We start from the raw sequence: 115,343 nt of genomic DNA on the forward strand, positions 1-115,343 counted from the left end.
ACAATCCTTCGGACATTGGATCCCAAACACAAAAGACGCTTTCACCTGAAAAATATCATTTCCGTCTGCCTTGGTATGCTTCTGTCACGGGTACGAATCAAGCTTATATTCCCCAGTATACGCAGGAAATTATGGATCAGGAGATCCAGTATGCCAAAAAAGCAGGTATTGACTACTGGGCATTCGTCATGTACGAATCTCCAACGGCAAGGGATCTATACTTATCCAGTGCCTATAAGAATGATGTAAAATGGACGGCTATTCTCGGAGCGTCCGGCTACGCATTTGAAAATTACCCGTGGCTTGTGTCTCAGTTTAAGACGTCCAATTACCAGAAAGTTCTGAACGATAGGCCTCTCGTGTATGTTTGGAATACTAACAAACGATATGTTGATGAGTTGCGGTCGGAGGCTCGTAAACAAGGCACTGCAGAGCCCTATATTGTGATTATGGGGACCAATGCCAAAATTATGCGTCAGATGCAAGGCGATGCGCTAAGCCAGTATACAAATTTTGGAGCCAATGGTTCACCATATTCAACTCTTATCCAAAATGACCAAACGAACTGGAATTTGCTTGCGGATTATGGAGCGCAGGTGATCCCGACGGTAACTACCGGCTGGGATCCTAGGCCGCGTATCGATACGCCGGTATGGACCTCATATGGGGAAAATCAATGGGCTCAAACCGCAACCCCACAAGAAATCGCGGAAAATCTTAAAAACGCATTGGACTGGAATGACAGCCATCGTTTGTCAAGCTTTCCGAATGCGGTTCTAATGTATGCCTGGAATGAGAATGATGAAGGGGGATGGATCATACCCACTCTTGGAGCTGACGGTAAGCCGGATACAAGCAGGCTCGATGCCATTCAGTCGGTTTTGCGTCCCGATCTGACTCCGCCAACAACGGCGGCCGCTTTGACCCCGAAGCAACCGGACGGCTCGAACGGCTGGTACGTCCATCCCGTTACGGTCTCGCTCACGGCAACCGACGATTCGTCCGGGGGGGCGAAAACGGAGTACAGTTTGGATGGCGGTACGACGTGGCAACCATATACGAACCCTGTCAAGTTTAATCAAGACGGTAAGTTTATAGTGAGCTATCGCTCAACGGACAAGGCTGGGAACGTGGAGATAGCAAAAACGGTTAGCTTCAATCTGGATGCGATAGCGCCGTCCATTGCCGTGAGCGGATTGGCGGATAACAGCTCGCTAAGCAACGCCGGAGATATCGCGCCTTTCTTCAGTCTCGGCGATAACCTATCCGGTATCGTCAGCAGCAAGACAACCGTCACACTGGATACGTACGAGTTCCAAGCCGGCACGACGATCCCGCTCTATACGCTGTCGCTCGGCAGGCATACGTTTACGGTAACTGCAGTTGATGTGGCAGGCAACGCAAGCGTCAAGACGGTTTCATTCAAAACCTTCACAAGTATCGACGCCTTGAAGGAACTGGTCGCGCGATTTGAAGGCAGCGTCCTGATCGATAACGGCGGCATAGCAGACAGCTTGAAAATGAAGCTGGATCAAGGGAGCCTCATAGCATTCAAGAACGAAGTAGAAGCGCAGAGCGGTAAGCACATTAAGGCGGAAGCGGCGAACTACTTGCTCAGAGATGCTAATGCCCTAATTGGAAATTAGACAAGTAACCAGTAAGGAAGCATATGACCCGTTCTTCTCTCTCAAATAAACCGGGTATTGGTAAAATCGGTTGGAGGTAATACGCACGGATCATACAACAACGAATCGAGAGTAATGGCTGGAGTGGATGCTGCGGATTGGCAAGCCGGTGCTGGAGACGTTAGCCGAATGCAAGTTGAAGGAGAGGATGCCCGTTCAAAGCAAAACGGACGATCGAGGCGAGTACACACACCTGGAGGCGCTCGGACGGTTGCTGGCTGGAATGGCGGCCTTGACTGGAGCTGACAAGATTATCTGGTGATGAAGAGGAATGCCACAGCGAGTTGGCGCGTTTGTCGAGAGAAGCTATTGATGCCACTACTGATCAATCGTCGCCGGACTTTATGAATTTTACGCAAGGTTATCAGCCTGTTGTCGACACTGCGTTCCTGTCTCACGCCATGATCCGGGCGCCGAAGGAGCTGCTTGGCAAACTTGATGAACGCTGCTTGAAGGCTACCAGGTCGAGAACGGGCTATGACAATCTTCATTACTTCAGCCGGTTGTTTCGCTAACGATAAGAGCTGCCGTAAGCGGGGCGAGTAGTCGCAATCCCCCTGGTTTTCCACAGCAGATGTTTGGCGCACTGAATCCGCAGTTGCTGGATAAATTCCGGATGGTTGAGCCGGCGTATTTGCTGAAAACTTGGCATAAATATTCATATTTGCGTTCAAGCTGCTGTTCAATGAAGCCTGTGGTACACTCCGTCGGATAGATTTCGTGCAGTAAAGTCAGCAGCTTACGGTAGGTGATAAAGGATGACGGGAAAACCGATTTCGGATTGAGTTGATCCAAGGCGTTCTCCGCGATTCTTAGCATAAGCTGCGAGAACAGGATCGACAAATGAAATGAAAAATACCCTTTTGGTTCTCGTGTACCCGTATCAACTGTTCGAAAGTTTGAAGTATATTAAAACGACTGACAGGCGCAAAACGTCGCGGAACGATTAAACTCTCTCCGTCGCTATCGCTTGAGGTTCGCATTGCTCGGGCTAATCATGGAGTATTTTAAGCTCGGAGACCAACTCGTTCCATGAAGAATAATATCGTAATGACGGCTCAACATGGAATTGTACCCAAAAAAGAGTCCTACGGCAGACGATTTTTGCCAACCGAAATTTTCCTCCCACGGCTTGAGCAGCAGACATTCCCCGGCGTTTAAGACTAGCCGTTCCCCGCCAATTTCCATATAAATCGGGCAGTCAGACACCATGATGAGTTCAAAGTAAGGATTGGAATGCACGCGATAATAGTCCTGTACTACTGACGCCTGCCCATTTGACATCGAAGCGCGATCGAAAAGGTAAAATAGGACATGCAGAAGATCACCTCCGCATCCTATTGTACTTCATTATTAAGTTTTTTATGAGAGCTTATCTTAAACGGTGCAATGGATACACGAGGATAAAGTTGATAAACTATTCGTAGCATTACAATAGGATGTAGAGAGGGCGAAACATTGCATATGAAACGACCGGATTATGGGTTATCTGTATATTATTCGCGAATTATCATGTAGACAAGTGAAATGAAGTCTGGTACGGCAAAGGCTATCTTCGCTGTTCGGGATGAATATCCACCCAGTCGTGATTAGCCCACATGAGGTCATTGTTAGGGGCGCCAAGAAATCCTTACTCTAATGCACGCTCACTTCTTATTCGGAGTACCGCGACGCCAATGTGCCGGATTACGTGACATTTGCTGAACAATACGATCTCCCCTATTTCCCCAATGTAACAATGGGATGGGATCCAAGTCCGCGGAAGGTCCAGTCCAACTCATATGATCTGCTTGGGTAACCGTACACTCCAATACTGGAAGGAAATAGGCCAGAAGAGCTCGAGATATCGCTGCGCGCCGTCAAACAGTTTTTGGATGAAGGACGGACGAAGCAGAAGTCTTTTCTATAACGCATGGAATGAATGGACCGAAGGAAGCTATTTGGAGCCTGATGTCAAAAACGACATGGGATATTTGAATGCGATCCCGCAAGCCAAGCTGAAATGAAGCAACAGAGGAACGTTTGAAATACGAGAATGAAAAAGAAAAAATCTGGAAAGCACTGTTAGACATAACACCAGCAGGCATACTCCAATCACCATAATCGAGGATAAGAAGACTAATAATGTGCAAGTGGAAACTCAATCTGGCATAATGAAGAAGGCTACCAAAATGCTGCCAAGAAAGGAAGTTTATCCCTACTTCTTAATAGCGGATTTGATCAGGCTGTAAATCAATTAACTTTATACCGCAGTGAAAAAAGTAATGCTACTGCCTGCATGGCATGGGGAATGACCTGTTATTATCAACGAAATGAATACACTTTGGGCAAATCCAACACAAAGCTTGCTTCCGTTAAGGCGCGGGGTTATTTTTACCATCAATATGTTTAAGTCTACAATTCGGAAACGTTTTTACGTTTAGTCCAAAAATAATACATAAATTATACCATTGGGGATGAAACATAATATGAATGAAATTTGGCAGGCTAGCTGGATATGGGTCGATTTACCAGATAAGACGCCTAATGTATTTGCTGAAGCTCGTAGCCTATTTTCTCTCGACCAAAGGTTTCAATCGGCAACACTAAAGATTTCCGCTAACCAAGAATATCAGGTCTTCATTAACGGTAACTTGATCGGATCAGGACCTTCCCCATCAGATAACGCTTGGAAGTATTTTGATACTTATGATGTTTCAGGAGTTTTACAACAAGGGGATAATAGCATAGCTATTCTGGCTTACAATTTTGGAGACAGCCAGATCGTCACCCAACAACGGCAAGGGCCGGGCGGGCTGATCGCCCAATTGGACATTTTGACTAAAGAGGGACAGATAAGTGTATTCACCGATGATAGTTGGAAATGCCGACGTTCCCCCAGGTGGGTGCAGAATGTCTCTAGAATGCACTCTTGGGGTGGGTATAAGGAGATCTACTTGGTAGATAAAGAAGACGGTTGGGAAAAAACAGACTTTGATGACACCTCGTGGACAAAAGCGAAAGTGGTTGCGGTCGCAAATGACCCCAACTCTACCTGGCCTAGATTAATTCCACGTGAAATTCCTTTTCTCTCCCGGGAATTGATCAAGCCAAGATCCGTTCTTAGAACCGATCATAATTATGGTATTGTGAATGGGGCAGAGGAACTTGTGGAGGGTATGAACGGCTTCATGAATGTGGATGCATCTGCACCCGGATCATTACCCGGAGTAGTATTTGATTTTGGTGAGGTAAAGGTTGGCTACCCGATAATTGATGTAATTGCGCCGGAGGGAGGCGTGCTGCAATTATATTATGGCGAGTCTTTGGAGATGGTACTGCTCGATACCTTTAGATTGAAGAAAGGGTCTAATCGTGTATCCCCATTCGGAAGGAGAGCATTTCGTTATTTGCAAATCTCAGTCCAAGCAACTCCTGTTCCACTTCAAGTTGAGGATTTCCAAGTTATATCTGTTCGCTATCCTTTTAATCAAGAGGGCATTTTTAAGTGCAGCGATTCCTTATTGACACGAATATGGGATATCGGACGCTACACTACACGTGTCAACAGTCAAGATCACTTAGAGGACTGTCCTTACCGGGAGCAAGCACTCTGGGTTGTTGACGCCGTGGTCATGGCTAAAGTCATATTTCAGACCTTTGGCGATAAAGCACTTGTCCGGAAATGCTTGCTCCAAGGGGCCAGAATTCAAAACGACGATGGCTCGATCCCGGCAACCGGACCGGAAAGAAACAGCATTTTGCTTCCTGATTTTAACGCATATTGGCTGCTGGGTCTATATGATTATTGGCGGTACTCTGGTGATGATGCGCTCGTTTTAGAACTTGAGTCTTCGGTACGTAGGCTGATCGGGTGGTTTAGTGACCAACAGGACGAAAACGGTTTGTTTTCTAGAGCAAATAGAGCAGGATGGTGGTGCTTTGTCGATTGGGCGGATTATATTGATAAGCGGGATCGGGTTACTGCTGTCTCATGCCTGCATCATAAGGTGCTATTGAGCGCTGCAGACATGGCGAGTGTATATTCTGACTACGCATTTGCGGAAGAATGCAAAGAGCGTGCAGACCGTCTGCGAGCATCAATTCGCAAACTTCTTTGGGATTCAGAGAAGAGACTATTCGCAGACTGCTTAACGGAGGATGGCCTGTCGGACAGTTTCACATTCCAAACCAATTTCATAGCTATATGGTCCGGGATCATGACGGACGAAGAGGCAGAATATTTCATTAACGATGTGTTCGCCAAAGGGTTATGTCCCGAACTGAAGGGCGCCTTCTTCTATCATATTGTTCTTGAGGTGCTATTCGGCCGTGGTTACGTGAATATGGCTCTAGACATTCTCCGATCGTTCTGGGGGAAGATGGTGGCGAGGGGAGCGACAACATGGTGGGAAACTTTCGATCCGTCTTCACCCCATTGCAGCATTCCAAGTCCTTATCAGGGGAATACGCCGACGTATCTGTCCGATTCTATTCCGGTCAGTCACTGTCACGGATGGGCAGCGTCCCCGACATATCTTCTAACTGAGCGAATACTGGGAATAGACGTAAGCAATATCTCGTCAAGAGAGTTTGTCTTTAAACCTGCCTTGGGCACTGTGGCTTGGGCCCAAGGCACGGTGCCGACCATATATGGATCCATTTATGCTAAGTGCGTTCAGGCTGGCGATGGCACCGTTGCTGTAGTATTAGAGTACCCGGCTTCATTAACTGTTATTTCTGCGACAAGCATAGAACAGGTCGTTGTAAAACGTTCAGGTGATGTAATTACCGTGCGGGGTAAAATGCGTACAAAATCTAAGGTTTAATTTAATCCTTGATTATAAAGGGAACGTTTATTCTAATGAAGAACAACTGGGAAACAGAATAATAGAACTGTAGCCTTGGAACGGATTTTTCTATCACTACCTCAATATCATTCCGGTATACAAGAGGTTTGTGCGGAACAGAATAAAAAGATTCACTTACATGTTTCCAATATATGGGATATTCGGTCGTCTCATGATCAGAATAATATGATCTGGGATGCAGCGGTCGATCGTCAGGAGTTTGAAAAAATCGCTAATCGCTTGATCGCGAAGTATTTCAAGCATCTCTCCTACTGTACGATCGAGGGAAAACCGGTCTTTATGATTTATGATCTGGCGAATTTACTTTGGGGCTTAGGTGGAGTTGAAGAGACAAAAGACGCGCTTGAATGGTTTAGGAAAAAGGCCGTTCAAGCAGGGTTGCCCGGACTGCACGTCCAGTTGATATTGGGAAAAGTAAGATTATTCAATTTGAGCGGGGTCGATGATAACAGGACCGCTACGACGAATGAGATCGTAAGCTTGCTGGGATTTGACAGCCTGTCGCACTATCAATATATCCATTTTGTGGATATTGATAGAGAATGGGAGCGTATTGATCAAACTTACAACATCCCTTATTAAGATTGAAGCCTTGGTGCGCGAGCAGATTGATCCGCTTTTGTCATGAAGCTGCCAAGCGATCCGACTGGAGTATACACGATATCGAAGCCATCGAGTTCAAAAATCACCGGCATGAATAGTTAGGCTGCCTTTAGCGCATGAGTTCGGTACTGTACCGGGCTCATGCCTTTTGATTGGCAGGCTGGGTGCGATGGTCATCAATATGACCTCTATGTGCGAGCCGAATCCGAGGTCGAGTGAAATTTTACAGGGAGGCAATATATCGAGTCATGATGCAATTCTGGAATGAAGTAGTTTTCCCGTAATAGGAGAAGACCGTCTAGTCGGTTAAGGACCATAAAAAATATTTGGAGTAATCTTGTTCATAATCCGGAGATGTTGTTGGTCCACTCACCAAGGGTCACTATACGATTATAGTCAAATCGATGCAAGTGCTCGAGGAAGCTTTGTCTAGAATTTTAATTGAAGGTGAGATACCGCAATTAAGTGAAGCGGATAAAATGGGCGTACAAATGTTGACAATGTTGAGACGAAGAGCAACTAATTGTTCTTGTCTGCTGAAACCGGATTGTATAAAAGCCCAGGGGAATCGCGAAGTCAAATTCAGTATGAACTATTGGCGATTAAACAATCAGGCACATGAAAAGCTCCGCAGCGTAGAAGCTACGCACTAGCAGTCAGATGAGGTGGCTTTCGCTTGCCCAAAACCTGCTGAAGAAAGCAGCAATAGACGAGTTAAGCACAGACACTTAACTCCTTTGCTCATTCAAACATTCATTTTTACCGAAGATCTGTCGCATTATCAGTACGTTCACTTTACAGATATCGACAAAGAGACTACGAGGAAAATTATGACTGGCGTGATAAAAGAATGGGCTCGAATTGAAAGGACTTATTCTATCCTGTACTATCCCCATGTGTTGTCGATAGGCTGGGACGCCTGAGAAAGTGCAAGCAGCTTTTGAAAAAGCCAAGGAATATCTGGACGCTCACCCGGCTCTAAACAGCTGGAACGATTGGACGGAAACAAGTTATCTGCAGCAGGATGACCTGTACGGTTATGGCTATCTGGAAGCTTTGAAAAAGGTATTTAACCGCTGATTCAAAGACCTTGGGTCAAACGGCCATAATAGCCGTGTCGCCCGAGGCCTTTGTCCTTCATTACCATCCGTTCCTAAAGCTGGCTCCGATATTGGAAATCATGGATGCGATGACCTACAAAGGGCATGTTTACGGGCTGCCGAGGCTTCGTTCGCTTGCGTTCCATACGTTGACCATCCGCAAGGACTGGCTTGACAAGCTCCGGCTGAAAATGCCCACGACTTACGACGAGCTGTATGACGTATCGATGGGAACGGCAAAAAAGACACCTATGGTCTTGCGTTATATGCCGGCGGCGGCGGACTCGGGGCCGTGTCCCTGCTAGGTTCGTTCCATACACCGACAAATAATAATTGGAGTGAGTCTACCGACGGCACAATTTATCCGATTTACGCGCATCCGAACTTCCGTAAGTCGCTCGAGTACCTGAGCAAGCTCTATAAGGACGGCATTTTGTCGAAAGACTTCGTCATCATGAAGGCCAGCCAGGCGGAAGATGACTTCCTCAGCGGAAAGGCAGGCGTGACTGGCGATTTCGCCTGGAATGCTTACACTAAGGAAAGGCTCGACAAAGCGAGAGCCATCAATCCGAAATTTCAATGGGCGCCGGTGCCGGCGCTGAAAGGAACGGACGGCTTCCAGGGATACTCGAAGGGATCCGGCTTCAACGGTTTCATAGCAATTCCGGCAACGCTGTCGAAAGACACTTCTGGATATGCCTAATAGGCTGCAGAGCTCCGTCACTAGATACTCCTCTGCCGCTTATTGAATAATGCGATGCTTGCCTTGAGCACCTCATGTTTCCAGATTTTCAAACACTTTTTTAAGGCTTCATTCTCCCGCTTGAGCTGCTTCACATGCCGGTCCTCATCCAAGTACCGACACCCTTGTTGGTCCAAGAGTCTGAACTCACAAAGCTCCCTATATTTACGCATCCACTTCTTGACCCTATCTTTATCATGAATCCCCAAATGCTCGGTTATCTGCCTGTACGTCTACTTTTCCTCAATACGTAGGCGGATCGCCTCTTTCTTATTATCGTCAGTATAAGCTTTAAACCGCTGTCCTTTGATCGCTATAAAAAATGCACCCCTTATAATTCATCGGATTACCCAAGAGGTTTTTCCAATGTCTATTATAGGGGGGCACATCAGCATCTCATCGGGGGTTTTTGCTTGTAAATCTAATCGGGAAGTTGTCTGGAGATTGGAGATGAAGCGTCGATTTTGCCGTTCTTCTGCAGTTCCAAAGAAAGTTTGTTCGTCTTCCGATATTCTGTCGGTGATACACCATACATCGATCTAAAGCACTTATTGAAAAAGCTGACATCCTCGTACCCGACAGCCGATGATATATCGGTTACGCGAAGGTTCGACTGCACAAGCAAATCTTTGGCCACCCGTAGCCGGATGTCGTTGCGGTATTCCAGAAACGTTTTGCCTGTAAATTGTTTGAACTTGGTCTTGAAGGAGGACACGCTCATGCAGCACGATTTGCTGATTTGCTGCAGCGATAGCGGCTCGGCATAATGGATCTCGATCATGCGGCATACGTTGCTGATGACCTGTTCGCCCGACAATAGCGAGAGCGGCTTGTTTCGGGATTGATAACATCGGCTTAAGAAGACAAACAGCTCGATCAGGAAAGTTTTGACCAAAACGCGGTAACCCGGCCGTTTTTCCGTATACTCTTTCATTAACCTGTCCAGAATCAACTTCATGTCCAACGTTTCGTAAACATTCAACCGGAGTTGGGCGGAAAAGTCGTAAGACTGCCGCAAAAAAGGTTCGACATAATAAAAATCGATGAACGACGATACCCCGGAAAGCAATTCGATTTCTTTCCTCAGCAATTCCGGTTGGAACAGGATGTTATATCCGGACAAAATGTCGTCCTCATGAACGATGTAAGCATGCTGAATATAGGGTTGAATCAAAAATACGTCTCCACCGCCGATCCGATGACTTCTCCCGATATACTGGTGTTCGCCTGCACCTTGTTCGATATAAACGAGCTCCACAAACTGATGTTCGTGATAAGGATAACGTTCTCCACCGTTCAAATGAAACGAAACTGCGTGAAAGAGAAAATCCGGACTCTCCAATAGTTCATTATTCCATCTGGTCATACAATCACCTGTCCTGTGCCTGGTTTTTTAATCTTTGTCTTTTTGACCCGATCATTTGGCTGAATGCTCAAGAATGCCTCACCAATCATCTGCTATATTGAAGTTGAAGCAAAACATTTGGATCATGGAGGAGACAAAAATGAGCGTAAATTTTGAAATCGAACGTTTTGAATCGGAAACGATGGAGCACCTGCTGGGTGATTACTGGATCAGGGTTTCTGACCAGATTCAGCTGTTGAACCGCTTGATCTTCTTCGAATGGGCTTCTGCCCGGGTGATCGCCGGATGGGTTCCCGCAGCTTCCGAATTTGACTGGAAATGCGTGATGTCGAAGATGATCTGGGAAAACATGACGATCGCGGACCGGCTGCGGATGCGCAAAGAAGAGCTGTCGGGCAAGTCGAAAATTACGATCCCTTCGAAACGGTTCCATGAGTTTTTGCAGGATGCATCCGCCGCAGAAGGGTTTGTGCCGTTCGTGTCTGGGTGGTTCATGGAAGTTACGAAAGCCGTCATCGAAACGTATGAAGCATTGCAGTCCAGGCTCGATCCGATTTTCGATGCGCCCACGTTGGATATCCTTAATGAAATCATAACAAAAAAACGCAATCATTTGAATTGGGCGAATGGACTTGTCCGGGATGCCGTGCATCGGAAAGAGGTATTGTCTTCAGTCGGAGCCTGGAGAAAGTTTATTCAGCACTATTTGCAGCAAATCGGGGGGATTGAGGAACAAAACCCCGCGAACGGTGCGTCAAAACCGCACTCGCCCGTCTCGACGCCTCATGGTCCGGCGCCTAAGAAAAGATCGTGTCCTCAATGGTTGAAAGTGGGAAGCTACGACGTCGTGCCCGACCAGTTCAAGGATAGTCTTAAAATATTTATGTGGCATTATGCGACGGAAATTCAGGTGTTGGATCCCATGTGCTACGTATTCTATGGTGTGGATGATATGCCATTTGAATTTTATGTCGATTTCAGTCGCCACATTTGGGACGAGAGCCGCCACCATCTAATGGGCATGCGCAGATTGCGCCAGCTGGGGTATGATGCCAAAGACATTCCTGTGCCGTATTCCGAGGATGCGCTGCAAGAGCTGGAATATTTTTATGCGATGCTCACCATGGTGGGCGAATCGTGCTCGTTTACACGTAAGAAGAAATCAATGGATGCCTATTACCGCAAAGGGGACATTATCTCCGGGATGACGGCGGAAATCGACATTGTCGATGAACGAAGCCATGTCCAGTTCGGGAAAAAGTGGGCGACCGCCATCTACAAGCAGCGGTTTGACCGGGATGTCTCGCTCGATGACGTCGTCAAAGAAGTGATGGATCGTTCGATGAAAGAACGCGCCGCAGATTTTGAAAATATGGGCGAAGCGGAGAAACAATCGATCAGCCAGCTCGCTTTTTGCGGGAAAATCGAATTCAAATATTTGAACTACGAAAACTTGTAATTGGAGTGCTGACAATGAAGTATCGAAAATTCGGAAAGACAGACTGGAGTGTGTCAGAAATCGGATTCGGCTCAATGATGCTCAGGACGAATACGGTGGAAGAGCGACGCGAATCGGTGAATACGTTGCTAGCGGCGTTCGAGTCGGGCATTAATTTTGTAGATACGGCGTCAGTTTATGCCTCAGGCAGGAGCGAAGAGACGGTCGGGGCTGCGCTGAAACAGTGGCGGGGGGAGCCGGTTTACGTTGCAACCAAAGTCGCGCCCAAGGAATGGCCGCATCCAGGAGAAGACGATCCCGACTTTAAAGGAAGGTACGCAGCCTCTTACATTCGTGAACAATGCGAGTCCAGCCTCCGCCGGTTGAGGATCCCATGCATCGATTTGTATCAGCTTCACGGTTGGTTTCCGAGCGGGTTGAAGGAGGAGGAGTGGTTCGAAACGTTAACAGATTTACAGCGGGAAGGGAAAATTCGCGAATTTGGCGTCTCGCTGCGCGATTACAGGCCGGATGACGGGATAGCGTTGGTTCGATCGGGCAGGACAGCGTCTGTACAGGTCGTCTACAACTTGTTCGAGCAGCGTCCTGCGGAAAGGTTGTTTCCCGCATGCGCCGAAAGCGATACGGGCATACTTTCCAGGGTTCCTTTCGATGAAGGCGCCTTGACGGGCACATGGACGCAAGAAACGTACGAGCAGTTTCCCGCCGATGATTTTCGCCGACATTATTTCAAAGGCAACCGATTCGCTGCAACCTTGAAGCGGGTGGAGGATATTCGAAGCATCGTTCGCGAAGTTACCGGCGAAGAACATCTGAATGTAGCGGAAACCGCTCTTCGGTTCTGCCTTTCCGATCCTCATGTCGCCAGCGTTCTGGTAGGAATGGACCGGGAGGAGCACGTCAAGGCGAATGTGGAATCGGTAAATCTCGGTAAACTGGATGCGGAGCTGTTGGCCAGACTTCAGGCGGTTAACTGGCCGCGGAACTATTTCAACCCGGATTTGGAGGTTGATCCGACGTGAGAGGGAAGAAATCGTTTGGCCGGCTGCACCACCGTCTGAAACAAAAGGCGCAAGATCCATATGCTCGTCCCGTCATCTATGTCGCGTTCGGCGACAGCGTAACGCAAGGCTGTATGGAGTATGGGGTGATCGATCATGACGCCGTCTACCACCAAGATTTAAAGCGCCGAATCGAGCGCAGATATCCCGGAACGACCTTAAGCGTCATCAACTCCGGGGCGTCCGGCGATAACGCCCATCGTTCCCGAGAGCGGTGGCAACGGGATTTGATCTCGTTTCAGCCCGACCTGGTCACCGTCGCGTTCGGCATTAACGATTGCCATCAGGGGAATGCCGGGTTGAAGGCTTATTTGCAGGCGATGGAAGATTTGACCGGGCTCATTCGCCGCGAAACCGAAGCGGACTTGCTTGTCATGACACCGACCAACATGTTGATGCTGCATCCGAACCCTAATATCGATCCTCGGGACGAAGCATACATCTCCGGATTCCAAAACACGGCGAACCAGCGTTATTTGCACATCTACGCGGAGGCGCTTCGCATGTGGATCAGAGAGAACCGGCTTCCACATGCGGACATATTCGCATTATGGGAGCAAATGGAGACGCAAGGAATCGACATTCATTTCCGTCTTTCCAACGGCTTGAATCATCCGGATCGGGTGTTTCATCAACAGCTGGCTGAGGAGCTCGAAAACGTGATTTTTGATTCAATAGATCTCACTTAACCGAAATGGAAGCGCAGATTGTCAAGCACATTAAGGTGGAAGCGGCGAAATATTTGCTCAGAGATGCAGATGCCCTGATTGGAAACTAGTCGAGTAACAATCCTGATTTTATGATCTTGAAGGGAGCCTCCATCTATGGGGGGCTCCCATTCTAGATTTTAATTTTTTTCAACCTGCTGAAAGACATGGAGGAGCCGATTTGACGGAAGAAGATGTCCTGAATCACTGTGACTACATCATCGTGCTATCGCTGAGCATTGGAGTTTGAGCGGGGAGGGATACAGTAGTGTCAAGTTGGAACTAGATGAGAGCCAGCAGCAAACGAATGTCCCTTATTCGCGCTCTATTGGGCGAAATTTAATTTAATATGGCCCAACCCTAATGTTTCTAAGAATGGGGTATCCCCCTTTCCGTGATCAGGATAATTTTGGATGCGGCGGTGGATCGACAGGATTTTGAAAAAGTGCAACCAATTTGATCAAAAAATATTTCATGCATCTCTCCTTCTATACCATTCTGGGAAACCGCTATGTATGATTTATGTATTTGGTGAATTTACTGATTGGTTTAGGCGGAATTGAAGAGACGAAAGACGCGATAATTGGTTTAGAGAAAAAGCCGTTCAAGCAGGGTTGCCCGGACTGCATTTGCAGCTGACAATGTGAGAGTAAGATTATTCAGAGCGGAGTAAGATGCTGGGATTTGATAGCATGTCACACTACTCAATATGTTCGTTTTGTCCAGTAACTTTGATTAAATCTTGCGCGTTAGGACTCTGCGGGAAACAAAAAAAGACCTCGGGTCAGACTGAAGTGCACCCCTTAGAATAGACATTGGAAAAACCCCCTGGGTATTCCGATGAATTCTAAGGGGTGCATTTTTATGGCGATCAAAGGACAAAAGTTCAAAACCTACTCAGAAGAGTTGAAAGCTGAAGCCATTCGTCTGCATGTAGAGGAGAAGTGGACGTACCGGCAGATCAACGAACATTTGGAAATCCATGATTCACAAAGGATGAAGAAATGGATGAGGAAGTACCGGGAGAAAGGAGGGTTCGGATTACTGGACCAAAGGGGGAGACGGCAGGAATACACTGATCAAAATCGATACGTTGAACAGTTGAAACGGGAGAATCGAATGCTAAAAAAGTGTTTGGAAATCTGGATGCAGGAGGGAAAGCTCAGATATACAAAACCATAAAGGAGGCAGCCAACGAATTCAACGTTACTGAGCTCTGTAGCGTGCTGGGTGTCTCAAGAAGCGGATATTATGCCTATTTAAAGAGAGCAACCGTGGATAAAGACGTTGCGCTGAAATCCTTAATTCAATCGATATACCAAAAATACGATGGTACGTATGGTTACCGTCAAATCCAACTCTTCCTGCTTCAGGATCATGGTGTGCGGGTCAATCATAAGAAGGTGCTGCGTCTCATGCAGGCCATGAACATACGCTCTCGCATCCGCCGCAAGCATCGTTGTAACTATGCTTCCTCTGCAGGAGAGCGAGTAGCGGAGAATCTATTAAAGCGCCAGTTTAAAGCGGAAGCACCCAACCAAAAATGGGTCACAGATGTCACCCAGTACCGTGTATCGGACACCTGGTTATACCTTTCAGCGGTGAAGGATTTGTTTAATAACGAGATCGTAGCGCCGGTAGCCTACCGACGCCAGCCTTGCAGCCTAGGGTCTTTATTTCAATGTCTACAAAATGGGGTCTTGACCAGTCTTGACCAACTTGCCTGGGGTCTTTTTTGTCCTTCTTCACCATCTGCACTTAAGCTGGTTGTGAAACGGGTGGTATGCCAGTCGATTTGAACGCCTGCATAATGCCCTGAAGCGACACATACCGCCATTTATCAGCTATATCCTGCAGCTAGAGCTGGGGGGAATCAGCATCTCCTTCGCTTTCTCCAACCGTAGCACAGTTAATCTTTTCTCGATAATCCTTCACCAATCGATTCCTTGGACTTCACACAAAAACGCTAGATGGTTTTATTTTTTGACGATATTGATGCATATCGCAATCGATAATCGGTCGGAGGTATTCCTTCGAGCTTTTTGAAAATTTTGCTGAAATAGAGAGGATCCGCGTACCCAACCTGTTCGGCTATATGCCGGACGTCCGCCTGATTTTCCAGAAGCAGATGTTTGGCGTGCTGAACTCGCAGCTGCTGGATATAATTCCGCATGGTTAAGCCGGAGTACTTGCTGAATATTTGGCATAAATATTCATATCTGCGTTGAAGCTGCAGTTCAATGAAGCCTGCGGTACAATCTGACGTATAGTTTTCATGTAGTAAGGACAGCAGCTTGCGATAGGTGATAAATGATGACGGGAAAACGGATTCCGGATTAAGTTGATCCAGAGCGTCCTCCGCGATTTTAAGCATAAGCTGCGAGAACAGGATCGACAGATGAAATGAAAAATAACCCTTCGGCTGCTCGTGTACCCGTATTAGCTGTTCGAAGGTTTGAAGTAAATCGAAACGACGGACAGGTGCAAAACGTTGCGGAACGATCAAGCTCTCTCCATCGCTTCCGCTAGAGGTTCGCAATTGTTCGGGATACGCATGGAGTATTTTAAGCTCGGAGACCAACAAGTTCCATGAAGAATAATACCGTAAAGAGGGCTCTGCATGAAATTGGACCCAAAAAAAACGTCCCCCCGAAGACGATTTATGCCATCCGGAATGTTCCTCCCACGGCTTGAGCAGCAAACATTCCCCGGCATTTAAAACTAGACGTTGTCCACCAGTTTCCATATGAACCGGGCCATCAGACACCATGATAAGTTCAAAGTAAGGATTAGAATGCGCGCGATAAAAATCGGGTCCTGTATCACTGACGCCTGACCATTTGACATCGAAACGTGAAGTGCCTGAAAAGGTAAAATAAGACATGCCACTGATCACCTCCGCATCCTATTGTACTTCATTATTAAGTTTTTTAGGAGAGCTGATCTTAGACGGTGCAATGTAAACGCTAAGATAAGGTTGATATACTTTCCATAGCATTACAAAATGATGCCGAGAGGGAGAAACATTGCATATGAGACGACCTGATTGTGAAGTGGCTGTATATTATTTTCCGAATTATCATGTGGACAAGCGAAATGAAGCCTGGCACGGTAAGGGCTGGTCGGAATGGGAGCTGGTAAAACGGGCAGAACCGCGTTTTCATGGGCACGATCAACCGAAGGAACCGTTGTGGGGCTATGAAGACGAAGCGGATCCGCAAGTGATGGCCCGAAAGATCAACGCAGCTGCCGATCACGGAATCGACTCGTTTATTTTCGATTGGTACTGGTATGAAGACGGACCTTACTTGGAACGTGCTTTGGAGGAAGGCTTTCTCGGCGCTGCTAACAACGACCGGTTGAAGTTTGCGCTCATGTGGGCCAATCACGATTGGGTGGATATTCATCCTGCGACACGAAATCAGCCTTACAACACGCTGGCTAATGGCCTTGTGTCGCCTGAAGCGTTCCGTGCAGCGACTGACCATATGATTCAAAAGTATTTTGTTCATCCGTCCTATTGGCGAGTGAATGGAGGATTGTACGTATCCTTCTATCAGTTGGCGCTGCTGGTGAAAAATTTCGGGAGCGTAGAAGCAACCCGTGCAGGTCTTGACGATTTCCGCGACCGCGTTCGCTCAGCTGGTTTAGGAGAGCTGCATCTGAACGCCGTCGTATGGGGACAGCAAATTTTGCCCGGAGAGGAAAAAATGACAAACGTCAACGAACTGCTGCATCAACTCGGATTTGACAGCATCACTTCCTATGTATGGGTTCATCATCAGAAAATGCCGAGCTTTCCGTTCACATCTTATCCGGAATACCGTGAGGCCAATGTGCCGGATTTCGCGAAGTTTACCGAGCAATATGAGCTCCCTTATTTCCCCAATGTGACGATGGGATGGGATCCGAGCCCGCGGACAGTTCAGTCCAGCGCATATGATCTGCTCGGGTATCCTTTTACGCCGATCCTGGAAGGAAATTCGCCGGAGGAGTTCGAGAAGTCGCTGCGTTCCATCAAGCAGTTTTTGGATGAAGGACGGACTGAACCGAAAATCTTTACCATTAACGCATGGAACGAGTGGACCGAAGGAAGCTACTTGGAACCTGATGCCAAAAACGGCATGGGATATTTGGAGGCGATCAGAAATGTGTTCGGCGAGTCGAAATGAATCAGTAAATGAACCTTAATAATGCCCCGTGGTAGCCATCTTACTACTTCGGCTGCATCGAGCTCGATGGACACGCAAAGGCGAAATCGTATTCGTAGAAGAAATAACTTTTGCTCGATCTTTCCGTTAACGTCGTGAACGAAGAGTGGCATATCTTTCAAAGAGGTATCAAAATGAAACTAACATTAAAGAAATTGGACGATGACCTCTTAATCTTTTCGTATAAGATTGCAATAAAGGAAAGTGATTTTGAACCTGAATTTATCAATAGCTTATACGATGAAATCTTAATGAGAGGATTAACTGAACTTCTTGAAACTTACCCCACCCCTCAAATATAAAGAACTAAGGTTCTGCTACGGGAGAACTATTGTTCGAACATTCATGACACGATGGCAGGCATGACTGAACTGCACCCCATTTGTTAGACACGACTAACAATGGAGGTGCAGTTTTTTGCCTAAAATCAGTTTGAGAAATTGAAGGCCATTTACAGGTATCAGAATGGTACTGAAGGAGTTAAAAGCATTGCAAAAGCATTAGGGATAAATCATGAAGTTTTAAGTATGTGGATTAGGAAATTCGAATATCAGGGGGTAAAAGCTTTTGAAAAGAGCTAAAGGGCAGGATAGCGAAGTGACTACGCAGAATTAATTATTCATCATTTAGAGGATGGGTGACCGTAATGAAGGCGCTAAGTAAAGAGGAATTGATCGAGTTGGTAAGAGAAATTATGAACGTTGAAGGTAGTGAAGAAGAAATCAATAATATGATTGATCTCTCAATTATAGTGTCCCACATCCTGAAGTTAGTGATTTAATTTACTGGAATGAAAATGAACTTACAGCAGAGCAAGTCGTTGAACAAGCACTAAGTTATAAGCCCATTCAGCTATAAACTTTGAGCATAGCTTTGAACTACCCTGAAAATAACAGATAACATAGGGGTAAAAAAGGCAGCACGAAACTAGGCGCAGCTTAAATGAATTTTAAAAAGCTGCGTTACCTCGTCCCAGATGACTCAAAACGGAACAAGTACAACCCTAGTAAAGAAACGACTCAAAGCTGTTACTACCGGATTAGCCACGTTAGAAAACGTTTGGATTCAAGAACCCCATAATTACAGTCAGGAAGATCTAGCAGAAGCTCGCAATGTTATTACCGGTTTATTTCCATCGATTGAAAACAGTTATGTAAGTCAAAGGATGGTAGTCCGCAAAGAACGCTTTTAGAAAGAAGAATTAAAGCGTTGGAACTAGCTATTCAAGCGATTGATGGACATTCCGATAAATAACTCATAATGAAAACGAGGCGTTAGGAGCAACCTTAGTTGACCCTACTGAACTAAAGCTAACCTCAGTCCATTTTATAAAATATAATTACGGGTGCCTTAGATCAATTCCATCCAGGAGCAATTAGCCGCTGCGGCAGCTGCTCTTTCTACTTATAGGGGGTGACGTGTTAATCAAAGCATGTATTGACAAGCTTTACACGAAGGCACACGAGCAACTACTCCAATTGAGTGTAAGAGAGGGGATAATAAGATGACAGTACCAGGTTTCAGGAAAACGAAATTATTGGTAAGTATTGCTCTTGTTACCATTCTGATGAGTAGCATTTCATTCGGGGTTGTTACGAAGCCTGCCTATCGGCTACTATGACCATCGATAGTTTAGACGGTAATGTAACGCAGAACGAAATCAATTCCTTCAAAACTTATATCCAATCTATCGACCCTGCTGTTTGGGCAAATTCCACCAACCTACAGAAAGATTCTGCACAGGGAAAAAGCGGTGAAGCCATAAAGGCCATGGGCTGATGTACGAAATGACAGGGGATACGGCCATCCTTGATCGGATGATCTATTTCTGCGATGTACTGTTGACACAACGCAACGATATTCTCGCTGCACCTTACGGTCAACGCACGGTCTCGTGGACCAATACGGTTGCCCCCGTGTGGACGGCAGATACAAGTCGGGCAAACACATCCTTTTTAGTTCGAACAGCGTCACCCAATCGTCCCAAACGATCGGGACGAAAGAAGGACGTGCAGACCTCGTTTTACTCCGGTCACTGCTGAAACGAATAACGTTGTCCCCGACAAGTGGTCATGCTCCATTTGGATCAGCTTGTTTATGAAATGCGTAAAAAAAGCCCGACTATCAAACCGGATAGTACAGGCATCAATATTTTATATTAATGAATGCTCTTACTCAATGTGCGTGGTCGATCGGAAACGGTTGGCCCGACCAAGCTTTCTTTGAGGTCCAGTCCTTCTCTTCCCCGCACCAGAACGAATCTTCCGGCGGTATCCCCAGCGCCAGAAAGACCGTGGAGCACAAATACAGGCTCCCTGTCGAGATATAATTTTCGCCAACGCCTGGCTGATGGCCGCAGAACCCGATCGTCAGCCAGCCTTCACTATCGAACGTTCCGGGCATCTCGATCGTTCTGCGGATGACCGAAGTGAGCGCGCAGCGAACTTGAGCCGGGTCGAGATGCTCTTCCAGCTCGCCTCGCAGCGCGATTTGGGACAGAAGCTGGAATGCGCCGAAACGATAGGCTAAGGAACGCCCTATAACTGGAAATGCGCCCTCGGGAGAAATTACCCTTTCCAACACAGAGGCATGACGGCGAGCCCGGGACGCAATCTTGTCTCGCAAAGGCGCCAAGTCCGGCAGCGCTTCATGGATGTTGTCGATAATATCCAGCAGCATCGGATGGATAACAAAGCTGTTATAATAATCGGCATGAAAGTCGGGACCGTCGCCATATATCCCGTCTCCCAAAAACCACTGCTCGTGTTGCCGCAGCGCATAATCGATCCGCATCGGGTCCCAATCGGCGCCTACGCGGTAAAAAAACGTTTCAATCATGGCCGAGAATAGAAGCCAGTTCGAAAAATACGGCTTATGGGAACGCGTTTGCACGAAAGCCTGAATGACATTTTCCTTCACGCGATCTTCAAGCAATCCCCATAACTGCTTCGGAGCGCGAAGAATGGCATGGGCCAAAAAGGCGGAATCGACAATGGTTTGGTTCCCCTCCGAAAAATTCATAAAGTCGGGTGAAACCGGGTTCGTCGCGTGATCGATCGCCTTGCGTGCCAAACCTGCAAACCGTTCTCTCGATATGCTTTCCTCATCATTTTCTGATGAGGATTCCAACCATGGAGCCATCCCGGCAAGCAATCGGGCCACTGCTTCCAGGTGAGTATACAAGGGTCGGTCGTCCGTTTTGCCTTCAACAGGCATCATTATTTTCAGTTGTTCGGCAGATGTGTACTGAAGAACAGGTGCGGCAATTTGATTCAATTTGCTTAACCAGTACGTTCTGTCTCTGTATCCTGCATCCATATTATGCCTCATCTCCATCATTTTCATATAATTTCATTAAAGGCCATTTCAGACTATAAGGAGGCGTATTGATTTTAACTTATTTGTGCATTATTTTTACTTTAATCCTCTAAGCTAACGCGACTTACTATCTAAAATTTTCTATTTTCGGACCAGCTTCGTTATGCGGCCGTATTGCGTCCACTCGGCCACGTATACGTTATGCTGCGAATCGACGCATACGCCATGAGGCGAGCTGAATTTGTTCGGACGGAAGTAATCGAGCGGCAGATTGGGCCAGCCTTGCTGCTTGTAAGCTTGCTGGTCCTCGCCGAGATGGGTAATGAGCCTATCGTTTTTGTCGAAAATCGTGATCCGGCTATGAAGGTCAGGAAACAACAATTCATCGCCGTCGAAGTAAAAGCTGCATGGCATATCCATATCATTCTGAATGAACCGCTTGTGCCGGCCATCCAGCGTGAACACCTGGATGCGGAAATTGCCGCGGTCGGCGACATACACTTCCGGCTCGGATCCACGCAAATCGATGGAAATGCCATGCGGACATTTCATTTTGCCCGGTTCGGAGCCCGTGCCACCCCATGAGCGAATATACGAACCTTTGTCGTCGTATTGATGAATCCAATGCTGGCCATAGCCATCCGTTACGTAGATGTCCCCGTTCGGCGCTACACAAACATCAGTCGGGATATATTTACGGTCGGCATCGTACACTCCCGGCAAGTCCGGAGCACCGAGCGTAAGCACCGGACGACCGTCGGTCGTCAGCTTTATCATCAGGCCGTGCTTCGTATCCGTGACGTATAAGAACTCTTCGCCGCCTTCCTTGTGCAAATAAAAGCCGTGGGCCCCTTCTTCAAACTGTTCTCCCCAAGAACTCAAATAATTGCCATTTTTGTCAAACTTGATCACGGACGACTTGCCCGTATGAAACACGAATACGTTGTCCTGCGAATCGACGACTATGCCGTGCGTATAACCAAGCACGACATAGGAGGGCAATTTCGCCCATCCTTCGGCGACTTCATAAACGTGAGTTCCGCTTCCGACAAACATTTGGATCCCTCCACATTTCATTATTCGTCTTCAATATATTAGATAAATTATCAATAGGTTGAATATTCAAGCTCGATCGTCGACAAGCCGCAGAAGCCAGGGAAATTTTTAATAATCTGTTTGATCTGCTCCGGTGTAGTTGCCGCTCCCAGCTGTTCCAGTCTGCGCGCTCTGGTTCGCTCTGACATTTCCTGCGCTGTTATAGGATCGTTGATCTGTTTGTACAACTCCGGACCCCATTTTTTCCCGAAATCGACATGCATCCGTTCATCGACCATATCGAATTCGCAATGAATCGCGGACAGCGCGTCGCCGAATTTCCAAAACATTTCGGCGCTTTTACGTTTTTTAATAAAGGAGCACGGTTCGGCTACCATCGTCAAACTCGAATACATGTCCGGAAAATACTCCGCTTTCAGGTCGTCGATCGCCGAATCGATCGATACTTGGAAAAATTTGAACTGCTCTGTGGAGTAGCCCATCTGCTCCAATCTTCTGACGCCCATTTGGCTGTGCCGCACCTCATCCCACAAATGCCGGGCCGCATCAAAATAAAACTGGAGCGGCATATGCTGCACGCCATAATAAAAGTAGCATAACTGCTCGGCTGCCCCGATCTCCGTCGCGTTGATGTAGTGCATTTGTTTGATGCTGTTACGAAGAGGCGACAAATCCGGATCTTCGTAGGCTTTCTTATAGTTCGCATTCGATTGGTACACCGGAAATTTGGGATCGAGTGACGCGCGAGTAGGCACAGGCCCAGCCGGTTGATCTGTCGGATGCACGGGCCAGCGGATATCCGAAACATCGGTACCCTGCTCAAGCGCTTGCCGGAACAACAGCCATACGACCGTTACGTATTCGTTCCACTGGGCAGCATGCTCCCGGGAGACATTGTCTTCCGTGTCCGCAAACAAGGACTGTCCGCTTGCCCATTCGATCATGCCGTTTCGCTCGATGTCGATGATCTTCAGCTTGTCTGCCGTTGGAGCGTCCAAAATCGAATCGAGCCTCAGCCGCAGCGATTCGTATTCTGCGAACAGTTGCCGAAGCACAAATGCATACCCTGTGAAAAAGGCGGCTGCGTTAGAAGCCATCGACATCCGTTCGAACGCCTCGCGGATCAAAGGCGGCGTACCGTTCTTTTCATTCAATGTTCCCGGAAGTTCATTCAGCCTGTCATACAAATGCTTCATATTCTGGTTGTGAACGTACCCATAGCGGGCCAGCCTCGTTTTCGCTTCATAGTCAGGAACTGCCGGCAGCCAGCCGAACGCAGCCCGGGATAGCTCGAATTCGCACCACATCAACTGCTTCAGGCGCTTCGCCGTATCGATAGGGCGCAAATAGCGGTCCAGATTGCGACCCTTGGCTCCGGCAATCGTTTCCTGATCCAGTACATTGGTTTCTTTGTGTTCGTTCATGTAATTCCCTCCGTCATGTATTTGTTCTTTTCCTATCTCATAACCATCATACCGATTCGGGAAGGAACAAAATCGCTTTCACTTGTGTTAAAATGTAGTTGAATTGCGATTATCCTGGAGGTATGCACCGTTGAAAACGATTGAATACATGAATCTGCTGCACCAACCATTCAGATATAATTATCGAATTTCTACATGCGGCGAAGAATGGGAGAAGTTTCACGCGCATCAAGGAATTGAACTGCTCTATGTGCATGAAGGATGCGGACGGGTTGTCATCGAACATAACCTATATGCCGTCGCTTCAGGAACCCTTATTTGCTTCCAGCCGTACCAACTCCATCGGATTCAAATGGATGCGCAACAATCCGCATACGTCCGGTCGATCTTCGTGTTTGACCCGGTCTTCCTGGAGCCTATTTTGAAACCGTTCCCCGAACTATGGGGTTTCTTTCGGCGCTTGTGGACGGAACAGCTTGCTGCGCCCGTCCTGACGATTGCCGATGGCGTCTCCGGACTTGAGCGGCTGCTGCACTCGTTTCATGACCGGCTCTCCAATACTCCTGCCAAAATGCATATCGAGGAGTTTCTTCTATTCACCTTATCCTACTTGCAATTCATACGAGCCCAATGGGAAGCCGCCTCTCCCGTGCAGCAACGCGCCGACCTTCGAACTACGCAGCATACAGAGAAAATCATGGAATGGGTAGAGCAGCATTTTCGCGAGGAGCTATCGCTGGAACAACTCGCCTCCGAGCTTCATTTGTCCTCGTACCACATCTCACATTTGTTCCAGGATCACACCGGTTTCACCATTACTGACTATATGATAGCACGAAGGCTGAAGGAAGCTTGTTTATTGTTGTCCACCACTTCGTATTCTATCAGGGACATCTGCCAGAATATCGGTCTGAACAGCGACTCGTATTTCATCCAATTGTTCAAAAAACATATCGGCGTCACGCCGAAACAATACAGAAATGCTGCAAGAAACGTAAAATCGGCGCATTGAGGCGCCGATTTTCTGTGCGCCTCGCAGTCGCACAATCTAGGTGGTTCAAATCCACCCGGAAACTTTACTTCTTTAAAGTGCTATAGCCGAAGGTTGGGTGACCCGCCAGTAAAACAGGGAAACCTTTGCGATTAGCAAATCTTGAAGGAAAGCACGGAAGGGATATGACCTGCAAGACTCATCGACCTGATTAGGGTCACGATGGATGGAAGAGAATGTGCAGATGACCGAGGGAAGTCTCGTAGCCTTCCTTGGTGCAAACGTGACAAGGTAGAAGAGGTATAACCCCAACGGGAAAGCCGAACCGATGGGCTGCGAGATGGCGGATCGTTCCGTAGTAGCGAGTAAGTCCTAGCCGATGAAAGCTGCTAACAGTCTGGAGGGTAAAACTTGGATGAGTGTGCGCGAGAGAAAAAACTCAGCCGCATAAAAGATAGAGGCAAAGGTAAACGTGCTTCGTCAATGACTGTGAGTTGGAGTGAGTGGAGAACGGATTTAAATTTGTATCGCATCAGCCAAGCGAAAAAATTGCTGCTGGGTGAATCACTTTCCATTGCAGATATTACTTTAAAGGTGGGTTATACCGAGTTCGCTACATTTAACCGGATATTGGTTGCCCCACTAGATTATGATTTGTTTCCTGACTTAGGTGATAGCTATAATTCAAATTCATTTGTTGCTGGCATATTAAAAGCCGCAAAATACGAAGATCAAGACATCCCTGTACCAAGTAAAAGCACTCCCGGATATGATATACCAGTTCCGTTTTATCATTTTAATGACCCTGTTTACCTAGACTCAATTCCAGATAATAAAAAGCCATCTACTGTGACAGATTCTGTTTTTAAATAGGATTCACAAACTAGAGGTGCTTTCGTTTAAGAGAAGACAGATTTGAGTAGATGGAGGAAAGTCTTATGAATATTGGTTATAAAGTTACTCCTGATAATCATTATATTTTTTTTATTTGAAGGAGTCAGAATGGTAACCAATCCCATAGCTCAATCAGAAATCAAAATAAGAGATAAAGTGTTGCAAGAAATACCATTAGGAACCCAGATGGAGAGTGTTATTCAACTAATAAAAAACAAAAACGATTGGGTTCTTAGTGGTATTTATCCTAATCATGGTTTTACTCATAAAGGAACACTTGATAGAGAAGAAATCGGTGTAAAATCAGTGGAGGTTTATTTAGGTGACTATCGTTTTTTTACTAACCTGTATCTTGCAACAGATGTAACGGTATTCTTTGGGTTTAATGAGAAATCAGAGTTAATTGATATATTTGTATGGAAAGTTATCGATGGACTTTGATAGATACTTTTTTTCATTAACCACAATTCGCGGGTTATACATAGTGAATTCTTCCAATCGTGAAATGGGCGATCATTAGCAAATTGAGATTTAGGATTCACTGAAATAAGATTGCCTGTATAAGCCTAATACTGCCACAATGCGACTAACCCCGTGTTGTGGCTCTTCTACTTTTAGATATCCGCGGCGGTTATTGAAGATAGGCTAAGTGTCGAATGAACTACTATTAGACTGAACTACTGGAGTACACTTACAGAGTCGAGAAACAGCGAAGTATTCTCGAGAAGATGTCGCCACGTTAAGTTTCAGCATAATCAATTAAACGCGCGTTACGCGGCACTATATCAAAAATACTGCAGGACAACCCAAAAACCCGTTCTGGCACGCGATTTTCACTAATATAAACGTGATATCAATATACGTGTTTACACGCAAGCTTCAGCCGCACTAGCAAACCTCAGGTTCACTTCTGTGCTTCCTGCCACGATCCACGGTCTCCGCGGGTTTCTTTCCGATAGATTGCCTGACACACCCCAGAATCGTATCATTCTATTCTTCAACCTTTCGTTCCCTTACTTCTGGTTGTGGTCCCGCTTCCCCGAATCTACTTACTTCGCCGCCGCGCCTTCTACACCGGCCGAACTTTGTCATCGAGTGCAAACCCCCACAGCCTGCCAGGATCAAACACTTTAAGTTACATCCGAGGATTGACATGACGTGGCGGATATGTTTTTCACCTTTAACAACCCGGTTTTCGCGCGCAGCGCCCGACCGCCCCCCCTCTCGATCGGGAACTGCAACTTGATACGTATTAAGGAGCAGATTTATTGTCTGCTACTTGGTACATGAAAAAGCAAAAGAATAAACACGGGTATAGTAGAAGAAGTTGAGATCTGCAGCTAAGTGCTTATCTAGATACAGAGAGTAGAGGGATAAGGTAGGAAGGGGATAGATAAAAGAAAAAGGAGGGAATGATGCATGATAGTTGAGGCAAGCGTGTTAGCACGTATATTGTATTCACGTTTAATTATGGTATAATTAGGATATTCCGGTAAAAATAATAGAGACGCAGTAGTAAGGAAGCATGGGAATTAGACTAGAAGATAAGTGGAATTAAAAAGAAAATCCGATGGTTGACCCATTTCTGATTTCACACATGGGAGGGTTTTGTATGAAATTCAACCTCAAGAAGCCTTGCAGAGACTGTCCTTTTCTTCATGGCAGCTCAACCAATGTCACATTAGCAGAAGGTCGGCTTGAGGGAATCGCCCGGGACTTAATGAGCGGGTTGTCATTCCCTTGTCATAAGACCCTTGATCTAAAAAGCACCAATCGAGAACATTGTGCCGGAGCTTTGCTGTACTTGGAGCGGGAAGAAAGACCAAATCAGATCATGCGGATTGCTGAGCGCTTAGGGTTGTATGATCACACAAAATTAGAGCAATGCTCCAGCCTAATCGAGCCGATACACTAACGTACAGCTTTTGAATTGAAGGACAGGAGGAGGGAAATACCCCATGAATATTATGGTCGAACAATTGCAATGAATGCCTGTAGGTAGTGCGCCTGCCGGAAGTGTGAAGGTCACGAGGAGCATACAAAAAGAGCAGACGGAACATGGAGATGCAAGAACTGCGGTGACATTAAAGCCATGAACACCGACTGAATATGGAGGAACATAGGGAATGTGGTATACAGTGGAGCATTTCAAAAATCAACTGCAAAGTGAAACTGTTGGCGGGATTTTGTCTATCGAAGAGTTTATTGTTCTCCAGACAAAATACATTGTTGGAAATGGTGGGTCAAAGTTGTCTGCTGATGAAAAGGTTGCTGCTATTCGAAATGTTATTATAGCGGCTGAAGAGTTTGATGATGAAAGACGACGGACAGTTTGAATATGGAAGGAAATGAGAAGGCAAGGAAATATGCCAAATGCACATCCTTGATTAGCAGAGGCCGTAAAGAAGGCTTGCGGTGGTTCGAATCGGAACAAAGCCTTGGGCTCATTTTCATGGTCCTGAAATTGTGGAGAAAGCCAAGGCGGTCGAATCTGTTGGACTGCGGCTAAAAGATGGGACGAAGGTATCTACATGAATCTATATGTAAACTGAACAGTGATGGACTGTTCAGCGAATAAGGTGTTACCTTCCTGTTACAGTGGAGTAAAAATACATTCCTCTCTTTCAGGAGTTGTGATACTTAAAGCCCAACCAAAAAGTAATCCCGTATCAGCAGGAGCATCATCATTTATGAATAGACTCCATGTTCCGTTAGGGGGCAACCCATTAAAATTACTAAGCGCTACAGATGCAGAAGATGGGGGCGCAGGTAAGGGAAGATTTTCAGGAGGGGTACCATAATTGGTCGGCTTGAACGTTCCATTAACAAGCGGATTACCAAACAGAATGAAACCTGCCGCTTGATCGTCAAATGTCAAAAATGACAAGTTAATATCATCATCATTTCCAGAATCTGATATGAGTATGGTATTGGTAAGTCCGTCGGGACCAACGAGTAATACATCAAGGTCGGTCGGTGAAGTATGGATTAGGCCGAATAATGTCACCGTAACCTTTGTAATGTCACCTGTCAAGCCTGATACCGTAATTGTCGACGGATAAGGGACTGCTGAAGCATTGTCGGGAAAATTGATACCTGCATTGTTAAAAAACGTATATGTGCTCTCAGGAAATCGATTGCAGACACTTTGGAAAGGAATAGACGACCCTGACGGCCCTGGTGGTCCAGTTAAACCTGTCGGGCCTGTTGCACCAGTCAATCCTGTAGCACCAGTCAGTCCAGTAGCGCCAGTCAGTCCAGTAGCGCCAGTCAGTCCAGTAGCACCAGTCAGTCCAGTAGCACCAGTCAGTCCAGTAGCACCAGTAGCACCAGGAGGCCCAGGAGGTCCCGGTGGCCCGGGTGGCCCTATTATATCTGCCATATAAATCACTCCTCATCATAACTAGATAGTATAAAGTATGTCCAAGAATTCTAATAGACACGGTACTTGTCTTAGTAATAGCACATTGTTTGAATATTGTGATACTTCATCAGTAGCAGGTAGAAATAACAAAAGTCCCCCTACAGGGCAGTAGGGGGAAGCAAATTCTATATGGCTTTAATAGCATATGCATAGATTTATTCTTTGTTCTTGGCAGAAGAGCAATTGGAACGCTATGAATACGGAAATACAAGGGGGTGGATATAACGCATGAAGGTGGATGAAATACAACTCAAGAAAACTTACCACAACGGCAAAGAAGGCGACGGCCGCCGGTCACGCTATACAATCAATTGGGACAATGCCAACGGTATTACCTATTGTGAAACTCATACTGGAAGGATCGGAAACTGTTCAATTGGAAATTTTCCAAAGTGGGCCAAAGGTGAAGTGAAAGGTTGAATATTGAAGTACTTGTGAGAGGAATTGAATCCAATGAGAAAACGAAGTTTTTTGCTTAGTACGGTGCTCTTGTCCAGTCTTTTGAGCCCTTTTGATACAATGGCTGCCGCTAACTTGTATTTACCTGAGGAAGAGGGCTTCGAAGTAGACTGGACGTTTACAGAGACTCCGCCAAAGCGTCCTCAACCAAAAATTCTTAACCCTGCTCATTATGAATCGAAATGGAAGATTGATGATATTCATAATTCAGTACTGCTCCAAGATCGTCAAGGGGTTCTGTATACCACCGGCATGAGAGGTATAGTTCAAGCACTATATCCTAACGGACAAGAAAAATGGAGTATTCCATTGGATACGGCCATCGAGCTACCTGTCACAACTCCGGTTTTAGGGCAAGATGGCACGCTATATGTAAACTGTACTGATATCATTTCTGAAGATGGCCGTGCGACGATTTTTGCGCTGACTCCTGAAGGAAAAATAAAATGGAAACTCGACTCAACTGATACCTATAGTAGATTTGATACCCAGTTTGCCGGCGATGAACAAGGGAATTATATTTACTTTACCAAAGATGGATTAACTTCGCGCAATGCAAAAGGGGAATTGAATTGGATTAATAAAACCATCACTTCTTCTCAAAGCGTTCTTGCAAAGAACTCTCATATGGTCAGTGTCTCTGTAGATTCGACTGGAAATATATATGTAGATTCCGCACGTGGAGAAGTGATTTCAATCGACTCTACGGGTGTTGAGCGGTGGCGAACCAAATCATTACCTTATGTCAACAAATACACGGGCTTCCATCCTTATTTATCAGAAAAAGGGTTCCTTTATGTGTTAACAGAACATGGGCTGAATGCATTAGATACTCGTAATGGGAGCACATTGGACTCGAATTCCTTGGATTTGAAAGATATTCAATCTGCAGGTGTGCCAACGGATGGCCATGGAGGATATTACATCAACATACGAGGAAAGTTTTTTAAAATAGATCGCACCGGAGAGACGATTTGGGAGTATAAGCTGCGTGATACCGCGAAGGAAGGAATTTATTTACGAGATATCTTAACAGATAAAGAAGGTAATGCATACTTTTCAACGGGCGTCGGTAATATTATCGCTCTCAACAGCGATGGACAAGAAATTTTTGTATTTCTACGAAATGCATTTTGGACAAAATTTGTGAATCTCACTTTAGGGAAGAATGGCAATATTTATTCGATCAACAACGATATCGGCGTTGTGGCTTTTGGAAAGAAACAGATTCAAGTTTATGTCGATAACCTAAGTTTGCCATTAGCTGTGGATCCTATCAATCATGAAGGTACCGTTTTAGTTCCATTCAGATCCTTGTTCGAAAAGTTTGGTCTTAAAGTCGAGTGGGACCCGACCACACAAACCATCACTGGGTCAAAAGATGATTTGTTGATCAAGTTAACGATTGGAGAAACAACAGCCTTCGTTAATGGACAGGCGCAGCAGCTGGCCGAAGCTCCAATGATTCAAGAGAGTACAACCTTCGTACCGCTTCGTTTTGTCGGTGAGACACTAGGTAAGAAAGTTACGTGGGATGGCGATACGTCGACGATCAACATTGACCAGTGATAATAAGGAATACTCTTCCATTCCCAGAGCCTAGCCTTGTGACTATTCGTTACACTGAAAAAAAATTAAGCAACGCGGGGTAAATGAAATGATCTTCGAAACAATTTCTAAATATCATCATGGTTCAGCTTCGGATAAACACCATCGATATTTATCGTGGGCACATTGTTACGGTTTCTTTAGACAAAATAAAGATCAATTAACGGATGTACATGTTTTTGACCATGCATGTCTACATTTGGCTTTTTATTTGGCCAGCTGGGGGATGCTCAGAGGAAGTTCATTTCTCCTCCAGAAGGATTATAAAGTACATGAATATGTATTACGAGAGCTTTATTTAAACACGGATACTTACCAAACATATTACGAGCCCAAATTTAGTCACTCCGTTCATAATGGCTATTTCGATGGTATTGATCAGATGATTGAAACCGTACGACGAGCTTATTCAGATAATATTTTCTCTACAACTGGGGAAGACGTATCCGTAACGGATACGCTTGTGTCGAAAATTTTATTGGGCTTATTCGGTAACATGCCTGCCTATGATCGATACTTTCTTCAAGGTTTAAAAGTGCATGGATTAAAAAATACGATTCTTCAGGAAAAGTCACTGAATACATTAATCGAATTCTACAAGAACCATGAGGAAGAATTTATAAAGTGTCAGAAATTACTTGAAAGCCATCATACGCAATATACCCCTATGAAGCTAGTAGATATGTATTTCTGGCAAGTTGGATACATGATGAGTGAACCATCAAAGTTTTCAGAGAGGGAGCTTGATACGATCTCTTCATTTGCCGATAGTTGCGTTTTGCGAATAAATAACACAGCTCCGATTCATACTTCTCGGGTTGCTGCTGTTCGTGGACTTACAGAGGAGATACGTAAGTATATCTTAGATATTTTGATGGCATCGAGGGATAAAGAAAAACCGTTTGTGGACCTGGTGTCTGGGGAAATACACAAGAGTTTGAATCTAAAGGATAGAATGCCTTCCGTATGCTCAGCGATGTTGAGTGTTCATGGTAACATCGAAGTACTATATGATACACCAAGTGGAATGAGCTCAACAAAAAAGGTCCGATATTGGCTAAACTCTTAAAAGTAAATAGAATTGCTAGCCCGCGGCAAGCTTAGAGTCTAACTTTTATGATGAGCTTATCGGGTGATTCCCTTCAAATGCCCAACATTAAAAGGAGCTTACTATACTTAGAGAGGAGTAACCCAGAATTATGAGAAATCAGGAACCCATCGAGAAAGAATCCAGTCTAGGTCACGTAGTCAAGGTGCAACAGGTTATCGATTTCATCGTACTTGCAGAGCTCCAGAAGGGTCGGAGGTATGGAAAGCAAATCGATCAGGTCATTATTCAATCATTGGATGGAGTAGGGGTAAATGATTCGTATCTTGCGCAGCGACTGAAAGTCCTTGCAGAGAAAGGTCACGCAACCAGCAGGTGGGAGGATGATAACCGGTACAATCGATATTATGAAATTACGGACCTAGGAATGGAATACTTTCAACAGCTTGCGAAAGAGCTTCCGGAGCGGGTGGATCTAGCACTCAAGGTTTATAAATTGTTCGGATCGATGTTAAAAAAATATGATAAATAGTTGTCGGCGGATATTACTCTTAGGTAATCGAGGTGATCGTTAATGAGTACGAATGGAAAGTGGAGTTTTCCTCAAGAAGTAACGGATGTAGATATTGCCTTTGGAGGACGTACCCACGAGTTGCTTCCAGATCCAGAGGAGATTCCCGAGGAATTTTGGAATGAGGATACAAAGTGGCATAAGCTTGCATCTGATATTTTCTTTGGCCGCGAGCTTTCGGGGGATATTCACGAACGTGAAGGGATTGACGTTCACTTCGCTGCGCGACATATCAAGGCAGTTCTTGCAAGCTATCAGCCAAAACATCAACATAAAATCGCGGGTTGTGCGTTTCTAATGAGCCAATTTTATCGCGACGTGACGTATTAAATCAGTATCAGTACGCATTGTTTGTAAAAGGAGTGGCTGTACATGGAACGTAATTATCAGGAAGTTGTAATGGAGCTAAAACAAAGATTTCCTGAAGGGACCGTCAAGTTCCGTGAGGATACTGGCAGACCGTATATTCCGAATCAAGTCTATACGGATCGGATTGAGCAGGCGACTGGGAGCCAGTGGGATAGGGAAATTAAAGACATAGAGATTAATGTTCAGAATCGGTACGTAAAGGCGATTGTACGCATCCATATCCAGCCACATTATCGGGATGGCTATGGCTTCTCCATAATAAAAGGCGACCCGACTAAGGATCCCCATCACATTTCGAATGCCGTTGACCAGGCTGTTAATGATGCTATGCGTGAAGCATTGGATAGCTATGAAATGGGGTGGAAGGACCTCGCGCCATATAAGCAAGATCAAAAAGATTGGGCTTCTAACCCGGCGCTCAAACATTTGTTGGTCTCCGAACCGCCACATGAAGCGGGAGCCGGCAACACGATGGTTCAACCGTTTAGCAAAATTCATCATAAGTGTATTTTTGGCAATTGTGGTGAACAGCTTACTCAGGCTGAGTGGGATTTACTTGGTAAGGTTCCAAACCTTAATCGGGACAAAATGATCTATTGTTTTAATCATCTTCCATCCCATATGAAGCGTAGACTTCCAGAGAATATATTGAGATCGTTTGAAGCTACATGGGATAAGCACTCCTCAACTTAATTAACTATTTAGATTTGAATAAGACTCTAAATAGGTTATTAGGATAACTAAAGCTCTTTTGGATTTCTGTATTCTCGTTAATTTCATTTACATTGTTTATCAGAGTAATAGTCAAGCTGTGATCCTTAGTTTATCAGTTTATCAACCCATCAAGGTAGCAAGTTTGAAAGTCTTTTAGAGACTGTATAAAAAGCAGCTAGGCTAGTTTTATCATTAGCAGAGCAGGGAGGAATTTAATTGAGAAACTTACTCAACTTGCTAGTCACACTTCTTGTTTTTTGGATAGGAAATCAATACTTTAATCAGTATATATCGATATCCGATACAAAAACATTAATACTTGCGACAGTCCTTATGTTTGTAATCAGTTTAATCTATGGTCTTTTATTAACAATCTCATTTGTTTCAATTGTGGTTGGTATCGGTTGTTTAACAACACCATTGTTAATTGCAGCATCACTTGTATTAACTCCAATTAAGTTATTGCTTCTTGACAAGTACTTATCAGGATTTGATATTCATGGATTTTGGACATATGTGATTCTTACAATAGTATTGAGCATTTTTACTGTTAAAGTTAAAAGCAAATCGGAATGAAAGGTTAATTATATTGGGAAGTTCTGTTGCAAATATCAAGAGGAGAGAAATTCTATTATGACATGGAAATTTGATAATGTGGTTGAACTTCATAAAGAATCACCATACACTTTTTATCTTCCAAGTGAACACGTTATAGAACAACTTAAAGTAGGGGATTTGGTTAAGTTAATTTTTCTGTCTGATGTGACCTTAGAAAACGGATATGAAGGAGAAAGGATGTGGGTAGAAATTATCGAACGAACTGAGTTAGACTTCCGCGGCAAGTTAGCAAATCAGCCTTTTTATCTTAAGTCTTTACAATATGGAGACATTGTAAATTTTAAGTCCATACATATTTGCAACACCCAATTAGATGATCCACATTCAAAAGAGATGGACTATTACTTTGATAATAAGGTAACGGTGAGTAATGACGTATTATTAAAAAATGAGTTCAACTTCATGTTGAGATTTGAACCAGATAATGAGAGTGATTTAGGATGGGTCTTCTTCAGTGGGTATGAACAAGATGATTTTAATTCTGATCCTAATAATTTTCAAATCATTTCAGTGGGAAAGATGTTAAACATAGATGATTCGATACTAGAGTTTCTTAATGACAACATACGTTGTGCCTACGAAAGAGATACAGATTCGAAAAAGTTACTCAAAATTGAAGATTATGATTTTAGTATTCATGATTAAGAATTTATTTTTAATTGCATAAAAAGATAATTTCATAGGAGTTAATAAATGGGCATTATAAGTGATCTATCCATTATGTTCCCTAAAAAAAATGATCCATCAAGACACCAGAAATTGTTTTCAGATTTCAAGAATCTACTAATAAAATTGAACATGAGAAATAATATTGGGTTGAAAGTGTATAAAGATCCACTTTACAACGGGATTGCAGGGAATGAGAAATATATTCTGATTTCAGACTCACTAGTACGATTATATGATCAAAACCCTGCTGCAGTAAGATGTATGATGGCACATGAGTTAACTCATGTGAAGTACAGAGATTTTGGCCTTTATAAAGCAATGATTGGCTTTGGAGTTGCTTTTGGTGTTAACTATTGTAGAGCAATAAATTTATTGATGGAAATTAGAGCAGAAGTAGAAGCTTACCGAATTAACCAATTTACAAGTGAAGAATTCAAAGTTATTCATAATACCTTTAAACAACACAACACCAATAGTAAAAAAATCAAATCCTATGAAGTTGGTTATCCAGATCGAGATAGTACTGTTGAACTTTGTATAAAACACAAGAAATTTTCTAGTGCTCTAATAGATGAATTACTAATGGATTTTTGTATGAATATGAACGTTGAAAACTCCGAAAAGCTAATTAAAAATGTTAAGAAGAAGTTCATTATTGCAAGTTAATGAAACAACAATTTCATCTGGAAGTGAAGAATCTTGGGTGTATACTGGACATTACAAAATGAAGAAGCATGGGAAGTCTTTAAAGGGCAAGGTTATCTTGAAGGAAACCCTGAATATGCAGGATATCTAATAAAAGAGTATCAGTGGATGATTAGTCAAATGAAGAAGAGACTTCCTAACTATCATGGGGAATTTCCCATATGGTTATGGCCCAAGAAGCCAGATATGCGTTCGACTGGACATTTTGATAGTCAAACAAGATGTGTTCGAATAACTATAGAACTCGATGATGAAGATGTATTGATCTCGGATTTTATGGAGTGGCATATTGTATTAAGTGATGGATTCAACGCTAACAATGAACAAGAATATGATGATTATTATGCAGGTAAATTAAGCATCACAAAGGAAGAAAGTTGGGAAAGAATTTTCGACTTACATATACCTCAAAATCCTGAATGGTCAGGTACTCGTGACTGGTTACAAGGTGTTACTGGTAGAATCTATCTTTCAAACATAAAGAAGGTTGAACATTTTATTAGCCGCAAGCAAGGAAAATATTAATAATATGGTAAGAATCAATACGTTCAGTTGGATGTGATTTTGTGCGAGTCAAAACCAATTTAACAGAACTTATGTGCATGTCATGTGAAGGCAAGTTTCCTATTGCAAGAAAATCTCATCATTAATACCCGAGCTGCCGTCTGAACATTCGCGAGATCAATATAGAAATTCTCTGTATATTTTGCCGAGGTTTCAGTCATGCAGCTTTTCTAAAGGGCGTGTTAATCTGCGCCACTTGTTTTATCAGAGATAAACAAGTATTATTGACGAAAATTGTTGAATATGGTACATATATGGTATTACGATTTTTACAAAATTTACTTTGTCGTTGATGAATCGATGAAGTAGGGGAATGCCGATACGGCTGTTAAAAATATTGGGGCTTAATTTTGCCATGGAGTAATAAGACACCTTATTTTGGTGTCTTTTTGTGCTTCATGGCTTTTTTATGCCCATTGAGGAGGTGGAGCTCGTGCTGCGAATGCCGGCTACTATTAATGAAAGTTCAGCGATCCGATCTGCATAACGTTATGTCCTGCCGCAACTCCCGCTCGAAATGTATCCACTTCATGAATATGATGAAGTACACATCAATGTATCTGGTGGTGCTGATAGTGTGGCTACTGCCTTGGTAGCCCTTCACGGGTATAAAATACCAAAAGAAAAGATCAAGTTAGTACATATGCGCGTAGACGGCGATCCGAATGATCCAACCAAACGGCAACTGTTCGACTGGCCGCAAACGGATGCGTATCTTCAGTATTTAAGCAATGCCCTTGATCTCGAATTATTCGTTATCTGGGGAGATATGAGCCTGGAAGAGCGGATAAGAGAACGTGGTATGTTTCCGAGTTCGAATTGCCGTTTCTGCACTTCTTATACAAAGCGGGATGTCTATACGAAATGGGTGCGCCAGTTCGATAACTGTAAGATCCTACTGTTAACCGGAGAGCGGTCAGAGGAATCAACAGCACGTGCAGAAAAGCCCGAATTCATGTATCACCCGGCTCAAGCAACAGGTAAGAAGAACCGCGTCGTTCACTGGCTTAAACCGATCAAATCGATGCTTAAATTTCAGGTCCGGCAGCTTGCAGCCGATTTCGGTGTCGCTTTGCATCCGTGTTATGAGTGGGTATCCCGGTGCTCGTGTAAATTTTGTATTTTCAATACAGCTACAGAAATGCAAAAGACATCTGCTCTCTTTCCAGAGGATTGGGAGTACTTAAAACAGATGGAGTGGGATCTTGACCATACCATGAAGAGAAAAAAGGACATGCCTTTATTAAAGAAGATCAAGTTCCGCTGTTTCTATAAATATGAAAAACGAAAGCGAGGATTAAAATATGGCCACCACGAGTGTTTTTAAAGAAACCGTTGAGAGAACGATTGATCCAGCGAATGGAAGCTATCGTGAATCGTATTGTAGTGAACACCAATTTCGTTCAGACTTTTATATTAATGATATGAAGGCTATGGAAACCTGCAGTACATTCGCATTCATTTACGAATGCGGTAATCATTTTATCCCGCTTCATGATATAGAAGAGGTGCGTACTTGCGTCCAATACTATGCGGCTCTATGTATGTGATATTCATTCTGCGACTTGAAGCGGGTATACGGCTTTAAAGAAGGTAATCTAATTGATCACATGAAAGCGGTCGTTTGACCCAGCCCCCTAGCCAGACAAAATTGGACACCTTGAGAGGAATAGATGCTTGGTTTACACTCTATTCTTCAATAAGGCTGCCCAAAAATGTAGCCATACTGTTTCTGCTTTTTAGTTAAATACAAAATAATAGGAGGATTTTTTTATGAACAACGAATTCGAAATTCAAGTATTGCTTGAAGAGGATAAAGCAGAAGGTAACGTCACAGCCTACATCCCTGCCCTACGACTTGGGGTACGAGGTGACACACACGAAGAAGCTCGTGAGAATGCCAGAGATCTTATTGCCATGGAGCTCGAACAAGGTCGGTCAATCCCTCGTGACACGGCGATTGTAGAAACGTTAAAAATCACTGTACCTAAAAAATTATAAATCGCCCCCACAAATTTAACAAAGTACAAAAACATATAGATTATTACTATACTTTAGGAAAAGGGAAATTGTCCGGCTTACAATAAATTGTAAATCAAATGAGATATTAGTCTTACGGATGCAATAAAACAGTCTTGGAATATAGTTGAGATAGTCACTAGGACTATCTCTATTTGTTGTAATTTGCTGTAAAAAGGCTGTCAAGTTTCGACGAAACATGGTAACATTTAACTAATGAGATTGGTTTGTGTAGGTTTAAAGGATTATTCACAACATCGTAGTTCAATGAGCCGAAAGGTGAGAACGTTTATGGAAATAGATTTTGCGAAGTATCTTCCTATAGTAGCTGCTGTTCTATCAGCTACTTTTGGCTATATTTTTGGTATTAGAACTAAGCAGAACGATAGATTGATTCAGTATACTCAAGAAAATCTTAAAGAAATCTACAGTCCCATGTATCATGAAATGAAGAAGATAATTTCGGATTTAATAAACCCTAAAGATAGGGAATTGATGCTGGATACTTTCTTTGAGAGATATATTGATACTAATAGTTCTATCTACAAATTGGGGAATTTAGAGTTATTGGACATTTTTTATGAGTTGAGTGATAGGTATGCACAATTCAAATTAACACGTGATGAATGTCAATGGAAAGAGATTTGGTGGGAGTTTGAAAATAATCTCTATTATAGAGTGGAAGAAGGCTATAGAAACTCAACCAATTTATTATATCGTGATTTCAAATGGCAGCAATATATTCAAACAAAACCATACTGGATGAAGGCTTATTTCGAATCAATGAAATTTTTGTTTGAAACTGCCAAAGGATTAAGTGTAATCTCTGCCTTATTGGTTTATTTCTCTGGTTGCTTTAAGTTAATTGGACTTAGTCTATTTCCAAAAGATTTTTGGTTATTCAGTATCATGATATTTGGATTCAGTGTATTGGCTACAGTTTTATTGATGTTACTAAACATACAGTATATTACATTATCATCTAATTCAAAGAATAGTTTTATTCGACAAGTTGCGAAAAAGCTATTTCCTAAGATGCTAGTCAAATGGAATCGGCTTTTCATTAAAAAGGACTATAATAAAGTACCGAAGATGCATGAGAAAGGTTTTCTTGAAGGGTAGGGAGGCATTCGTAAAAGCTCAAACGGCTACTTTATGATCGGAAATTTTCAAGATGGTGAGTAATTAAAAGAGAGGGTAGGGCGATTGGAAACAAAATTAAATCAAAAGGAATGGCTGGATTTCATCAACAGGTTACAGGAAAGAGAAAGGCAGAAAATATCTTCAAGTGGTTTAAGTAACTGGACTCTTTTTGCGGCTTTAGCAGGATTGGGGTACTGGATTCTTCCAGAAATCCCTTCAATACAAAAGAATATAACAATTACAATACTTGGCTATGTTTTCTTTCATAATCTAACAATATCACTCTTTGATATTTTTAATAATCTTTATAGAAATAAGAAAATACTGAGATATAGATTTCCTAAAACTGAGCTGGACAAAAAAGGGAACCTTCCATTAGTTTTGCACGAAATAGGTATGCTTTCTATAGCAACCTTGGTAAATGCTTATTTTATTTACTTTTTTCTCATGAAAGGAATGTATATATACATAATTTATTTTGGATTGTACTTATTTCGATACAGTTATAACCTATTTTGGGCAATAATTGCCTTAGCATATAATTATATTAAAAATAACATTGATCTCAGTGATATACAGGATAAAGCTGAAACTACTAGTAATAAAAAGAAGAGCAAATTCATTGCAAATTTACTAAGAATTGTACTTAGTACAAGGATTAAGCTTATCGTTACATTTTTTGCTTTGTTTTATATATGGAACCATTATACGATTGAAAAGGAAACCTTAAAACTTGCCCTCGATGGACTTGCTCTATCCTTAATAACAATTCTTATCCAGTTCTTGCTTATGATTTTTATTAAACGATTGAAAATAGCATGGCTTGAAAATTTGGAAAAAGAGGTGATCTTAAATAATTTAACTCCAGCACAAATTATTCAAAAACTTAGGCTAGGATATTTTAATACAAGTAACATAGATATAGATAATTACTTTTAATTACCAAACGAGCATGGGAATAAATATTCAATAGACAAAATTAGTTTCTTTTTTGTATAACCAAAGTGTTATGGTCGTCACGCAGTATGGGATAAGATCGGTTAATTTATATTTTTGTCCTACCTTCTGGTGTAACAATGCAAGCAGTAATACTCTTCTTATTGACATCCAAACGCGGGCACGTTCAAGTCAAATACGCCCCACCATGCGCCGGTGGGGCGTTTTCATGTAGTTTATGGGCATAATGGGGCAATATTTGTGTCGTCCGATAACAACAAACAAGTGTCGTACGACACAACATTGTCCTTTTCATGGTCATATATAACGAAGCACAGTACGAGTCGACAATCTGAAAGCCAATTTTAAGGAAAAGCCTTAAAAAAGCAAAAGATTATCAGGAATTAATGAATATGTCGCCAGAAAAGATACGAGACCAACTAACTTCTGAATACAGCGAAAAATTTACAAAAAGAAGAAGCCAATTATGCGATTAAGAATTTGGATAAATAAACCGCAAAACGCCCTTTACCAAATGATTGATGGCGTCTAATTAGATTAAGAGGGAATGCTTGAAGTATGTGGAAGACTCTCATGGCCCTCCATAGCGATAAAAACCGATCACATTCCATCTCTGTGCTCTTGTTAATTCTATTCCATTATAAAACGCTCTTTTATTTTAATAAGAAAATATAATTGCTGTAATTTAATTCCCATGGTAATATCTACCAGGTATTTTGAATCATACTAGGAGGTCGTACCATGATTCTCAAAAAGACAATTCTTTCTCTTGCACTATTTAGTCTATCTTTTGCATCAATTTCAAGTGCCCATCCAGGAAGGACTGATTCAAAGGTGGTCATACTTGCCGGACAAATTGTGCAAAATGGGGTTTAAAGGATGGTGAGTATCACTATCATAAAGGTGGGGGCTATTTCATAGGTGCAGATATCCCAACGAATGAACCTGCAGACTCCGCATCTGATGTTGAAGAAAATATTCCTGATGGAGATGTTAAGGTTACTCTTCCGACATTTAAGGTTTATATTAACTATAAAACAGGAGCTTCGGACGCTCAAAACTCTACTTTAGAATATTGGCGAGAACTTCGAAAAGAAGGGAAGCCTGCAAGTTTACAAATCAGCAATTGGACTGTCACGGAAAAATTTGAAGCATTGATACTTGGAGATTCGGATACTCTTGATCTCGCCACAATACTCATTCCCCCCAATATTCAGGAGGAACTTCGGCAAAATGGAAAACAGTTCTTTCGTTACCACCGCACACGGAACGCCACGGAGGGCGACTGGGTATTTGCTTTAGGCTGGCCAGGCGTCCTGCGGGAAGACGAATATAATAAACGTAGAGTTAACACGTATTTGGTCGCCATCCAGGGTATAGTGATGGATGCGACCGACCGAAAATTGATTGTAGGTCTTTCGCGAGAGGATTGGGAAAAGCGCATGGGCTTACGGGAAATGAAAGAGTTAACAGCGTTCGGCGGTATGAGCGGAGGGCCGATCTTCATGTTTAATGATGGAGTAATCCATTTAGTCGGAGTTATTTTTAGAGACTTAGGTATGGGTTTAATGGGAGAGGGACTTCAGTGTGTGCATGCCCTGTTCATCCAAGCAGATGGGTCAATTGAGCAGGTATGAGATTGTTAAGCTGACATTCCGGAATTCGGGCAATAGAAAAAAACGCTATCATCTGGTATTAACCCCTTTTGATAGACAAGAGAAAAAGGACATCTAATTACTACTTCCGCTGAAACTGTAAGATTAAACAACTATTTAGTGATATGAAAAAAGTCTATATCGGTTAAGGCGATTACGTGCGATAAGCAGCGGCACCGATGTTCTCGTTAGCAAGTTAATATGTTTAGAAAGACCATCAAAATTTGAATAATTTACCTCATAACGGGAATAGTAAACTAATGTGGCCGAAATAAAAATTAGAGTCTGTATTTCAGGATAAAAATCGCTGATGAATCCATTATGGAATTGAATAAATGAGTATCACTCGCAATATGGTCTAATTCTGATTTGAAACATTTTGGACACCAAAAGGGAAGACGCGGTATGAAATACCACGTCTTCCCTTTTTTACTATGATCAACTTTCAACAAAACACCTGTCGGATGACAAGAACTTGATTACATTACAAGCCGCTTAAAACGCGGCTTATAAAAAGGAATTCGAGGAGGATTCTTCGAGAATTAGCAGGTTGCGTCTTATATCCTATCAATTCAGAATTCCAGGTTACGAATAATCCATTGTGATCTTGGAATGTATTTTTAGTATCAATTAAGTTCGATAAATAAATGTTGCCTATAAGACAAAAAGGGGTTAATATAGTAAAAATTACCACGAGATAAATTCAGTGCATTAAATTAAAGGATATAGCTAACTAACGAAAGGATTATATAAAATGAGAAGAACTTTAGTAATAAGTGATATTCATGGTTGCTACGAAGAGTTTAACGCCTTATTAGAATTAGTTCATTTTAATAAGAATGAGGATTTACTGTTGCTCCTTGGTGATTATGTAGACAGGGGAATACAAAGTAAAGAAGTTGTTGAGAGGGTATTGCAACTTGTACAAGGAGGAAATGTCGTTGCACTTCGGGGAAACCATGACCAAAGATTCCTTGACCTTATGACAAGCGAAGATGAAGTAGTAAAAATGAAATTTATTCAACATGGTGGGCTTCAAACATTGGAAAGCTATTGTGGCGGTACTATATTAGAGAGCATGTCAGTAGAAGAAAGATTACAATATGCTGAAGAGTATATAAACAAAAGGTATAAACATCACATTTCTTTTTTGAATAGCCTTCCTTTTTACTACGAAGATAGAGACCATATTTATGTCCATGCAGGTTTGAATCCGTCCTATGAAAATTGGAAGCAACAATCAGAATATGACTTTATGTATATTAAAGAACCGTTCTTCAAAAACCCCACAGTGGTGGATAAGATTGTGGTGTTTGGACATAGCAAAGTAATAGATATACATGAAAAGGCTGACGTATGGTTCGGTGAAGACAAAATTGGTGTTGATGGTGGATGTGCATATGGTTTTCAGTTGAATTGCTTGGAAATAAATGATGGGAATTACAAGACTTACTTCACTTTAGCGAATTATCCTAAGTGATAGGACATTATCTCTACAGAAACCACTAAAGGATCTGATTGCAGCGAGGACGCTGCAGGACGAATCCGCCAGCTTCACGAGACATGTGCATTGAGAGAAGTGCTCCCGGGGCTCCTCGCCAAAGGTTCAGGAGCCTTTTTCTTCAATCAAGGTTATGTTACATCCGACTACGGACTGCCGAAGCGATTTTGATCAAGATTCCTATGGTCTGTCTGACTGTGACTCAGCCTATCGGTTGCTACAACGAAATTTGTGAGGCGTTAAGCCAATGTTTTTGGAAAATTGCTGAATGAATAGAGAAACATTGTTATATCCAAGTGTGAGTGCTATGTCTGTAACGCTCATGTCGCTTTGTAATAGCATGGCAGAGAAGAACGGACACAGCGGGAAATTGCGAAGGAGCTCGGCATCAGCCGCTCGTACGTGTCGCGGATTGAGAAGCGGGCGCTGATGAAGCTGTACCATGAGTTTTATAAGGCGAAAAAGTAAACATAGGTGCCAAGAGGCGTGCCATTATGGCAGGCCTCTTTTACATTAGAGGGCAAGGAATAAATTGGATAAACTTCTCTCGACTATCCATTTACAATTTAATTATGATGGATCTTTCTGAATTGGTTGGGACTTATTTGTTCAAGCTTCTTGAATACGGAGCAGAAATAGTTCGCGTCTTCAAACCCGGCCAAGAGGGCTATTTCCTTAATCTGAATGTAGGGATATTGCAATAGGAGTTCCTTGCTCTTTTTAATTCGGGTATTCGGATTTGATGGTGGAGAAGGGCTTAAAGCTGGCCCTTCTCCAATTTCTCGATCAAGGTGGAAAAATCGATTCCCAGCAAGATTATTTCTTCTGGCTCACGAACAACTCCAATAGGTGGCATATTAAACATCGGGAAGGCTGTTAAGAGACTCCGTATAAGCGTTTGTAATGCGATGGTCGAAGTAGGCGAATATTTCCTCTTCCCAGTTCTTCATAGCCTTTGTAAGTGGTTCAAAAGCGGATTGCAGTTCAGTTGGTATTTTAGCTTTCCATTCGTTGTATTTAAGGAATGCCGTCTGTCTGCTATCACATTCCCAAATATCGAAATATGATTCCTTTAAGTCATAAGCAGTGCCGAGAGAAGGGTGATTCTTTGTCCAAAGGTCAAGCGTAATTTTATCCATCTCTGTAAGTGCTATATGGCGTTTTAGGAGGATAAAACGGTCGCGCATCAGCCCGCGGCGTTCTTTTGGCGATAATCCTTCTCGGAGCTGCTTACGAATGGTTTCTAACGCTTGGTTTGCCATACAGACAACGTGAAACTTATCGACGATGATAAGAGCTTTTGGCAATATAGCCCTCACGGCGTCCAGATCAACTAACTTCTAAATACGGTGAAAAAAATTTACAAAAGAAGAAGCCGATTATGCTATTAAGAATTTGGATAAATAAAACGCAAAACGCCCATAACCAAAGAATTGGTTGATGGCGTTTTATTTTCTTTTAGATTTTTAGTTGTTAAATTGCATTACTGATTTTTCCATTTTAAAATGTTTACGAAGATAGCTTTTCATCGGTCGTGTAACACAGTAGAGTTGGGGGAGTATAATGAAAGAGTTGTTTAAGAACATCAAAGTTACGATGGACAAACCAAACGGGCACGCTCAAGGATTTTGCTGAAAACCGATTCTCTCCATGGGTTCTTGTATGCTATAATGATCGCATCCTTAGCTCGAGGAGGTCATCCGTATGCAATGGGTTTACGGGTCCGGTTCGCCGAAGCGGTTGTTGTCCAAGCCGATTATCAGAATCGCTATGGTACTTTGTATCGGACTGCTTTTCCCTCTCGTGACCCTGTACTTGCTCGGCGAGATGAATAAGGAGGATCATCTTCGCAAAGAGTTGGATGCGCTTTCATTCAGAAGTATCACTCCATACAAGGAGACGCTCGAGGAATTGTTCCGCAATATCGACCAGAATACACTGGCATTCACAAATACCAAGGCGGTGCAGCGCATTGCGCAGGACTCCGGTAACTTGGAGGTTGAGCAGGGGATCAAAGAAGCGCACCGCGAGATGGCCGAATTAGCCACTGCGAACTGCTGCGACAGCTCTATCGAAATTTACTATCATCAAGCCGGTCTTTCGACATCACTGCATAACGGTCAGCAGACAGCGGTTCGTATGGAGGCGGCCGCATGGGAATCGTACAAATCCATGATGGCGGACAAGGTACATTGGTTTGTGGATGAAGCTATGACCGCCGACGCCGGATACCCGGTCATTTCATTCGTCAGGCCCATCCCATCCGTAGGCAACCAGCCGCAAGGCTTGATCAAAATCAACTTCAATCCGTCCTTATTCCAATTCGGCTTCCGGTTGCCCGAGGGACAATCCATCTGGGCCGTGACCCCCGACGGAAAGAGGATGTTCGATCTCATCACCGGGAAAGCCGTGACAGATACCCGGATCGTCGATGCATTGAAACGACAATCCCCGTCCTCGGCTATCGTTAAAGAGAATGGACAGCTGTACGGATACAGGCTGTTTTCGTCTCCTGCGACGGGCTGGAGCTTCATGCTTCGATTACCTCCAACCGCTTTTACTCCCGCGAACTCCGGCAAGTGGCTGGTGTACGCCGCCTCGCTGCTTCTAACGTTGGCCGCCAGCCTGTACGTGCTGCTTAATTTCTCACAGATTGCCCGCCGGGTGGATGCGCTTATCCACAAGGAGGTGGAATACGGCTCGAAGATGAAGGAGCTTCTGCCGACGGTGCGTCAGCATGGTTTGCAGAAGCTGCTGTTCTCGGGCCTTTTGTCCGAGGAGGATGGTAGGCACACATTGAGAGAACTTGACGTTCCTCTTGCTCCTCATGGTTATCTGGTGGCCATCATTCGCATCGAAGAATATGAGCGGTTTCTACAGTATTCCTATCGGGATCAGAGCTTGTTCCGTTTCTTCCTTACCAAAGCTTCCGAGGAAATCGCCGAACGTGAAGGCCAGGTTCTTTATGTGTATGATACTGGACAGCGCGATGTGGCGTTGTTATTTATATTTGAGGATCGAGGTACGCTCCCGATATCCGAAAAGGCAAGGTCGCTTGCAGATCATCTAGACAGTACATTAAGACAGTATGTTCCATTCCGAATTTCCGCAGCTATCGGCAGTCCCTGCGAAGCCGCCAACCGAATCCATGTTTCTTGCCAGCATGCGCTGCAAACCCTGGATGTCCAGCTATTCAAAGGCAACACGGGAGTCTTTGCTTATGAAGAGCAGGCAGAAGACCCCATATACAGCTCAGAGCTGTATCGGTTGCGCAAGGAGACCGAGCAACATCTCGGAAAGGCGATTCTCTCCCGTAACCGGGAGCTTCTTGGAAAAGCGCTCGAGCAGCTGCAGATGGGACTCGAAAAGCTGCCGTGGCTGTCACTGCCACTGGTGCAGCATACCTTCTGGGAACTGACGATGTTCATTTATCTGAAAGTGCAGGAGGCGGACCACAAGCCGATAAATCCGCTTCTTCTCCCGAAGCTACATGCCGAGAGGGAGAGACATAAGTCCCTATCCACTATAGTGAAGTGGTGCCACAAGCTTGCGGATTCTATGCTGGAAGAGCTTCAGGCCCCTTCCGAATCAGGCAAGGTTAACGTCATATCTAAAATCATCGACTATGTACATACCAACTTCGATAAGGAAATATCGCTGGGCGGCATTGCCCAGCAGCTGGGACTGGACATGGCTTATGTCAGCCGCTGCTTCAAGCAGGAGGTCGGCATGACGTTTATGGACTATTTGCTGATGCTTCGCTTGAAGCACGCGAAGTATTTGCTGGCCAACCCTGACCTTACCGTCGGGGAAATCGGGGAGGCGGTGGGCTATGTTAATGTAAACAGCTTTATCCGCATTTTCAAGAAGCATGAAGGAGTCACACCAGGGCAATACCGGGAACAGAACTTCCCCCGGGAGCTGGATTCGAACCAAATATATTAAGCGTTTGCGGCGGCTGTAGATGATGTCAAAAAAGGGATACCGCCGCTGAAATCATCCTTTTTAACACGTAGGAAAAGGAAGCCTACGATGTCAATAATGGGTGATTTTTTTTCTTTCTCCGGCAGGATACCATAAGACACAGGCCGAGGCGAACGCCGGCAGCTTGGCCATGAATTCATCGTTAGGGGGAGGAAATGGATGAAACACGGAAAATCTGTATGGATCGGCTTCATGGTCATCATGATGCTATTTTTTAGCGCTTGCGGCGGGAACACTTCGAATGGGGATTCCGGGGAGAGCGGCGGAGACAAGCTGGTCACACTGAAGCTGTGGTTTCCGGGACATGAAGATCATATCGTTCAATCCGTTCGTACATTGATCCAGGATTTTGAAGCGAAGAACCCGGACATTAAGGTAGAACTGACTTCCATTCCTTGGAAGGACTATTTCCAAAAGCTGTCGGTTGCTTATAATGCGGGCTCCGCTCCGGACGTTCATGGTCTGGGCTTCGGCCAATTGATCTCTACGGTCGATCAGGACAAATATCTCGATCTGAACCCGCTTATCGCCAAGGACAATTGGGATGGCGCCAAGGACTTTTACCCGGACGTTCTTAAATCGGGCCAATGGAAAGGCGGTCAGTATGGCCTTCTGATGCCGGATACCCGGGGCTTCATGTGGAGGAAAGATCTATTTAAGAAGGCGGGGCTCGATCCGGAGAAGCCTCCGGCTACGATCCATGAAGTATTTGAGTACGCCGAGAAGTTGAAGGTCGTCAAGGACGGGCAGACCGTACAGGCGGGCCTGGATATGCCAACCGGCAACGGGGAGCAAATCTATCTCTCCATGCTGCTGCCGCAGGGACAGAACTTTTACGATGCAAATAACAATCCGTCGTTCGATTCCTCCTTGTCCATAGGGCTTCTGACCAAAATGGTCGGTCTGGTCAAAAGTGGCGCCGTCGCGCCTCAGGACAGCCAACAGCTGGAGGGGGGCACGTTTAAAAACGGTGTAGCCGCCATGGCATTCGGCTCTCCCAAGAGCTTCCAATCGCTTATCGATAAAGTCGGAATGGACAATATCGGATTTACCATTCCGCCCAAAGGAGACTCCGGCAAGCATACCGCGCTGATGCTGGGAACGTTTATGACCATAGCCAAAAATACGAAGCACCCGGACGCAGCGTGGAAGTTCCTGAAATTTATGTTTGAGAAAGAAAATCATTTGAAATTCGTCAGCACGGCCCAATTCATCCCATCGCTACAATCGGTTTCCGAGCAATATGCGAAGAACAGTCATGAAAATAAAGTGACGATGGACATTCTCAAGGATGCGCAGGGGTATTTGCCGTCCGCCGATTGGGGGACGCATGTCAAATTTTTACGGCTTGCTTTGGAGGAAGCTTATTTCGGCAAAAAGACGCCGGAGGAAGCGGTCCGTTCAAACATCCAGCTGTTGAAGGATGAAATGAAGAAGAAGTAAGACGGATAGCCTTCGTAAGACGCGCGGGAGCTTTACTTATAAGACGTCCTGCCGGAAGACCGGCAGGACAGGGCGGGAGGTCTGTCAAATCTGGCAAAAAAGAAGGGATCCTATGGCGATTAGACGAAATAACCTACTTCCTTATGTGATGATCTTTCCGAATGTGGCGATTTATTTCGTTTTTATCTTTATTCCAGTAGTGTGGGCGATATATTTGAGCTTCACCAACTATACGATTCTGAATCCGGGCAAATGGGTGGGATTGTCCAATTATGCGGCTCTGCTGAAAGACGGAATCTTCCAGAAGGCATTCTGGAATACGATGATCTTCTGGGTGTTCAAAGTCGTTCCGACAATCCTGCTCGGCCTGGTCATAGCGGTTATGCTGAATGTCAAAATCCGCGGTGTCGCCGTATTCCGGGGAGCCATCTATTTACCGGGAGTGCTGTCATCTGTAGCGATATCGATGGCTTGGCTCTGGCTACTGCATCCCCGCAACGGCCCGATTAACGCGATAGTCAAGCTCCTCGGTTTCGCGCCGCAAAACTGGCTGCAGGACCCTGTGCTAGCACTGCCGGTCGTCATCGCCGTAAGCATCTGGACGAATATCGGCTTCGCGATGATCATTTACTTGGCCGGTTTGCAGGGCATTCCGTCCCATCTGTACGAAGCAGCGGCTATCGACGGGGCGACCGGCATAAAGAAGTTCCTTCATATTACCGTGCCGATGCTGAAGCCGATCACCTTTTTCTTGTTCATTACGCTGACGATTCGCTCCTTTCAAATTTTTGATATTGTTTACATTTTAACGGGGGGCGGACCGCTTAACTCGACGACTACCATAGTCAGCCAAATCGTCAAGACCGCATTCGAGGAGTACAAGATGGGGTACGCCTCGGCGCAGGCCATTGTGCTGCTGTTCATTACGGTCATCGTCACTTTCGTCAATTACCGGTTCGGCTCCAGCCGGAGCATGGACTAATACGAGGGGGAACCAAATGAAGGCTATGAATATACGAATTCCCATCCGCTCCTTGCTCGTAGCGGGCCTAACGATCGCATCCGCCCTGATGATCACACCGCTGTTGATTATGATTTTCACCTCGCTTAAGGGAGATGCGGAGATCGCCAATACGGCTGGGAGCTTGCTTCCGAAGGATTGGAAGTTCGAGAATTATTTGCTAGCCATGCAGTCGGGCAAATGGGGCGTCTATTTCCAAAACTCGATTATCGTTACGGTATGTGCGGTTGGCGGCAGCTTGCTTTTCAATACGCTTTCAGGCTATACGTTCGCCCGAATCGATTTCAAGGGCAGGGAGGTTATCTTTATCGCATTGCTGCTCGGTCTCATGGTCCCTCCGCAAGTCACGATCATTACCCAATTTATCATTCTAAAATCGGTGCCTTTGTTCGGAGGCAATGATTGGTTGGGCAGCGGCGGCCAGGGACTGCTGGATTCCTATTGGGCCTTGATCATTCCGGAGCTCTCGGGATCGTTCGGCATCTTCCTGTCGAGGCAGTTCTACCTCGGTTTCCCGAAAGAAATGGATGAGGCGGCAAGCATCGACGGCTCCGGGATCTTCCGATCGTTTTGGACCATTTATTTACCGCTAAGCGGACCTCTGCTGGCGACATTGGGGATATTGAAAACCGTTCATGTATGGAACGACTTTTTCCATCCGCTAATCTATACTAACAGTGAGATGATGCGAACGATCCAGCTCGGACTCCAAATGTTCCACGGCCAATACGAGATCAAATTCAATCTGCTGATGGCAGCCAGCGTCGTCGTGTCCCTGCCTTTATGTATCGCGTTCTTCGTGTTCCAGCGCTATTTCGTTCAGAGTATGATTTCCACTAGCGTAAAGGGGTGACCGGCTTCAATGGAGAAAAAGCCGCATATTATTCTTATTAATCCCGATCAATGGCGCGGAGACGTTCTCGGGCATATGGGCAATCCGGCGGCGCATACCCCCTTTCTCGACGAATGGGTGACCCGGGATGCGGTATCCGTTGCCGGCGCGTTCTGCCAAAACCCGGTATGCACCCCAAGCCGCTGCTCCTTCATGAGCGGCTGGTACCCGCATGTTCGCGGGCACCGGACGATGTACCACATGATGCAGCCGGGGGAACCCGTCCTGTTGAAGACGCTGAAGGATAACGGCTATTATGTCTGGTGGGGCGGTAAAAACGATCTTGTTCCGGGGGAGAGGGGCTTCGACGCCTACTGCCATGTGAAGCATGAGCCGGAGCGCAAGCCGAAGCCGATGTTCGGCGGAGATCTGCGGCGGGGAGAGCCGGGCAGCGATACTTATTATTCGTTCTATATCGGAAGAATTGAGCTGGCAGAGGGTGAGGAACTGTACTACGATAGCGACTGGGCGAACGTGCTCGGAGCCATTGATTTGCTTCTCAACACGCCCGAAGATCAGCCGCTATGCCTCTACTTGCCGCTCGTGTACCCACATCCCCCTTATGCTGTAGAGGAGCCTTGGCACAGCCTCATTGACCGTACTAAGCTGCCGGCGCGGATTCCGGCCCCAGCGGATTGGACGGGGAAACCCTGCATGATGAAAGGGCTGTATGAGCGGATCGGGATGGAAGGATGGACGGAGGATCGCTGGGACGAGTTGCGCGCCACCTATTACGGGATGTGCTCCCGGGTGGACTATCAGATTTCCTTGATAGTCGAGGCGCTCAAGGAGACGGGACGATACGAGGACACAGCCTTATTTGTCTTCTCCGACCACGGCGATTTTTGCGGCGATTACGGCCTCGTTGAGAAGGCGCAGAACGTTTTCACTGACAGCTTGACCCGCGTGCCGTTGATCATCAAGCCGCCGTCTTCAACGGCTGTCAAGCCGCGTGTCAGTCCGGCTATGGCGGAGCTGATCGATTTACCCGCTACCGTGTTCGAGTTGACCGGCATTGAGCCGGGCTATACACACTTCGGGCGCTCATTGTTGCCAGTGGTAGCTGGGGAGACCGACGAGCACCGGGATGTGGTGTTCTGCGAAGGTGGGAGGCGGCTTGGCGAGATTCACTGCAACGAATCCTCTATGGCTAATAGCCAACCGGAATCGCTGTACTATCCGCGGGGCTGCATGCAGCGAAGCGAGGATGGCGAGCATACGAAAGCGGTCATGATTCGGAGCCGGAGGTATAAATATGTGAGGCGGCTATACGAGCAAGATGAACTGTACGATCTGCAGGAGGACCCGGGCGAAACTGTAAACCGAATCAACGACGACGGGTTGGCTAGCGTTCTGGCCGAGCTGAAGGAGCGGCTGCTAACATTTTTCCTGGATACGGCCGATGCCGTGCCGCACGAACGCAATGCACGATAGGAACGTTTTAGGGACGATAAGGAAAATAGGGAGGATGATCCAAGATGAAAGCGATTATGGTTATGTTCGATACGTTAAACCGGCATTGGCTGCCCCCATACGGCTGCAACTGGGTGCATGCTCCGAACTTCGCACGGCTGGCCGAGCGGACTGTGGTCTTCGACAACTGCTACGTGGGCAGTATGCCGTGCATGCCGGCGCGCAGAGAGCTTCATACAGGAAGATACAACTTCCTGCATCGCAGTTGGGGGCCGTTGGAGCCGTTCGACGACTCCATGCCGGAGCTTCTGCGCAAGCAGGGCGTATACACGCATCTGGTGACCGATCACCAGCATTATTGGGAAGACGGCGGCGCGACCTACCATAACCGGTACAGCTCGTACGATTTGATCCGTGGACAGGAAGGGGATCTATGGAAAGGGCATGTGCGCGGTCCGGAGCTTCCCGAGGCGGTCGGCAGAAGTCTGGCTGCGGGAATGTACCGGCAGGACCAGATCAACCGCGAGTACATACGCCGCGACCAAGAGGAGGAATTCCCGCAGGCGCAGACATTCACCAGCGGGCTGGAATTTATTCGGCACAACAGCGGTGAGGATAGCTGGTTCCTTCAGCTGGAGACGTTCGATCCGCATGAGCCGTTCTATGCTCCGCAGAAGTACCGTGACTTGTATCCGCATGATTACGACGGTAAGCCGTTCGATTGGCCGCCTTATGGCGCTGTGAGCCAAACGAAGGAGGAGATCGCGCACCTGCGGTTCGAATACGCCGCTCTGCTGAGTATGTGCGATGCGTATCTCGGCAAAATCCTTGACACGATGGATGAACTCGATCTGTGGAAGGATACCATGCTGATTGTCAATACGGACCACGGCTTCTTGCTCGGAGAGCATGACCAGTGGGCGAAGTGCGTGCAGCCCTTCTATAATGAGGTGGCTCACACGCCGCTGTTTATTTGGGACCCGCGCAGTCAAGTGAGGGGAGAGCGCCGCAGCTCTCTCGTGCAAATGATCGATATAGCGCCGACGCTGCTGGAATATTTCGGGCTGGATATTCCACCGGACATGACCGGCCAGCCGCTGGGAGAGACTATCACCACCGACCTGCCCGTGCGCGACGTCGCCCTGTTCGGCATTCACGGCGGCCATGTCAACTGCACCGACGGCAGGTACGTGTATATGCTCGGACCTGCTGGGGAGATCAACGGACCTCTCTATAATTACACGCTGATGCCGACGCATATGAGAAGCCGTTTTGCGGTTGCGGAATTGACCGACGCTGAGCTTGTGGAGCCCTTTGCATTTACCAAGGGGCTACGGACTCTGAAGGTTCATGGCTCCGGAGCGCACAGAGGGATTGATCTCCGAACGCGGTTGTTTGATCTGGAGAAGGACCTGGAGCAGCAAGCGCCGTTCCGCGATGCGGAAACCGAGGCCAGGCTTCAGGCGGCCATGGTGCACATCATGCGTGAGCATGACGCGCCACCGGAGCAGTACGTGAGGCTCGGGTTGACCCAAAGTCTAAGTTCTTAAGCTTAAGCGAGCCGCCTATAGAGCGTTAAATCTCGGATGACTAGAACTTGATTACATTACAAGCCGCTTAAAACGCGGCTTATTTTATTTATAAAAGGCCGAGGTGGTTATTATGGTACTTCCCTAAATGGAGTTGCGGATCATTTTTATGGACGTAATGGGGCAGAACCTCCATTTAATCTGCACTTTATTAATGGAAGTCTGAATAAGTTAATGAGTGGGTATGAACATGGCGCAGATGATCTGTTAATATTACAACTAATTAGAGAGTTGTTAATCTCAAACCAAGTGTCATTAATTGAATAAAACATCAAAACGAATAGACCACAATGCGACTAACCATCGTGTTGTGGTTTTCTTTTTATTTTCTTGCCCTTTTTACGATAAAGTTAGGACGAAATTATCCGATACATATGTCGCGGCAAATCTAAAATTATTTTCTAAAACCATCATAAAAGAAAGCGAATTTCATAGAAATATAACCTTATTCAGTAGGTTTTAGCGCCCGCTTAACAGTGGTCGTTACGAAAACAAAGCCTAAAGCCGATAAAAGATAAGTACAATCATAAATACTAGGAGGAGCTATGAAAAGTAGAACCATCGATGATTTAATGAACAAGTATAGGGAGCTCTCAACATATGAGGTTATCATAAAGGCAAGCAGATCTCATTTTTACTTCTCGGCATCAATAATTTCCCTGTTATGGAGTTATATTTTTTTTCTATTATCACTCACTAAAGATTATCCAATCCAAATAATAATCGCAGTCGAATCATTCTTCGTTCTAGTAGCCGCCGTAACTCATGTAATATGCGTTTTTAGGTGCAATCGATATGTGAAATGTTGCAGTATCTTTAGTGCGTATAAGACACTATTTAAAATGAGTAGTTTTTTTTATTCATACGAAAGCTTTTTAAACGATTATCGTTATGATCAATTGAAAACTTATATGAAGCGTTGTAAGATCGCTTGTCCTGAGAAAATAGATCAAGCTATTACTATTATTGAAGCAGAAGAAGCAAAAAGAATACAATCAAACTGGAAACCAGTTGCTATCGTTGGATTCATACTTTTTCCAATTGTAGGCGAGTATGTAGGATTTCGCTATAATGTTGTAATTCAAAAAAATGTACTTGAACTTGATCAACAAACGGAAAATTTTGATCATGAACCTTTTAATGAAACGGTAGAGTATACAAAGATTAGACGTGATTTGGTATCAAATTGGCATAATAGTACTCAAGATGATGGTTTAACATTATTATTATTTGATCTTGCTCCCTTATTGATTTCCATAGCACTTTTTGTATGGGTTATTTCTGTGATGCTAGAGAAATTGTTCCTTAGAAGTAGTTATGAGCGTAGTAAGCTCATTAAACTATTGAGAATTATGAGACTTAATCAACGTAAGCCATGATTTGTGAAATGTAATGCCGGCTTCAGCTTTTTTTCTTTTTAACTTCACGATTTCAATGGTGTCGGAGGATGCTGAAGTCGAAACAGTGTGGGTTCTCGGAGAGAATTTATATTTTAACATGTGCAAGTCTCGAAGAAGTTGAAGATTGGATTCAGTCTTTTAAGACCGTCCGATATTAATATAGGCAGCTGTTGCCCCATCGTTACTCCTAGGATACCAAGTATATTCAATTTGGTGGGATTAATCTATGATCTTAAGTTAACGAGGAACGGTAGTTCAAATAAGGGAGCAGATGCCCGAGTAGCAGCAGCTTATATTAGGGGATATCATGGAAAAAGACTTAGTAAAATATCTAGGGAATTTACTTTTACATGAAAATGAAGGGTTGCTTATAAAGTTACGGATGGGCGATGGTCTTGATAAAGGTAGAGTTTCTGAAATTTGTGCTGTATTAAATCAAATAGCTATCCAGTGGAAGCACGATGATAGAATACCAAAAGAAGCAGTTGATTACTTTATTAATATAGATCCAGTTATGAATGCAGTATTGAATTATTATTCAGCGGAACATCAAGAAGATATTTTAGCTGCGCTCGATACAATAATGGAATGTATTAGACAATGCATAGAATAACTGCTTTGTTAAACTAACGGCACAAGTTAGTTCAATAAGAGCACTGCGGGCAGCCGGCCTGAAAGATCGGCTGCTTTTTCTTTGAACTAAAGAAAAGGAGGGAGTGTTACAGGAGTTGCGCATCTATACGATTCATCCGGGAAGAATTTGGACTCGGAATGGATCGAAGTGAAACGTATTTCAGAGGAAAACGGCCCGATTGTTGATAAAGTTGAAGAAATTTCATGAAATGTGCCTACTTTTTTACGCGATAGATGTTTCACGGCAATGTCCGATAAAGTAATAAATTAATAATTGTCGACTACCAATTGTATAAATGAAATCAATTAGTTGATAATGATATAATGTGACACATTATATGCAAAACCTTGGTGCATAAGGGATTTCACCGATATCTCATTTGTACTTAGCTTTGACAAACCGTAAACATCAGCACGACATAAACATTATCCTTTTGATAGCCACAAAAATTGCGGTCTGACTTACGTTTAACCCTCACCTTTGATTAAGATATGATACGGTTTTATCCCATTTGCAAATAGGCTATCGATCAGCTTGACCAATTCTTCGGACGATAAATCTTTGCCGTTGCGTATCCAAAGGCGAAACAAAGATAGTAATGTTGATATGTAAAACTCGATCAGGTATGGCGCAAAGATATCATTTGTTGGAAGATTCACAATCAATCTCTCAAAGGGAATTTCTCTTTTCAGGCGTTCAACAAAATGAACAGAACCATAGTCGCCCAGGAGGGCTTTTAGGACAGAAATATCTTCTGTACTTTCCAAGCATTGAAGCGCATCTTGGAAAGTATGCGTAGAAAGCTCCCTGCTTGCCATTTCCTCGTTAATGGATTTCAAAACCTTCTCTTCAACGTAGTTCAGCAACTCATAAATATCTGTAAAGTATTGATAAAATGTACTGCGGTTATATCCTGACTTGTTGGCAATCTCTTGAATAGATATTTTTTCAATTGGCTTTTGGCTATATAAATCACAGAACACATTTATAAAGGTCTGCCTGGTTTTGTCTGTAATTTCAGGTTGCTTGTTCATGATTTGCCTCCATTTCCGGTTCAATAGATGATCCGACAGATATTGAAAATTTGATGGTTGATGACTGTATGGTGAATCCATACAATATTATTATACAACACGTTGTTTGATCATCAATAACGGATTATCAACTCTTTGGGGGAGTCTAACATGAAAATTTTATTCTTCGGTAGAGGTGTAATATCGACCCAATATGCGTGGGCTTTCGAACAGGCAGGTCATACAGTTGAGTTTTACGTTAGAAAGGGGAGGAAAGAAACCTTCGGAAGCAGTATAGAGCTTGAAATGTGGGACGCACGAAAAGGGAAAAAGCTAATAAAAGAAAGCTGGAACGTCAAACTGCATGAGGAGATCCTTCCAAATTATGATCTCATTATTGTGAGCGTCAACACGGAACAACTTCCAGAAGTAGCACAATTCCTATCAACAGCTGCAGGAAATATCCCTGTCCTCCTATTCAATAACATTTGGCAAGATCTGAAGTCGTCTATCGCGCCATTGTCAATGAACAATGTTGTCTTTGGCTTCCCTGGAGCAGGGGGCGGCATCGCGGACAATAGGCTGAGAGGCGGCTTTTTGAAAATGATATTTCTTGAAAAACCACGGGCCGGCACTGAGCATAATAACCAATTGGTCAAGGAATGTTTTGAAAGTGCCCATTTTAAAATTAGCTGGGTAAAGGATATGCAAAACTGGCTATGGAATCATTTTGCCATGAATGCAGCTATGGAAGCCGAGGTGTTAAAACGGGGAAGTTTTCCAGCGCTCATGAACTATAGTGACTCATTTTCTAATGTTGGGTTGAATATGAGGGAAATGATTCCTGTACTTAAAGCAAGAGGTGCAAAGCTTGATACCATTTCTCTCCTGTTGACTAAAATTCCACCGGGACTACTCGGCACACTTTTTAACAAGGTTATTTTTGCAAAAGGCAGCTTACCGCGGCTTTTTGTGGAATACAACAATAGTAAAGCAGGTTTTGCGGTACTTGAAGTTGTGAGAGAAGCAAAAAAGGCAGGCATCCCTTTGCCGCGTCTTTCGATGGCATTTGAAAATACTGAATATGCAAAAGAAATATAAAGAAGCCTTCGATGGTTGCATTCTGTCGATGCGACGGGCGGCTTTTTCATTCAGGCTGGCAGTGAGGACGGGAAACGAGGGGTAACGCTATTTCAAAAAAAATTGTCTGATGCCGTTGCTTCAATTGAAAACGTATGAGGCTGGACGCCGTCCCGTTGCCCTAATGGATGAACTCCCAGTATTCAGTTCGATCCGGATTACCGCTCATTATCACAAATAAAAAATGTAAGTCTATATAGACTGAACTAAAGTACTTCTTAGCATTTTACCAACCACGCCGAAAACGGGTAAAAGATGAAATAAAACCCAAAAGGACGTGATGGTGATGCAAACTCAAACGCAAGAAATAGATTTGTTGAAGTCGGCCATGCGCCAGGCTTCCGATAAAAGAATGTACGAACGGTATCTAGCCGTCCTACATCATCTGGAGGGCCAAACCACCCGCGAGATCGCCAGAATGATTAAAAGGACAGAGAAAACGACCAGCGCCTACATTCACCACTATCGCGAAGGCGGTCTGGTGTCAGCGCTCACGTACTTTGTCGGTGTCGTAATCACCGTCATTGACGTGAGCGCTTGTGCGTCAGGCACGCCAGCAGCTTGAGAAGTCTAACGCCAATCAAATTTGGGGGCGAAAACCGGCGGTTAGCCCGCCGTTCCTCGTTGCCATGTCCCCCAGGACGTGGCCAATATGCGCTTCTTCTATAACTTCCGCGTTCGTATCCGCTGCTTCAAACAGCGCCTGGCTGCATATCTGGTTCCGTTTTTGTTACGCTGGCGTTTGCGCCTCATGGGTTGTCCTTTAGAACTTATTATTTTGGTGATCGAAAAAACACATCATATAATGTGTAACAATATACATAAACACTTGGGAGTTTACGAACAAACTATTTTCCCGCATTATGGCACACCAACTAAATTTCAACACGAGAAGTCGCATGGAAAGGTTGACATATTCCAAAACAACAAAAGGGGAAGTTCGTGTCAATGTACAGTAATGGTCACTGACACCGCTTTTAAAATACATACAATGACAGCATGTTTTTACAGTAGAAAAGCTGGCAATCCTTAGTAAAGGAGAACTTGCCTCATAACGAATTTACTGTCCCTCGCCCCTGTGTTAGAGAGACTTACTCTAATCGGAAACAGGAGACTTATCAATAGCTACTCGAACCCACCGCGGGTGTTTTTGAAGTATAAGTTAAGTGCGGAACCGGTACAAATTCTTGTAATCCGACAAAGCGCTACCTATACATAATGTAAATGCTTTTTGGGGATTGGTTATTTCGGCCTTAATCATATTGATACTCTTTTATGTTTAGATAGGTGCGATCAGGAAAATCCCTGATCGTTTTTCTTTGTGATTGGGGCAAGTGATAAAATCAACAAGGATAATAAACAGATTGATTGTGACACAAACCATATAGATTTGTATGGGGAAAGGCTTAATCGAGATTTCTAGACAGATTTTGTGCATTAGTGTGATAAAGCAATCGGTACTCGTTATGGTTCTCTTTTGTGGAAACGGACATTCAACAGAGATTATAATAATCATGAATAGAGTGCTTTTGGTCTATTTGGTTAAGAGACGATATGTATCTTCCATATGAGTAAAAAGAGGTGACCCACTTGAAAATGAATCGTTCCTCATCCGCATTGGGTGACTTCCTTAAATCGCGCAGAGAACGGTTACAGCCTTCAGATGCCGGGATTCAGCCGCTGCCCGGACGAAGACGCACTCCGGGGCTTCGAAGAGAAGAAGTTTCTTTTCTTGCCCATATAAGCGTGACTTACTATACCTGGCTGGAACAAGGCAAGGAGGTTAATCCTTCGCCGGAAGTGCTGCTAAGTATCAGCAAAGCGCTTCAGCTTGACGAAGACGAGCAGAAGCATCTGTTCGATCTGGCCAATGTAGATGTGGCGAGCGTCGTCACAGTACCAAATAACGGTGGGCCGGATACGGGAGTTCTGCAGAAAATCGTAGATCAACTGCATTATCCTTCTTTTATCACAGACGAAGGTACGGATATTATCGCCTGGAATCGGGCGGCAGAACTGATCGTAGCCGATTTCGGCAGTCTGCCGGACAACGAACGGAATATGATGAACATTATGTTTTTAAGACCGGATTACCGCAACAGACTGGTGAATTGGGAAGGCTCTGCCCGTTACTCTGTAGCCGTTCTGCGGGCAGGCTTCGATCTTTACAAGAACAACCCGTTATATATGGAACGGTTTGAACGCTTGAGGCGGGAAAGCGTGGAGTTCGTACATTTCTGGGAGCTATATGAAATCAAGCAAAAACGCGTAGCCACTGCTTTATTCCGTGTTCCTGACGCACAGGAGATGGAGTTCGAGCTCCATTCCGCGGCTGTAATCGATAATGACCCGGGACTGCACTGGTGTTTCTTTGTTCCGGTGCCTGGTTCAGGTACGGAGGAGAAATTATTACGTTTAATTGAGCAGGACAGGCAGCTGCCGTAGACTGTTACTCCCGTTAATAGAATAGACGTGCTGTGGCTAGCTCCCTCTAGTTGTTTGTATGATTAAGTGGATGACAACGAATGGAGGGTGTTTAGCATGCAAACTTGGTTCATTACAGGAGCATCAGGAGGCTTGGCTTCACGTATAACTCACCAGTTGCTTGATAGAGGGGACCGTGTAGCCGCAACGGTACGCAAGCCGGGGGTGCTGGATGATCTGCAGGCACAGTATGGCTCACAACTTTGGCAGGCTAATTTAGATCTGACAAACTCTCAGCAAATTGCTGAAGTGGTGGAACGTGCATTTTTAGAACTGGGCACGATCGATGTGTTTGTCAATAATGCAGCCTATGGCTTGTATGGCGCAGTGGAAGAAGCAAGCGACAGGCAAATTGAGCATCAGTTTATGACCAATGTGCTTGGCTCCCTACGTACAGCGCGTGCAGTCCTGCCCTTTTTCCGTAATCAGGGCGGCGGTCACATGGTACAGATTTCGAGCATGGCGGGTCATTATTCTATTCCGGGTATGGGATTGTATTGCTCTTCGAAATGGGCGGTCGAAGGAGCCTTTGAAGCGCTAGCTAAGGAAGTGGCTCCGTTCAATATTAAGACCACTATGGTGGAGCCCGGCGGAATCCGAACGAATTTCATTACAAGCAACGCCGTATTCGGCGAGCGGATGGACGAATACCGGGATACGGAGGCGGGCCAGTTCGTTAGCTTGATGAAGGGAGAACTTCCCGGTATAGATATGAGCATGTTCAATCAAATGGTTGTCGGCGATCCGGATAAAATGGCGCAGCAGATTATCCGTCGTGTCGACCAGGGAGAAGGTCCGATACGTATGGCGTTGGGCAGTGACGCCTATGAGCAAATCCGTGCAGCCCTGCTGGACAGACTGGCCGCTCTGGAAGTACAGAAAGAGCTGGCATACTCCACTGATTCGGATGAAGTGGTAAAACAATTTTAAAGTACACCAAAGGATTTCGACATCCACGAACTGATATGCTCCTCTGCAAGTAGCCGGTTCATTTATTAAACCTGTTTACTTAAAGGGGAGCACCTTTTTCTTCAGCCAACCACTTCCAAGCGCTTGCCTTGTTGCCCGCGGGCAAAAATACGAGAAGTTTAACAGATCGCGCCAGAGATCCAAAAAAACCAAAAGACCAAGGTCAATGGTTAAACAATCAGGATGCTGCTTTATTAATTCATTCACAAGGAAAATTAACCGAAGTCACTACTATATCAATACCATCGGGGCTTGGACAAGTTATTACACCTTCAGGTGAAATACTGCCTGCAACTAGAGCTATACTTGTTCCTTCAGCAACTGGAGTTAGATCTGCTTATCCTATTCGATAATCCATAGAAAAGGAAATTAAAAATATGTTTACAATCGATCTTACACTAACTAAGCCAATTAATGATATCTCTGTTCAACCGTATTTAGAACCTAAATACGATGAAGAATTAGAAGATGGTAGGGCAGTAATTGTTGATATATGCCGTATTATCGCAAAAACAAATGCTGTTATTTTTAACGTTTCTGGTTTTGGTCAGGAAGAATGGCCAGTAGATTGTATAGTTGACCTTCCTTTAGTTATTGAGCAATTGCCAGAAATCTTAATTAATATTAATCAAGATTGTTTTGAATTTGAAATTGATTTTTATGAGCAAGGAGTTGAGCGCACAATAGAATTTAGTGAATTAAATAATCATAAAGGCAAAGTCCAACTACTTTGTAAGAGCAGAACAGATTGGCTTCCCAATCCAGAAATACTTGAAATAGATAGGGAAATAATCCGAGAGCAAATAAAAAAACTGCACGAAGTATTCTTAGAATTAGGGATGAGACTATGTCCCAATTTGATTAAAAATCCACTCTTTATTGAGTGGATGAAAGGTTAAGATGTATTTCTTATCCACAATGCGACTAACCCTCGTGTTGTGGTTTCTTTTTGCCCTAATTTTCTCTGCCTATGGGCTTGAGACATCAGATAAAATTACTCGGAGCGTGTGCGCGGCGGGAAAGATTCATGTGGTTCACTTATTTTAATACTACACGGAACAACAGGGATAATTACATTCAATACATCTGTACAAAATACTATGTAATTTGCATTTACAAAAAACTATTAGGACACTTGATAGATCAAGTGTCTTTTGGATTGTGACACAAACCAAGGACCTAGAGAATATTGGCGGTACTCTGTATTTCAGGAGCAAAAAGATTGACATACCAGCCAATTCCACTCCCAGAAAAGTTAGCAAGCCCCCAACCGTATCTGCTCAACATTCCTTATTGCTAATTTCACATTTTTGCATTTATAAAGGAAATTTACAAACTCTTAATATATAACAACTTGATTATATAAGCAAATGCGTATATATTTATGAGCAAGATTACAATGAATCAGAGTTTAGCTAGAATATGTTGTTTTCTGCGGCTAAGCGATTTAATTTAAAAAGGAGGTACGACCATGGAACAAATCAACGAAATAGCTGAAAACCTAAAACTACTCGGAGACAAAACCCGTCTCACGATGTTGGCCTATATAAAGGAGCGGCCGCTTTGTGTTTGCGACATTGTTGAGCTTATGGAAACCTCGCAGCCCAACATAAGTCAGCATTTACGCAAGCTAAAGTCAGCTGGGATTGTGAATGAAACAAGAAAGGGTCAATGGATCTACTATTCGTTGAACATTGATGACAAACCCTATATTCAAGAAATATTGGATCGTATTCCATCGTTAAAAGAAAAAATTGATCTAATAAAAAATGAATGCGATTAGCTTGGAGGAAACTATGGCTATCACAGCTTTTCTTATTTTTCTAGTCACCTTAACCTTTGTAATATGGCAGCCAAAAGGCTTAAATATCGGATGGTCAGCAAGTGCAGGAGCAATCCTTGCTTTGCTTTTTGGTGTAGTTAGCTTCGCTGATGTAGGTACCGTTACCGGCATCGTATGGAATGCAACATTGGCGTTTGTAGCCATTATTCTAATCTCACTTGTCCTTGATGAAATCGGATTTTTTGAGTGGGCTGCTCTACATATGGCGCGGCTTGCACGTGGTAACGGTTTACTTATGTTTGTGTTTATTATCCTCTTAGGATCAGCAGTTGCGGCCCTATTTGCAAATGATGGTGCGGCATTGATTATTACACCCATTGTTCTCGCTATGGTCCGGGCTCTAAAATTTGATGAAAAGATGATCCTGCCGTTTATTATGGCGAGCGGATTCATTGCTGATACAGCTTCTCTACCGCTAGTTGTGAGCAATTTAGTCAATATTGTATCTGCTGATTATTTTAATATTGGCTTTGTGGAATACGCTAGCCGAATGATCATTCCGAATTTCTTTTCCATCATTGCCAGTCTTATTGTGTTATATCTATATTTCCGAAAAAGAATCCCGACCAGCTATAATTTGTCCCAATTAAAAAAGCCGAAGGAAGCCATTAAGGATATGCGGCTGTTTAAACTATCTTGGATCATTTTGGCTGCATTACTGATTGCCTATTTCATTAGCGAACTGCTCTCGATTCCCGTATCTATTATTGCTGGGGTTGCGGCTATAGCGTTTTTGTTCGCCGCGAGAAAGAGCCCTGCAATCCATACTTGGAAGCTGGTGAAGGGCGCCCCCTGGGCTGTTGTCATTTTCTCCATCGGTATGTATGTAGTCGTTTATGGATTGCGAAATGCCGGTCTTACGGATACGCTAGGTAGCGTTATTCAAACGGTCGCAGACAAAGGTCTGTTCGCTGCAACGGTTGGCATGGGCTTTATCGCAGCGATCCTATCGTCCATTATGAATAACATGCCGACAGTAATGATTGACGCTCTGGCAATCCAGGGAACGGAAACTAATGGATTCATTCGTGAAGCACTAATTTATGCGAATGTCATTGGTTCAGATTTGGGTCCGAAAATAACCCCGATCGGTTCTTTGGCCACACTGCTTTGGCTTCATGTGCTCTCTACGAAGAGCGTGAAAATTAGCTGGGGATATTATTTTAAAGTTGGTATCTTGTTAACCATCCCTACACTGTTCATTACGTTAACTGGTCTTTATCTGTGGCTGTATGTTCTCCAAACGCTGCAACCAAATGTATGGCTCTGTATTGCCGGGATTGTGATTGTCATCGCGGTTATCACATGGATCATATGGTCAGTTTTAAGAAGCAAACAAGCCAGAAGAGAACACCAAGGTGCGTAAAAATAATTGATATTAAAAAGGAGATTGTTCAAATGGAGAAAAAACCTTTAGTTTACTTTTTATGTACTGGGAATTCTTGCAGAAGCCAAATCGCGGATGGTTTTTTACATGCTTTGGGTGGCGACAAATATGAAGTGAAAAGTGCGGGTCTTGAAGCACATGGACTGAATCCACGTGCGGTTCAAGTAATGAGTGAAGCTGGTGTAGATATTAGCAAAAATACTTCCGATGTGATAGATCCTGAAATTTTGAATCGTGCCAATTATGTCATTACCTTGTGCGGACATGCCGACGAGCATTGCCCCATAATCTCAAACAAGAACGTGACCAAGTGGCATTGGGGGTTTGACGATCCTGCAAAGGCAATCGGAACGGAAGACCAAATTATGAATCAGTTCCGTACGGTTCGTGATTCGATCAAGAGCCGGATTGAGCAGTTTGTTAAGGAAGGAAAATAAGGTGAACTCCATGATTAAAAGAATGCATGTCGCGTTAAATTGTAAGGATTTGAGCAAGTCTTTGGACTTTTATCGTGCATTTTTTGGAGCAGAACCAAGTAAAATAAAGGATAATTACGCGAAATTTGAATTAGAAGATCCAGCACTGCATTTTTCACTGAATGTCCGGACTTTCAAACAAAAAGGCGTGCTCAACCACTTGGGATTCCAAGTGAATAATACGGAAGAAGTGCTTGCGATAGGGGAAAGGCTTCGTCAAAGTGGCCTGTTGTTAATAGACGAGATGAATACAACCTGCTGCTATGCAGTACAGGATAAAGTATGGGTTTATGATCCGGACGGAAACGCTTGGGAGATCTTCTATACAAAAGAAGACTCTGAATTTGAATCAGCAGGGGAAGCAAGGGATTTATCATTGTGCTGCGCGCCACCATCAGGTCCGGTTTCCATAGAGTTTGGATCGTTAAAAAGAGGAGTTTAACCATGTCATTTGAAAAAAACTACCATGCATTGATTCCAAATAAAATTTTCATGGGTGCGGCAGCCGATGTTGAATCCATGGTGAAAAATGAAGGCATCGACATTATCGTGGACCTACGTGGTGAAGCTACGGAATGTGCTTATCCAGCGGCTAATGCCAAATGGATTCAAATTTCGTTAGAAGATAATGCTTCTACGCCGCAAGAAAAAGGTTTTGAGCGGGCAATTCAAGCCGTTACCGAAGCATACCATCAAAATAAGAAGGTTGCCTTTCATTGCGGTGGAGGTAAAGGAAGGACCGGTACGGTAGCGGTGGGGGCTTTATTAGCTTTGGGATTAAGTGATACGTTTGAGGAAGCCGAAGCTAAGGCTAAGAGTATTCGAAGCATCATTGATATTAAACCATCGCAGAAGGAAGCATTATCAAAGTTGTATCCTAATAAATAAATGAACAAAAACCACTCAAAGGAGAGTGGTTTTTGTTCATTTCTAGATTGTACTCTCCAAAATGCAAATGGATAAAGGGAAATTATATTTGCAATTTGCAAGTAATGATGGTATAACTGATTCATGAGGTGAAAACAACGTGGAAAATGTTCGTGAACTATTTCAAATCATGACACGCCGATTCGGGTTTCTCAATAAGAATTGCTGTTCGGCCGGAGGGTTCGATATTTCTCTAGTTCAAAGCCATATTCTTTATGAGATAGATCATCAACATAAACCATCTATTCAGCAAGTAGCGGAGGCATTAGGAACAGATATTACAACGTTTAGTCGACAAATACAATCGTTAATCAAAATGAACTTGGTAAGAAAAGTACCTGATCCAGACGACCGGAGGGTTTATCATCTTTCTTTGACGGTGGAAGGTAAATACGTGGCTACAACAATAGATCAGCAAATGAATGCTTATTTAGGCGAAGTCTTTTCTCACATGAACGAGTTTGAAAAAGAAACTGTCATTCGATCCATTAAGCTCTTGAATGAAGCTATGGCGAAGTCAAGCCAATGCTGTACAACCCCGCCGGGTTGATTTCTTTTTCACCTATACTTGCAAAATGCAAATATATAGAGGGGTTGTAACCTCGAAAATAGGAGGGCCACTGAGAGGGGACCTTCCACCCAAGATATATCTAGTTAAAGACCTGCTGCAGTTGTGAAGAAGAACCACGCTAATATTACTTGTGTTTCATTAAATCATAGAAAACGTGGAGGTATCCTTTGATGAGTACATGTTGTTCAGGACCAGTTAACGTAGAGTTGCAAATGCTGACTAAGCCAAAGAAAGAAGTCCAAACTTCCCAATCTAAGCTCCCTGTCGCTATTATCGGGGGAGGGCCGGTGGGGCTTGCCGCAGCCGCTCATTTAGTTTCGAAAGGGGAAACTTTTATTTTATTTGAAGCGTCCAATGAAATCGCTGGCAACGTGAAGCAGTGGAGTCATGTTCGCCTATTCTCACCATGGCAATACAACATCGATAAAGCGGCAAAGTCCCTTCTGGAAGCACACGGCTGGGAACAGCCTAAGGATGATAAGCATCCGACTGGTGGCGAACTCATCACCCAGTACCTTGCTCCTCTCTCGGAGCTACCTTCTCTGAAGCCACATATCCACTATAAAGCGAAGGTTACGGCGGTGAGCCGTAAAGGACTGAGCAAGATTAAGACTGCAGATCGTGAGCGTTTTCCCTTTGTACTTCATGTTCAGAAAGATAATCGGAAAATGATATTTGAAGCAAAAGCTGTTATTGATACATCCGGTACGTGGGCGAGTCCAAATCCGGCATTGTCCGAGGGCATCTGGACGGAAGAGGAACAAGCTTTGGGGACTCGGATGACTTATGGCATTCCCGACATATTGGGAATTCGAAGGGAAAAATACGCAGGCAAAAAAGTACTCGTCATTGGCAGCGGACATTCTGCGGTCAACGCGCTGCTTGATCTAGAACGTCTGCAAAGGCAGGTGCCCGAAACGACGATCGCATGGGTTATTCGGAAACCGGATGTACGCAATGTGTACGGGGGACAAGAGAACGATAGTCTACGCGAGCGCGGGCAGTTAGGAATTCAGATTCAGAACTTTGTCGATTCCGGCAAAGTACAGGTTTATCCATCCTTTTTGGCTGAAGGTTTTCAAGAAGAACGGGATCGTATAACCGTGTCTGGAAATCAAAACGGAGAAATGGTACGTATCGAGGCCATTGATGAGATCATCTGCAATACGGGTTCTCGCCCCGATTTGGCCATACTCCGTGAAGTCAGAACGGACATCGATCCGGCTATCGAGAGCGTCGGTGCCCTTTCACCCTTAATTGACCCGAACATTCACAGCTGCGGCACCGTCAGACCGCACGGGGAAAGGGAGCTGCGGCAGCCTGAGCAGAACTTCTATATTGCTGGCTCCAAGAGCTACGGTCGTGCGCCGACATTCCTGCTGGCAACCGGTTACGAGCAGGTCAGATCGATTGTGGCGGCTCTTACGGGCGACTGGGAGGCTGCAAAGAAGGTGGAGCTCGAACTTCCTGAAACGGGCGTATGCGGTAGGCGTATTGCTTTCCGTAAATCGTTTCATTAGGCTGCCGCTCAATCCTCTTATCTCTTGGTTATATTCGAGGATGAGTATTCGGCTCGGATTATTCATTGCGCTACTTATCGCTGGAGTGACCACGTTACTCTATGGCTGGGCGCAAGGTTTCTTATTTTGGTTTGTTTTACGGTGTGTATGGGGACTGGCCTGGTCTATTTTACGCTTGGGTGCTTACTATATGATTCTGGATGTAGCAACGAATGAAAACCGCGGCCATTTAATGGGATCGTTTAACGGACTCTCCAGAATAGGCAGTCTGGTCGGTATGTTGGGTGGGGGGTTTTTTGTTGAGTGGTTGGGTCTTCGTGAAGTCACCTTTATATTTGGACTTATGAGTTTCCTTGTACTGCCTCTTATTTTACAAATACCGACTACCGTACATAAGGGAGGGTCCGAGAAGCTAAAGTTGGAAGTTTCATCTTTGCTGAAAACCCCTCTTTTGGTGAGGATGCTCGTGACAGTCTTTCTTTTTATGCTTTGTCTAGAAGGGATGGTCACTGCAACCTTAAGTCACTTGATTGAAGTTCGGAATGTGAGCTTTCAAATCGAGACGGTCATCATTAGTGCTGCAACCCTGGCGAGCCTCATTCAAGGATCTCGGCTTATCCTAAGTGTATTTTTGTCTCCGTGGATTGGAAAAAAATCGGATGGCAGGTGGGGGCGGCGACCTTATTTAATTGCCGCTCTGCTGCTTGGGGCCTTATTTCTCATAGTAGTGGAACTTCCTATTCCCGTTTACCTGTGGTTGATCAATCTACTTGCTATCTTGCTTATTTCTTCGATAATGGTTGTTTTGATGGATGCTTTCACATCCGATATCGCTGAAGATAAATTCAAGGCGGCTACAGTTACGCTTTACATTATGATTGCAGATGTCGGTTCTGCTTTTGGTCCTGTGTTGGGCTACTTATCCGAGCAATCATTTGGCTTATCTGCGACTTATGGGATTTCGGCAGCTGTACTGCTAGTACTCGGGGTACAGTGGATGTTTGCTCGCGATAAGAAGCCGGATCAAGTTCAGAGTACGATACCCACATAAAAGGATTTGTTGCTGCCAGCAGATTATCCACTATGGCGAAATCCATGTTTTCAACCCGTTTGGGTTGATTTCTTTTCACTAATACTTGCAAAATACAAATAATAAAAAGGGGTCAGTACTATGAATGAGATATTCGACTCGATTGTTATAGGAGGAGGGCAGGCGGGTCTTGCTTCTGGGTATCACCTGAAGAAGAAAGGACTTCGCTTTGTGATCTTGGAGGCAAGTGATGAGGGGGGAGGTTCGTGGCCGCGTTATTACGACAGTCTCAAGTTGTTTTCGCCAGCACGTTTTTCTTCGTTGCCGGGAATGAAGTTCCCTAACGAGCCGAATGCTTATCCGCGGCGAGATGAGGTGATTCGTTATCTTCAGGATTACCGCACAAAGTTTCAAATGCCGGTGGTAAACGATCAACGCGTAGAATCAGTTGAAAAGGATCAAGAGGGTTTTACGATCAGAACAACGGCTGGGAACACGTTTAGAACACGAACTATCATTAATGCAACAGGATCGTTCCACAACCCATATACGCCAGTGATTACGGGTCAGGAGTTGTTTCAAGGCCGTACACTTCATTCTTCTGAATATCGGAATCCGGAGTCGTTTCGCAATCAGCGAGTCGTAGTCGTCGGGCGTGGGAATTCTGCTGTACAAATCGGCGTTGAACTTGCCGAGGTAAGTCAGGCTTCTTTAGCTGTTTTACAGCCTGTGCAATTCGTGAATCAAAAGCTTTGGGGTCAAGATTTGCATTTCTGGGTAAGGTTGATTGGATTTGATACCTTTCCATTCTGGTGGTTCGGAAAAAACGCACCGAGTTCTTCTGCAGTGAACGACTCGGGCCAGTACAGTATCCGTTACTGAACGACATAAAATTAATGAAACAGAGTTAATAAATAAAATAAGAATATACAAGCAATCGATTATGTCTCGATTGTCAAGAATATAGTCCGATTATGATCCGCTGATATAGCGGATTTTTTTGTTTATCGGAACAGATTCTTGTCAATACTTTGTGCTAAACGGACTGATGTGATAAAACAACAGAAAAATAAAAGCAATTGATTGTGACACAAACCATAAGAATTTATGTATAGACAGGCTTATAGCGGTTTTCTAGACATATGTATAAAATACAGATTTTGTGCAAATGTATGTAAAATCGATTGCCACGTCGTTTCAATCATAAAAAAATCCAACCCTCCAGTTCTAAGTACCAAGCTCAAAAATCCGTGATTTCTGCGGATCATTATCGGACTATATTCTTGTCATTCGACAGGCTGGCAATCATTAATATGGCGGCGACCCGTTGAATAAAGGTATAACGTTCTTGTATTCCTTCCCTTCTTATTTTCATTTTTTATCAATTGATATTGGAAATTATAACCTTCTGTTTATAGAGATAATAATAGTCCCTCTTTTTCAAGAAGAGCTTGTGAATTAGCTTTTTTCAGTAAACACCAATACATGATAATTTACTCTGCCACTTGTAGAGTTTTATCGGAGGTGATCATCCCCTAAACCGTTGCCATACTACTTGTGATACGCTTCACCGTATCGGGGCTAACGGCGAAACTTTTCAGGACACCCCTAAAAAGAAGGGTGTCCTGAAATTCAGACTTACCTGGTCACGAACGAGAAATCAAGCACATATACATACTGAACCTATACATCAAACCAAAACTAAACTGCAATTATTAATTACGGTTTCTTATTTCCCCTTTTAGCCATTGCTTCTATTTCACCATTTATTATTTGCTCGATCATTTTAACTAAAGGAGTGGTATCTACTCTCTCCCCGCTTAATGTCAAAGAATTTTTAAGCATATTCTCAATATCTTGAAGTCGTTTTGCCGCGGAACCCGTGCCTCTAAGTTTATAAGCAGCATCCCACATCGGTAGTTGTTGTCTTATCAATAATTTTGTAACATCTTCTTTTATCAATTTTGTAACATTTTGGACAAGCAATTCCAAAATAGTCAATTTCTTTTTGTCTGTCGGATTACATTCATTAAAATTGATATCACGCCACATCACAGGAAGTTTGATAAAGTCATCTAATCGAATATTGAAATGACTCATAATGCTCGATACTGGCTTCAAGGAATCATACCCATCCCACTGTAACTGGCTTATTCTATGAGTCATTGCTTTGACTCTAGTCCAATGATTAACACTAAGTTTACCCTTAAACCCTGTTATAAATGAGTTTAATGTATGGTCAACTATTCTATACAGACTCCCGTAATCATATCTTGGGAAAACATCAATAACTTCCTCAATCTCCTTACTTTTGCAGTATATTATATTGAATAGTTTATCTATTTCTTCCCGCAGATCTTTGTTATCTTCATTATCTTTGTTTCCTTTTAAATCATGAGTTTTTGATAAGAATAGTATATTTGATCTAAAACGCTTTTCAGCAGTTTCAACAGTAGTTCTGTTTACTCCAAAGTCAATATATCCTTTCAATGCACTGGATAAAACCTTTAAAATACCTTTTTTCTTATCTTCCTCATATATGGCAGCCAGATCTTCAATACGATCAAGTTGAGTGTATGCCATAATCATCTTTTGTCCATTTCCGCTTGTAATTAAATCCCGGATCGCAACATTTGCTGTTTGATTAATCGGATTACTTCCATTATCTACATAAACAATCAAATCAGCACTTGTAGCAATATCTATAATTTCCGAATCTAAGCTATCTATCGCTTTTGTAGAATGCCCTATACCAATAGTATCGATTATAGTTAAGTGGGTAACATCTATATCTTGGTTTTCACGGTATGGTTCAAATTTAGCCTTAATTCGAATGTCAGTAACTAATGGAGCGTACAGTTGACCAAACTTTCGCCCATCATTTCCTGCGAAGTATTCCATTTGTTTCAATACAGTTTCTTTTTCACCTGAGAAATGCCATACTAAAGGCCATCCATTTAATTTCTCAAAAGTACCTACCTTCATTGCAGAGAATTTATTTTTAATTAAGGCTATTATCTCATCAACCAAGTCATCAATCCCGCTACTTTCATCCTCAAAATAGTAGTCAATGTAATAATCAAGCTTTTCATTAGTACTATCAAACTCAACCAGCTCGTTTTGAAAATAAGTTTCCGCTTCTACCTTTAGGTATCTCGTTTTTTGGACTAAGTTTCTCAAAGCCTCGTAATCATCTTCATTGCCAATGTTTCCCGAAGCGTCAGGTTTTCTAAAGTGACCTAATACATACCCAAGCTTAAATTTCATATCCGTATGGGTGAGGAGAGCGTCTGCAACGGAAGAATCAGTGTGTTCCTCATTGTAGATTTGTTCTCTTATAGCAGCGATAATATTTTCCTTAATGTACTGCTCAACTTGTGTTTCACTTGAAAAAACAACTGCTGCTTCAGTGACTGGGCTTTCGTTAAAAATATATTCTATAGTTGCGGTTGTCGTTCGGTTTGAAGAAACTGCTGGGAAAGCGATATTGGAGGGGTCTGTGCCAATAAGATTTCTTATTAACGAGGTCTTACCAGAGCCTGTCGCACCTATAACAGCCAGTGTAACATACCCATCACTTTTTGTTGGCTTTTTTATTTTACCTAACAAATCGTTCTTGTTTTTTTTTTCTGATTTAATCAATGGTCCAAAGAAACAGTCAATTGTTTTTTCATCAAAACCTTTTGTACGCGCCAATTCTGTAGTAGCAATTTGCGAATTGCTTAAAAGCCAATTAAGCTCGTCAACAATTTTACTTGCAACATTATGATCTAAACCTAAACCCTTCTTTATCTTTTTTCCTTGAGTACCTGTTGGATCAAGAACAAGGGGATGTCTGAATTCCGTAAAATATGCCTTTCCTTCACCATTACTACGCAAGCTTGCTTTATATTTTAACTCATTCTTCATATGTCATCTTCCCCTTAATTATATTACCCTGGTTGTAATAATGATAAAAATATGATATCTTATTATGACAGAGACAGAGGTGTTGGGAACACCCCTGCCTTGATTTTAAGTTTTATCCTTTCTTGAGAGGCATTTTGCTTTCAAAAACGATGTTAATCTTCATTAGTGCAAAAATAGTCATGTTTAAATGCCACTTCATTGCTCCCTCTCCTTTTCTTTTATTTGCTCAACGGTTCACCAGGAACATCCAGGAGCACTATCTCCATCCTTATTATAGGAGCATCCAGGAACATAGTCAAGAATTTTTTGGGATTAATCTCTTTTGATCAATTTACTATAACAATAAAGGCCGCCAAGATATCTTGGCGGCCTTTATTTTCTTATAATTTGTGATATTTTACATGAGAGTGCTGATCGTTTGCAGTCCAGTAAGGTGTTGACGTCTCCGGATAGAGTGCTCTTAGAAGTTTTGCGATCTGACCGTCTGTATCCACGGTACCGATACCATAGTTACTGCCATCGCTGTCAGGTAATTGGTAAGAGGCTGGATCAAATTCGTCGAAGTGGTTCTTTATTGTAAACGCCATTCTGACGACTGGCCGACTTCGACAATTAGGCATTTCAAATGCGTCCTCGGCGAAAGAGTGTGGCTGAACCGCGATAAGGTTCCCGTACCCGCCTGTCACACGGATGGCACTCATCTACTAAGAGGTGTCACCGCCGCTAGCACACCGCTCGTCATCCACGATGTCATTCGGCTCGACCTGTGGATGACGGCGGTCAGTGCGGCATTCGTATGCTCTGTATGACACTCCTACTACCTTCGGATGCGAGGTAATAGCGCTAAATCTGCCGGTCAAAATGAAAATGTAGAAATAATAGAGGATTCGAACAGATCAAATCCTCTATTTGATAAATCAATTAGCGACCATCCCAACTACCATCCTTCAGCACTGTCATAAAGACCTTAGGTCAATTTCACTTGGAATTGAAGGAGTAATTGAGCCTTTGTCACCATTAGATCCTCCTCATTAATTTGCGGCCAAAGCTGCAATTGCATAATCTTTGCCCCGGATCGTACCCCATCATCTCTTTTCACTATGAAAGATTATCGTAGATTCTGTACAAAATGTACCTTTTGTGAAGTAGTCCAATAGTGAAAAAATGAACCTCAAAAGAGAGAGATTCATTATTATTTTTTTTCGTTTTCGTTCATCGATTCAATCTATCTTCTTGGATTCAGTCGTTCTTCATATTATTTATAAATTTGGATAAATCCATTTAGATTCCACTTTTTGACCGAACTTTTGAAAGGCTGTATATGCTGATAATAACTTTAACTAGTATGTTACTAGAAGTTCTGTTCGTAATAATCTGTCTAGATAATTCCTATCTTCTGTAGAACTATACTCAACAACTCTCCATTCACGTTGCTCATCCCAATATGTCATCATCACTTTGGCATAATCAGGATGCTCTGCTTGTGCTTTTACCAGTGCATTTCTTTCTTGATCATTGATTATTCTCTTGGTCTCAATTAACAACATTCCATTACCGCGGGATCTCCCTTCAACCCCAACAATAAAATCTGGGTAAAAATCAGGTTGGCCAGGAAGTGGAATTGATACAGAAAACGGCTTTCGAACTGGATTTCTGTGCCACCATAAAATGGTTCCTGAAACATCATTGTCTAGATATTCAGCAAATGGTCTTTCCCATGAATTGAGATCACTCGGGAAAACCCCATAAATATTTAATCTGGCAGGTTCCAAAGGCTCAAAAGAAAAAATAAACCTGGGAATTTCTTCTGCATCTTTACTTATAGTATATTGTGATACTGTTTCTGAGATAGATCTTCGTAGTTGCTCTGGTCTTAATGCCAATATTTTATGTAATCCATCTCTTAATTTTTCTTCAGTGTTAAATAAATGGTCAATTCCTCTTCGCTCTGCTTCTTTATACAATTGTTGCCCTAATGCTGTGTGTAATTCACGTATATTGACAACATCAAGATCATCTGCTGTAAGTAAAACTAACTGAGCTTTTGCGTCTATTTCTTTTTGAGCTAGATCAGCTCTAATTTCTTCTGGCCTTTCTTTTTTGTTTCCAAATATTTCTACTTCCTCTTTTATTATAGAAGTTGCGTTTTGCTGTGCAACCAAAAGAGCTTTTTCGTCAAATCTAAAACGTCCAACTATTTGTCTAACAATGTCAATATTATTAACTGACAAAACAGCTTTTTTAAAGGTTGTTGGCACACCGAGAGAAGTGTTAAAATCATACCTAAAGTGACCTTTATGTTTTTTATCATTTGAATTCTGGGAATTTGTTTCTTCATTTGCAACATCAATAAAGCCCCACTCACTAAAAAGACTCTCTTGAATTAGACTATTCTTTGTATCTAAGAAATCATCATAATTATCTGCACTTGTAACATTTTGGGGAATTGTCAATTTAATATCAATTGTATCTTGTTCAGATTTAGAATCCGTATATAAATTTACAGTATTTGTAATATTCATTTCTAATTGGCTGTAATCAACATCTATTATTTTAACATTTGAAGCTACAGGAGCCAGTTCAGTTTTTACTTGGTTAATGCGCTGAGCTGCGTTTGTTAACCCAGTTTGATTAGAATTATCAGAAAGAAAAACATACCCATAATTTAGTTCTGGCATCAGATTGGGAATATTTTGTAATCTTCGATCAACTCTAAGAATCCTCCCAACAATCTGAACACCAAAATCTTCGTCCCTACTTGTTCTAAAGGACACTAACGTAAAGGCTCTTGGGGCATCAAATCCAGTAGCGACAGCCATTTTAAAAATTAACACTTCTACTGATTCATCAGCTGCGATTGCTGATAAGTAGCGATCAGGTTCATCTGCTGTGTGCACTCTAATTAATCGATCATTGCCGTCTGTTCTAAACCCCATTCCCTTTAACCAGTGAATGGTCTGTTCAACAGAATTAGGGTCTGAGTCGACCTGGACTAACATCAATGGCACCATTGCCTGTCCAGACGCTGACAACTTTTCCTTTATCTTTTGGTGTGTTGCCACACCTTGTTTTAAAGCGGTAAGTTTAAAATCAATTAAACTCTCCAAATCAGATGGAACTTTAAATACAGCAACTTTTACGCCTTCTTTAATTAGATTATCTTCTATCGCTTGTTGCCTAGAAACAGTAATTTTCCGAAGGTTTAGAATTGATGTTTCTTTCTTAAATGAATCAATGTCTTTATCTCTCGGGGTAGCAGTTATTAGTATTGTTAGCTCTGGCGATAGAATTTTATTATAGAAATCAAAAGCTTGGGTCTGTCCCCTAAAGCTGTGGTGCGCTTCGTCAACAACCGCACCAATGTAATATCCCTTGGCTTTGGCATATTCAATTAGTTGATCTATAGATGGCATTAGCTCAGTTTCTTTTCGAGCTTTTCGACTAGCTTCGTTAATAACTGCTACACTTGCCCAAGTAGTAACAAATACATCTCCCGATTTTAAGCTCTCTACATCTCTTTCGAATGACGGGTTCTTAGGACATAACGTTACAAACTCAGTATTTATAGTTCTAATAGCTTGATCGATCAATCCTGTATATGGAGCAAACCAGAACCATATAATACCCGGAAGTCCCTTTGATTTACAAAATAGGGTTATTTTCTCAACTATATGTCCTGCCATCAGTGTTTTACCAGAACCAGTTGGAGCTTCAAATAATAATGATCCTGCATCTGAAATAACTAATTTTCGGTTGCTAGTATATGAGTTGCTTGTTTTTTTTAATTTTCCTAATTCAGTTAAACATGTTTTCAAAACTGCAGTTCCATTATTTACGGCATCTATTTGAAATCTTTTTAAGACAGTACCGTACGTTTTTAGATCATTCATAGATCCTTGTACCTCCCGAATCTTTCAATTAAATAATCTGGTATTTTCTCAAAGACAACATTATGTCCTTGAATATGCTGTTTCAGTATTCCAATTTGCCATGAGTATACTATTAACGGTCTACTTGATGCGTTTATAAAGATGACTAAATTGTCGAGAACCACATCGTTTAATGTAGGAATATACATAATGTCAATCCCATTTGAACTGCCAGTTAATATTTGAAAATCATCATTTTCTACAAATGGAGTTATGACATTAGCATGTAGCTGTTGAACCGCAAACCATATTTGATCATGTTGAATATCTATAAGTAAAGTTTCGCACTTAACTCTTGTTGCTTTCATATAGGCAAAATTACCACCAACTCCAGTATTTTTCCCATACCCATTTATTACACGTCTCACACGTTCTGCACAAACGTCTCTACACAAGTTCTTATTTAAATCATTTTCATTTGCTTCAGTACTAGATACTAAAATGAATCTTCTTTGCAAACCATCTTCTTCATTTAACTCTAATACAGCTTGAGCTGTTGTTCCCGATCCTGCAAAGAAGTCTAGGACTATACTATCGTTAGTTGTGGATTGTCTTACAAGGTGTTTTATAAGTTCTACAGGTTTTGGATGGTTAAATGATTTTACACCTAATATCTCAATTAATGTGTCAGATCCTACTCCACCGCGGGGGCTTCGCATGATCTCTATATCATCATCCAGATCTGAATAATCGAACATAACTTCTTCGTTTATCCCTGCAACCCAACTTCCGACAGGTGCTATCCTTTCTTCTTCAGGCCTGTTTTTCCAATAATCTTTTAAAGATGGTCTGCCTGGAGCAATTGGTTTTCCAACCCAAAAGTCTAAATCTGGTAGGTCTTCACGTAATAAAGGTGTTTTCTTCTTAGGTAGAACGGGTCCTTCACCATTTTTGATAGCACTTAGGAGTTCTTCTTTAGAATTATAAAATTTAATCTCTTTTGGTTTACAAGGTGGGAAATAAATTAACCCCTTATCGATTAAATCCTCAATTGGTTCTGCGCGTAGCTTTTGACCTGGTTTAATGTTCTTTTTTGTTGCATATCGCCAAACATTATCGGGGTCACAAGGATACCAATAGCCAGTTTTAGGATTCTGAATTGGATAGTATGTGTTTTCTCTTTCTCTAAATGAATGTGATTTTGTTAGTGGTCTTGGTGCCCAAATTCCTTCCGGATCATTATCAGGATTTCGAAATTTTGATTGGTCACTGGGTTTACCATTAAATTTAAAATCTTTTTTCCCATAAACAAGTATATGTTCATGTACTTGGCTAAATCTTGCGCCTGCATCATTTCCAGTATCTTTAGTTCTCCATGTAAAAGAACCTAATCTCATGGATGGAAAAATCTGATCTAGCAACAACTCAAGTTTTGCACGATTTTCATCATTTATTGAAACTAATAATACACCGTCCGATGACAATAAATCTCTCGCTAAAACTAATCTCCTATAGAGGAACTCTAGCCACATAGAGTGTCTATATGCGTCATCCTTCTGAATAAACCGATCGTTATAAATGAAGTCTTTATTTCCTGTATTATACGGAGGGTCTATATAAATACACTTAATACGACCTTTATATGCAATATGCAAATATCGTAAAACATCAAAATTATCCCCTTCAATAATTATATTCTCAAATGGTGGAAATCCTGTTGAGTGGTCATCATTATATTCTAGGATAACGAAATCATCATTTAGTACTCTCTCGTGTTCTATTTCGTCTCTTTCCCAAACAAGTCCTAATTTTCTAGTTGCATCTCTCTTTTTAAGTAACGCAATTAGTTCTTCTTTATTTAGATGGTCGTACTCTCTCGTTGCCATATTAGTCCACTCCCGGTCTCCGATGAAGAATCATTAAATTTAAAGTTTATTAACGAAAAATATAAAATAAAAATTAGTTATATTCCTGATAATAAGCAACAATATATGAAGTAATAAAAAAACCTCAATCATTAAAGCTAAATGAAGGACGAGACTATTCTTAAAAAATTGCAGAATAAATGAAACAAAAAAAATGAAAGCAAGCAAGAATACTTGGATAATTAAAATATAAACGAAATTAGTAAATAACCATTGGAATATGGAAATAAGACTATTACGAATATATCTATCCTTAGTATTTGTTTCTTTCATGATTTTGACTGAGTCACTATTACTTGTAACTAAAATAGTAATACACGATACTGTAAAACCAATCAATATAGCAAGTGCATTAGGCAAGATATCTCTTAATTTTAATAAAGCTCTTAACGTATCTCCCCAAAAGTGATATGAAATTATTGTTATTAGTGAAACAACAAGGGGGATCATAATTTCATAATTTCTTTCATTGCTCTTTAAAATGCTATAATAGTCTACAACGGGTACTAACCATTCTCCATATACCATTTTGCCAATCATTTATTTTCCTCGTTGATACCAAGTAGGGCATACATTTTTTCAAATATTGAATCTGTGTTCACAGTTCCATTCGCATCTAGACTTACCTCGATATATTGCATTTTTCTTGAGTTATCTGTATCAAGTCTAATAAATTTCCCCTCCTGGTCATGTCCGTATAATCTTATTCTACTTATTTTACTTTGAGTTGTCGTTAGTGAACTATATAGCTTTGAAATATTTCGTTTTAGCAATGATTCTTTTGCGAAGGCTTTCATTGTAATAACAATATCATCCTTCATAGATTTATCCTCATGTTCAAGTAAGTTCATTGCTTCACTACCTATCATAAATTTGTTGGTATGTAATTCAGCTATTTTGACGTCCTTCATTGTCTTTAGTATCTCAAGAAAATTTTTAGAGGGAACAATTCCATATTTGATTTTGAAATTCTTTGGGAGATTCTTATTAATGAGATACTTTCGCAACATTTTGTTAAGATAATTTACAATTTCATTTATCGAGACGCCACTCCTACGCTCTTCTAGGATTAATTCTGCCTCATATGTTGAGATCCGAATACAAAGGTGCGTCTTCTCCTTTTCACCTTCAAAGGGTTTCTTATCACTTTCTCTTTCAGTCCCATCTAAACTAGACATGTAATCAGGGTTGTGATTGTATTTACATGATTTATAAACTATTCTAATTAAAAAATCAGCGTAATACTCTGTAATTGCGTATTTATCAATTGTAATAGCTTTATTGTGCCGGTGTATATTAATCATTTGTTCATTTGTTGGCCTGAGTAGAACATTTTCAATAAAGTCTTTAAACAATACCCTGTCGAAAAATAATTCACGATCGTTATATTTCTCAAACTGTAATCCATAAAAACCGATTTTTCGATCCTGTGTACTCAACACGTATTCCCCACTTTTATAATCTCATATATTAGATAATATATTATAACATGAGATTGAAGTCTAAAAATGTTAGAAAGCATAAAATTATATATTTATCACCTACTTGATACTTGATACTATCCCTAATTGTACAAAATGTTTCAAGCAGAACCCGAACTAATGAAAACTCTAATATAATGTCGTGACAGTGCAATTAACGTGCAAATATCTTAATCTTTGATTTCTGAGTACAAGCCAAAAAGTATACTGCCCCGAACACCATCACGATACTTCAGAACATTTCTTATACTCAAATCCTGGTCTTCCCTTAGTGAGTCTAGTAATCGTTGCGGATCCCGTTACCACTGCCATCTAACCATTTCGAAGTAGTACCCTCTTCCTTAATCCAAGGGACATAAGATAAGTACCTAACTTTACAAACTCTTTTACTTGCTCCCGACCTAAGTCTCGTAAAACAATCATGGAATTTTTTAAAGTATCGTCATCTATTTTCTCTGAATCCTTATAATACTCTCCACCACGATCGTTTAAAAATTCTAGAATTTCTTTAAATTTTATGTCGGGCTTCACACTTGAATTCTTTCGTTATCAACTAAACATATTCGGTATTAACAAATTCAATTAATTCATATAAAGTTTTGGGATCGATATCAGTGTCCACAACTTCTTCATGATTAAGAGTATCAGGTATCTCTTTAATCTCTCCAAAACCTCCTGAAGGCCCCCTAACCACGCAAAAAATTATGTATTTTCCCCGGATGATCCGCGTTATACCACTGAGATGTCCTAGCATTCTGAACTTCATACTTATAAATATTTTAGAATGTTAGGTTGTTTAAAATAAAAGCTTTTTGTTTCTAACGAATTTTTTTGTTTGCCGCGGCAATATTCATTATATGTCATTATCGCTGTGGTAACCCATACGGCCACTGTGACGTGTCCGAACTTCATAAGTGATCCTCCGTTAGATTTGACTCTTACTACATAGTTTATGCACAGTTGGAATGTCTGCCGGTGCCCAATCTAGTTCTGCCAGCTTATTACTCGAAAACCATTGTAACTTCTCGTGCTCTGTTGCTACCGGCTTTCCCGAAATAATTTTTGCAAAATAAGTCATTAACCGAACTTTGATGTTCGGATACTCGTGAGTAATATCAGCAATCAATTCTCCAATTTCGATTGCACAGAGTAACTCTTCGTTTATTTCTCTCACAAGAGCTGATGTAGCTTCTTCCCCTTGCTCGATCTTTCCTCCCGGAAACTCCCAAAGACCCGGCAAAGACATTTTCTGAGACCTCAGCGCACATAAGATTTCATCTTTATCATTAACAATGACAGCACCGACAACATCAATTTGCTTCACGAGGTAATTCCTCCTTTGCCATATTTGTGAGCTTAGTAACATCAACCGGTAAGTCTAGAACATGCATTTTCTTGTGACAGTTAGGACAGAGAGCAACCGTGTTTTCGATACTGTCTTCACTGCCTCTAGCGAGCCATATTACATGATGCGTTTCTAGGTAAGGCTCGCCTTGCATATTATAAAATGGGGCTCGTTGCTCGCATAACTGGCAATCCCCGTTAGCGCGGCGCTTAGCATATTCTGATACATAAGGATCTCGATAGTAATTTGTAACCTTTCCTTCTCTTCTTGAAGAGGTTTTCCGAGCATATTTTGCCCTCATTTTCAAATCATCTGTCGACATTCGCTTTGCTTTTCTCTCATGAGCCGTCTTTGCTTCCTGAACAACATTCCCTGAGGGTTGAAAGTGTCGATCTCCACCTACAACGGAAATATCCAAACGTTTCTCACATTTTTGTTTTCATCTAATCGTTCTTCACGATATGGACCTTGAGCTAATTCCACTCTACCGCGATAAGTATAATGTTTTTCCTTAAAGACTTCAAAAAGGAAAAGATCCACCAGATTGCTCTTAGACTCATAAAGGGTTTTGTTTTGCATAAACTCAAGGCTCTGATCGCCTTTCATTCCCATATCAGTGTAGTGAAGAACCAACGATCATCATAAGTTGATTCAACATGATTTGAAATAAGTATAAGGGCATTTTTCTTAAGGGATCTCCTCATTCCTCCTTGTGGAGAACACTGAAAAATAGCACGTAACTGTTCGTTAAAGATAATATCTCCAGGTGTTAACCACGCCAGTCAGTCATTGTTCCTTACCTTCCAAAAATTAATATGATATAGAACCTATGATTAAAATAGCAAAATTCGGCAAAAAAGTATATCCCAAGTCGCTATATTCTAGTAATTATTTAGGTAATAATGACTAGGTAGCGTGCGAAGAAATCCTCCAGCAACAAGACAAAGTTGGAATTCCACTAATAACATATTCCCTCTAGATTGCATTTTTAATAATTAGTCGGAAACTAACTATAAAACGCTAGATAAGTGAGGTCATATGATGTATTACCACCATAGTCTCAACGTTTCCTTCATGCTTAGCCTCTAAAAGGTGTGGTATGCCCTTCCTTGGTTTGCTCTTACAGGCTGAGTCTCTGCCAAAGGTGCGTGATTGATGTGAAACCTTTTCGTACCAATCGAAATCGAGCTTATTCAGACATTATCGGAAGCGAATTATTAATCGTAAACGCAAGTTAATCAAACATTTTCACTGGAATGTCAAACACCACGAGTATGGTCGTTTAGCAAAAGGAAAAATCCATTGTTCTTGCTGGATGTGTAGACAAAGACTCGGACTCTTGGTTTTCCTATATCGGAAAAATCCAGAATCGACAGGCTCACACATCTGATTACAGAGTACTTTAGGGAAAAATAAGAGTTATAAAAAAAATGAGAGGTCTTCCGTCATCGGAATGTCCTCTTTGTTTAGTTATATCGAACCGATATTCTGATGCACATCAATATAGTGATATATTCATGCCTACTGATTTTTGATAGCAAGCCAATATTTTTGAGTTGCCATTCACTTGCACCATCTATAACAACTGAAGAATGCATTATCTTCTGACTTTACTTGATTACATTGGGTGCCTAGCAGTATATCCGACATACAAACTAATTGTATTCAAGTATCTCAACTATAAAATTGGGCATAATTGGAATGAAATGATTGAAGGAGGTGGGATTTTGGGGAGTTTACAAAAACGCGGAGCCAACTCGTGGAGATTAACGGTAACCGCCGGAAAAGACGCTAAAGGAAAATATATCCGCCATGGAAAAACTGTTCGCTGTTTTACAAAAAAGGAAGCTGAACTCGAACTTGCGAAATTTCAAATTGAAATAGAAGCTGGGACTTACATAGCCCCTGAGAAGCTGGTTTTTCAAGATTTTGTTGAAGAGTGGCATAAAAAATACGCATTACAAGAACTCGAACTCAAAACTTTATCCATTTATCTTAGAATTATAAAAAACCGAATTCTCCCTATAATTGGCCACCTTCGTTTGGACCAAATAAAACCATTACATATCGTTTCACTGCTAAGTGATCTGTACAAAGAAGGTAGCCGAAAAGATGGAAAAAAAGGAGCTCTGGCATCGGGAAGCATTGAGATGGTCCATCGAGTATTGAAAAATGTATTTAACCGAGCTGTAGAGTGGAGAGTCATTAAAAGCAGCCCCGTTGCAGATGTGAAAGCGCCTAGAGTGGTGCATAAAGAAAGTGAAGTATATGATGAGGAAGAAATTCAGACCCTATTTCAAGCATTAGAAAATGAAGCTTATCATTGGCGTATGATGATTATTCTCGCCTTAACGACTGGACTTCGACGCGGTGAACTCGTAGGCTTGGAATGGAGAAATGTGAACCTCGAAAAAGGTACAATCCGGGTTGTACAAAGTATTACGGATTTCATTAACGGCAGTCCTGTTATTAAAGAACCAAAAACAAAGAAATCTAAACGAATTATTAGCTTATCCGATGCGGTATGCGCAGAACTAAAAGAGTATTATGAGCATTGTAATCAGCAATGGGATGCTCTTGAGGCAACGCGAGATAATGACCATTTCTTCGTCTTTTTCAACCAATATGGGAAGGCATTTTATCCTGAAAGCCCTTATTTGTGGTTCAGAGGTTTCTTGAAAAAGCACAAATTAAGATACATCAAGTTTCACGATCTAAGGCATACTTCGGCGACGCTGTTAATTAATCAGGGTGTTCATGCAAAAATTATATCGGAACGTTTGGGGCACTCGAATATTACAACTACCATGAATATCTACGGCCATGTTCTGTTAAGAGCAGATAAGGAAGCCGCTAATAAATTCGATCAAATCATACCCTTTAAAAATCGAAGCGAAGCATAAGAACCTGAGCGACGCATCAATACGGGTTCTTATTTGTTATCTACGTTGTTTCCACATTTTTCGGATAAAGTACTTCCAGTAGTTGTTACAGGTATTTGCGTTAGTTTTCGAAGGCAATTCAGAGCAGCGCATTAACGACTCCTCGAAGCCGAAATCCATGTCGTCACGCTACATACTGTACGGAATACCGTAGGCAGCTAGTATTACCTCTTATCGTAGTAAACCTCGCACATTGCTAAGCCGTTCGTTTTTCTTTTAGCAGCTTCAGGATGATATTTAGAGCAACATGATAGCTCTTAGACGAGCCGTACCTGCCAACTAGGAACTAGAATCCCTTATCCAGTCTATGGGGAATAGGCGGATCGAACCCCTGACCTCATCGCTGCTAGCGATGCGCTCTCCTACCGATCGTCATTTACACACCCACAATTCCACGACTTTGAAGCTTTGGTTGTTCTATTTTAAAACTATTAATAATCCCTTAACTCCACTTCTCTGTCATGCCACTGAGCATATCTACTATAACTTTCCCCAATAGAACGAAGTAGTTTTGCAGTTCTTGGATAGATTAATTGAATCGCTTCAGCATCGGTATTATATTTTTCAGCTAGATACCGTTCTTGTTGACCTCCATCGTATGCATGGCGACTTGTGGTTCCTCTCATATTTGTATGACTCACTCGAAAGGATATATCAAGCTTCTCGCTCCTTACAAATTCTATCACTGATCGAACAGCTTCATGAGGCCAAATCCCATCCAGTCCGGCAGGACAACGAGCAAGAAAGGCACCAATTCTATCGTCTCCTATGTCCGCACGTCCTGCTTCTGCTAATTCAGTTCTCGCACTTTTAACCCATTCAGTCAGCTTATACTGATTAATATCATTACCATACTGTCCAGGCAATATAGATATGATTTCTAGAAGCTCGGAGGCAAGTTCAGCTCTCTGCTCTTTTATTACTTCATCAATATCTTCAGTGGGATCTTGCCCAACTCTCCGTTTATATGTCCATACGACCAATTGTACAAAAAAACTGTGGTCGTCGGAGACGCTCTTCATTAAGAAACGGGGAGTAAAATTTTCGAATCTGAACATCTTAAGATAAAGCCACTCAATTTGGCGTATTTCTTGTTCAGGTAGACCCCCAGAATCCTGAAGGAAAGCCACAGCATTCGAAATATCATCTCTAACATATTGCAAGGATATTTTGTCAATATCTGTTGGGTTTGTTGCAATTCGAATTAATAATGAAGCGACTAAATTGCAATCTAAATTACTTGTATCTACACCATTACCATAAAAAAGTTGACCGAGAACATCAACTGCAGCCAATGGTCTATTAAATTCTAAGAGCTTAGTCACTATTTGTGAAACGACTTCAATTTCTCTCGAACGTGTATATTGATTCAAGTTTGACCAATAATATTTCTTGCCTCTTTGATTCAACTTCTCCACGAGTTGCAATGTTTCTACATGAACAGGCATGCACAGCAGAAATTTAGCCTTTTTCTCACCCGACCACCTGTTATTGCTTTCCAAAATCCCCCTTGCATAATCGTATGATTCGTCGATCATAGAATACAAGTAGCCTATTGCAAAATCATTTAATGAATCTTTGCGATTTAGCCAGTTTAACGAAGATTTCTCTGCTATCTGTTTGATTTTTGAATGAAACGAAATTGCCCCGACAATACGTGGTAGTTTACAAATGTTGATTAACTCGATTAGCCCACTCTCGCCGCGCTCTTCATAAATTCTTTGAAGCGTGGCTATTCGTATCGCTTTAATATGTTCATCTCGTTCCTCATACTTGCCTTTGCCTCTTTTAATTGGCTTTATCAGTTTGGGCCACTGTTCGTCAAATAAATACAAATTGGCTTTAATAACATCTTTATAATCCAGATTAAGAAACACTTTTTCCAAGCTCGATAATACTTTTTTAGACCAAGACCACTTTGCATTAGGAAATTCTCGATGATGGGATATAGTGTCTCTTAGTTTAGTTAATATGATATTCCTTGATTCACTTGTAAGTGACTGAGCTTTTATATTTAATAAAAGAGAAATAATTTTTTGATTTTGTACTTCAGTGTAGGATGAGACATTATCTATGAGATCAATCGCTCTTTCATCAATTTTGAAATCTGCCATTTCAATCATTAAGTCTACAATTGCATTCACATATCCAAAATAAGCTACTTCTGTTGTTCTTTTATCGAAAGTGTTTGACCACTCTCGGTATTCTGGCTTGTTCAAGCCAGATGTGTGAGTAGTTTTGCTAAACATAAGCTGCACCATCAATTTCCACGCGATATCAGGAAATTGCGGGATCAGCACTTTTGACAGTACTGTTAATCGTTCATCATGAGTTGCTGTACTATTATTAATCCAGCCTAGATACATGTGGACCAACGAATTAAACGGCCGATTCCCCCATGTTCCTCCAGGGTCTATCTCCGATAATCTTGCTAAACATATACTTGCTCTTCCGAAAAATTGTTTGTTCCATGAGACTAGCTCCAATGCCCATAATAGTCCGGAATGATTGCAACCCCCAAATGAGCCACTACTTTCAGATTTGAATAGTCCGAGCAGTGGTGATTCGTCACCAGCACTTCCATCATCAACTGCATCTAAAAAAGCTTCTGGCGCTGCTTCAGCAATAGCTCTCACAATGTCGTTTATAGAGTACCAGAAGGGAGTATTATTATTAGTTCGAAACAATTCCTTCACCCAATGATTAACTAATCCTGAAGGGTTTTCAGTACCAAGTTGATCATTATATTCATCACCATATACAGCTAATATTGTCATACTACCTGCGATCCCATGCTTTAAATTTCTAGAATAACAGGGAATGGCCCCTTTAATACTAGCCATGTAGCGTTCTTCACCAGGCAATTCATAAGAAGGGTCAATATCGGTGACGACTTTTTTTATCGCATCTGCGAACCTAGCAAGGTATAGATTTGCAATGGACGAAGCAATTGTGAGCCAAAGGTCGAACTTCGAGATTACTTGCCATATTGAACCTACTTTCCTAATTGGGGGATCTTCAGATTTTGAAAGTTCAGTTATTATCTTTTCTAATTCACTATACGGTTTCCCGGATAAATTAGACAGTATTTCTTGATCATTTACATTATCCTCATTCCATTCTGTTGCAAAAAACATTGCAAACAACACATCTACCGGAGTATTTTGTGGCCAAATTGGATCAATATAATCAATCGGCCCCATCATCTCATGTCTCAGTACTGGTTTGAGATATCCTTTGGTGTCTTGATATATTTGAACAGCTGCCTGCTCATTAAATCCAAGCTTCTGAATGGCCTGCTGTCGAATAAGTCTTGCTTGTTGTGACAGCACTATTGACGGATCTTTTGTATCCTTCTCGTCTATGGCCAAGAGAATATGATGACCTTTATCCTTGGCTGCTCCTATATTATTTGGTTGAAACCCATGCGCAATTAAAATCAATTGTTGGTAAGTTGAAGAAATAGAATCCCAAGCCGTTTGATTATTGACAACGAGACATCTAGACTTTAAACTTTCTTTACTGGTAATGACAGATAATAAAAATGCATATGCTTCTAGCTTCGATCTTGATTTAACTCTATACACATTGGCAGCGCCCTCTAGTAATTTCAAGAGTTGCTCTTGCTCATTTTCTCGCCCATATAAGAAAAATTCCGTGGTTAACTTTACTGTAGTAGTGCTCGAAAGATTACTCCAAGCTAAATCGACATCCAGAAGATCAGAAGAACGCTTTCCGATAACCTCAGCAAACCAACGCTCCACACTTGGACATTTGTTAAGCCAATCTTCCAAACCCTGAGCATTGATTCCCTTTACGTCTTTCCACGTACCCAGTAACTTTTTATTTTCAACCCAACTCTTATAATTGGTCCACGGGCGTGAAGTTACGAATACAAAAGTAGTATCCTGCATTGTAAATGGAGTTGGATTATTCGAACGCTTTTCAAAATCGTCATCAGCTTTTCCTTTTACTGCGCTATCTGTCCCGAACTCCCAGCCAGACTTCCCCGCGGGGATAAATTCATTTCCTGTCTCAACTTCCAAAGCACCATCCCACCCTGGAGTAGCAACTGAGTTGCCGGAAGGGAAATCTATTTCTATTGGCTGTGATGAAGCATGAATAAGCTTTTTAACTAGAAGAGGGAGAATCTCCTCAGCTCTTCTTTTTTCGATATCAGTCCAGTTCTTTATATCATTAGCAGTAACTTTCCAACCCGCCACGACTTCCCCTCCTATTGGAATACAAATTACTCTTTGCTTAAAGGTGTACGATCTTATTCAGGATTGAATAAGCATTTTAATACTACATCAATCATATTCAATGGAAGCTTCCAATAATTAAAGCAAACATGATTTGCAGTGAGTCCATTGATGCTTGGATTACTCGCAAGACCTTCTTCATATTCAAATGACTTGAAACCAGGCAACACACCATCATGCTTTATAGCAGCATGCATATGGTTTTCGTATCTTTATCCAATTCTCATTATTCAGATAAATCAAAGTCAATTCAGAATATTTTTTTGATTTTGAGGATTGTGAACAAAAACTTAAACATTCACCATTGGTACTAATTTTCTGTTTACCAAAATAATTGAAGATATAAACTTTGCCATCACATCTAAAGTGACTCTAATACGTGATATGTAAGCTTCAAACTCGTACCTTAATGGTAAGTCATCGACTTCAACCGCCGCATTTCCTCAAACTGGACGATAGAGTAATATCTCTTCCAATCGTAGCCTAAAGAGAAGTTATCTCATGTGATATTGACATGCACGAAGCGCATCATCAATATCTGTAAGATATTCCGCAGACTCGCTCGAGATCATATTTTTTTCGTTAATTCGTGGAATTATTGAATTTATCAAATTTACTATCTGAGGAGAAAGCTGTTGTAGCTTTCTAATCTCAACGGCAGTTCTCATACCCAAAAGTGATTTAACCGGATTTCCACTCATGCAAACACAACCCCCTTATTCATACTTCAAAGCCAAAACTTAAAATTTTTATACTGGTTAATCCGGAACTGAATGTGCTGAAACAATTGAGTGATGCCAAGTTCAAGAAGAACCTCGAATTCACACAGCTAACAATGACTATTCACTTTTAGATTTTGTCGATACAACAGCGTTTATACTTTTTGCCACTACCACAAGGACAAGGATCATTTCTCCCCAACTTCTTTTTATCATTGTGTTCCTTGAACTTTTCAGTGCGTTGTTTAACTACGTGCTCCCCTAAAACTCTAAGTTCTTCAATTCTATCTTCTGGTATTTCAGATGATGTTACAATATTAAATTTAACGTTTATGAATTGATCATCATCTCCATAATACAAATCAATACATAGTCGATCCCGCTCATTATGCATTAACATATTAGCAAAAATATAGCTCATTCTCTCCTGCTCGCTCATTGCGGTTATCTGAGGTTGATGAACGAAAAGAGAGTATCTGACCTCACCATATGTGGATACTTGGTTCATCCGACTAATTTGTCTTTGCCTAACTAAAGAATAATCGATGGCATTTGCGAAGCTATCCCTGGTAGGGTAATCACAATCCAATAAAAACGTAGAAAAAGTATGTCGCTGAGGTACATTATTACGAGACATATAATCAATGATTTCTTGAATCCTGTTAGGAATGTATTGTCTCGGTTTTTCAAAGTTCAGCTTCTTATTATGTAGACTTGCAAAATAATTATCAATTCCTTCCCTAAATCCCATAGCCACAAATTGGGCCTCAGACTCAAGTTCCTCTGCATCCAAAGTATACATATTTCGGTCTAAATATAGTCCAAGATGATCTAACTCGTCATTTAATGAAAGTTGTGATGTTTGAACTGCTTTCTTCCGTTGTTTAAAATAGTGTAAAAAGTTGAGTGGGGATTCAAATATATCGGTATATACTCTTAAATCATCTATTGATATGGAAATTGAATCACTTCCAAGTTTAATGAAGCTAAGCTTTTCTGCTTTTGCGGCAAACTCATTAAAATTATCTACAGTAACGCACACAGTAAATACATCAGAAAAATCGGAAAAGTTCAAATCTACTTTTTTGTTTCTTTCCCTATCATAAATCAGTGCCGAAGGATGGGAGTCGATATAGTTCAAAGTTCTCTCACATTGATAATCCGCTTTTTCAATTAGTGCTTTAAAGGATTTAACATGTGCGTCATAGTCAGTGATGGCAGGAGTATATACAAAAGATCCTGCTTTAACTTCAACAATTAGCAATACATTATCATATACAATCAAAATATCGTTTTCTGCACAATCCTTGAGCGAGTTTCCTTTAGGATAATAATTATCTCTATATGTCTGACATCCAGGTAGAAGCTTTTTCATTAAGTTCTCTACCATAACTTCACTAGCATGTTGCTGAATGTGCGACCAATCATTAACATAGCTTGGTTTAAGTTCTCTAATAGTTTTTTGCATCACTCTATAAATGTTATCGAACAAAGAATAATAATCAAAACAGTAGCTTGTGTTCTCTATTTTAATAAAAGGTTTCTTATGCACTGGCAAATCAGTAATTGGCCAACCTGCGAATTCACCACTAAAGAATGTTTTGTTTTCATTGAGTGACAATGAGAGACTATTTATCAAATCGTCACTCCATCCAGTAACTGCTTTTACATTGTAAAGAGAGAACCCAAACATATCTTCTACGCACTTTAATGAGTTATCCTTGCTCCTCATTTCTTCAAAGTAATCGTCCTCGCTCTTACCAGAACTAATCCACGCATCAAGATTTTCAAACACTCTACCGAACTCATTAAATGCTTCCGCCTTCCCAGAGGAAAGAGAGTGTTCTAGTTTATTTAAGCCTTCTAAAAATTCGTCAGCAGAAATGTGAAACAACTCATTTATTACTGCATCATGTGGCTGAATCAGAGCTTTTATATGTTCATGCTGATAGTATTGATACCTGTCACCCTTTATAGATTGCGATATTTGAGATTCTACTATATATTGCAACACTTCAATATCAGCATTCTCATCTTGCGCCAATTTATGTGCAGTCCAAACAAAATAAAAGCCTATAATTTTATTTTGTAATTCTATTATATCAGCAAGAATCTCATGGTACTTGGAAGAGTCATCATCCTCATCATCACGTTGAGTGTAATTGCTTTCCGAGGATACGAGTACACTTTGGACATACTCCAACGCTCTCGTAGTTTGGTTGTCCTCTAGTTCATATTGGAACTCAGTAGTTTTATTGATTAATGACATATAGAACATAGAAACTAAGAAGTTCATTAGTTTTAAAGGATCGCAAGAAGAAATTTTATTTTTTATCTCTTGGATTAAATTGTCTATATCCTGCTTGACATTTGAATACTCAGAGCTTTGTTGCAGGGGCATAGACTTATACTCATCTGAAGCCATTTGATTTCTTAAAGGAATCATATTCATTAAGGAGAGTTCTTCACTTTTATTCATGATTTCACCTCATCTTGTAACTTTAAATTATTACTATCCTTACTATCCTACTAAGAATCATAGCCCATTCCTGCCGCAAATTCCAGAAAATATTCCCAATTATGACATGCAAAGGACTCCTGCAAGTAGCAAGAGTCTCGTTTTTATTAGTCCTATATGGCTTAAACCAGCTTGTCCGCATCCACCAGATTCCCAACATCGACGCCCATCGTATGAACTGATTAATCCACAGCTTGAAGTGAATCTTTATTCCGTCTTTTCGAACCTCGATCCCACCAATGATCGTGCGGAGCATCATTTTCTGCTGCAGAATCGAAGCTTGATTGAACACCTTGCGCCAGTATGGGATGTACTGCTCCAAGGTCTCTAATTCTTTCTTCTCAATCTTATAACTCCACAAACAAAAAGCCCGGGCGCTTAATACTTCCGGGCTTCCACAGACAAGTAAATGCTGCTCTCAAAAATGCTAATTCCTCACGAGCGACACACAGCACTCCACATGAACGGTATGTGGAAACATATCGACCGGCTGTACTTCGGCTGTTCGATACCCTCCATCCTCTAGTATACGAAGATCACGTGCAAGTGTTGAAGGATTACATGAGACATATACAATCTTCTTTGGCTGAAGTTCAATTAACGTCTCCAGTAATGAAACTTCACATCCCTTGCGTGGAGGGTCAACTACTACAACGTCAGGAATGACTCCATTTCGTTGCCACTGTGGGAGTACCTCTTCTGCTCGTCCTACAGCAAATTCTACATTTACAATACCGTTTAAGTCAGCATTGATTTGAGCGTCTTCAATCGCTTCTGGTACAATTTCTACTCCGTAAACCCGCTTCGATTTTTTGGCAAGAAACAATGAAATGGTTCCAATCCCGCAATAGGCATCGATGACCGTTTCTTGGCCAGTCAAGGCGGCATATTCTAGCGTTTTTTCGTATAAAACCTCAGTTTGAACAGGGTTCACCTGAAAAAAACTTCGTGGAGAAATGGCAAAACGAAGGTCTCCAATATAATCATAGATCACTTCGCGACCCCAAAGGACGATTGTCCTATCGCCAAATATCACGTTCGTTTTTTGTACATTTATGTTTTGACAGATGCTAGCTACTTCTGGGATAGCCTCCCGAATCCGATTTACCCACTCTTCTTCATGAGGGAGTTCTGCACCGTTAGTCACCAACACGATCATAATCTCTTTAGTTTGGAAACCAACCTTCACGACGACGTGACGAAGTAATCCTGTACCGTTAGCCTCGTTATAGGCACTTATCCCAAGCTGTCCGCCGATCTGTTTAATGGTTTCGACAATTCGGTCACCTTCATCATGTTGAATCAGGCAGGATTCCATATTGATAATCCGATGCGTACCTTGCGCGTAGAAACCGCCAACAAGGCCCCCTTCGACTTCACCAATTGGAACCTGAACTTTATTCCGATAACGCCAAGGCTCATCCATACCTAAAGTATCATGGACAACCAGACCTACAGCTGGATCATTCTCCTTAGAGACGTGCAACTTTGCGATACGTTCTAAGTTATCAACGACGATTTGCCTTTTAACTTTTAATTGCGCGTCATAACTGAGATGTTGTAGTTGGCACCCCCCACATTGTTCGTAAATGGAACATGGGGCAGCGACACGATCAGTACTACTTCGAATTAACCGAACTAACTTAGCGTAACCATACTGTTTCTTTACGTGCTCAACCCGAACAAGGGCAAGTTCTCCGGGCAAGACTCCAGAAACAAACAAGGTATAGTCATTAAAGCGACCAACCCCTTCTCCAGTGTGTCCGATTCCAACGATCTCCACTTCGTATTCATGACCCACCACAACAGGCAACGATGTAAGCCAGTCTTTAGAACCCTCAGCATTTCTCTGCACACCTCGGCGGCTTGAGCGCTCTTTCACAACAAGTGGGTTCCGCTTGGATCTTTGGTTTTCTGACATTGGGGGTTGTATAGAACTGTTTGTTTTACGTTCTTTTTTTCTCTGCATCTTCATTCTCCGTACTTCCGTGTAAAGTTCTGCTCCCCATAATATAAGAACGTTTCCTAAAAGTCAATTAATAGCGGCACTTTACTTTCATGCAGAATAATATGAAAAATAAATTGTTAGAGTGATCAATAACGTTGCCATGACATACCTGTGCATCCTCGATAACCTTTGTTACTGTGCTTGAGCTTGATTATATGCCTGGTTAAGTTCGTCGAGAGCGACAATAAAAGCATGGTACCTTCTTTGTGCATACATTTTGCGCCTCTCCAAATCCTCTGGCCTTTCTTGATAATACGGGCTTTTTATTGCACTTACATCAAACACTTCATCTAAATGCTTTTTGAGATCTGCTTCCTGGATCTCTAGTACTGTTTGAATAAAGCGAATCGTTTCAGCAGTAAGTTGTAAAGTATAAGTACTTGCTCCTTGTCCACCAGATTCTTGTTTTACTTTCGTAGGTAAAGGTGTAAATAGCGGACCCCGCGGAGCAATATTTGAAGCACCCATCCAATCCCGAAGTACATCTTCGTGAAAAATAATCCTGCTTCCTACCCGTATATTGGGGATCTGATGCATTCTTACCATTTCGTAGATTTTGGCAGTTGAGATTCCCAGCATCTCAGATACTTCTTTTACATTTAGTGTAACCCTAACCAAAGCAACCGCTCCTTGTTTACGAAATTTGCACTGTTTTATTTAATAACCCTATTATTCCCATCCCTTTGCTGATATAGTACTTTCGAGTAATTGTTACTAGAACATTTTCATGGCTCAGACTGATTACAATCTTAAAGTAATATGCAATTGTTTATTCGATCCTTGTTTGTTAAGTCTGACAGCAACCGGGTATTACCCGTTTATGAACCTTCAATTGCTTATAAGATGACCACTAATTCTGTGCATACAAAAAAGGGGCAACCAGAATTAACCCGATTACCCCTAAAGTAAGCAAAGTCCAAGCTTCTACAATTTACAATTATGGTACTTATTTATATTTTGTCATCAACTAATTCTGACAATTTTCAAGTCTTATTTCACAGATTTCCCAATAGTATTGTGAGTGTGAGGCTCCAACTACCAACTAATCCCCTCTTTATGCTCCTGAAGCTGCGTGTTTGGCAATTATACTTTTACCTTTTCGACAAAAAAACGATTCTTGATGTAGTCAGCAACAATTGCTATTGCAATCAAATCAAATATTTTTGAAATAATAATATGGCCAAATTGAATATACTTTAGCTCATGATTGTTTACTATTTTTTCCAAAATCACACTCGAAAATGTTTCATCTGAGATTGGTAATGAATAATGTAATGAAAACGTGAAATAGAATGTTCTCACGACGCCCATAAATTGTCCTAATTCACTTTGTTGCTCAGTAGTAAAAGCAAAAGCTAGATAGATGAAAGAAAAGACGAAGTCAGGTAAAATAACTAAAATGAAAATTGTTGCTCCCATTATAATCGCTTGTATTCTATGTGTTTCTTTATCAATGTTTTGTATGCTTTTATGTACGATGGAAAGGAACCTAAAGATAAAATACGTTGCTAATAATGATATGGTTATAATAATGAAGAGATTTATTACATCTCCCCTTTTTATTACCTCAGTTAAATCACCTTTAGGAACAATACTTGAGATAAGTTGTGTAATCACAAAAATAATAAGGTATTCGCTTATTACAGCACCAATCCCCCATAAAATTATTTTGCCAAGTAGAAGATAAAGTTGAACGAACATCTGCTTTGATTTTAATAGTATTTTGTTTTCTAAAGCATTTCCAAGTCTTATAAAAAAAATAAAAAATAATACTAAACTCAAACACAAAAAAAGGGTGGTATTTGCCAATAGGAGCCATTTAAGGTAAAGCGGACTTCCCACTAAAAATAACGTAATTGCTATATACAATTTGCGTTTATATAAATCTAATGCAAAATTACGAATAACGAAGTTTAGAGTAAAAAGGTAAATTACAAATATCATTTCATTCCTATTCTTCGCGGTCAGGGTAATTAACGAGAGATATGTATATGCAATAAATAAAGGATTAATTATGTATTTTACCATATGTAAACACCTATCGCTTAATTTAATAATTATAATGAGAATAAATACGCTTCTGCTTTCGGAAACCACACAGAAAGTTTGTAGAGACTTTAGAATCCCCAGACTTCACGCCTTTCACAAAGTCATCGATCAAATGTCTTCTGATCGTAAGAGCCAACAATACTAGTACCTTATTCTGCTGAGCAATTTCAACAATATCCGGTGATTGATCAAGAATATACATATTTTCTACATGCAGTCTGATTCGTTAGGCTAATTGAAGAACGATTACATCTAGCATCATCCATCTGGCATTCAAAAGATCTCTGAATAGGTTGTCCTTCAATTGGTACTCAATTGATACTTGGAGAACAGTTGATTACTGTAAGCTGCACTATTAACGATTATGCTTTTTGCACCTCACTCCGTACTCCATATATCAGCACAATGTGTCGCCGCGGGTTCATAACTTTCATTAGTCTGAATCCCGTACTTTGTGCATGATCATGCATAAAGTCATTTCCAGTAAAGAAATTTTCACTTAAATTATTTCTTGTTGCAACATATACTCATTACGAATTTGAGAGAGCGACTTTCCACTTTCTTTATGTATTGCAAAGACATAGGTCTGTATACTTGACCATCCAAAAAGTTGTTTTAACCAAGTTTGCATGGATTGCTCATCCCCATTTACCAATACATTTCCATTGGACTGGAGTATCGCTTCATCGTCTTTGCCTTTTGCTACAATAACGTCCCCCTCTTTTACCACTCCCCAAGTTAGCAGTGAATCAATCTTAGGCAAAGATCGTCTAGAAAATTCTTTATTTGCCTTCACTGTATTTGATAAAGATTTATCTAGGAAATTTACATAATAATCATCATAATTGGCCAAAGGAAGCAGTTTTTCAGCATTAATATAAATGTTTTCGTTAATCGCATACGGTGTTAACCTAAAACAACTTATATCCACATTATTACTGTTTAGCCACGCTACTGCAGATAGGGTCTGCTCATCGAAGTCCGATGCCACAAGTATTATTCTTTGTTTATTATTAAAACTGTTTTCGGAGCCGGTAGTCTGTAAGAATTCATTAAGCTTCCTGATTCCTATTTCATAAGACGTTAGTTCTCCAATCTCTAGTTCATTGCGATATTTTTCGATATATGGAGCGTACACTTTCTTAACAAGATCATCCGTGGTTTTTAAGGTGGCATAACTAGCGGCGTATCGAATGGCTTGAAACTCAAATGCCTCTTTCCTACCTTCAATATCCTTACGACCTCGCTTGATTTCAATTAAGACAATGTTTCCACTATTGTCGACAGCAGTTAAGTCACTTCTTCCATTTTTCTCATTTTTAACCTGCCGCCCCACAATAAGCATCGATTCTTCTTCGTCACACAGCATATCAATACTAGTTCGTAAAATTTCTTCAATATCATTTTCCAATAAACCAAACTCTGAAAACGTTACTGCTTCAACCTTTTCAGCTTTTGTTCCATTAATGTTATACACAAATATACACCCCAATCTTAGACCAGCTAAACCGCCCCCGATGCGTGAATATTATGTAGCGAAGTCAGTTTAGCTTACTTATTCCCTTTTGTTCTTGTATTCTTCTACAGATGTCGTTTGGCTTTAATAGTTGTGTACTTAACAATAAGTCGTTAGATTCAATAGGCATTTCAATCTCGGAGAAACTATAGTTATGAGTGTGGAATAGTATTTCAACTTCATCATATGAAAAGTTATCCTCATTCTCAAAAACTAGTTCCCCTAAACTACCGGAATTTACTCGTATTAGTATCGAATCAAATAACATAAAAAAATCTTCTGATCCCAAATACCATTCGCCTTTCATTTTGTATTGATCTATTAGTTTATGAAAGACACTTTCAAGTCCATATATTTCTTCTCCAAACTCAGAAAAAACCACAAAAATATTAGTTATTTGGTGGGGACTTCCCGTTTGTATATTTTTTATTCGTTGATATAAGTTTTTTGTTCGACCGATCTTAATAAAAAAATCATCCTTGTACGAACAAACCACTATATAGATCAAGTTAGAGTCAGTAAGATTAATATCTCTCACTCCCATATTTTCTATCTAAATAATTTCTCTTGCCAGGCTAGGTGGCTCTGCCACTTTAGCCTTGCAGGGTAGCTTTCCAGATTGCTGCGCTTCCTCGAATCTCCTTGGGCAGACCGTGGCTCCTACAGGAGACGCAGCGGAATGCGGTGTTATAGATGTTTAAAACCTTAAAGGTATGCTCGAGCGAATGACGGGTATTCCAATGTATCCTTTCTTGGCTAAAAAGAACTCTAACCCATTTTGGGCTATATCTATATTGTTTTTAGGACCAACAGTGATGTTTTTTATTGGTAATTTATTATTATGTGTCAATGGCCTGACTTCTATATATGGTGTAATCGTCCCGTTCCTCTCCCTGAAAAGAACTTTTTGATTATATCTTGCCTTTTCATGAGTTATATCGTGCTGAAAAAACACTACCCTATATTCTTCTTCGTGGGAGAAACAAGGGTCTTTGAAAAAGATACCAAAGAGAGCCAAAGAGACAACTAACAAATTTAGGCCTGCCTTTAACTCTTTAAGATTTTCATCACTCTGATTATTGGTATATTTATCGATTTCAGCGCGATATTTTTCCATTTCATTCTTTATTAATTCCCTTTGCCTATCTCTGTTGTAAATGACCTTCCCATGTATACTCAGTGGCACATTATCAAATACTTCTTTCAGAAAAGTTCCTTCGAAACCTATGTTATATCCATAAAAATTTGAGTAACTTGACCATAACGTCAGTGAATCACCATTAGTGGTTAACGAAAAAATATAATAGTTTTGCTCGTTCACGTCACCATTAGAACCGTACTCTATATATGATTTTTCTTTCATTATCATATCCAATATGTTACTAAGTAGACTCATTTCTTTTCCAATTTCTATTATAAGTTTATTTATATAATCTATCTCGGATATATCATTTAAGAAATTACTCTTAGAAACCCATAAACACTCATTTCCTATTATTCCCATTAAACCAGTTGCACTTGTGTAATGGTATAGTATTCCTTCTTCTATTTGTTCTAAAAAACCATCTAAATTCCTATACGTGTTCATAGAAAATCGTCTCCGTCTTCTTTTTATGTTTGCATAGCTTTCAACCCTCACCAACTTAAAGCCCGAATGGGCTGGCCGCGATGCGGTTAATCGGCGTAGAGTTGTCTGCTCAATCTTATTCACAAACTTCATGATTACCTCGGTACCTTGTATGAGTAACCAATTACCTAATATCGATTATACCACATCATGGAAAAAGGTGGGCAATCTCCTAGTCAAAAAGAACTAAACCCCTGGAACTCGAGGTCCCAGAGGTAATGAAAATTCTTTTGTATTACACATTCACCAACAAGGTTGTTTCACCTTAGTACAACTAATAAGTACAATCTTGCCAGCTGAAGCAATAGCTATCATTTCTTTTTCAACTGCTGGCAGCGAGCAAGGTAATCCGGATAACCCTACCTGCCCCTCATGCCAAGAGGCTACTTAGAAAGAAATGGGTTCCTTTAAGATTGGTGGGTCAAATGATTTAAAAAGTGCTTCTGTCCAACGCTTATATTTTTTCTGAGGTTTTTGATACCCCTCAAACTCAAATAGAGCTTGACTCAAATCACCTATATGATAAGCAACCCCGTCCCCCCATCTAGCGAACGTATGTTGATTTCTACGGATATTACGGATATTGGCGCTTAATTCATTCTTGACGCCCATTTTTTCTGCCTTCCCTATGTATAAGGGAATAAAGGAATTCGCTACATCTTTTCCCATTACATAGATGATACCTTCCCATCGATTGTCCTTTAAATTGGACTCAATCGTCTCAATTATTGCGGTTTCCATTAATTTTGACCGTTTTAATAATCGCCGCTCTCTATCCTTCACGACATTTATTTTAGTCTCAACACTCAGCTCATCATAAGTTTCAAATAAAGGGGTAATAGAATAACCCTGATTGGAAATTAACCATGAATTAAATGAAATCATCTGCGGTTCCCCTCATGATTTAGTAAAAATTCAGGATATGCATCAGAAGCTAAACTGACCAATTGGTATTCTACAGAACCAATCGTGCAAGGAAAATTCGGTATTGGAGGGATAGTAATTTGAGTATCTAAAATAACTATCAATTCTAGGTCCTGTTTCAAACAACCATTGTTATCATTAACATCTCTTGCCATCTTTTAGTCTTTTCCCTTTCCTTAAACCATCTAGATGTGATTTCCACCGGCTACTTGGAGAGTTACTTCGTCCTATGTAATTTGGGATAGAATCATGATCTTTTTTCATTAATAGAACGTAAATAGAGTCCGAGTAACTTTGATGTTCAAGTAGTTTCTCCTTTTCTTGCAAGATTAACTTATTTTCAATCATTGAACCAAAAGGTGGAAACGGGATAATGATTTGCTGATGCAAAGAAAGCCATTGATCAATTAGTTCCTTTTTTGTCTGCATATTCTACTCCATGCATTGTTTTGTATAATTTATTTATTATTGAAAAAGCCCTATACTCAGATTTAGTTTACATAGTATTTTTTATGTATACTTTGTAAATTGCTCATGCTTGGGTATTTTTTGCAAAAAATGAATTTAAAAAACTGTCTAAGACAATGATTAATTTCAGTCCAACTCTAAGATTTCGTAAAGCTTAGATTTAGAGCAAATGAAGAGGACCGACACAAACATTCCCAATTGTTTTAATACACATCCTTCCTTTAATTTATTTAACACCAATCAACAATAAAGGGACGGTTTATCCGTCCCTTTCCAGCATCTATAAGAAAATTCGATAATGTATCGCAAGAAACACTTGATGTGCGTAGGGATGAAAGAGTACTTGATGAGTAAGTTTCTTACAATTTGGACAATTCTTTATCGATTATATCTGTAGGGAAATCCAGTTCATTCAATTTTACAATATTCATTAGGACACCTACAGGGTTCAATTCTCCTAATTATATAAACTTCTAGTAAAATTCTACCATAGATTGACCAGATTCGACAATCCTGCAAGATACAAAGCGACAGTCAATACGACTGCCTCTCATCACATAACCATCGCTTACTTTTCACCTTCGAATGATGTTTTTAATGATACGATCTTTCGTGGGTACAACTCTTTTTTCCTGATTGAATACTCCATTTCATAAAATTCAAATTCTTTTCTTCCAATTTCCTCACATTTTCTTTTCACTATTTGAATAATTTCTGCTTTTGCCTCTTTTGGTGTTTTCATTCCAAAAATTATTGCCTCTAAATTATTAAATTTATATTCTAATAACCTATCCCCAGGTTTATCAAATAGACCAATACTACTGCTTAAGATAATGCGATACTCTCTTTCATGTCTCCAATCTGGTATTTTTTTTAGATAGGCGCGTTGATAAGCGCTCCAATGTTGGTTCCTCCACTCTTCCACATTCGAAAATATATGCTCACCACAAATACTTAGTTCCCCATTCTCGCCTGTGTACCATTGTTCTTCCAATTGTTGCATCGGTATTCTACCTATATTTCTAAAAAAATCCAACTCATTAAAATCCGAAGTATACTCTATTGGTTGCAAAGGAAAATCTCGATAATCATTCATATTCCCTCTAGAACTGTAGCCAACTATTGTTTTTAATGGCAATAACGGATTTGACTCGCTATTCACTGTTTTGAATTTCAAACAAACACCTGTATGGTTATTTCCATATGTACCCCATATAGATGAGTTTGAACAATTATCCATAAAACAAGCAACATATGCTTTGGGGTAAGTTAATTCTACAACTGAATCTAAATACATTTGCGGAAATTCTATACTGACGCTTTGTAACTTAGGATTGTCTATATACATTTGGAGTAATTCATTATCCCAACTCTTTAATACGCCAAATAGAAATTCAATAAGTTCGCCATATTGGTTTTCATACAACTCATCCCCAACACTAGGAAAATCCACACCAATTGTGTTTTCTAACTCTTTTGTTTGTGTATTTTCAATATATGGAATTAAACCACTCTGAGCATCTATTTCAATAATAGCTTTGAGAGCATTCCCAGACAAAATCTTCAAATGGACATACATTTCTTCAAGATAAATCTTGTTAGGGTTACAAATAATAAATTGTAAATATGATTGTACGAATCTGTCAGAAAAAAAATGATCTTTAATTCTTTGAATACGATCTTTATATCGATCCGTAGGCAAATCCTTTTCACTTTTATAAATTGGAATATCTTTTTTTGTTATGGTTTTGTTATCAGGCAATAACCTTGTTTGAAAAATTACATGCTCTAAACATAAGAGGTAATGTTTCAATAGGTTTTCCCATACAATCCTATCACCCTGCCAAAAGTAGCGGCGTGTTCCTTCCATTGGGTCGTTTAATTCATCGAGAGAAGCGAAATAAATTTGTTGTTTTTCCAGTTCTTGATACTCTCCTATCAAATTTTTAACACTACGAAACCTATACATACGACCACCCGTTTCTATGTCAAAAATTGTGCTCCTTTTATTTCAATTTCTTATGTGTTTTACTAATTCACGTAGGTAACTGCATGAAAGCATTTATGCACCACTAGGCTTACGTTTATTCTAACACAAAATCCCAAATGAATGATGACCTCGCCGAATGAATGTATCTTGCCCATTGTAAATCATTATCAAAACTTTCGAATGTACAGAGCTGTCGAATCCTTTCTACCGTTGCGTCTTCCTTTGTGACCACATAGGTCACTCACCAACGGTAGTATGTAGCACGATGGTCTCCTAACCATGTACATGCTTGGGAGATACTTTCTTCCCTCGAATGGACTCGATCCAAGGGATGACGATTCCGGAGACACCTCTTTCCAGTTCCTTGTACTTTTTTAGCACATTCAATTTTTGATTTAGTAAACGGATCTCGGCTTTTAATTTCTCGAGTTCAGAAGCATACGCAGGGCCCTTACCGTGGCTCTAATTGTTTACCGACAGGCCGATCGATCCGATGGGTTTCACTTGCCCGATACCACCGTATCCACGTATCCGCTTGCGTCTAATTCCGAATGTGAAGTTGTTCCATGACTTCCTTTTCCGAAATACCTGTCAATCTCATTTCAATAGCTTCTCTCTTTACCTCTACCGGGTAGCTGACTCTTGTTGCCAATGAAAAAACACCTCCAAGGTTATCTCCACATCTTACGACATGGAGTCATTTTCTGAAGGTGTTTTGACTTGTCTCACGCTAAGTGTCAGCCCTCACCTGGGAGAGCATTTTTTTATATAGTTATGTTTCTATTGGAATCCCACGTATAAAAATCGGTTGACCTCGGAATTTAGTTTTTTTCTCCTTTTATGAAAGAAGCGAACTCGCAAATTAAGTTGCATAAAGTCATCGCTTAGCTGAAGGTTTTATTCCGTAAGTCGAGCTCAGTCTGGATACGGCACTCTGGTGTTGAGTTCTTCCAAAACCTCCAAGTAGTAAAACACGGCTTCGTGAAATTCTTTGAAGGCAGCAATGTCCCTATCATTAAATGCGTGTATTCCATTCCGCCGCTGTTGAATAGTAAGAATCATTTTGTCACGCTCAGCCTTGTTTTTGTCATCCCAGATTTTCTTTTTAAAAAAATCTCGGAGTCGGTCGAAGCTTGCGTCACCTGGCGCTTGGATTTGATTTTTTATGGTGATGGCGTCTTGGTCTGTAATGTATGATTCCAAATAGACTGTCAAGAAGAATTTGAGTGTATTTTCAGTAAGTGCTCCGAGATTTGCCCATGCCAAAATGAGCATTCCCTCGTACTCCGGGTCGTTTTCGTCTGGAATATCGATCCATCTTTTGAGAGTATGTGATAGAGAAACCTGACGGTCCAAGCGAGCCTTATTTAAAGCATCTGATGCGAGTGTTGGTGCCCACCCATGAGCGTTGGACCAGAAACCTTGAATTTTCTCGTTATAGAAAATGATTTTATCGACCACCTGTGATAGTGACAGTTCTCGTCTCGAACTCCCGAATAATATTTCTAATCCCATATTCGATTCCTCCTTCTTGATCATCATTCACTAATAATACGAAATAACGGATTCCCGTAGATTTGGGTGAATATGGAATAAAGCAAGTACCGTGCGTTAGCCTTCCCTTAGCACCGACCGCCCCGTGGGGTGCCTGTGCAGTTTACTTTTATCCAGTAATTTATTCTCCGGTACTTTCCCTCAAAATAACAAATCCCATCCCCCCTAAATGTCCATGCCATTTACGCGTACGCCTTCTCCAGAAATTTCGGGGTCATTTTGCCAAGTTCCTTAACGAGAGTTATTCCGTGCGCCTTAGCATGCTCTGCTCGCCTAACTGTGTCGATTTGCGGTACGGGCACCTTCTCCCTGGCTAGAGGCTTTTCTTGGCAGCCTGAATTCGTTAATATAAATTTCACTACCCATTACATACCAACCTTACGATGCGCGGATTTGCCTACACATCAGCTCTCTGTTTGGAGGGGCATCGATGTTCTATCGAAAATATACCTTTATGGTTGAAACTGTAAATACTTTACTGTAAACATACCATTTCTTTCGGTACCTATATTTACTGATCATGCCTTTTGGGAATGTCTATTAAATGAAAGTAAAATAAGATGATTATTAGAATTGCCATGATCAAAAACATTATTAGCATGGCACCAATTGTTGTAGATCCTCTTTCATTTAGTAAAATTTTCTTTAACGACATACTGCTTATATCATTTGCTTGACCGATAACGGTAAGTAGTTTATTAGCTGCATCTGTAGGTGTTGAAGATGCAACGTCTGCAATTTCGTCAGCTATGGTTTTATCATTTTCATGACCGATTCCTGTTATTACTGGTATTTTACTTCGGTAAATTGACTGACAAACCACTTCACTATTAAATGGTTCAAAATTGTCCCCACCACCCCTAATCAATAAAATAATATCGTAATTTTTTGCTATCGCAGAATTTATTCCACCAGCTATACTTTCAGGATCTATTAAATTTACATCAATAACATCGATGGTTATTCTTTCAGCTTTTTCTAATAAACCTTTAACATCTGATAATCCTTCACTAGTTTTGGAGGTTACAATCGCAATTTTATAATTAAACGCACTTGTTAGATGTAACAGACTGTTTTTCTCACGGTAATATTTTGTTTTTAGCACATTAAAGCGATGTTCCCTGGATTCTGTTAATTCAGCAGATTTCACTCTAAAATTAACTATATTCTGCAGTTTGGATCCGATTTGAAAATATCCAGTAAATCTATATACGGAGTATTTTTTAATGTTTCTTGCTAATTCTTCATCGACAATTAGTTGGAGCCTTACACCATTTTCTTCACAGTGTACATACTTTAATCCCTTGTACGCCCTATCATGAACTTTCACGACTACCGCTTCCAATTCGATCTGAAGCTTACCTAGTTCGTCTCCCATATTTTTTTTAGTAAGATCTACTAGTTTTCGATTTATTTCCAATAGACTATAAGTTTTCGTTTCAACGTTCCTGCTCATATATTTCTAGTACTCCTATGCATTTCTTTATTTAGAATAACGAGAGGTATCACAATCCTGTAATTCCCATACCACAGATCAATATAAGGCTTATTATGTAATGCTATTTCTTAGGATAATCTCAATATTACAGGTTGAGTTCGATGCTGTGAATCCATTATGGAACGCTGCTCATGACGTAAAGCAGATAAAATCGTAAAGCTTCTCAGTCTAATCCTGTCAACTACATAGTATTCTACATCCTTCACTACAAGGGCAAAGATGTAAGCAGTTTCTACATAAGCGAAGGAATTATAGAGTCATTGAATTTGGGATCAACAAATGTCTCTCATACCCTCTATCGAGGAGCACGGGCACTCCTAAGCTACACAAAATCGATTTCAGGTAACATTAGAAAACTCTTTCCTTGGCCTAAATTCCATGGTAAAAACTATAAATTTGATAGTAATCATGAGTTATTCTGCACAAAATAATGTTTTCGTTAACGGAATATTGATAGCATATAAAATATAGTAGCCTTTTGTCCGCGGCATACGTATCTCCACGGGGTAGTTCAAGTCACCCCGTATTTATCTCACTTTATATTGCCATCACGATTTACAATTGTGATACTTTAATGCAAATATGTTTTTCCATTCCCTGTAGAATGTTCCTTATTTGAATGTAAAGCCTCACTTTGAAACACTTTGAAACTTGGGTAATATGGGTATTACTCGATTCATAGCCTCCTGCTTTTGTTTATCCCCGACATGTGTATAAATTTGAGTTGTTTGTATGCTCGAATGCCCAAGAAGCTCTTGTAAGGTTCGTATATCCGTCCCTGCAATGACCTGCTGCGTAGCAAACGTATGTCTGAGCTTATGACTACTCAGTGCTTTTCCCAGCAACTCTGAATGCTTCTTTTTGAACTCTGAAAAATTAGATTCAGCAATTTTTTGTATCGTTCGGACCGTTATCCTACGTCCAAATTGTGAAATGAAAAACGCTTGCTCGCTTTTCTTCTTTGGTTGAATTCTTGCATCTAAAGCCAAATTGAGTATATAAACTAACTGATCCGGGAGCGGGATTATTCTCCACTTACGTCCTTTACCATTTACCCGTAATATAGCGTTAGATTTATTATAATCTGAGATGTTCAATTTACTAAGCTCGCTCACACGTAAACCTGCATAGCTCATTAATAAAAACATAGATACATTTCGTATCTGATATTTCCCTTGAATGGATTCAATGAAGAGTGCTAAGTAATCACCTTCAAGGTACGAAGGAATTTGCTGTTTATCGATCTTTGATTTCTTAATATTTAAAGCAGGATTATTTGTAACATACTTGTGCTCGACCAAAGCATTAAAAAATGAACGAATAGAAGCTAAGCACCGGTTCCTTGTTGAGTCACCCGCTCCCCTTTGGCGCTTGGTTGAAAGAAACCGCATAATATCAATGGATTCAATCTCGGTTATTTGCTTAGCAGAAGCGGACTTTAAGAATTGACGTATATCCCCAAGATATGCTTTTTGTGTTTGCTCAGTTAGTCCGTGATCCTTCATCCAGATATCGAAGAAATCCAACAATTCATCATCGAAATAACTTTTATCGATTTGATCCATTAATACTCACCTTTTTCATTGGCGTGATCTACCAATTCGATGTCGATTTACTATCAATTATATATGCCTAACGATACGATATGCACGAAAAAAATCGCTTAAAATTGAAATTACGCGAAATAGTTATTTCGCGTAATTTTTTTAATTTCATTTCTTAATTGTATAATGTCAGAATTAGCGCTTGCTCACGCCACGGTTTATATCCTGGGCGTCCTGCCAGCGGGGGACGTGACCTTGGGTGAAGCGACATTAGCCGAAATCCGCAAAATTACTGTTGAATAGATATACATTATTAAAAGACTATAATAAAATGAATCCCTCAGATAAAGAGAAACAAGCTGCCTTTAACTGAAATCCAGGCGGCTTGTTTTCTTATACTGATCCATACCATGTTTAATTAATGTATCTCCAAAGCCAAAGCTTCGTGCCAATCTAAATTGCCTGCATAATTGGGTCGCATTAGTGTCGCTCGCTTTGGGTCGTCCGCAATGAAAAGCTTCAATTGAGGTGTACTTCTCGCATTTTCACCAAGCTGTCGCTTCAATCAGGAGTTCTTTTCGTCGGCAGCTCCAATAAAAATAACGCCGACTTTTGATGTCGTAATGTCGCTCCGGTCTGCATCCGGCACAATCTCACTGATTTGCACGTCATACGTCCCGGCCAGGCTGTTCAGTCCGTCAAAAAAAAGCGACGATTTCTTCTCCCCGGATCGTGCCGTACAAAACCAGCTCTACTCCGAGCGGATCGTGGACCTTTTCGTTTTTGTCTCTAATGCCGCTTCCCATGTACGCCTCATACTCCCCGTTGCAACCGCAGTACGGACATTCATCCACATAAGGATGCAGGTGCTTCGGGCGGTCAACCTCGTAATGGACGCTGGCGGCTACTTGATAATAGCGGCCCTTCTCTGTCACAACCGGATTTAGTGAACGAAGCGGAGCGTAATAAAAGCGGAGGTGGACACAATGGTCGTGGCTTCTGCTGCTGCTGCCGTCAGGACCAAGCCGGACCGGCTGCAGTCCCCGCCGCCGGGCGAAGGCGTCGCAGCCCTCGGCGGTATGCGAATACCCGAAATCATTGTACATATTTCCAGCAGCTTCATAGCAACACTAATTGCACCCCGGTAGGTTGAAGCTAGCGATTCGTGAATCAATATCCAAATATTAGGGTATCTTGGGGCCGAATCGGGAAAGATGGTTCCCGGCGGCAGCTAAACGCAGCAACGGGTACAGCAACGCTTTGATTTTCGTTTATCATAGCAGTACATCTCCTTTTATCATTAGTTATCCCTGAGGAACTCGCCGACGCCAGACTCAAAGGGGCCAGGTTGCTTCAGCGAAGTCAATCACCTCAAGCAGCGCAGATTCATCATTGCTGCGGGCAAGTACAAACGCGGCGGCGGCTTTTACGGTCGGGTTGGCATTGGCTACTGCAAATCCGTTGTGAACGGAACCGATCATTTCCAGATCGTTCAAATTGTCCCCGACTACGGTGAAGCTGTCGGTTTCCTCTCCCGATAACCGGATCATCGCCGATAGCCCCGTGCTTTTGTTAATTCCGGTAGGAAGCACTTCCAGCTCGCTTTGCGGAATAATATTTTTGGAATAGACAACCGGCTCGCGGTTAGCCGTCCGAATCCGGTCGATCACAAATACCTGGTCCTGATCCTTTAGATCGAGCAGCTGAAACTCTTGATCATTCGGCTTCCTTTTAAAAATTTGAATCTCTAAATCGCCTTCGGTCAAATTAGCATTCCTTATGAGCTCCGTAATACTGGAAAATCGGTTAATGGTGCTTTTCATATGCAACCCTTGACGCCGCACATAGTACCCCGACCCTTGAATACCGTATATACGGCTGACTCAATGAGATGCCTAAGCGCCTTGCGGATCGTTTCCCGGCTTACTCCGAAGCGCAAACACAGCTCCTTCTCAGTCGGCAACCGTTCTCCCTCCTGATAAAGTCCTTGGTCAACATCCTTCAATAGCATATTGCAAATATCCGAATAACGGTTTAGCATATAACTTTTTCTCTCCTTTGCCGTGGCCACAACGCGGGAAGACTACCTGACTTCAGCATACATACGGAATGTTAATAACAGATAAACCGAGCTGCAATAATTGCAAACTCCATGTGAAGCTTCAGTTAATTTGTCTAGATAAATATCGGAAAAATCTCATGCTTTTTGACCTTTTTCAAGGAATTTCGGTATTCCAGGTCTTATTTCAGGGGTGGCATTTGCCATTTTTGTCTAGAACAATTTTAATGCAGGGACATGTACGGAGCGGATTAATGTTTTGTACAAATTCGTTCCTTCTTGTCATAGAATTAAGAGCTGTTTAGTCTTAAAGACACCGCGGCGGCTCCTCCAGTTTCGTGATAGATGATTTGAATTATGATGATGACACCACTTTTTTCTTGCTCGCTCCGTCTCTATTTGCGGGCGATTTTTTCATTTTTCTTGGGCTTCAATCTGCATTTCAATCATGACCAGCTTGACCAGTGTCTGGGCGTATACCCTGCCTTCTTCGGTTTCAAAGCTTGCCTTGCGATCAATCATCCGCATTGCTATCGTCAATTTGCTTTTTCTGGCCAGCAGTTCCTGCATGTTCTTCATGAGTCTCACCCCCACTTCAGGGCAATAAAAAATAACCCTCCTGTCGATACAACAACGCTACTAACTGAAATGATGTGTACTGATGTTCCCTCTTAATCTGATCGCGTCAATCGCCGCTTTCGATGATTCTGCCACTCATCTGTAGATCGGGGATGCCTGAACGGTATAAGTAATCAGAACAGTGATTTCTCCACTGCGAATTGCGATAATGACATGCTTTCCTGCATCCAGTTTTACAGAGTAGATGTATCCTTTTTGTTCGCAGAATCCGAGGTATTCTTTCTTGCTGTTACGCCTGCCATACTGAAGTGTCCATTCAAAACCTTCAGAACGGTAAAAACATCTTCCGGCAATCCTTTTTTCACAATTATTTTGTTCACCCCCTTTCAAGTGGAATAGAAGACAAAAAAAAGCGAACCGAGGATCGCTCCTTGGCTCGCTGGACATGAACAGATTATTTGGTTGTTATACGATTGATAATAGCATCGACAACAGTATCAAATATGGCTGCCTTTGCTATGTTGCCGCGTAACGAGTAACCGGGATGGTAAGTACTATAGGCGTGATACGGCAACTTCTCATGGACGACTCGGCATAGCAGATTAGGCGGCAAGTCATTCACTGTCTTCAGAACGGCTCCGGCAAATATCATTCGCAATCTGTTATAGTAATACAGGCTGGTAAAAAAGAGAACAACAAACATTAGGCCTGAGTATGCTGATCTCATGATGAAGCTATGGCAAATGGTTGCAGATAATCTCTTCGACTTCGGCGGAGGGTCTTGTCTTGTTCTGGTCGAGCTTGATCAGATTGCTGGTCATGTAAACAGACAACATCAACTGGAAGACCGTCGGGAAGACCTTCGTTAGGAGTAACAAAGAAAATTTCATTAACATTACAGGTAGAATCTTGGGACTAGCTCGAAGAACAGGCTGGTGAAAATAGATCCGAATTTTTACGTAAGCTATTAAACCAAGCCCAGCAGAATTCAACAGCTTTAAAAGACATCTAACAACCGGTTGCAGAAAATATAGATTAGTTTCATTCAAGGACTTACGCTGGCGTCGACCTCGTACAGCGCATTCATGGTGCAGATCCTTGAGGAATGTTTGGAGACCAAGACGGTGACCGGGTTGGAAGAAGAATCATCCTTTGACAAAATCAATTGTATTTCTTGTCGCCCTCGGCTAAAACTTCAAGGATTCTAATACGCAAAGGGTGTGCTACCGCTTTGAAAAAATCGGCTTTAAAATGCTGTATTTCTTGATACATAGCGTTCTCTCCTAAATGTTCGAAAATTCGAATATATGGAATATCATATCAAAAATTAGAAAGCAATGAAGCAAGTTTAAAAAAGACCTTTGCGTATTTAAATACTTTTCATTATAGTATAAGTTATAATTATTCAAAAAATCAAATATTTTGTTATTTAAAACTATAAGGTTAGGATTGGATCTGAATGTTCGCTGGTAACGAAATATATGTAGCTTCAAGAAAATATCTTATCGACTATGGCATGCGAACTTTAGCTGGACTAGGTGCAGACCGTATTTGTAAAATCTGCATTCAAAATGGTGGTTCTTGTTGTCGTGGTTGTAATCAATTAATAAACGGTGTGGGCTGTCAGAACAGAAATACAAGTTGCACGGCCTGGTTATGCGGATACTTAAAATTATTATTTTACAAGGCTGGATTGATTAAAGATTGGAATGCATTTTGGGATGAAGTGCCTGGTATTGATTTTAGAAAGGATTACACCCCTCCATTGGTTAAAATGACGATGCATTTTGATGTCCCTATTATGAAAGAACTAGGCGAGGCATTAGCAAAAGACCTTAAATCCAAGTTGAGTCAAGATAAAGTTAAAGATAATCTTGATTTCATTATAATGGCGAGTGAATTGGACGAACTTGTTGATGAGATTGAATATGCTAAAAATTCAGATATCGAAACTCATTTGATAAAGAGGCTTAATTACTTAATCAAAGATTTTAATGAATTTCAAGAAGTCATAAAAAACATTAAATTAAATAATGAATCGTTTACTGTATGACATCACGTATATATATGCAAAAAGAGGGGAGTATTGGGGAATGGTTGGTGCAATCATCTTAGGTGTTGTTGCCCTTTTCATTATATTGGGCTTGACGTTCTGGGTAACAAAGAAAGCTTACTCACGCAAATGGGATGAAGAAGATAATGATTGAAAACAGATGCTCCGATAAAGAAAATCTCACTACTAGACAGATGGTTATTGAACAAGGTCTTGATTACTTAAGAGGTGTCGGATCAGACCAAATATGTACAATTTGTATAGCTAATGGAGGGTCATGCTGTAAAGGCTGCAGAAACTTATCCTTTAAAGTTGGCTGTAGAATTCGTAACACGAGCTGTACTGCATGGTTATGTGGATTTCTCAGGTACTTTCTTTATGAAGTAGATCTTCTTGAAGAATGGAATTCATTTTGGAGACAAGTTCCTGGACGGGATTATCGGGAAGACTATACGCCAGATTATTTTGAACTTCAAAAAACGTTAAGAAAACGAAACCTCCGCTTTCTTAGTAACGAACTTGCAGAAGATTTAAAAAGATTATCTGAAAATCATCCCAAACAACGTTACATTATTGATTTAAGAGAAAACATCGATAAACATTTGGATTTGCTGTTTGACTGGGAAAACAGACCAGATCAAAGGACTTTTATTAAAAGTAATTTAGGAACATTATCGAAGGAGTTTTATAGATTTCACCAAGCTCTTAAAACTTACCGCTCGAATTGAATAATGTAGGAGTGATCCATTTGACCGAGAAATCGCTATAGGATTAATACGTATATCCGACCATGTTATATCTACTATAGATGGGCTCGCAGCCTTAGATACACTGGAATCATTTCTATGTCAGGCGGCACTTCCTAGGGAGTTACTAGGCGCCTGAGCGGAAAAAATGCAAAAAAAGGCGTGGTTGTCGAGGTTATGGAGTCGGAAGCCGCCATCAACCTACGTGTCATCGTCAATTATGGCACAAATATTCAGGACATACGCCAGGATCTTCAAGGAAAAGTCAGGGAAGCTGTGGAAAACATGACTGGGTTTCGAGTTGAGGAAGCAAACGTAAAGGTAGAAAGCGTAGCAATGAAGAAAGAAGAAATCATAGATAAGCATCGCATGAAATAATAACAACAAATGGAGGAAATGAAATTATGTTGGATTTACCAAATTGCCCAAAATGTAATTCAGAATACACTTACGAAGATGGAAGTCTCTTTGTTTGCCCAGAATGTGGTCATGAGTGGACTTTAGAAATAGAAACTGAAGATAACGAAGACAAAAAGATTTTCAAAGATGCAAATGGAAATGTTTTAAACGACGGTGATTCTGTAACAGTAATCAAAGACCTTAAAGTAAAAGGAAGTTCATTAGTCGTAAAAATAGGTACAAAAGTAAAAAATATACGTTTGGTTGATGGTGATCATGATATTGATTGCAATATTGATGGTTTTGGAGCTATGAAATTAAAATCTGAATTTGTTAAAAAGGTATAAACGCGGTGGACTTGCAAATTGATCAATTTTCAAATGCCCAACCTATAAATTGAATTCAGTATGAAGTAATGGAAAAAAACTACGACTAACCAATTAACGTATAATACTTATTTTCAGCCTATGTAGTTTAACTTACGTGCATCCTCTAAACAACTAAATGCGGCTATCGGTATAGATAATGTTATTAGCGTAAATAGTTCAAAAATCAAGAGCATTGGTAACAGAAGAAGGCGGAACCCCCGCCTTCTTCTGTTGGTGCCTAACATGTAATACTTTCGTTGGTCACACTTCAATATTCCTTCGTTCTACTTTTACCATGTTCTTTTGAAGCATTCTATTCTAATTATTTTCACAAAGATTCCAAATGTCATTATGGAGGTAACAATTGATGGCCGAGGGAAATCACCCCCCCCCCCCCCTTTTTCGATAATTTCGAGGAACCGTTATTGGACTATACGATGTGTAATCGTCGACCAGAAAATATAGGTGCTGTTTAAACGGCTTGCTAGCAGTTGTTACTTTTGGTCTTCGCTTTTCTCAAATAGATTCCGATACTGTTTGTTTATCCAATCCTGGAGATATTGAGTTGATTCCTCTCGCCTGACTACCGTATCGAGTTCAACGCCATTTCGAAAAACGAGGCTCCCGGTTATCTATCCGGCAGCCTTAATGGGTACGATATGCTCCCCTTAAAGTAGATAGGTTATGAAATAACCGCTACTTGGAGGGGAGCTTTTTTGTCCAATAAGATTGAGTATAGCGTTATAACTTAACCGAATTCGTGAAATTCTTCCGTCCTCGGATCGGAACAGAAAAAGAAATATTATCAAAAAATTTCCAGAAAGATAAAGCATTGATCATGGCTCATGAGATCCTGGTTCTCCATTTGTTCCGCATGGAGGAGCACGCTCTGGCTTGAGATCGAGCAACAAAGGTACATCTTGATATTTCTCAGGTGCTCAAGGACGCACTTAAAAAAGAGTTAAGAATAGTTGGTTAAAGGATATAAGGGCTTGGTCATTCTTTTTATAAGTTAGTTTTAATTTCCGGAAATTTCCTATCCAACCATCTTGTAATGTGAGGGAATATGTAATAACATATTTTTGTATCAGATTACAAAATATGGGGGTGATAGGGGGGAATTGAGGCGTTATATCTGCTGCCTGATACAATGGCTTGGGGGTTTTTCATCCTAGAATATCACTTAATTCATAATCTGTTGATTAGGGATGATTTTCGATGTCAGTAATAAGCCGCATCAGGTTCTCTACAAAACAAATTGTTAACGTTTTCATTATTTTGTCTCTTGCCTGCTTTCTTTTCCAATTCGGAACTACAGCGGAAGGCGCACCGGTCACAACGAATTATGAAGCCGAGGACGGCGATTTAAATGGCAGCGCTACGGTTGCCAGTAAGAGCATCATGTCCGGCGGCGAGTACGTTCGCAATATCGGAAACAACTCCAGCAATTGGGCGGAAATCACGGTAAACGCGGCATCTAGCGGTAATGCAGCCATGGCCATCCGATATGTCTCAGGAGAAGCCCGCAGCTTGTTCTGGAGCGTATATGGCGGCAGCGGAGCTTCGGCCAGTCTGAACTCGGGTAACTGGAACACGTTGGCCACACATAATACCACAGTATCTCTAAATAGCGGCAATAATACGATTCGATTTTATAACATCCGCTTACGCCCCTGACCTGGACCGGATCTCCATCACCGTGGACATCGCTCAGCAGGATCCTCCGACATTAGGATGGACTCAAGTACCGTTTGATTATTACAT

At 41.7% G+C, this 115,343-nt stretch carries 100 protein-coding genes and 7 pseudogenes (2 of these 107 running past the window's edge); 71 read left to right on the forward strand and 36 right to left on the reverse strand.

The window, feature by feature from the left end:
* The 9 genes from ACFQ88_RS23015 to ACFQ88_RS23055 all read left to right on the forward strand — a co-directional run.
* Positions 1-1,646: the 3' end of an OmpL47-type beta-barrel domain-containing protein gene (locus tag ACFQ88_RS23015; protein WP_379457144.1), read on the forward strand. The gene continues 2,035 nt to the left of window position 1, outside the view; 1,646 of the gene's 3,681 nt are visible here — the last part of the coding sequence; its start codon lies beyond the left edge, outside the window; it ends in the stop codon at positions 1,644-1,646.
* A 127-nt stretch (positions 1,647-1,773) separates the two neighbouring features.
* Positions 1,774-1,947 (forward strand): hypothetical protein, encoded by a 174-nt coding sequence (locus tag ACFQ88_RS23020; protein ID WP_379457146.1) that lies wholly within the window; start codon positions 1,774-1,776, stop codon positions 1,945-1,947.
* A gap of 22 nt (positions 1,948-1,969) precedes the next feature.
* Complete coding sequence (locus ACFQ88_RS23025) at positions 1,970-2,200, forward strand: DUF2264 domain-containing protein (protein WP_379457148.1); 231 nt, start codon at positions 1,970-1,972, stop codon at positions 2,198-2,200.
* Between the two features lie 1,359 nt (positions 2,201-3,559).
* Positions 3,560-3,691, forward strand: coding sequence for a glycoside hydrolase family 99-like domain-containing protein (locus ACFQ88_RS23030; protein ID WP_379457150.1), 132 nt, complete (start codon positions 3,560-3,562; stop codon positions 3,689-3,691).
* A 462-nt stretch (positions 3,692-4,153) separates the two neighbouring features.
* Positions 4,154-6,493: an alpha-L-rhamnosidase-related protein gene (locus ACFQ88_RS23035; RefSeq protein ID WP_379457152.1), complete on the forward strand. Its 2,340-nt coding sequence runs from the start codon at positions 4,154-4,156 to the stop codon at positions 6,491-6,493.
* Positions 6,494-6,700: 207 nt separating this feature from the next.
* Positions 6,701-7,117 carry a glycoside hydrolase family 71/99 protein gene (locus ACFQ88_RS23040; protein WP_379457154.1) on the forward strand — a complete coding sequence of 139 codons (417 nt, stop codon included), beginning with the start codon at positions 6,701-6,703 and terminating at the stop codon, positions 7,115-7,117.
* Positions 7,118-8,065: 948 nt separating this feature from the next.
* Positions 8,066-8,218, forward strand: a complete 153-nt coding sequence (locus ACFQ88_RS23045) for a glycoside hydrolase family 99-like domain-containing protein (RefSeq protein WP_379457156.1) — start codon at positions 8,066-8,068, stop codon at positions 8,216-8,218.
* 91 nt (positions 8,219-8,309) lie between these two features.
* Complete coding sequence (locus tag ACFQ88_RS23050; protein ID WP_379457158.1) at positions 8,310-8,543, forward strand: hypothetical protein; 234 nt, start codon at positions 8,310-8,312, stop codon at positions 8,541-8,543.
* Entirely contained in the window at positions 8,531-8,941 is a 411-nt protein-coding gene (locus ACFQ88_RS23055; RefSeq protein ID WP_379457160.1) for a type 2 periplasmic-binding domain-containing protein, read from the forward strand. Before ACFQ88_RS23050 ends, ACFQ88_RS23055 begins: the two co-directional genes overlap by 13 nt.
* A 460-nt stretch (positions 8,942-9,401) precedes the next feature.
* On the opposite strand, the gene ACFQ88_RS23060 is transcribed toward ACFQ88_RS23055, so the two are convergent.
* Positions 9,402-10,346 (reverse strand): helix-turn-helix domain-containing protein, encoded by a 945-nt coding sequence (locus tag ACFQ88_RS23060; protein ID WP_379457162.1) that lies wholly within the window; start codon positions 10,344-10,346, stop codon positions 9,402-9,404.
* Between the two features lie 139 nt (positions 10,347-10,485).
* Here ACFQ88_RS23060 and ACFQ88_RS23065 point away from each other — a divergent pair, with 139 nt between their 5' ends.
* From ACFQ88_RS23065 to ACFQ88_RS23085, 5 genes are all read left to right on the forward strand, one after another.
* The gene (locus tag ACFQ88_RS23065) at positions 10,486-11,805 is read left to right on the forward strand and encodes a DUF455 family protein (protein WP_379457164.1); all 1,320 of its coding nucleotides are present in this window, start codon (positions 10,486-10,488) and stop codon (positions 11,803-11,805) included.
* Positions 11,806-11,819: 14 nt separating this feature from the next.
* Positions 11,820-12,827: an aldo/keto reductase gene (locus tag ACFQ88_RS23070; RefSeq protein WP_379457166.1), complete on the forward strand. Its 1,008-nt coding sequence runs from the start codon at positions 11,820-11,822 to the stop codon at positions 12,825-12,827.
* The gene (locus ACFQ88_RS23075) at positions 12,824-13,555 is read left to right on the forward strand and encodes an SGNH/GDSL hydrolase family protein (RefSeq protein WP_379457168.1); all 732 of its coding nucleotides are present in this window, start codon (positions 12,824-12,826) and stop codon (positions 13,553-13,555) included. The genes ACFQ88_RS23070 and ACFQ88_RS23075 overlap by 4 nt, the downstream gene beginning before the upstream one ends.
* An 882-nt stretch (positions 13,556-14,437) precedes the next feature.
* On the forward strand, positions 14,438-14,755 hold the full coding sequence (locus ACFQ88_RS23080; protein WP_379457170.1) for a transposase: 318 nt from the start codon (positions 14,438-14,440) through the stop codon (positions 14,753-14,755).
* Entirely contained in the window at positions 14,704-15,372 is a 669-nt protein-coding gene (locus ACFQ88_RS23085) for an IS3 family transposase (protein ID WP_379457173.1), read from the forward strand. The genes ACFQ88_RS23080 and ACFQ88_RS23085 overlap by 52 nt, the downstream gene beginning before the upstream one ends.
* Positions 15,373-15,539: 167 nt before the next feature.
* On the opposite strand, the gene ACFQ88_RS23090 is transcribed toward ACFQ88_RS23085, so the two are convergent.
* The gene (locus ACFQ88_RS23090; RefSeq protein WP_379457175.1) at positions 15,540-16,457 is read right to left on the reverse strand and encodes an AraC family transcriptional regulator; all 918 of its coding nucleotides are present in this window, start codon (positions 16,455-16,457) and stop codon (positions 15,540-15,542) included.
* Between the two features lie 148 nt (positions 16,458-16,605).
* On the opposite strand from ACFQ88_RS23090, the gene ACFQ88_RS23095 reads away from it, so the two are divergent.
* The 3 genes and pseudogenes from ACFQ88_RS23095 to ACFQ88_RS23110 form a co-directional block, all read left to right on the forward strand.
* Positions 16,606-17,745 carry a glycosyltransferase WbsX family protein gene (locus tag ACFQ88_RS23095; RefSeq protein ID WP_379457177.1) on the forward strand — a complete coding sequence of 380 codons (1,140 nt, stop codon included), beginning with the start codon at positions 16,606-16,608 and terminating at the stop codon, positions 17,743-17,745.
* A 479-nt stretch (positions 17,746-18,224) separates the two neighbouring features.
* The gene (locus ACFQ88_RS23105; RefSeq protein ID WP_379457181.1) at positions 18,225-18,365 is read left to right on the forward strand and encodes a transposase; all 141 of its coding nucleotides are present in this window, start codon (positions 18,225-18,227) and stop codon (positions 18,363-18,365) included.
* Positions 18,366-18,754: 389 nt separating this feature from the next.
* Positions 18,755-19,038: pseudogene (locus ACFQ88_RS23110) on the forward strand (hypothetical protein); the annotation flags it as partial.
* Positions 19,039-19,959: 921 nt separating this feature from the next.
* Here the strand turns inward: ACFQ88_RS23110 and ACFQ88_RS23115 are convergent.
* From ACFQ88_RS23115 to ACFQ88_RS23125, 3 genes are all read right to left on the reverse strand, one after another.
* Entirely contained in the window at positions 19,960-21,102 is a 1,143-nt protein-coding gene (locus ACFQ88_RS23115; protein ID WP_379457183.1) for a DUF2264 domain-containing protein, read from the reverse strand.
* Between the two features lie 141 nt (positions 21,103-21,243).
* Positions 21,244-22,158 carry an NHL repeat-containing protein gene (locus ACFQ88_RS23120; RefSeq protein ID WP_379457185.1) on the reverse strand — a complete coding sequence of 305 codons (915 nt, stop codon included), beginning with the start codon at positions 22,156-22,158 and terminating at the stop codon, positions 21,244-21,246.
* Positions 22,159-22,208: 50 nt separating this feature from the next.
* Positions 22,209-23,582 (reverse strand): DUF455 family protein, encoded by a 1,374-nt coding sequence (locus tag ACFQ88_RS23125; protein WP_379457187.1) that lies wholly within the window; start codon positions 23,580-23,582, stop codon positions 22,209-22,211.
* Between the two features lie 130 nt (positions 23,583-23,712).
* Here ACFQ88_RS23125 and ACFQ88_RS23130 point away from each other — a divergent pair, with 130 nt between their 5' ends.
* From ACFQ88_RS23130 to ACFQ88_RS23150, 5 genes are all read left to right on the forward strand, one after another.
* Entirely contained in the window at positions 23,713-24,594 is an 882-nt protein-coding gene (locus tag ACFQ88_RS23130; RefSeq protein ID WP_379457189.1) for a helix-turn-helix transcriptional regulator, read from the forward strand.
* A gap of 390 nt (positions 24,595-24,984) precedes the next feature.
* Positions 24,985-25,446, forward strand: a complete 462-nt coding sequence (locus tag ACFQ88_RS23135; RefSeq protein ID WP_379457191.1) for a hypothetical protein — start codon at positions 24,985-24,987, stop codon at positions 25,444-25,446.
* A gap of 129 nt (positions 25,447-25,575) precedes the next feature.
* Positions 25,576-25,908 carry a hypothetical protein gene (locus ACFQ88_RS23140; RefSeq protein WP_379457193.1) on the forward strand — a complete coding sequence of 111 codons (333 nt, stop codon included), beginning with the start codon at positions 25,576-25,578 and terminating at the stop codon, positions 25,906-25,908.
* Positions 25,909-27,079: 1,171 nt separating this feature from the next.
* Positions 27,080-27,382, forward strand: coding sequence for a hypothetical protein (locus ACFQ88_RS23145; protein WP_379457195.1), 303 nt, complete (start codon positions 27,080-27,082; stop codon positions 27,380-27,382).
* A 211-nt stretch (positions 27,383-27,593) separates the two neighbouring features.
* Positions 27,594-27,803: a hypothetical protein gene (locus tag ACFQ88_RS23150; RefSeq protein WP_379457197.1), complete on the forward strand. Its 210-nt coding sequence runs from the start codon at positions 27,594-27,596 to the stop codon at positions 27,801-27,803.
* A 257-nt stretch (positions 27,804-28,060) separates the two neighbouring features.
* Here ACFQ88_RS23150 and ACFQ88_RS23155 read toward each other — a convergent pair whose 3' ends face one another.
* Positions 28,061-28,849, reverse strand: coding sequence for a collagen-like triple helix repeat-containing protein (locus ACFQ88_RS23155; RefSeq protein ID WP_379457199.1), 789 nt, complete (start codon positions 28,847-28,849; stop codon positions 28,061-28,063).
* Positions 28,850-29,119: 270 nt separating this feature from the next.
* Between ACFQ88_RS23155 and ACFQ88_RS23160 the strand changes: the two genes are divergently transcribed.
* The 18 genes from ACFQ88_RS23160 (at position 29,120) to ACFQ88_RS23245 (ending at position 43,470) form a co-directional block, all read left to right on the forward strand.
* Positions 29,120-29,311, forward strand: a complete 192-nt coding sequence (locus tag ACFQ88_RS23160; RefSeq protein WP_379457201.1) for a hypothetical protein — start codon at positions 29,120-29,122, stop codon at positions 29,309-29,311.
* Between the two features lie 33 nt (positions 29,312-29,344).
* On the forward strand, positions 29,345-30,919 hold the full coding sequence (locus ACFQ88_RS23165) for a stalk domain-containing protein (protein WP_379457203.1): 1,575 nt from the start codon (positions 29,345-29,347) through the stop codon (positions 30,917-30,919).
* An 88-nt stretch (positions 30,920-31,007) separates the two neighbouring features.
* Positions 31,008-32,027, forward strand: a complete 1,020-nt coding sequence (locus tag ACFQ88_RS23170; RefSeq protein ID WP_379457205.1) for a hypothetical protein — start codon at positions 31,008-31,010, stop codon at positions 32,025-32,027.
* Positions 32,028-32,157: 130 nt separating this feature from the next.
* Positions 32,158-32,538 (forward strand): PadR family transcriptional regulator, encoded by a 381-nt coding sequence (locus ACFQ88_RS23175; RefSeq protein WP_379457207.1) that lies wholly within the window; start codon positions 32,158-32,160, stop codon positions 32,536-32,538.
* A 42-nt stretch (positions 32,539-32,580) separates the two neighbouring features.
* A complete protein-coding gene (locus ACFQ88_RS23180) occupies positions 32,581-32,907 on the forward strand; it encodes a hypothetical protein (protein WP_379457209.1) in 327 nt (108 codons plus the stop codon).
* Between the two features lie 42 nt (positions 32,908-32,949).
* Positions 32,950-33,639, forward strand: a complete 690-nt coding sequence (locus tag ACFQ88_RS23185; RefSeq protein WP_379457211.1) for a Rad52/Rad22 family DNA repair protein — start codon at positions 32,950-32,952, stop codon at positions 33,637-33,639.
* A gap of 237 nt (positions 33,640-33,876) precedes the next feature.
* Entirely contained in the window at positions 33,877-34,236 is a 360-nt protein-coding gene (locus ACFQ88_RS23190) for a hypothetical protein (RefSeq protein WP_379457214.1), read from the forward strand.
* A gap of 57 nt (positions 34,237-34,293) precedes the next feature.
* Positions 34,294-34,923 (forward strand): immunity protein Imm33 domain-containing protein, encoded by a 630-nt coding sequence (locus ACFQ88_RS23195; RefSeq protein WP_379457216.1) that lies wholly within the window; start codon positions 34,294-34,296, stop codon positions 34,921-34,923.
* A 48-nt stretch (positions 34,924-34,971) separates the two neighbouring features.
* On the forward strand, positions 34,972-35,613 hold the full coding sequence (locus tag ACFQ88_RS23200; protein WP_379457218.1) for a M48 family metalloprotease: 642 nt from the start codon (positions 34,972-34,974) through the stop codon (positions 35,611-35,613).
* A 33-nt stretch (positions 35,614-35,646) separates the two neighbouring features.
* Positions 35,647-36,177: a DUF3841 domain-containing protein gene (locus ACFQ88_RS23205; protein ID WP_379457220.1), complete on the forward strand. Its 531-nt coding sequence runs from the start codon at positions 35,647-35,649 to the stop codon at positions 36,175-36,177.
* A 616-nt stretch (positions 36,178-36,793) separates the two neighbouring features.
* On the forward strand, positions 36,794-37,543 hold the full coding sequence (locus ACFQ88_RS23210; RefSeq protein WP_379457222.1) for an adenine nucleotide alpha hydrolase family protein: 750 nt from the start codon (positions 36,794-36,796) through the stop codon (positions 37,541-37,543).
* A gap of 446 nt (positions 37,544-37,989) precedes the next feature.
* A complete protein-coding gene (locus ACFQ88_RS23215; protein WP_379457225.1) occupies positions 37,990-38,217 on the forward strand; it encodes a type II toxin-antitoxin system HicB family antitoxin in 228 nt (75 codons plus the stop codon).
* 309 nt (positions 38,218-38,526) lie between these two features.
* Positions 38,527-39,357: a hypothetical protein gene (locus ACFQ88_RS23220; protein ID WP_379457228.1), complete on the forward strand. Its 831-nt coding sequence runs from the start codon at positions 38,527-38,529 to the stop codon at positions 39,355-39,357.
* A gap of 84 nt (positions 39,358-39,441) precedes the next feature.
* A complete protein-coding gene (locus ACFQ88_RS23225) occupies positions 39,442-40,317 on the forward strand; it encodes a hypothetical protein (protein ID WP_379457230.1) in 876 nt (291 codons plus the stop codon).
* Positions 40,318-40,727: 410 nt separating this feature from the next.
* On the forward strand, positions 40,728-40,811 hold the full coding sequence (locus ACFQ88_RS23230) for an Ltp family lipoprotein (RefSeq protein ID WP_379457947.1): 84 nt from the start codon (positions 40,728-40,730) through the stop codon (positions 40,809-40,811).
* 265 nt (positions 40,812-41,076) lie between these two features.
* Positions 41,077-41,211: a hypothetical protein gene (locus tag ACFQ88_RS23235; RefSeq protein WP_379457232.1), complete on the forward strand. Its 135-nt coding sequence runs from the start codon at positions 41,077-41,079 to the stop codon at positions 41,209-41,211.
* Between the two features lie 278 nt (positions 41,212-41,489).
* The gene (locus ACFQ88_RS23240) at positions 41,490-41,972 is read left to right on the forward strand and encodes a hypothetical protein (protein WP_379457234.1); all 483 of its coding nucleotides are present in this window, start codon (positions 41,490-41,492) and stop codon (positions 41,970-41,972) included.
* A 772-nt stretch (positions 41,973-42,744) separates the two neighbouring features.
* Positions 42,745-43,470: a metallophosphoesterase family protein gene (locus ACFQ88_RS23245; protein WP_379457236.1), complete on the forward strand. Its 726-nt coding sequence runs from the start codon at positions 42,745-42,747 to the stop codon at positions 43,468-43,470.
* A 228-nt stretch (positions 43,471-43,698) separates the two neighbouring features.
* Here ACFQ88_RS23245 and ACFQ88_RS23250 read toward each other — a convergent pair whose 3' ends face one another.
* Complete coding sequence (locus ACFQ88_RS23250; RefSeq protein WP_379457949.1) at positions 43,699-43,833, reverse strand: helix-turn-helix domain-containing protein; 135 nt, start codon at positions 43,831-43,833, stop codon at positions 43,699-43,701.
* Here ACFQ88_RS23250 and ACFQ88_RS23255 point away from each other — a divergent pair.
* A pseudogene (locus tag ACFQ88_RS23255) lies at positions 43,834-43,959 on the forward strand (sigma factor-like helix-turn-helix DNA-binding protein); the annotation flags it as partial.
* A 98-nt stretch (positions 43,960-44,057) separates the two neighbouring features.
* Here the strand turns inward: ACFQ88_RS23255 and ACFQ88_RS23260 are convergent.
* Together ACFQ88_RS23260 and ACFQ88_RS23265 are read right to left on the reverse strand one after the other, a co-directional pair.
* Positions 44,058-44,270, reverse strand: a complete 213-nt coding sequence (locus ACFQ88_RS23260) for a helix-turn-helix domain-containing protein (RefSeq protein WP_379457951.1) — start codon at positions 44,268-44,270, stop codon at positions 44,058-44,060.
* Positions 44,249-44,816 (reverse strand): annotated as a pseudogene (locus ACFQ88_RS23265) (ISL3 family transposase); the annotation flags it as partial. The gene ACFQ88_RS23260 and the pseudogene ACFQ88_RS23265, both read right to left, overlap by 22 nt.
* 379 nt (positions 44,817-45,195) lie before the next feature.
* Between ACFQ88_RS23265 and ACFQ88_RS23270 the strand changes: the two are divergent.
* The 8 genes from ACFQ88_RS23270 (at position 45,196) to ACFQ88_RS23305 (ending at position 55,846) form a co-directional block, all read left to right on the forward strand.
* Positions 45,196-47,436 (forward strand): helix-turn-helix domain-containing protein, encoded by a 2,241-nt coding sequence (locus ACFQ88_RS23270; RefSeq protein WP_379457241.1) that lies wholly within the window; start codon positions 45,196-45,198, stop codon positions 47,434-47,436.
* Between the two features lie 198 nt (positions 47,437-47,634).
* Positions 47,635-48,918: an ABC transporter substrate-binding protein gene (locus ACFQ88_RS23275; protein ID WP_379457243.1), complete on the forward strand. Its 1,284-nt coding sequence runs from the start codon at positions 47,635-47,637 to the stop codon at positions 48,916-48,918.
* Positions 48,919-49,030: 112 nt separating this feature from the next.
* On the forward strand, positions 49,031-49,900 hold the full coding sequence (locus tag ACFQ88_RS23280; protein WP_379457245.1) for a carbohydrate ABC transporter permease: 870 nt from the start codon (positions 49,031-49,033) through the stop codon (positions 49,898-49,900).
* Between the two features lie 16 nt (positions 49,901-49,916).
* Positions 49,917-50,792: a carbohydrate ABC transporter permease gene (locus ACFQ88_RS23285; protein WP_379457247.1), complete on the forward strand. Its 876-nt coding sequence runs from the start codon at positions 49,917-49,919 to the stop codon at positions 50,790-50,792.
* A 9-nt stretch (positions 50,793-50,801) separates the two neighbouring features.
* Positions 50,802-52,265 (forward strand): sulfatase family protein, encoded by a 1,464-nt coding sequence (locus tag ACFQ88_RS23290; protein ID WP_379457250.1) that lies wholly within the window; start codon positions 50,802-50,804, stop codon positions 52,263-52,265.
* Positions 52,266-52,309: 44 nt separating this feature from the next.
* Positions 52,310-53,794, forward strand: coding sequence for a sulfatase (locus tag ACFQ88_RS23295; RefSeq protein ID WP_379457252.1), 1,485 nt, complete (start codon positions 52,310-52,312; stop codon positions 53,792-53,794).
* 881 nt (positions 53,795-54,675) lie between these two features.
* Positions 54,676-55,212: a hypothetical protein gene (locus ACFQ88_RS23300; RefSeq protein ID WP_379457254.1), complete on the forward strand. Its 537-nt coding sequence runs from the start codon at positions 54,676-54,678 to the stop codon at positions 55,210-55,212.
* A 328-nt stretch (positions 55,213-55,540) separates the two neighbouring features.
* Positions 55,541-55,846, forward strand: coding sequence for a hypothetical protein (locus ACFQ88_RS23305; RefSeq protein WP_379457256.1), 306 nt, complete (start codon positions 55,541-55,543; stop codon positions 55,844-55,846).
* 488 nt (positions 55,847-56,334) lie between these two features.
* On the opposite strand, the gene ACFQ88_RS23310 is transcribed toward ACFQ88_RS23305, so the two are convergent.
* The gene (locus ACFQ88_RS23310) at positions 56,335-56,901 is read right to left on the reverse strand and encodes a TetR/AcrR family transcriptional regulator (protein ID WP_379457258.1); all 567 of its coding nucleotides are present in this window, start codon (positions 56,899-56,901) and stop codon (positions 56,335-56,337) included.
* Between the two features lie 150 nt (positions 56,902-57,051).
* Here ACFQ88_RS23310 and ACFQ88_RS23315 point away from each other — a divergent pair, with 150 nt between their 5' ends.
* From ACFQ88_RS23315 to ACFQ88_RS23380, 14 genes and pseudogenes are all read left to right on the forward strand, one after another.
* Positions 57,052-57,981: a ketopantoate reductase family protein gene (locus ACFQ88_RS23315; protein WP_239624218.1), complete on the forward strand. Its 930-nt coding sequence runs from the start codon at positions 57,052-57,054 to the stop codon at positions 57,979-57,981.
* A gap of 325 nt (positions 57,982-58,306) precedes the next feature.
* Positions 58,307-58,585, forward strand: a complete 279-nt coding sequence (locus ACFQ88_RS23320) for a helix-turn-helix domain-containing protein (protein WP_239624216.1) — start codon at positions 58,307-58,309, stop codon at positions 58,583-58,585.
* A 1,031-nt stretch (positions 58,586-59,616) separates the two neighbouring features.
* The gene (locus tag ACFQ88_RS23325) at positions 59,617-60,465 is read left to right on the forward strand and encodes a helix-turn-helix domain-containing protein (RefSeq protein ID WP_379457953.1); all 849 of its coding nucleotides are present in this window, start codon (positions 59,617-59,619) and stop codon (positions 60,463-60,465) included.
* 96 nt (positions 60,466-60,561) lie between these two features.
* Positions 60,562-61,434 (forward strand): SDR family oxidoreductase, encoded by an 873-nt coding sequence (locus ACFQ88_RS23330; RefSeq protein ID WP_379457261.1) that lies wholly within the window; start codon positions 60,562-60,564, stop codon positions 61,432-61,434.
* A 416-nt stretch (positions 61,435-61,850) separates the two neighbouring features.
* Positions 61,851-62,372: a hypothetical protein gene (locus ACFQ88_RS23335; RefSeq protein WP_379457263.1), complete on the forward strand. Its 522-nt coding sequence runs from the start codon at positions 61,851-61,853 to the stop codon at positions 62,370-62,372.
* 572 nt (positions 62,373-62,944) lie between these two features.
* On the forward strand, positions 62,945-63,256 hold the full coding sequence (locus ACFQ88_RS23340; protein WP_379457265.1) for an ArsR/SmtB family transcription factor: 312 nt from the start codon (positions 62,945-62,947) through the stop codon (positions 63,254-63,256).
* Between the two features lie 13 nt (positions 63,257-63,269).
* Positions 63,270-64,682 (forward strand): arsenic transporter, encoded by a 1,413-nt coding sequence (locus ACFQ88_RS23345; protein WP_379457267.1) that lies wholly within the window; start codon positions 63,270-63,272, stop codon positions 64,680-64,682.
* 32 nt (positions 64,683-64,714) lie between these two features.
* A complete protein-coding gene (gene arsC / locus ACFQ88_RS23350; protein ID WP_379457269.1) occupies positions 64,715-65,140 on the forward strand; it encodes an arsenate reductase (thioredoxin) in 426 nt (141 codons plus the stop codon).
* Between the two features lie 10 nt (positions 65,141-65,150).
* Complete coding sequence (locus ACFQ88_RS23355) at positions 65,151-65,621, forward strand: ArsI/CadI family heavy metal resistance metalloenzyme (protein WP_379457271.1); 471 nt, start codon at positions 65,151-65,153, stop codon at positions 65,619-65,621.
* Positions 65,622-65,623: 2 nt separating this feature from the next.
* Positions 65,624-66,067, forward strand: a complete 444-nt coding sequence (locus ACFQ88_RS23360; protein WP_379457273.1) for a protein-tyrosine phosphatase family protein — start codon at positions 65,624-65,626, stop codon at positions 66,065-66,067.
* A gap of 139 nt (positions 66,068-66,206) precedes the next feature.
* Positions 66,207-66,656, forward strand: a complete 450-nt coding sequence (locus ACFQ88_RS23365) for a MarR family winged helix-turn-helix transcriptional regulator (protein ID WP_379457275.1) — start codon at positions 66,207-66,209, stop codon at positions 66,654-66,656.
* A 191-nt stretch (positions 66,657-66,847) separates the two neighbouring features.
* The gene (locus tag ACFQ88_RS23370) at positions 66,848-68,197 is read left to right on the forward strand and encodes an NAD(P)-binding domain-containing protein (protein ID WP_379457277.1); all 1,350 of its coding nucleotides are present in this window, start codon (positions 66,848-66,850) and stop codon (positions 68,195-68,197) included.
* The gene (locus ACFQ88_RS23375; protein WP_379457279.1) at positions 68,172-69,248 is read left to right on the forward strand and encodes an MFS transporter; all 1,077 of its coding nucleotides are present in this window, start codon (positions 68,172-68,174) and stop codon (positions 69,246-69,248) included. The genes ACFQ88_RS23370 and ACFQ88_RS23375 overlap by 26 nt, the downstream gene beginning before the upstream one ends.
* Before the next feature lie 120 nt (positions 69,249-69,368).
* Positions 69,369-70,103, forward strand: a pseudogene (locus tag ACFQ88_RS23380) (flavin-containing monooxygenase); the annotation flags it as partial.
* Between the two features lie 843 nt (positions 70,104-70,946).
* Here the strand turns inward: ACFQ88_RS23380 and ACFQ88_RS23385 are convergent.
* On the reverse strand, positions 70,947-73,136 hold the full coding sequence (locus tag ACFQ88_RS23385; protein WP_379457281.1) for a GTPase family protein: 2,190 nt from the start codon (positions 73,134-73,136) through the stop codon (positions 70,947-70,949).
* A gap of 563 nt (positions 73,137-73,699) precedes the next feature.
* On the opposite strand from ACFQ88_RS23385, the gene ACFQ88_RS23390 reads away from it, so the two are divergent.
* Positions 73,700-73,945 carry a DUF6653 family protein gene (locus ACFQ88_RS23390; RefSeq protein ID WP_379457283.1) on the forward strand — a complete coding sequence of 82 codons (246 nt, stop codon included), beginning with the start codon at positions 73,700-73,702 and terminating at the stop codon, positions 73,943-73,945.
* A gap of 531 nt (positions 73,946-74,476) precedes the next feature.
* On the opposite strand, the gene ACFQ88_RS23395 is transcribed toward ACFQ88_RS23390, so the two are convergent.
* From ACFQ88_RS23395 to ACFQ88_RS23420, 6 genes are all read right to left on the reverse strand, one after another.
* On the reverse strand, positions 74,477-77,026 hold the full coding sequence (locus ACFQ88_RS23395; protein WP_379457285.1) for a DEAD/DEAH box helicase: 2,550 nt from the start codon (positions 77,024-77,026) through the stop codon (positions 74,477-74,479).
* Entirely contained in the window at positions 77,023-78,891 is a 1,869-nt protein-coding gene (locus ACFQ88_RS23400) for a site-specific DNA-methyltransferase (RefSeq protein WP_379457287.1), read from the reverse strand. The genes ACFQ88_RS23395 and ACFQ88_RS23400 overlap by 4 nt, the downstream gene beginning before the upstream one ends.
* Positions 78,892-78,930: 39 nt before the next feature.
* Positions 78,931-79,470, reverse strand: coding sequence for a hypothetical protein (locus ACFQ88_RS23405; RefSeq protein ID WP_379457289.1), 540 nt, complete (start codon positions 79,468-79,470; stop codon positions 78,931-78,933).
* The gene (locus ACFQ88_RS23410; RefSeq protein ID WP_379457291.1) at positions 79,467-80,369 is read right to left on the reverse strand and encodes a hypothetical protein; all 903 of its coding nucleotides are present in this window, start codon (positions 80,367-80,369) and stop codon (positions 79,467-79,469) included. The genes ACFQ88_RS23405 and ACFQ88_RS23410 overlap by 4 nt, the downstream gene beginning before the upstream one ends.
* 967 nt (positions 80,370-81,336) lie before the next feature.
* A complete protein-coding gene (locus ACFQ88_RS23415) occupies positions 81,337-81,735 on the reverse strand; it encodes a (deoxy)nucleoside triphosphate pyrophosphohydrolase (RefSeq protein ID WP_379457293.1) in 399 nt (132 codons plus the stop codon).
* Positions 81,722-82,174: an HNH endonuclease gene (locus tag ACFQ88_RS23420; RefSeq protein ID WP_379457296.1), complete on the reverse strand. Its 453-nt coding sequence runs from the start codon at positions 82,172-82,174 to the stop codon at positions 81,722-81,724. The genes ACFQ88_RS23415 and ACFQ88_RS23420 overlap by 14 nt, the downstream gene beginning before the upstream one ends.
* A gap of 1,309 nt (positions 82,175-83,483) precedes the next feature.
* Between ACFQ88_RS23420 and ACFQ88_RS23425 the strand changes: the two genes are divergently transcribed.
* On the forward strand, positions 83,484-84,659 hold the full coding sequence (locus tag ACFQ88_RS23425) for a tyrosine-type recombinase/integrase (RefSeq protein WP_379457298.1): 1,176 nt from the start codon (positions 83,484-83,486) through the stop codon (positions 84,657-84,659).
* A gap of 238 nt (positions 84,660-84,897) precedes the next feature.
* Here ACFQ88_RS23425 and ACFQ88_RS23430 read toward each other — a convergent pair.
* From ACFQ88_RS23430 to ACFQ88_RS23520, 19 genes and pseudogenes are all read right to left on the reverse strand, one after another.
* A pseudogene (locus ACFQ88_RS23430) lies at positions 84,898-84,984 on the reverse strand (phage terminase large subunit); the annotation flags it as partial.
* Positions 84,985-85,129: 145 nt separating this feature from the next.
* Positions 85,130-88,921, reverse strand: coding sequence for a hypothetical protein (locus ACFQ88_RS23435; RefSeq protein ID WP_379457300.1), 3,792 nt, complete (start codon positions 88,919-88,921; stop codon positions 85,130-85,132).
* An 888-nt stretch (positions 88,922-89,809) separates the two neighbouring features.
* Entirely contained in the window at positions 89,810-92,158 is a 2,349-nt protein-coding gene (locus tag ACFQ88_RS23440) for an SEC-C metal-binding domain-containing protein (RefSeq protein WP_379457302.1), read from the reverse strand.
* A 466-nt stretch (positions 92,159-92,624) separates the two neighbouring features.
* On the reverse strand, positions 92,625-94,166 hold the full coding sequence (gene rlmD, locus ACFQ88_RS23445; protein WP_379457304.1) for a 23S rRNA (uracil(1939)-C(5))-methyltransferase RlmD: 1,542 nt from the start codon (positions 94,164-94,166) through the stop codon (positions 92,625-92,627).
* A 171-nt stretch (positions 94,167-94,337) separates the two neighbouring features.
* Positions 94,338-94,823 (reverse strand): helix-turn-helix domain-containing protein, encoded by a 486-nt coding sequence (locus ACFQ88_RS23450; RefSeq protein ID WP_379457306.1) that lies wholly within the window; start codon positions 94,821-94,823, stop codon positions 94,338-94,340.
* A gap of 465 nt (positions 94,824-95,288) precedes the next feature.
* A complete protein-coding gene (locus ACFQ88_RS23455; protein WP_379457308.1) occupies positions 95,289-96,233 on the reverse strand; it encodes a hypothetical protein in 945 nt (314 codons plus the stop codon).
* Between the two features lie 520 nt (positions 96,234-96,753).
* The gene (locus ACFQ88_RS23460) at positions 96,754-97,731 is read right to left on the reverse strand and encodes a hypothetical protein (RefSeq protein ID WP_379457310.1); all 978 of its coding nucleotides are present in this window, start codon (positions 97,729-97,731) and stop codon (positions 96,754-96,756) included.
* Positions 97,732-97,795: 64 nt separating this feature from the next.
* A complete protein-coding gene (locus ACFQ88_RS23465) occupies positions 97,796-98,314 on the reverse strand; it encodes a GIY-YIG nuclease family protein (RefSeq protein WP_379457312.1) in 519 nt (172 codons plus the stop codon).
* 153 nt (positions 98,315-98,467) lie between these two features.
* Positions 98,468-99,358, reverse strand: a complete 891-nt coding sequence (locus ACFQ88_RS23470) for a DUF2971 domain-containing protein (RefSeq protein WP_379457314.1) — start codon at positions 99,356-99,358, stop codon at positions 98,468-98,470.
* A gap of 426 nt (positions 99,359-99,784) precedes the next feature.
* Positions 99,785-100,282: a hypothetical protein gene (locus tag ACFQ88_RS23475; protein WP_379457316.1), complete on the reverse strand. Its 498-nt coding sequence runs from the start codon at positions 100,280-100,282 to the stop codon at positions 99,785-99,787.
* 1,075 nt (positions 100,283-101,357) lie between these two features.
* The gene (locus ACFQ88_RS23480; protein WP_379457318.1) at positions 101,358-102,758 is read right to left on the reverse strand and encodes a DUF2971 domain-containing protein; all 1,401 of its coding nucleotides are present in this window, start codon (positions 102,756-102,758) and stop codon (positions 101,358-101,360) included.
* Positions 102,759-103,694: 936 nt separating this feature from the next.
* On the reverse strand, positions 103,695-104,294 hold the full coding sequence (locus ACFQ88_RS23485) for a hypothetical protein (protein WP_379457320.1): 600 nt from the start codon (positions 104,292-104,294) through the stop codon (positions 103,695-103,697).
* A 550-nt stretch (positions 104,295-104,844) separates the two neighbouring features.
* Positions 104,845-105,789, reverse strand: coding sequence for an exodeoxyribonuclease VII large subunit (locus ACFQ88_RS23490; protein ID WP_379457322.1), 945 nt, complete (start codon positions 105,787-105,789; stop codon positions 104,845-104,847).
* A gap of 671 nt (positions 105,790-106,460) precedes the next feature.
* Positions 106,461-107,396: a tyrosine-type recombinase/integrase gene (locus ACFQ88_RS23495; protein WP_379457324.1), complete on the reverse strand. Its 936-nt coding sequence runs from the start codon at positions 107,394-107,396 to the stop codon at positions 106,461-106,463.
* A gap of 677 nt (positions 107,397-108,073) precedes the next feature.
* Positions 108,074-108,481 carry a hypothetical protein gene (locus ACFQ88_RS23500; RefSeq protein ID WP_379457326.1) on the reverse strand — a complete coding sequence of 136 codons (408 nt, stop codon included), beginning with the start codon at positions 108,479-108,481 and terminating at the stop codon, positions 108,074-108,076.
* Positions 108,482-108,709: 228 nt separating this feature from the next.
* On the reverse strand, positions 108,710-109,198 hold the full coding sequence (locus tag ACFQ88_RS23505) for an HAD hydrolase family protein (RefSeq protein ID WP_379457328.1): 489 nt from the start codon (positions 109,196-109,198) through the stop codon (positions 108,710-108,712).
* A complete protein-coding gene (locus ACFQ88_RS23510) occupies positions 109,195-109,416 on the reverse strand; it encodes a GntR family transcriptional regulator (protein ID WP_379457330.1) in 222 nt (73 codons plus the stop codon). The genes ACFQ88_RS23505 and ACFQ88_RS23510 overlap by 4 nt, the downstream gene beginning before the upstream one ends.
* A 432-nt stretch (positions 109,417-109,848) precedes the next feature.
* Positions 109,849-110,013 (reverse strand): hypothetical protein, encoded by a 165-nt coding sequence (locus ACFQ88_RS23515; protein WP_379457332.1) that lies wholly within the window; start codon positions 110,011-110,013, stop codon positions 109,849-109,851.
* A 1,164-nt stretch (positions 110,014-111,177) separates the two neighbouring features.
* Positions 111,178-111,285, reverse strand: a pseudogene (locus tag ACFQ88_RS23520) (transcriptional regulator); the annotation flags it as partial.
* Between the two features lie 187 nt (positions 111,286-111,472).
* Here ACFQ88_RS23520 and ACFQ88_RS23525 point away from each other — a divergent pair.
* From ACFQ88_RS23525 to ACFQ88_RS23550, 6 genes and pseudogenes are all read left to right on the forward strand, one after another.
* Positions 111,473-112,066, forward strand: a complete 594-nt coding sequence (locus ACFQ88_RS23525) for a hypothetical protein (protein ID WP_379457334.1) — start codon at positions 111,473-111,475, stop codon at positions 112,064-112,066.
* Positions 112,067-112,212: 146 nt separating this feature from the next.
* Positions 112,213-112,794, forward strand: a complete 582-nt coding sequence (locus ACFQ88_RS23530) for a hypothetical protein (RefSeq protein ID WP_379457336.1) — start codon at positions 112,213-112,215, stop codon at positions 112,792-112,794.
* A gap of 31 nt (positions 112,795-112,825) precedes the next feature.
* Positions 112,826-113,190, forward strand: a pseudogene (locus tag ACFQ88_RS23535) (Asp23/Gls24 family envelope stress response protein).
* Positions 113,191-113,216: 26 nt separating this feature from the next.
* Positions 113,217-113,558 carry a zinc ribbon domain-containing protein YjdM gene (locus ACFQ88_RS23540; protein ID WP_379457338.1) on the forward strand — a complete coding sequence of 114 codons (342 nt, stop codon included), beginning with the start codon at positions 113,217-113,219 and terminating at the stop codon, positions 113,556-113,558.
* 1,239 nt (positions 113,559-114,797) lie between these two features.
* Complete coding sequence (locus ACFQ88_RS23545; RefSeq protein ID WP_379457340.1) at positions 114,798-115,256, forward strand: carbohydrate-binding protein; 459 nt, start codon at positions 114,798-114,800, stop codon at positions 115,254-115,256.
* A 22-nt stretch (positions 115,257-115,278) separates the two neighbouring features.
* Positions 115,279-115,343, forward strand: partial view of a polysaccharide lyase family 7 protein gene (locus ACFQ88_RS23550; protein WP_379457342.1) — the start only. Its footprint extends 535 nt past the window's final position; only the first 65 of its 600 coding nucleotides appear in the window; it begins with the start codon at positions 115,279-115,281; its stop codon lies off the right edge, out of view.

It is taken from the genome of Paenibacillus sp. NPDC056579 (assembly GCF_042793215.1).
GTDB lineage: Bacteria > Bacillota > Bacilli > Paenibacillales > NBRC-103111 > Paenibacillus_S.

What these genes read in the sequence shown, in the direction of transcription:
- ACFQ88_RS23155 (WP_379457199.1), bottom strand. Translation starts at nt 28,849, where the DNA reads ATGGCAGATATAATAGGGCCACCCGGGCCACCGGGACCTCCTGGGCCT.
- ACFQ88_RS23325 (WP_379457953.1), top strand. Translation starts at nt 59,617, where the DNA reads ATGAATCGTTCCTCATCCGCATTGGGTGACTTCCTTAAATCGCGCAGA.
- ACFQ88_RS23505 (WP_379457328.1), bottom strand. Translation starts at nt 109,198, where the DNA reads ATGAAAAGCACCATTAACCGATTTTCCAGTATTACGGAGCTCATAAGG.
- ACFQ88_RS23495 (WP_379457324.1), bottom strand. Translation starts at nt 107,396, where the DNA reads ATGGATCAAATCGATAAAAGTTATTTCGATGATGAATTGTTGGATTTC.
- ACFQ88_RS23195 (WP_379457216.1), top strand. Translation starts at nt 34,294, where the DNA reads ATGACATGGAAATTTGATAATGTGGTTGAACTTCATAAAGAATCACCA.
- ACFQ88_RS23405 (WP_379457289.1), bottom strand. Translation starts at nt 79,470, where the DNA reads ATGATTGGCAAAATGGTATATGGAGAATGGTTAGTACCCGTTGTAGAC.
- ACFQ88_RS23095 (WP_379457177.1), top strand. Translation starts at nt 16,606, where the DNA reads ATGAGACGACCTGATTGTGAAGTGGCTGTATATTATTTTCCGAATTAT.
- ACFQ88_RS23070 (WP_379457166.1), top strand. Translation starts at nt 11,820, where the DNA reads ATGAAGTATCGAAAATTCGGAAAGACAGACTGGAGTGTGTCAGAAATC.
- ACFQ88_RS23465 (WP_379457312.1), bottom strand. Translation starts at nt 98,314, where the DNA reads ATGGGAGTGAGAGATATTAATCTTACTGACTCTAACTTGATCTATATA.
- ACFQ88_RS23300 (WP_379457254.1), top strand. Translation starts at nt 54,676, where the DNA reads ATGAGTAGTTTTTTTTATTCATACGAAAGCTTTTTAAACGATTATCGT.
- ACFQ88_RS23320 (WP_239624216.1), top strand. Translation starts at nt 58,307, where the DNA reads ATGCAAACTCAAACGCAAGAAATAGATTTGTTGAAGTCGGCCATGCGC.
- arsC (WP_379457269.1), top strand. Translation starts at nt 64,715, where the DNA reads ATGGAGAAAAAACCTTTAGTTTACTTTTTATGTACTGGGAATTCTTGC.
- ACFQ88_RS23080 (WP_379457170.1), top strand. Translation starts at nt 14,438, where the DNA reads ATGGCGATCAAAGGACAAAAGTTCAAAACCTACTCAGAAGAGTTGAAA.
- ACFQ88_RS23180 (WP_379457209.1), top strand. Translation starts at nt 32,581, where the DNA reads ATGAGTACGAATGGAAAGTGGAGTTTTCCTCAAGAAGTAACGGATGTA.
- ACFQ88_RS23480 (WP_379457318.1), bottom strand. Translation starts at nt 102,758, where the DNA reads ATGTATAGGTTTCGTAGTGTTAAAAATTTGATAGGAGAGTATCAAGAA.
- ACFQ88_RS23160 (WP_379457201.1), top strand. Translation starts at nt 29,120, where the DNA reads ATGAAGGTGGATGAAATACAACTCAAGAAAACTTACCACAACGGCAAA.
- ACFQ88_RS23170 (WP_379457205.1), top strand. Translation starts at nt 31,008, where the DNA reads ATGATCTTCGAAACAATTTCTAAATATCATCATGGTTCAGCTTCGGAT.
- ACFQ88_RS23310 (WP_379457258.1), bottom strand. Translation starts at nt 56,901, where the DNA reads ATGAACAAGCAACCTGAAATTACAGACAAAACCAGGCAGACCTTTATA.
- ACFQ88_RS23485 (WP_379457320.1), bottom strand. Translation starts at nt 104,294, where the DNA reads ATGGGATTAGAAATATTATTCGGGAGTTCGAGACGAGAACTGTCACTA.
- ACFQ88_RS23215 (WP_379457225.1), top strand. Translation starts at nt 37,990, where the DNA reads ATGAACAACGAATTCGAAATTCAAGTATTGCTTGAAGAGGATAAAGCA.
- ACFQ88_RS23090 (WP_379457175.1), bottom strand. Translation starts at nt 16,457, where the DNA reads ATGTCTTATTTTACCTTTTCAGGCACTTCACGTTTCGATGTCAAATGG.
- ACFQ88_RS23500 (WP_379457326.1), bottom strand. Translation starts at nt 108,481, where the DNA reads ATGTACAATGATTTCGGGTATTCGCATACCGCCGAGGGCTGCGACGCC.
- ACFQ88_RS23355 (WP_379457271.1), top strand. Translation starts at nt 65,151, where the DNA reads ATGATTAAAAGAATGCATGTCGCGTTAAATTGTAAGGATTTGAGCAAG.
- ACFQ88_RS23030 (WP_379457150.1), top strand. Translation starts at nt 3,560, where the DNA reads ATGAAGGACGGACGAAGCAGAAGTCTTTTCTATAACGCATGGAATGAA.
- ACFQ88_RS23165 (WP_379457203.1), top strand. Translation starts at nt 29,345, where the DNA reads ATGAGAAAACGAAGTTTTTTGCTTAGTACGGTGCTCTTGTCCAGTCTT.
- ACFQ88_RS23545 (WP_379457340.1), top strand. Translation starts at nt 114,798, where the DNA reads ATGTCAGTAATAAGCCGCATCAGGTTCTCTACAAAACAAATTGTTAAC.
- ACFQ88_RS23490 (WP_379457322.1), bottom strand. Translation starts at nt 105,789, where the DNA reads ATGAGCAGGAACGTTGAAACGAAAACTTATAGTCTATTGGAAATAAAT.
- ACFQ88_RS23175 (WP_379457207.1), top strand. Translation starts at nt 32,158, where the DNA reads ATGAGAAATCAGGAACCCATCGAGAAAGAATCCAGTCTAGGTCACGTA.
- ACFQ88_RS23020 (WP_379457146.1), top strand. Translation starts at nt 1,774, where the DNA reads ATGCTGCGGATTGGCAAGCCGGTGCTGGAGACGTTAGCCGAATGCAAG.
- ACFQ88_RS23360 (WP_379457273.1), top strand. Translation starts at nt 65,624, where the DNA reads ATGTCATTTGAAAAAAACTACCATGCATTGATTCCAAATAAAATTTTC.
- ACFQ88_RS23340 (WP_379457265.1), top strand. Translation starts at nt 62,945, where the DNA reads ATGGAACAAATCAACGAAATAGCTGAAAACCTAAAACTACTCGGAGAC.
- ACFQ88_RS23065 (WP_379457164.1), top strand. Translation starts at nt 10,486, where the DNA reads ATGAGCGTAAATTTTGAAATCGAACGTTTTGAATCGGAAACGATGGAG.
- ACFQ88_RS23510 (WP_379457330.1), bottom strand. Translation starts at nt 109,416, where the DNA reads ATGCTAAACCGTTATTCGGATATTTGCAATATGCTATTGAAGGATGTT.
- ACFQ88_RS23120 (WP_379457185.1), bottom strand. Translation starts at nt 22,158, where the DNA reads ATGTTTGTCGGAAGCGGAACTCACGTTTATGAAGTCGCCGAAGGATGG.
- ACFQ88_RS23530 (WP_379457336.1), top strand. Translation starts at nt 112,213, where the DNA reads ATGATTGAAAACAGATGCTCCGATAAAGAAAATCTCACTACTAGACAG.
- ACFQ88_RS23370 (WP_379457277.1), top strand. Translation starts at nt 66,848, where the DNA reads ATGAGTACATGTTGTTCAGGACCAGTTAACGTAGAGTTGCAAATGCTG.
- ACFQ88_RS23540 (WP_379457338.1), top strand. Translation starts at nt 113,217, where the DNA reads ATGTTGGATTTACCAAATTGCCCAAAATGTAATTCAGAATACACTTAC.
- ACFQ88_RS23275 (WP_379457243.1), top strand. Translation starts at nt 47,635, where the DNA reads ATGAAACACGGAAAATCTGTATGGATCGGCTTCATGGTCATCATGATG.
- ACFQ88_RS23245 (WP_379457236.1), top strand. Translation starts at nt 42,745, where the DNA reads ATGAGAAGAACTTTAGTAATAAGTGATATTCATGGTTGCTACGAAGAG.
- ACFQ88_RS23330 (WP_379457261.1), top strand. Translation starts at nt 60,562, where the DNA reads ATGCAAACTTGGTTCATTACAGGAGCATCAGGAGGCTTGGCTTCACGT.
- ACFQ88_RS23285 (WP_379457247.1), top strand. Translation starts at nt 49,917, where the DNA reads ATGAAGGCTATGAATATACGAATTCCCATCCGCTCCTTGCTCGTAGCG.
- ACFQ88_RS23345 (WP_379457267.1), top strand. Translation starts at nt 63,270, where the DNA reads ATGGCTATCACAGCTTTTCTTATTTTTCTAGTCACCTTAACCTTTGTA.
- ACFQ88_RS23185 (WP_379457211.1), top strand. Translation starts at nt 32,950, where the DNA reads ATGGAACGTAATTATCAGGAAGTTGTAATGGAGCTAAAACAAAGATTT.
- ACFQ88_RS23150 (WP_379457197.1), top strand. Translation starts at nt 27,594, where the DNA reads ATGTGGTATACAGTGGAGCATTTCAAAAATCAACTGCAAAGTGAAACT.
- ACFQ88_RS23140 (WP_379457193.1), top strand. Translation starts at nt 25,576, where the DNA reads ATGGTAACCAATCCCATAGCTCAATCAGAAATCAAAATAAGAGATAAA.
- ACFQ88_RS23040 (WP_379457154.1), top strand. Translation starts at nt 6,701, where the DNA reads ATGATCTGGGATGCAGCGGTCGATCGTCAGGAGTTTGAAAAAATCGCT.
- ACFQ88_RS23455 (WP_379457308.1), bottom strand. Translation starts at nt 96,233, where the DNA reads ATGGTAAAATACATAATTAATCCTTTATTTATTGCATATACATATCTC.
- ACFQ88_RS23220 (WP_379457228.1), top strand. Translation starts at nt 38,527, where the DNA reads ATGGAAATAGATTTTGCGAAGTATCTTCCTATAGTAGCTGCTGTTCTA.
- ACFQ88_RS23440 (WP_379457302.1), bottom strand. Translation starts at nt 92,158, where the DNA reads ATGAATAAAAGTGAAGAACTCTCCTTAATGAATATGATTCCTTTAAGA.
- ACFQ88_RS23395 (WP_379457285.1), bottom strand. Translation starts at nt 77,026, where the DNA reads ATGAATGATCTAAAAACGTACGGTACTGTCTTAAAAAGATTTCAAATA.
- ACFQ88_RS23400 (WP_379457287.1), bottom strand. Translation starts at nt 78,891, where the DNA reads ATGGCAACGAGAGAGTACGACCATCTAAATAAAGAAGAACTAATTGCG.
- ACFQ88_RS23290 (WP_379457250.1), top strand. Translation starts at nt 50,802, where the DNA reads ATGGAGAAAAAGCCGCATATTATTCTTATTAATCCCGATCAATGGCGC.
- ACFQ88_RS23035 (WP_379457152.1), top strand. Translation starts at nt 4,154, where the DNA reads ATGAATGAAATTTGGCAGGCTAGCTGGATATGGGTCGATTTACCAGAT.
- ACFQ88_RS23115 (WP_379457183.1), bottom strand. Translation starts at nt 21,102, where the DNA reads ATGGATGCAGGATACAGAGACAGAACGTACTGGTTAAGCAAATTGAAT.
- ACFQ88_RS23060 (WP_379457162.1), bottom strand. Translation starts at nt 10,346, where the DNA reads ATGACCAGATGGAATAATGAACTATTGGAGAGTCCGGATTTTCTCTTT.
- ACFQ88_RS23515 (WP_379457332.1), bottom strand. Translation starts at nt 110,013, where the DNA reads ATGAAGAACATGCAGGAACTGCTGGCCAGAAAAAGCAAATTGACGATA.
- ACFQ88_RS23280 (WP_379457245.1), top strand. Translation starts at nt 49,031, where the DNA reads ATGGCGATTAGACGAAATAACCTACTTCCTTATGTGATGATCTTTCCG.
- ACFQ88_RS23250 (WP_379457949.1), bottom strand. Translation starts at nt 43,833, where the DNA reads ATGCTATTACAAAGCGACATGAGCGTTACAGACATAGCACTCACACTT.
- ACFQ88_RS23200 (WP_379457218.1), top strand. Translation starts at nt 34,972, where the DNA reads ATGGGCATTATAAGTGATCTATCCATTATGTTCCCTAAAAAAAATGAT.
- ACFQ88_RS23335 (WP_379457263.1), top strand. Translation starts at nt 61,851, where the DNA reads ATGTTTACAATCGATCTTACACTAACTAAGCCAATTAATGATATCTCT.
- ACFQ88_RS23525 (WP_379457334.1), top strand. Translation starts at nt 111,473, where the DNA reads ATGTTCGCTGGTAACGAAATATATGTAGCTTCAAGAAAATATCTTATC.
- ACFQ88_RS23125 (WP_379457187.1), bottom strand. Translation starts at nt 23,582, where the DNA reads ATGAACGAACACAAAGAAACCAATGTACTGGATCAGGAAACGATTGCC.
- ACFQ88_RS23270 (WP_379457241.1), top strand. Translation starts at nt 45,196, where the DNA reads ATGCAATGGGTTTACGGGTCCGGTTCGCCGAAGCGGTTGTTGTCCAAG.
- ACFQ88_RS23470 (WP_379457314.1), bottom strand. Translation starts at nt 99,358, where the DNA reads ATGAACACGTATAGGAATTTAGATGGTTTTTTAGAACAAATAGAAGAA.
- ACFQ88_RS23315 (WP_239624218.1), top strand. Translation starts at nt 57,052, where the DNA reads ATGAAAATTTTATTCTTCGGTAGAGGTGTAATATCGACCCAATATGCG.
- ACFQ88_RS23295 (WP_379457252.1), top strand. Translation starts at nt 52,310, where the DNA reads ATGAAAGCGATTATGGTTATGTTCGATACGTTAAACCGGCATTGGCTG.
- rlmD (WP_379457304.1), bottom strand. Translation starts at nt 94,166, where the DNA reads ATGCAGAGAAAAAAAGAACGTAAAACAAACAGTTCTATACAACCCCCA.
- ACFQ88_RS23475 (WP_379457316.1), bottom strand. Translation starts at nt 100,282, where the DNA reads ATGATTTCATTTAATTCATGGTTAATTTCCAATCAGGGTTATTCTATT.
- ACFQ88_RS23385 (WP_379457281.1), bottom strand. Translation starts at nt 73,136, where the DNA reads ATGAAGAATGAGTTAAAATATAAAGCAAGCTTGCGTAGTAATGGTGAA.
- ACFQ88_RS23235 (WP_379457232.1), top strand. Translation starts at nt 41,077, where the DNA reads ATGATTCTCAAAAAGACAATTCTTTCTCTTGCACTATTTAGTCTATCT.
- ACFQ88_RS23305 (WP_379457256.1), top strand. Translation starts at nt 55,541, where the DNA reads ATGGAAAAAGACTTAGTAAAATATCTAGGGAATTTACTTTTACATGAA.
- ACFQ88_RS23145 (WP_379457195.1), top strand. Translation starts at nt 27,080, where the DNA reads ATGAAATTCAACCTCAAGAAGCCTTGCAGAGACTGTCCTTTTCTTCAT.
- ACFQ88_RS23230 (WP_379457947.1), top strand. Translation starts at nt 40,728, where the DNA reads ATGTCGCCAGAAAAGATACGAGACCAACTAACTTCTGAATACAGCGAA.